General features: G+C 74.2%; 71 protein-coding genes, 3 tRNA genes and 2 riboswitches. Of the genes, 23 read left to right on the top strand and 51 right to left on the bottom strand.

The window, feature by feature from the left end; translation table 11 throughout:
* Nucleotides 1-133: 133 nt before the first annotated feature.
* The 7 genes from serA to ilvD all read right to left on the bottom strand — a co-directional run bounded on the left by serA (nucleotide 134) and on the right by ilvD (nucleotide 9,541).
* Nucleotides 134-1,729, bottom strand: coding sequence for a phosphoglycerate dehydrogenase (gene serA / locus CITRIK5_RS02950; RefSeq protein ID WP_100058409.1), 1,596 nt, complete (start codon nucleotides 1,727-1,729; stop codon nucleotides 134-136).
* Between the two features lie 149 nt (nucleotides 1,730-1,878).
* Entirely contained in the window at nucleotides 1,879-2,910 is a 1,032-nt protein-coding gene (ilvC, locus tag CITRIK5_RS02945) for a ketol-acid reductoisomerase (protein ID WP_100058408.1), read from the bottom strand.
* Between the two features lie 36 nt (nucleotides 2,911-2,946).
* Nucleotides 2,947-3,456, bottom strand: coding sequence for an acetolactate synthase small subunit (gene ilvN, locus CITRIK5_RS02940; protein ID WP_002854209.1), 510 nt, complete (start codon nucleotides 3,454-3,456; stop codon nucleotides 2,947-2,949).
* A 12-nt stretch (nucleotides 3,457-3,468) separates the two neighbouring features.
* Nucleotides 3,469-5,370 carry an acetolactate synthase large subunit gene (locus CITRIK5_RS02935; RefSeq protein ID WP_101967178.1) on the bottom strand — a complete coding sequence of 634 codons (1,902 nt, stop codon included), beginning with the start codon at nucleotides 5,368-5,370 and terminating at the stop codon, nucleotides 3,469-3,471.
* A gap of 290 nt (nucleotides 5,371-5,660) precedes the next feature.
* A complete protein-coding gene (locus tag CITRIK5_RS02930) occupies nucleotides 5,661-6,881 on the bottom strand; it encodes an N-acetylglucosamine-6-phosphate deacetylase (RefSeq protein WP_123244091.1) in 1,221 nt (406 codons plus the stop codon).
* 43 nt (nucleotides 6,882-6,924) lie between these two features.
* Nucleotides 6,925-7,710: a glucosamine-6-phosphate deaminase gene (gene nagB / locus CITRIK5_RS02925; protein WP_123244092.1), complete on the bottom strand. Its 786-nt coding sequence runs from the start codon at nucleotides 7,708-7,710 to the stop codon at nucleotides 6,925-6,927.
* A gap of 103 nt (nucleotides 7,711-7,813) precedes the next feature.
* Nucleotides 7,814-9,541, bottom strand: coding sequence for a dihydroxy-acid dehydratase (gene ilvD, locus CITRIK5_RS02920; protein ID WP_069941567.1), 1,728 nt, complete (start codon nucleotides 9,539-9,541; stop codon nucleotides 7,814-7,816).
* A gap of 104 nt (nucleotides 9,542-9,645) precedes the next feature.
* Between ilvD and CITRIK5_RS02915 the strand changes: the two genes are divergently transcribed.
* From CITRIK5_RS02915 to CITRIK5_RS02885, 7 genes are all read left to right on the top strand, one after another.
* On the top strand, nucleotides 9,646-10,194 hold the full coding sequence (locus CITRIK5_RS02915) for a hypothetical protein (RefSeq protein WP_065573672.1): 549 nt from the start codon (nucleotides 9,646-9,648) through the stop codon (nucleotides 10,192-10,194).
* A gap of 67 nt (nucleotides 10,195-10,261) precedes the next feature.
* Nucleotides 10,262-10,334: transfer RNA gene (locus tag CITRIK5_RS02910), tRNA-Lys, on the top strand.
* 86 nt (nucleotides 10,335-10,420) lie between these two features.
* Nucleotides 10,421-10,909 carry a thioredoxin-dependent thiol peroxidase gene (bcp, locus tag CITRIK5_RS02905; RefSeq protein ID WP_036382122.1) on the top strand — a complete coding sequence of 163 codons (489 nt, stop codon included), beginning with the start codon at nucleotides 10,421-10,423 and terminating at the stop codon, nucleotides 10,907-10,909.
* A 67-nt stretch (nucleotides 10,910-10,976) separates the two neighbouring features.
* Nucleotides 10,977-11,057, top strand: a tRNA-Leu gene (locus tag CITRIK5_RS02900).
* A 48-nt stretch (nucleotides 11,058-11,105) separates the two neighbouring features.
* Complete coding sequence (locus tag CITRIK5_RS02895) at nucleotides 11,106-12,770, top strand: ABC transporter substrate-binding protein (RefSeq protein WP_159833063.1); 1,665 nt, start codon at nucleotides 11,106-11,108, stop codon at nucleotides 12,768-12,770.
* Between the two features lie 99 nt (nucleotides 12,771-12,869).
* Nucleotides 12,870-14,360: a malate:quinone oxidoreductase gene (locus CITRIK5_RS02890; RefSeq protein WP_208011144.1), complete on the top strand. Its 1,491-nt coding sequence runs from the start codon at nucleotides 12,870-12,872 to the stop codon at nucleotides 14,358-14,360.
* A 7-nt stretch (nucleotides 14,361-14,367) separates the two neighbouring features.
* On the top strand, nucleotides 14,368-17,601 hold the full coding sequence (locus CITRIK5_RS02885) for an efflux RND transporter permease subunit (protein ID WP_159833059.1): 3,234 nt from the start codon (nucleotides 14,368-14,370) through the stop codon (nucleotides 17,599-17,601).
* Between the two features lie 46 nt (nucleotides 17,602-17,647).
* On the opposite strand, the gene CITRIK5_RS02880 is transcribed toward CITRIK5_RS02885, so the two are convergent.
* Nucleotides 17,648-20,692, bottom strand: a complete 3,045-nt coding sequence (locus tag CITRIK5_RS02880) for an AAA family ATPase (RefSeq protein WP_159833057.1) — start codon at nucleotides 20,690-20,692, stop codon at nucleotides 17,648-17,650.
* Nucleotides 20,689-21,912 carry an exonuclease SbcCD subunit D gene (locus tag CITRIK5_RS02875; RefSeq protein ID WP_069941941.1) on the bottom strand — a complete coding sequence of 408 codons (1,224 nt, stop codon included), beginning with the start codon at nucleotides 21,910-21,912 and terminating at the stop codon, nucleotides 20,689-20,691. The genes CITRIK5_RS02880 and CITRIK5_RS02875 overlap by 4 nt, the downstream gene beginning before the upstream one ends.
* 66 nt (nucleotides 21,913-21,978) lie before the next feature.
* Between CITRIK5_RS02875 and CITRIK5_RS02870 the strand changes: the two genes are divergently transcribed.
* Nucleotides 21,979-23,133: an ADP-ribosylglycohydrolase family protein gene (locus tag CITRIK5_RS02870; RefSeq protein WP_049145222.1), complete on the top strand. Its 1,155-nt coding sequence runs from the start codon at nucleotides 21,979-21,981 to the stop codon at nucleotides 23,131-23,133.
* A gap of 5 nt (nucleotides 23,134-23,138) precedes the next feature.
* Here CITRIK5_RS02870 and CITRIK5_RS02865 read toward each other — a convergent pair whose 3' ends face one another.
* Genes CITRIK5_RS02865 through clpS form a run of 7 tightly spaced genes read right to left on the bottom strand, consistent with a single transcriptional unit; the run spans nucleotide 23,139 to nucleotide 28,633 of the window.
* A complete protein-coding gene (locus tag CITRIK5_RS02865) occupies nucleotides 23,139-24,284 on the bottom strand; it encodes an exonuclease domain-containing protein (protein WP_049145224.1) in 1,146 nt (381 codons plus the stop codon).
* The gene (locus CITRIK5_RS02860) at nucleotides 24,281-24,970 is read right to left on the bottom strand and encodes a non-canonical purine NTP pyrophosphatase (protein ID WP_044659188.1); all 690 of its coding nucleotides are present in this window, start codon (nucleotides 24,968-24,970) and stop codon (nucleotides 24,281-24,283) included. The genes CITRIK5_RS02865 and CITRIK5_RS02860 overlap by 4 nt, the downstream gene beginning before the upstream one ends.
* Entirely contained in the window at nucleotides 24,967-25,731 is a 765-nt protein-coding gene (gene rph / locus CITRIK5_RS02855; protein WP_036382145.1) for a ribonuclease PH, read from the bottom strand. The genes CITRIK5_RS02860 and rph overlap by 4 nt, the downstream gene beginning before the upstream one ends.
* Nucleotides 25,732-25,753: 22 nt before the next feature.
* Complete coding sequence (locus tag CITRIK5_RS02850) at nucleotides 25,754-26,569, bottom strand: MBL fold metallo-hydrolase (RefSeq protein WP_069941944.1); 816 nt, start codon at nucleotides 26,567-26,569, stop codon at nucleotides 25,754-25,756.
* Nucleotides 26,566-27,498 carry a glutamate racemase gene (gene murI / locus CITRIK5_RS02845; protein WP_049145229.1) on the bottom strand — a complete coding sequence of 311 codons (933 nt, stop codon included), beginning with the start codon at nucleotides 27,496-27,498 and terminating at the stop codon, nucleotides 26,566-26,568. Before murI ends, CITRIK5_RS02850 begins: the two co-directional genes overlap by 4 nt.
* Entirely contained in the window at nucleotides 27,495-28,262 is a 768-nt protein-coding gene (locus CITRIK5_RS02840) for a DUF2017 family protein (protein ID WP_069941945.1), read from the bottom strand. The genes murI and CITRIK5_RS02840 overlap by 4 nt, the downstream gene beginning before the upstream one ends.
* A gap of 8 nt (nucleotides 28,263-28,270) precedes the next feature.
* A complete protein-coding gene (gene clpS / locus CITRIK5_RS02835; protein ID WP_002857236.1) occupies nucleotides 28,271-28,633 on the bottom strand; it encodes an ATP-dependent Clp protease adapter ClpS in 363 nt (120 codons plus the stop codon).
* A 64-nt stretch (nucleotides 28,634-28,697) separates the two neighbouring features.
* On the opposite strand from clpS, the gene CITRIK5_RS02830 reads away from it, so the two are divergent.
* From CITRIK5_RS02830 to CITRIK5_RS02820, 3 genes are all read left to right on the top strand, one after another.
* Entirely contained in the window at nucleotides 28,698-30,050 is a 1,353-nt protein-coding gene (locus CITRIK5_RS02830; protein ID WP_010079001.1) for a nicotinate phosphoribosyltransferase, read from the top strand.
* A gap of 3 nt (nucleotides 30,051-30,053) precedes the next feature.
* A complete protein-coding gene (locus tag CITRIK5_RS02825; RefSeq protein ID WP_049145233.1) occupies nucleotides 30,054-30,737 on the top strand; it encodes an isochorismatase family protein in 684 nt (227 codons plus the stop codon).
* 61 nt (nucleotides 30,738-30,798) lie between these two features.
* A complete protein-coding gene (locus CITRIK5_RS02820; RefSeq protein WP_159833055.1) occupies nucleotides 30,799-31,260 on the top strand; it encodes a GNAT family N-acetyltransferase in 462 nt (153 codons plus the stop codon).
* A 9-nt stretch (nucleotides 31,261-31,269) separates the two neighbouring features.
* Here CITRIK5_RS02820 and CITRIK5_RS02815 read toward each other — a convergent pair whose 3' ends face one another.
* From CITRIK5_RS02815 to CITRIK5_RS02790, 6 genes are all read right to left on the bottom strand, one after another.
* Nucleotides 31,270-33,219: a heavy metal translocating P-type ATPase gene (locus tag CITRIK5_RS02815; RefSeq protein WP_159833053.1), complete on the bottom strand. Its 1,950-nt coding sequence runs from the start codon at nucleotides 33,217-33,219 to the stop codon at nucleotides 31,270-31,272.
* Between the two features lie 106 nt (nucleotides 33,220-33,325).
* Nucleotides 33,326-35,146 (bottom strand): DEAD/DEAH box helicase, encoded by a 1,821-nt coding sequence (locus tag CITRIK5_RS02810; protein ID WP_159833051.1) that lies wholly within the window; start codon nucleotides 35,144-35,146, stop codon nucleotides 33,326-33,328.
* Complete coding sequence (locus CITRIK5_RS02805) at nucleotides 35,139-35,483, bottom strand: DUF3039 domain-containing protein (RefSeq protein WP_010079007.1); 345 nt, start codon at nucleotides 35,481-35,483, stop codon at nucleotides 35,139-35,141. The genes CITRIK5_RS02810 and CITRIK5_RS02805 overlap by 8 nt, the downstream gene beginning before the upstream one ends.
* Nucleotides 35,484-35,506: 23 nt before the next feature.
* Nucleotides 35,507-37,111: a Tat (twin-arginine translocation) pathway signal sequence gene (locus CITRIK5_RS02800; RefSeq protein WP_159833049.1), complete on the bottom strand. Its 1,605-nt coding sequence runs from the start codon at nucleotides 37,109-37,111 to the stop codon at nucleotides 35,507-35,509.
* On the bottom strand, nucleotides 37,102-37,926 hold the full coding sequence (locus tag CITRIK5_RS02795; protein WP_159833047.1) for an ABC transporter ATP-binding protein: 825 nt from the start codon (nucleotides 37,924-37,926) through the stop codon (nucleotides 37,102-37,104). Before CITRIK5_RS02795 ends, CITRIK5_RS02800 begins: the two co-directional genes overlap by 10 nt.
* A gap of 64 nt (nucleotides 37,927-37,990) precedes the next feature.
* Complete coding sequence (locus CITRIK5_RS02790; protein ID WP_236557131.1) at nucleotides 37,991-38,947, bottom strand: co-chaperone YbbN; 957 nt, start codon at nucleotides 38,945-38,947, stop codon at nucleotides 37,991-37,993.
* A 125-nt stretch (nucleotides 38,948-39,072) separates the two neighbouring features.
* Here CITRIK5_RS02790 and CITRIK5_RS02785 point away from each other — a divergent pair, with 125 nt between their 5' ends.
* Nucleotides 39,073-40,395 carry an AI-2E family transporter gene (locus CITRIK5_RS02785; RefSeq protein ID WP_159833043.1) on the top strand — a complete coding sequence of 441 codons (1,323 nt, stop codon included), beginning with the start codon at nucleotides 39,073-39,075 and terminating at the stop codon, nucleotides 40,393-40,395.
* A 34-nt stretch (nucleotides 40,396-40,429) separates the two neighbouring features.
* Here the strand turns inward: CITRIK5_RS02785 and CITRIK5_RS02780 are convergent, their stop codons facing one another.
* Entirely contained in the window at nucleotides 40,430-40,789 is a 360-nt protein-coding gene (locus CITRIK5_RS02780; RefSeq protein WP_036382177.1) for a hypothetical protein, read from the bottom strand.
* A gap of 52 nt (nucleotides 40,790-40,841) precedes the next feature.
* On the opposite strand from CITRIK5_RS02780, the gene nucS reads away from it, so the two are divergent.
* On the top strand, nucleotides 40,842-41,537 hold the full coding sequence (nucS, locus tag CITRIK5_RS02775) for an endonuclease NucS (RefSeq protein WP_002857250.1): 696 nt from the start codon (nucleotides 40,842-40,844) through the stop codon (nucleotides 41,535-41,537).
* A 14-nt stretch (nucleotides 41,538-41,551) separates the two neighbouring features.
* On the opposite strand, the gene CITRIK5_RS02770 is transcribed toward nucS, so the two are convergent.
* The 24 genes from CITRIK5_RS02770 to CITRIK5_RS02655 form a co-directional block, all read right to left on the bottom strand.
* Nucleotides 41,552-41,941, bottom strand: coding sequence for a DUF2550 family protein (locus CITRIK5_RS02770; RefSeq protein ID WP_230259842.1), 390 nt, complete (start codon nucleotides 41,939-41,941; stop codon nucleotides 41,552-41,554).
* A 34-nt stretch (nucleotides 41,942-41,975) separates the two neighbouring features.
* On the bottom strand, nucleotides 41,976-42,251 hold the full coding sequence (locus tag CITRIK5_RS02765; protein WP_036313044.1) for a F0F1 ATP synthase subunit epsilon: 276 nt from the start codon (nucleotides 42,249-42,251) through the stop codon (nucleotides 41,976-41,978).
* A 6-nt stretch (nucleotides 42,252-42,257) separates the two neighbouring features.
* Nucleotides 42,258-43,715, bottom strand: a complete 1,458-nt coding sequence (gene atpD / locus CITRIK5_RS02760; RefSeq protein WP_070708778.1) for a F0F1 ATP synthase subunit beta — start codon at nucleotides 43,713-43,715, stop codon at nucleotides 42,258-42,260.
* A 53-nt stretch (nucleotides 43,716-43,768) separates the two neighbouring features.
* Nucleotides 43,769-44,662, bottom strand: a complete 894-nt coding sequence (locus tag CITRIK5_RS02755) for a F0F1 ATP synthase subunit gamma (protein WP_049161482.1) — start codon at nucleotides 44,660-44,662, stop codon at nucleotides 43,769-43,771.
* Nucleotides 44,663-44,745: 83 nt separating this feature from the next.
* Nucleotides 44,746-46,380: a F0F1 ATP synthase subunit alpha gene (atpA, locus tag CITRIK5_RS02750; RefSeq protein WP_036334989.1), complete on the bottom strand. Its 1,635-nt coding sequence runs from the start codon at nucleotides 46,378-46,380 to the stop codon at nucleotides 44,746-44,748.
* Between the two features lie 90 nt (nucleotides 46,381-46,470).
* A complete protein-coding gene (locus tag CITRIK5_RS02745) occupies nucleotides 46,471-47,286 on the bottom strand; it encodes a F0F1 ATP synthase subunit delta (protein WP_159833041.1) in 816 nt (271 codons plus the stop codon).
* Nucleotides 47,283-47,837, bottom strand: a complete 555-nt coding sequence (locus tag CITRIK5_RS02740) for a F0F1 ATP synthase subunit B (protein ID WP_159833039.1) — start codon at nucleotides 47,835-47,837, stop codon at nucleotides 47,283-47,285. Before CITRIK5_RS02740 ends, CITRIK5_RS02745 begins: the two co-directional genes overlap by 4 nt.
* 84 nt (nucleotides 47,838-47,921) lie before the next feature.
* Entirely contained in the window at nucleotides 47,922-48,137 is a 216-nt protein-coding gene (locus CITRIK5_RS02735; RefSeq protein WP_002857264.1) for an ATP synthase subunit C, read from the bottom strand.
* 150 nt (nucleotides 48,138-48,287) lie between these two features.
* Nucleotides 48,288-49,088, bottom strand: coding sequence for a F0F1 ATP synthase subunit A (atpB, locus tag CITRIK5_RS02730; protein ID WP_002857266.1), 801 nt, complete (start codon nucleotides 49,086-49,088; stop codon nucleotides 48,288-48,290).
* A 231-nt stretch (nucleotides 49,089-49,319) separates the two neighbouring features.
* Complete coding sequence (locus CITRIK5_RS02725; protein WP_101967161.1) at nucleotides 49,320-49,754, bottom strand: hypothetical protein; 435 nt, start codon at nucleotides 49,752-49,754, stop codon at nucleotides 49,320-49,322.
* Complete coding sequence (locus CITRIK5_RS02720) at nucleotides 49,751-50,890, bottom strand: MraY family glycosyltransferase (protein ID WP_159833037.1); 1,140 nt, start codon at nucleotides 50,888-50,890, stop codon at nucleotides 49,751-49,753. Before CITRIK5_RS02720 ends, CITRIK5_RS02725 begins: the two co-directional genes overlap by 4 nt.
* A 9-nt stretch (nucleotides 50,891-50,899) precedes the next feature.
* A complete protein-coding gene (locus tag CITRIK5_RS02715; RefSeq protein WP_049161492.1) occupies nucleotides 50,900-51,631 on the bottom strand; it encodes an L-threonylcarbamoyladenylate synthase in 732 nt (243 codons plus the stop codon).
* Nucleotides 51,628-52,530, bottom strand: a complete 903-nt coding sequence (gene prmC, locus CITRIK5_RS02710; RefSeq protein ID WP_159833035.1) for a peptide chain release factor N(5)-glutamine methyltransferase — start codon at nucleotides 52,528-52,530, stop codon at nucleotides 51,628-51,630. The genes CITRIK5_RS02715 and prmC overlap by 4 nt, the downstream gene beginning before the upstream one ends.
* Nucleotides 52,527-53,636: a peptide chain release factor 1 gene (gene prfA, locus CITRIK5_RS02705; RefSeq protein WP_044659208.1), complete on the bottom strand. Its 1,110-nt coding sequence runs from the start codon at nucleotides 53,634-53,636 to the stop codon at nucleotides 52,527-52,529. The genes prmC and prfA overlap by 4 nt, the downstream gene beginning before the upstream one ends.
* A 115-nt stretch (nucleotides 53,637-53,751) precedes the next feature.
* On the bottom strand, nucleotides 53,752-55,851 hold the full coding sequence (gene rho / locus CITRIK5_RS02700) for a transcription termination factor Rho (RefSeq protein WP_159833033.1): 2,100 nt from the start codon (nucleotides 55,849-55,851) through the stop codon (nucleotides 53,752-53,754).
* A gap of 320 nt (nucleotides 55,852-56,171) precedes the next feature.
* Entirely contained in the window at nucleotides 56,172-57,125 is a 954-nt protein-coding gene (thrB, locus tag CITRIK5_RS02695) for a homoserine kinase (protein WP_101967155.1), read from the bottom strand.
* A 3-nt stretch (nucleotides 57,126-57,128) separates the two neighbouring features.
* A complete protein-coding gene (thrC, locus tag CITRIK5_RS02690) occupies nucleotides 57,129-58,241 on the bottom strand; it encodes a threonine synthase (protein ID WP_036313078.1) in 1,113 nt (370 codons plus the stop codon).
* Nucleotides 58,242-58,244: 3 nt separating this feature from the next.
* Nucleotides 58,245-59,567, bottom strand: coding sequence for a homoserine dehydrogenase (locus CITRIK5_RS02685; protein ID WP_101967154.1), 1,323 nt, complete (start codon nucleotides 59,565-59,567; stop codon nucleotides 58,245-58,247).
* A 171-nt stretch (nucleotides 59,568-59,738) separates the two neighbouring features.
* Nucleotides 59,739-61,214 (bottom strand): diaminopimelate decarboxylase, encoded by a 1,476-nt coding sequence (lysA, locus tag CITRIK5_RS02680; protein ID WP_159833031.1) that lies wholly within the window; start codon nucleotides 61,212-61,214, stop codon nucleotides 59,739-59,741.
* An 8-nt stretch (nucleotides 61,215-61,222) separates the two neighbouring features.
* The gene (gene argS / locus CITRIK5_RS02675; RefSeq protein WP_159833029.1) at nucleotides 61,223-62,893 is read right to left on the bottom strand and encodes an arginine--tRNA ligase; all 1,671 of its coding nucleotides are present in this window, start codon (nucleotides 62,891-62,893) and stop codon (nucleotides 61,223-61,225) included.
* A gap of 114 nt (nucleotides 62,894-63,007) precedes the next feature.
* Nucleotides 63,008-64,204: a molybdopterin-synthase adenylyltransferase MoeB gene (moeB, locus tag CITRIK5_RS02670; protein ID WP_159833027.1), complete on the bottom strand. Its 1,197-nt coding sequence runs from the start codon at nucleotides 64,202-64,204 to the stop codon at nucleotides 63,008-63,010.
* Nucleotides 64,201-65,019, bottom strand: coding sequence for a thiazole synthase (locus CITRIK5_RS02665; RefSeq protein ID WP_159833025.1), 819 nt, complete (start codon nucleotides 65,017-65,019; stop codon nucleotides 64,201-64,203). Before CITRIK5_RS02665 ends, moeB begins: the two co-directional genes overlap by 4 nt.
* A gap of 3 nt (nucleotides 65,020-65,022) precedes the next feature.
* The gene (thiS, locus tag CITRIK5_RS02660) at nucleotides 65,023-65,265 is read right to left on the bottom strand and encodes a sulfur carrier protein ThiS (RefSeq protein ID WP_041105270.1); all 243 of its coding nucleotides are present in this window, start codon (nucleotides 65,263-65,265) and stop codon (nucleotides 65,023-65,025) included.
* A complete protein-coding gene (locus CITRIK5_RS02655) occupies nucleotides 65,262-66,431 on the bottom strand; it encodes an FAD-dependent oxidoreductase (RefSeq protein WP_036316589.1) in 1,170 nt (389 codons plus the stop codon). Before CITRIK5_RS02655 ends, thiS begins: the two co-directional genes overlap by 4 nt.
* A riboswitch (TPP riboswitch) is annotated at nucleotides 66,425-66,555 on the bottom strand. Its footprint overlaps the gene before it by 7 nt.
* 21 nt (nucleotides 66,556-66,576) lie before the next feature.
* Here CITRIK5_RS02655 and thiE point away from each other — a divergent pair.
* Nucleotides 66,577-67,320: a thiamine phosphate synthase gene (gene thiE, locus CITRIK5_RS02650; protein ID WP_159833023.1), complete on the top strand. Its 744-nt coding sequence runs from the start codon at nucleotides 66,577-66,579 to the stop codon at nucleotides 67,318-67,320.
* An 86-nt stretch (nucleotides 67,321-67,406) separates the two neighbouring features.
* Nucleotides 67,407-67,479, top strand: a tRNA-Arg gene (locus CITRIK5_RS02645).
* Between the two features lie 196 nt (nucleotides 67,480-67,675).
* Here CITRIK5_RS02645 and thiD read toward each other — a convergent pair.
* On the bottom strand, nucleotides 67,676-68,515 hold the full coding sequence (gene thiD, locus CITRIK5_RS02640; protein ID WP_159833021.1) for a bifunctional hydroxymethylpyrimidine kinase/phosphomethylpyrimidine kinase: 840 nt from the start codon (nucleotides 68,513-68,515) through the stop codon (nucleotides 67,676-67,678).
* Nucleotides 68,516-68,588: 73 nt separating this feature from the next.
* On the opposite strand from thiD, the gene CITRIK5_RS02635 reads away from it, so the two are divergent.
* The 7 genes from CITRIK5_RS02635 (at nucleotide 68,589) to CITRIK5_RS02605 (ending at nucleotide 77,152) form a co-directional block, all read left to right on the top strand.
* Nucleotides 68,589-69,746, top strand: a complete 1,158-nt coding sequence (locus CITRIK5_RS02635) for a hypothetical protein (protein WP_098093179.1) — start codon at nucleotides 68,589-68,591, stop codon at nucleotides 69,744-69,746.
* Nucleotides 69,747-69,806: 60 nt separating this feature from the next.
* Nucleotides 69,807-69,921: riboswitch (TPP riboswitch) on the top strand.
* Nucleotides 69,918-71,723 (top strand): phosphomethylpyrimidine synthase ThiC, encoded by a 1,806-nt coding sequence (gene thiC, locus CITRIK5_RS02630; RefSeq protein WP_036341386.1) that lies wholly within the window; start codon nucleotides 69,918-69,920, stop codon nucleotides 71,721-71,723. Its footprint overlaps the riboswitch before it by 4 nt.
* 370 nt (nucleotides 71,724-72,093) lie before the next feature.
* The gene (locus CITRIK5_RS02625; protein ID WP_159833019.1) at nucleotides 72,094-73,014 is read left to right on the top strand and encodes a hypothetical protein; all 921 of its coding nucleotides are present in this window, start codon (nucleotides 72,094-72,096) and stop codon (nucleotides 73,012-73,014) included.
* The gene (locus tag CITRIK5_RS02620) at nucleotides 73,011-74,147 is read left to right on the top strand and encodes a hypothetical protein (RefSeq protein ID WP_236557130.1); all 1,137 of its coding nucleotides are present in this window, start codon (nucleotides 73,011-73,013) and stop codon (nucleotides 74,145-74,147) included. Before CITRIK5_RS02625 ends, CITRIK5_RS02620 begins: the two co-directional genes overlap by 4 nt.
* Nucleotides 74,147-74,818, top strand: a complete 672-nt coding sequence (locus tag CITRIK5_RS02615) for an ABC transporter ATP-binding protein (protein WP_101965573.1) — start codon at nucleotides 74,147-74,149, stop codon at nucleotides 74,816-74,818. Before CITRIK5_RS02620 ends, CITRIK5_RS02615 begins: the two co-directional genes overlap by 1 nt.
* Nucleotides 74,819-74,923: 105 nt before the next feature.
* Nucleotides 74,924-75,673 (top strand): DNA-3-methyladenine glycosylase I, encoded by a 750-nt coding sequence (locus CITRIK5_RS02610; RefSeq protein WP_020624982.1) that lies wholly within the window; start codon nucleotides 74,924-74,926, stop codon nucleotides 75,671-75,673.
* Between the two features lie 63 nt (nucleotides 75,674-75,736).
* Entirely contained in the window at nucleotides 75,737-77,152 is a 1,416-nt protein-coding gene (locus tag CITRIK5_RS02605) for an NAD-dependent succinate-semialdehyde dehydrogenase (protein ID WP_144826045.1), read from the top strand.
* 149 nt (nucleotides 77,153-77,301) lie between these two features.
* On the opposite strand, the gene CITRIK5_RS02600 is transcribed toward CITRIK5_RS02605, so the two are convergent.
* Both CITRIK5_RS02600 and putP read right to left on the bottom strand, forming a co-directional pair.
* Nucleotides 77,302-77,895 (bottom strand): 2'-5' RNA ligase family protein, encoded by a 594-nt coding sequence (locus CITRIK5_RS02600; protein ID WP_127445977.1) that lies wholly within the window; start codon nucleotides 77,893-77,895, stop codon nucleotides 77,302-77,304.
* Complete coding sequence (gene putP, locus CITRIK5_RS02595) at nucleotides 77,892-79,526, bottom strand: sodium/proline symporter PutP (protein WP_060974186.1); 1,635 nt, start codon at nucleotides 79,524-79,526, stop codon at nucleotides 77,892-77,894. Before putP ends, CITRIK5_RS02600 begins: the two co-directional genes overlap by 4 nt.
* Nucleotides 79,527-79,623: 97 nt before the next feature.
* Between putP and hrpA the strand changes: the two genes are divergently transcribed.
* Complete coding sequence (gene hrpA, locus CITRIK5_RS02590; protein WP_060974187.1) at nucleotides 79,624-83,727, top strand: ATP-dependent RNA helicase HrpA; 4,104 nt, start codon at nucleotides 79,624-79,626, stop codon at nucleotides 83,725-83,727.
* A gap of 24 nt (nucleotides 83,728-83,751) precedes the next feature.
* Here hrpA and CITRIK5_RS02585 read toward each other — a convergent pair whose 3' ends face one another.
* On the bottom strand, nucleotides 83,752-84,180 hold the full coding sequence (locus CITRIK5_RS02585) for an HIT family protein (RefSeq protein ID WP_060974188.1): 429 nt from the start codon (nucleotides 84,178-84,180) through the stop codon (nucleotides 83,752-83,754).
* Nucleotides 84,181-84,199 lie beyond the last annotated feature (19 nt).

Raw genomic sequence — 84,199 nt, 5'->3', positions numbered from 1 at the left:
GGTGCGGGGCGGGGCGGGGCTCGGCTGGACGCGACATGGACACCATCTCAACACAGGGCGACGCGCGCCGGCCCGGCGCGACACGGGGCGGTGGGCCCGGCCGGGTGGGATGCCACCCGCCGGCGTCGACGGGTCAGGCGGACAGGTCCACCTCGGCCGCCCGTGCGGCGCCGATCGCGGCGGCCAGCGTGGCCGCGGTGTCTCCGGACAGCGCCCCGTCCAGGGTCAGCACGGCCAGGGCGGCGCCCTCGTCGTCGCGCGAGACGTCCATGCCGGCGATGTTCACGCCCTGCACCCCGAGGGCCTGGCCCAGGACGCCGATGACGCCCGGGCGGTCCTGATAGGCGAACACGAGCAGGTGGTCGGCCAGCGGCACCTCGAGCTCGTGCCGGTCCACGCCCACGAGCTTCTGCACCTGGCGCGGGCCGGTGAGTGTGCCGGTGACGGCGGTCTGGGCGCCCTGCGCGGTCGCGGCGCGCACCGTGACGGTGTTGCGGTAGGACTCGGACACCGCGGTGGTGGTGAGGCGGCACTCGACGCCGCGCTGCTCGGCCAGCACGGGGGCGTTCACGTAGGAGACCTGGTCCGAGACGATGTCCGTGAACACGCCCTTCAGGGCGGCCAGGCGCATCGCGGAGACGTCGTGCTCGGCGATCTCACCGGCGATCTCCACCTCGACGGCCGTGATGGACTGCTCGCCCACCAGCGCGGTGAGCACGCGGCCCAGCTTCTCGGCCAGCGGCAGGCCGGGGCGCACGTCCTCGTGGATCGCGCCGCCGGTCACGTTCACGGCGTCCGGCACGAGCTCGCCGGAGAGGGCCAGGCGCACGGAGCCGGCGACGGCGACGCCCGCCTTCTCCTGGGCCTCGGCGGTCGAGGCGCCCAGGTGGGGGGTGACGACGGCGGAGTCGTGGGCGAAGAACGCCAGGTCCGTGGCCGGCTCGGAGCTGAAGACGTCGATGCCGGCACCCCCGATGGTCCCGGCCTCGAGCGCGCGGGCGAGGGCGTCCTCGTCCACGAGGCCGCCGCGGGCCACGTTCACGATGATCGCGGTGTCCTTCATGCGGGCGAACTGCTCATCGCCGATCATGCCGACCGTCTCGGGGGTCTTGGGCATGTGGATCGTGACCACGTCGGCGCGCTCGAGCAGCTCGTCCAGCTCGACGAGGCTCGCGCCGAGCTGCTGCGCGCGGGCGGTGGTCACGTAGGGGTCGTAGGCGAGGATCTCCATGCCGAACGCCTTCATGCGCTCGGCCACGAGCGCGCCGATGCGGCCCAGGCCGATCACGCCCAGCCGCTTGCCGTACAGCTCGACGCCCGTGTACTTCGAACGCTTCCACTCCCCCGCCTTCAGCGAGCCGTGGGCGGCCGCGATGTTGCGGGCGGCGGCCAGGATGTGGCCGCAGGTGAGCTCGGCGGCGGAGATGATGTTCGACGTCGGCGCGTTGACGACCATGACGCCGGCCTCGGTGGCGGCGGGCACGTCCACGTTGTCCAGTCCGACGCCGGCGCGCGCGATGACCTTCAGCTGCGGCGCGGCGGCGATCGCCTCGGCGTCCATCTGGGTGGCCGAGCGGATCAGCACCGCGTCGACGTCGCGCAGGTCCTCGAGGAGGCGGGCGCGGTCGGCGCCGTCCGTGCGGCGGATCTCGAAGTCGGGGCCGAGGGCCTCGACGGTGGCGGGCGAGAGTTCCTCGGCGATCAGGACGACGGGCTGGGCTGCGCTCACGGGTGCTCCTGGAGGTGTGGTGCGGTGGGATGGAAGGCGGGCCGGCCCGCGCTCCGGTCCGAGCCTAGACGCGTGACCGGACCGTGGCCGGAATGCGACGCCGGCCCCGAAGCGCGATGCCCGGGGCCGGCGTCGGGGGCTCAGGCGGCTCAGCGGGCCGCAGTGCCCTCGGTGTAGTCGTCGTCCGCGTCCTTGAGCCAGGAGAACATCTGGCGCAGCTCGCGGCCGGTCTTCTCGATCGGGTGGGCCTCGCCCCGGGCGCGCAGCTCCTTGAACTCGGGCGCACCGGCCTTCTGGTCGTCCATGAAGCGCTGCGCGAAGGCGCCGGACTGGATGTCGGCGAGGACCGCCTTCATGTTCTCCTTCACGTCGGGGGTGATGACGCGGGGGCCGGAGACGTAGTCGCCGTACTCCGCGGTGTCGGAGATGGACCAGCGCTGCTTGGCGATGCCGCCCTCGACCATGAGGTCGACGATGAGCTTCAGCTCGTGCAGCACCTCGAAGTAGGCGATCTCGGGCTGGTAGCCGGCCTCGGTGAGGGTCTCGAAGCCGTACTGCACGAGCTGGGAGGCGCCGCCGCAGAGCACGGCCTGCTCGCCGAACAGGTCGGTCTCGGTCTCCTCGGTGAAGGTCGTCTCGATGACACCGGCGCGGGTGCCGCCCACGGCCTTGGCGTAGGACAGGGCGAGGGCGTGGGCCTGGCCGGAGGCGTCCTTCTCGACGGCGATCAGCGCGGGCACGCCGCGGCCGGCCTCGAACTCGCGGCGCACCACGTGGCCCGGGCCCTTGGGGGCGACCAGGGCGACGTCGACGCCCTCGGGGGCCTGGATGTAGCCGAAGCGCACGTTGAAGCCGTGCGCGAAGAACAGGGCGTCGCCCTCCTGCAGGTTGCCGGCGATGTGCTGCTCGTACACGTCGGCCTGGACCTGGTCCGGGGTGAGGATCATGATCAGGTCGGCCTCGGCGGCGGCGGTGGCGACGTCGACGACGCGCAGGCCCTCGGCCTCGGCCTTGGCGCGGGACCTGGAGCCCTCGGCGAGGCCGATGCGCACGTCCACGCCGGAGTCGCGCAGCGACAGGGCGTGGGCGTGGCCCTGGGAGCCGTAGCCGATGACGGCCACGGTGCGGCCCTGGATGATCGACAGGTCGGCGTCGTCGTCGTAGAACTTCTTCACGGTCATGCTGTTCTCCTCACGGGATGGGTGGATCGGGACGGGTCAGCGGGCCAGGGCGCGGTCGGTCATGGACCGCGGCCCCCGGGCGAGGGCGAGGGTGCCCGAGCGGACGAGCTCACGCACGCCGTAGGGCTCCATCATCTCGAGGAAGGCCTCGAGCTTGTCACGGGTGCCGGTGGCCTCGAGGGTCAGGGACTCCGGGGCCACGTCGACGACGTGGGCGCGGAACAGGTCGGCCGCCTGGACGACCTGACCGCGGGTGGCGGCATCGGCGCGCACCTTGACGAGCAGGTGGTCGCGCTGAACGGAGGAGTCGGGCGTGAGCTCGACGACCTTGATCACGTTGATCAGCTTGTTCAGCTGCTTGGTGACCTGCTCGAGCAGGTCCGTGTCGGCGTCGACGACCACGGTGATCCGGGACAGGCCCTCGACCTCCGTGACGCCCACGGCCAGCGAGTGGATGTTGAACGCGCGCCGGGCGAAGAGGCCGGCCACGCGGGTCAGGGTGCCGGGCACGTCCTCGACGAGCACGGACAGGGTGTGGCGTTCCATCGGTTGCCCTCCTCAGTCTTCCTGGTCCCAGTCGGGCGTCATGCCCCGGGCCACCTGGATCGCGTCGTTGCTGACCCCCGCGGGGACCATCGGCCAGACCATGGCGTCACGGGAGACCACGAAGTCCACGATCACGGGGCGGTCGTCGATGGCGAGGGCCTGGCGGATGGTGTCGTCCAGGTCCTCCCGGCGGTCGCAGCGCAGGCCCGCGGCGCCGTAGGCGTCGGCGAGCTTGACGAAGTCCGGCACCCGGGCGGTGTCATGGCCCGTGTTGAGGTCCGTGTTCGAGTAGCGCCCGTCGTAGAAGAGGGTCTGCCACTGGCGCACCATGCCCAGCGAGGAGTTGTTGATCACCGCGATCTTGATGGGGATGCGGTTGATCACGCACGTGGCGAGCTCCTGGTTGGTCATCTGGAAGCAGCCGTCGCCGTCGATGGCCCAGACCACGCGGTCGGGTTCGCCCACCTGCGCCCCCATCGCGGCGGGGACGGCGAAGCCCATCGTTCCGAGGCCGGCCGAGTTGAGCCACTGGCGCGGACGCTCGTAGGCGACGAACTGGCTGGCCCACATCTGGTGCTGGCCGACGCCGGCCACGTAGGTGGCCTCGGGACCGGACAGGGCCGACAGACGCGAGATCACCTCCTGGGGCGCGAGGAGGCCGTCCTCGGTCTCGGTCCAGCCCATCGGGTAGGTGTCCTGCAGGCGCCGCAGCACCGCCCACCAGTCGGCGAGGTCGGGCAGCGCCTCGGGGTCCGTCGCGAGCTCGGCCACCAGGTCCGGGATGATCTCCTTGACGTGGCCGACGATCGGCACGTCCGCGGTGCGGTTCTTGGAGATCTCGGCCGGGTCGATGTCCGCGTGGATCACGCGGGCGCCGGGGGCGAACGAGGGCAGGTGACCGGTCACGCGGTCGTCGAAGCGGGCGCCGAGCGTGATCAGCAGGTCGGCCTGCTGGAGCGCGGCCACGGCGGGGACGCCGCCGTGCATGCCCGGCATGCCCAGGTGCTGGGGGTGCGAGTCGGGGAAGACGCCGCGGGCGGTGAGGGTGGTGACCACCGGGGCGCCCGTGAGCTCGGCGAGGGCGCGCAGCTCCTCGTGGGCCTCGCCGCGGGCCACGCCGCCGCCCGCATACAGCACGGGGCGCCGGGCCTCGCGGATCAGCCGAGCGGCCTCGCGGATCTGCCGGGGGTGGCCGCGCAGGACGGGGCGGTAGCCGGGCAGGTCGATCCGGGGCGGCCACGCGAACTCGAACTCGCCCTGCTGGGCGTCCTTGGTGACGTCCACGAGCACGGGCCCGGGCCGGCCCGTGGCGGCGATGTGGAACGCCTCGGCGAGGGCCTGGGGGACGTCCTCGGGCCGGGTCACGAGCCGGGAGTGCTTGGTGATGGGCATCGTGATGCCCACGATGTCCGCCTCCTGGAAGGCATCCGTGCCGATCGCGGCGGAGGAGACCTGGCCGGTGATGAACACGACCGCCTGGGAGTCCATGTGGGCGTCCGCGATGGCGGTCACCAGGTTGGTGGCGCCGGGACCGGAGGTGGCGATGGCCACGCCGACCTTGCCGGTGGCCAGGTGGTAGCCCTGCGCCGCGTGACCGGCACCCTGCTCGTGGCGCACCAGGATGTGGCGGATCCGATCGGAGTCCATGAGCGGGTCGTAGGTCGGCAGGATGGCGCCGCCGGGCAGCCCGAACACGTCCGTGACCCCCAGCTCCTCCAGGGAGCGGATGATGCCCTCGGAGCCGGTCATCCGGGTCGGCTCGACGCGGGAGCCCTCGCCGGGCACCCGCGGCTCGACGATCTCGGGCCGGGGGGCCGGACGGCGCTCCTGGACCCGGGCGGTCTCCGTCGGGCGGGAGGCCGGCGTCGGGACCTGCGGGACCGCCGCGCGGGCGTCGCGGGGGGTCGTGCTCATGGGGTCACCTCACTGCGTTCGTCGCTGCGTGTCCGTCGCGGGGGCGTCGGACGGTCGTCGTTCGGATCCGTCGGGCGTCGGGGACCGTGGCCGCGTCGATGACGGATCGGGCCGGCGTGGCGGAGTCTGAGGTGGGGACACGGGCCGCCGGGTCCTTCGGGGTGGTCTCAGTATCGACAGCCGTGCGCCCCGTCCGCCATCGACCACCCGCCTGTCTCGCAATGTGAGATAAAGCGTCACATCGTGAGACGACCGGGCGGTCGGGGTCGGATCCCGGGCCTGCGCCCACCCTAGTCAGCCGCCGCGGGGGCGGCCGCCTTCACCCACGTTCCGTGATGGAGCACCCCGCGCACCTCGAGCTCGGGGCCGAAGACGACGGCGTCCGCTCGGCTCCCGGCTCGGAGCCGGCCGACGTCGGGAAGCCCCAGGGCGTCCGCGGGCGCGGCCGTCGCCGCCCGCAGCGCGGCGTCGAGGTCGACCCCGGCGACGACGGCGGAGCGCACCGAGCCGGTGACCGTGGCCGTGGACCCGGCGATGGCCCCGGCTGCGCCGTCCGCGCCGACCACCCGCGCGACGCCGTCGTGGACCCGGACCCGCAGCGGCCCGAGGGGGAACTCGCCGTCGCCGCAGCCGGCGGCGGCCATGGAGTCCGAGACGAGGATCCACCGCTCCCCGGCCTCCCGGGCGACCCGCCGCACCGTGGCCGCATGCAGGTGGACGCCGTCCACGATGGTCTCGATCCCCACGCGCGGGTCCTCCAGCAGGGCGACGGCCGGCCCGGGCTCGCGATGGTGGGTGGGCCGGCACGCGTTGTGCAGGTGCGTGGCCATCCGCGCCCCCGCGTCGATCGCCGCGCGCGTGGTCTCGTAGGAGGCGTCCGTGTGGCCGATCGCGACGACGACGCCCGCCTCCGCCAGCCGGCCCACCGCGTCGAGGGCCCCGGGCAGCTCGGGGGCCAGCGTGACCATCGCCAGGTGGCCCGCGCCGACCTCGACGAGGCGAGCGACGTCCTCGGGCTCCGGCGCCCGCAGCGACGCGGCCCGGTGCGCGCCGCGGTGCAGGGGCGAGAGCCAGGGACCCTCGAGGTGCACGCCGGCCAGCACCCCCTCTGCGCACAGGGGCGTCAGGGCCGTCAGCTGCGCCGCGAGCGCGTCGACCTCGTCCGTGACGAGGGAGGCCACCACCGTGGTCGTGCCCGCGCGAACGTGGGCCGCGGCCGCCGCGCGTGCCGCGGCCGCGCCGGACTCGAAGGCGTGTCCGCCGCCGCCGTGGCAGTGCACGTCCACGCAGCCGGGAGCGAGGAGGGCGTCGCCGAGGTCGTGGACGGGGCCGTGGGTGCGCGGCGGGTCCCCGCCCCCGACGGCCACCACCCGGCCCTCGGCCAGGGCGATCCAGCCGGGGCCGCCGAGGCGCTCACCGTCATGGACGCGGTCCGCGCACAGCACCGACGGGGACGCGGCGGCCGGCGACGCCTGCTCGGCGCGCGGCCGGTGAGGGACCGAGGCGGGCACGGATGCACCTTCCGGGGTGGGCGGGTCGATGGACGAGGGGCGCTCAGAGGCCCTGCCAGGACGGCTTGGCCTCCCACATGTGGCGGTACTCCCCCGCGAGCTCGAGTCGCCCGGCGGCGGCCTCGTCCACGAGGACGGTCACATGCGGGTGCAGCTGCAGGGCCGTGACCGGCCAGCGCGCGCTCACGGGGCCCTCCACGAGCTGCCGCACCGCCTCGGCCTTTCCCTCGCCCCGGGCCAGCAGGACCAGGTGCCGGGCGTCGAGGATCGTGCCGACGCCCTGGGTGAGGCAGTGGGTCGGCACCTGGTCGAGGTCGCCGTCGAAGAAGCGGGCGTTGTCCCGCCGGGTCTGCTCGGCGAGCACCTTGATGCGCGTGCGGGAGGCGAGGGAGGAGCCGGGCTCGTTGAACGCGATGTGCCCGTCCGTGCCCACGCCGAGCAGCTGCACGTCCACGCCGCCGGCCTCACGCAGCGCCTCCTCGTAGGCGGCGCAGGCGCCCGGGACGTCCGCCGCCCCGCCGTCCGGACCGTGCACGGCCTCCGGGGCGATGTCCGTGCGCGCGACGAACTCCCGCTCGATCACGGTGCGGTAGGACTCGGGGTGTCCCGCGGGCAGGCCGACGTACTCGTCCAGCAGGAACGCGCGGCAGGAGCGCAGGGACAGCTCCCCGTCCCGGACCCGGCGGGCGAGCTCGGCGTAGACGGGCAGCGGCGAGGAGCCGGTGGCCAGCCCCAGGACGGCCTCGGGACGGGCCGCCACGTGGGCGGCCACCGCGTCCGCGCCGTGCCGGCCCAGGGCGGCGGCGTCGGGCAGGATGACGACCTCCATCAGCGCGCCTCCCGCCCGGGACGCGGCGGGGTTCCCCCGGCCCGGGCGTCGGTCTCGTGCATGCTCATCCTCTGCTCGTCTCGGCGTGCGGGCCGACCGGCCCTCAGCCCAGGTAGGCGCCCTCGGCGGCCGAGTGCACCAGCTTGGCGTACTTGCCCAGCACGCCCGTGGTGAACTTCGGCTCCACCGGCTTCCAGGACTCGCGGCGGGCGGCGAGCTCGGCCTCGTCCACGAGCAGGTCCATGGTGCGTCCGGCGATGTCCACGCGGATGCGGTCGCCGTCCTGCACCAGGCCGATCGGCCCTCCCTCGGCGGCCTCGGGAGCGATGTGGCCGATGCACAGGCCGGTGGTGCCGCCGGAGAAGCGCCCGTCGGTGATCAACAGGACGTCCTTGCCCAGGCCCGCACCCTTGATGGCGCCGGTGATCGCGAGCATCTCGCGCATGCCCGGGCCGCCCTTCGGGCCCTCATAGCGGATGACCACGACGTCGCCGGCGGCGATGGTCCCGTCCTCGAGGGCGTCCATGGCGGCGCGCTCCCGGTCGAAGACGCGCGCGGTGCCCTCGAAGACGTCCGCATCGAAGCCGGCGGACTTCACGACGGCGCCCTCCGGGGCCAGCGAGCCGTGGAGGATCGCGATGCCGCCGTTGGGGTGCATCGCGTCGTCCATGGTGCGGATGACCTTGCCGTCCACCGGGTCCGGATCGAGCGCGGCCAGGTTCTCGGCGAGCGTCTTGCCGGTGACGGTGAGGGTGTCCCCGTGCAGCAGGCCCTCGTCCAGCAGGGCCTTCATGACCACCGGGACGCCGCCGATGCGGTCCACGTCCGTCATGACGTACTGGCCGAACGGCTTGAGGTCGGCGATGTGCGGAGTGCGGTCGGCGATGCGGTTGAAGTCGGACAGCTGCAGGTCCACGCCCGCCTCCCGGGCGATGGCGAGCAGGTGCAGCACGGCGTTGGTGGAGCCGCCGAACGCCATGGTCACGGCGATCGCGTTCTCGAACGCGGGCTTGGTCATGATGTCCCGGGCCGTGATGCCCTGGCGGAGCATGTTCACCACGGCCTCGCCGGAGCGGCGCGCGAAGGCGTCGCGGCGGCGGTCCGCGGAGGGGGCGGCGGCGGAACCGGGCAGGGACATGCCGAGGGCCTCACCGATGGAGGCCATGGTGTTGGCGGTGTACATGCCGCCGCAGGCGCCCTCGCCCGGGGCGATGGACTTCTCGATGCGGAGCAGGTCCTCCTCGGACATGAGACCGCGGGCGCAGGCGCCGACCGCCTCGAAGGCGTCGATGATGGTCACCTGCCTCTCGGTGCCGTCGGTCAGGCGGGCCACGCCCGGCATGATCGAGCCGGCGTAGACGAACACGGAGGCCAGGTCCAGGCGGGCGGCGGCCATGAGCATGCCCGGGAGCGACTTGTCGCAGCCGGCGAGCAGGACGGAGCCGTCCAGGCGCTCGGCCATCATCACGGTCTCCACCGAGTCGGCGATCACCTCGCGGGAGACGAGGGAGAAGTGCATGCCCTCGTGGCCCATGGAGATGCCGTCCGAGACGGAGACCGTGCCGAACTCCAGCGGATATCCGCCGGCGGCGTGGACGCCGTCCTTCGAGGCCTGGGCGAGGCGGTCCAGGGAGAGGTTGCAGGGGGTGATCTCGTTCCAGGACGAGGCGATGCCGATCTGCGGCTTGCCGAAGTCCTCGTCCCCCATGCCGACCGCGCGGAGCATGCCGCGGGCGGCGGTGCGCTCCATCCCGTCGGTGACGTCGCGCGAGCGCGGCTTGATGTCGGGAGCGGCGGACGGGGTGCTGGGAGTCGACGCGGCGGAGTCCATGCCGCGGAGTCTAGTGAGCACGGCGCCACCGGGCCGACGCGACGTCCCCGTGTGACGGGTGCCGCGGCATGACACGTGCGGACGGGTCCGCGTACGTTGGGGCCATGGACACGCCCACCCTGCACAGACGGCTGCGCCGCGTCTTCGATGCGCGCGTGTTCAACCACGGCGACTACAACGTCGTCTACGGCCAGCCCTCGGGCTCTTCCTCCCCCCTCGTGATCGGCTACCGCCACCAGCCGCTCGAGATGCTGCTGTGCCCGTTCGACCCCACCTCCACCCCGGACGACCACGACCGCCGCGCGCCGGGCGTGGCCGAGGACGATCCGCACGGCCCGGTGACCGAGGCCTCCGCGGACCGCGCCGACGTCGTCGAGGTGGGGCTGGCCAACGTGGCCACCGTGGCGGACACGGGCAGCGGCTATCAGGTGGAGACCGTCACGGGCTTCCGGACGTGGTTCGACGTCCCGGAGCACACGCGGGTGCCGGTGGGCGACCTCACGGAGGACGGCACCGCGGAGCTCGACCAGGCCGAGGACGCCACCGACTTCCACGCCTTCATGACCGCCTTCATGGACGAGCTGGACCGCCTCTACGCGGCCCCGGAGCCGGACACGACGGACGTCACGCCCCCCGATTTGCACGGCGTCTGAAACCCCTGGTAGGGTTTCACCTCGTTGCACGGCGCACCGGAGAGATCCGAGAGGCGGTGCGGCATCTGCACCTCTAGCTCAACCGGTAGAGCATCTGACTCTTAATCAGCAGGTTCCGGGTTCGAGTCCCGGGGGGTGCACCCACCGGAGCGAAGGCCCCGTCTCCACGGAGACGGGGCCTTCGTCGTCCCCGCTCCCCGTCCGGGCCCACCGTAGGCTGGGGCCCATGACCGACACGACCCAGCACCGCCTCCAGCCCGGCGACACGGCGCCCGCGTTCACCCTCCAGGACCAGGAGGGCCGGCCCGTCTCGCTGCGCGACAGCGCGGGCAAGCACACGATCGTCTACTTCTACCCGGCCGCGTCCACGCCCGGCTGCACCACGCAGGCCTGCGACTTCCGGGACAGCCTCGCCTCCCTGACCGCGGCCGGCTACGTCGTCCTGGGGATCTCCCCCGACCCGATCGGCAGGATCATCCGGTTCGCCGAGCAGGAGGGCCTGACGTTCCCCCTGCTCTCGGACGAGGACCACGCGGTGGCCGAGGCCTACGGCGCCTGGGGTGAGAAGAAGAACTACGGGCGGACCTTCGAGGGTCTGATCCGCTCCACGATCGTCGTCGGCCCGGACGGGAAGGTCACCCACGCGCAGTACAACGTGAAGGCGACCGGCCACGTGGCCCGACTGCGCCGCACCCTCGGCCTCGACGAGGCCTGATCCGCGCCCGCCGCGCCCGGGCGCCGCACGGTAGGATCGGGGCTCGCCCCGCCCGCGCGGGGTGTGCGCGGGCGTGGCGGAACTGGTAGACGCGCTGGATTTAGGTTCCAGTGTCCTGGACGTGGGGGTTCGAGTCCCCCCGCCCGCACTCCCCGGACCCGCCCGACCCCGACGTCACCCGCCAGAGGAGGCCGCCATGCAGCCCACTCGCCGCGCCTTCCTCGGCGGGGGCCTGGGCCTGCTCGGCCTGGGCGTGGCCGGCTGCGCGACGTCGCCCGCGGCGCCGTCCTCCGCCGCCCCGAGCTCCTCGGGCCCGGGCCGGCTGCTCGTGGTCGGCGCCCCGGCGCGGGCGCTGACGCGGGACCCGGCCCGCGCGCTGGACGTCGAGTCCTTCCGTCTGATCCGCCAGGTCTTCGAGACGCTGCTCGGCGTGGACGCGGACACCGGCGCCCCCACGCCCCGCCTCGCCGAGCGGCACGAGGAGTCCGACGGCGGCCGCCTCCACATGTTCCACCTGGTCTCCGGGGTGGTGTTCGACGACGGCGAGCCGTGCGACGCCGCCGCCGTGGTCGCGAACATCGAGCGGTGGGCCGCCGCCCCTGCGCCCGTGGACGGGACCGTGGCCCCGCCCTCCTCGTTCGTCTCGGCCTTCGGCGGATACGCCGGGGACGCGGACTCCGCCTTCGCCGGCGTCGAGGCCCACGGAGAGCTCGAGGTGCGGCTGCGCCTGCACTCCCCCCGCCGTCACCTCGCGGCCGCGCTGGCCTCGCCGGCCTTCGCGATCTCCTCGCCGGCCTCGTGGGACCGCACGGTCGACGTGGACGGCTCCGAGGTCACCACCCCAGCCGGCACCGGCCCCTACCGCTGGGCCGACGCCGCGGAGACCGCCGAGCTCACGCGCGCCCACCCGGGCGCCTCGGGCGCGACGATCCTGGTCCCCAGCGCCCGCCACCGCGGCTCCGATCCGGCGGCGTACCCGGTGGCCGTGCAGGCGTGGGGTCGGGCCTCCGTGCGCCTGCGGGAGCTGCGGCGCGGCACGGCGGACGTGATCGACGTCGTCGCCCCCGGCCAGCTGCGCCCCCTCGTCGAGGCCGGCACCCAGGTGCTGCCCCGGGACCCCCTGGGCGTGCTCTACGTGGGCATGAACCTGGACCACCCGCGCGTGCGCTCGCAGTACCTGCGCCAGGCGATCGCGTACGCGGTGGACCGCCCGCGCATCGCCGGCAGCGACGTCTTCCTCGAGGGCACCCGCCTGGCCCACGACCTCGTCCCCCCCTCCCTCGGCGTCGGCGACGAGGAGGCGCGGCGCTACGACGTCAACCCGGGCCGGGCCCGCGAGTTCCTCGGCCTGGCGGGATACGACGGGGAGCCGTTGGAGTTCCTCTACCCGGCCGGCACGGCCCGCCCCTCCCTGCCCGAGCCGGAGCGGGTCTACGCGATGGTCGCCCGCGACCTCGGCGCGGTGGGGATGCACATCGTGCCCGTGCCCGTGCCGGAGGACCAGGACTACCTGCACGCCGTCGTCTCCCGACCCACCCGAGCCCTGCACCTGATGGGCCGCACCGGCGACTACCGCGACCCGCACGCGTTCCTCGAGCCCTTCGCGCGCTCGGGCCGCGCCGAGACCGGCTACCGCAACCCGCGCGTCGTCGAGGACGTGGACGCGGCCGCGGCCGAGACCGACGACGACGCGCGCCGCGCCCTGTTCCGCCGCGTCGTCCGGGCCATGGCCCTCGACCTGCCGGCGCTGCCGCTGGTCTATCCGATCTCGGCCCTGGCCACCGGCCCGCGCGTGGCCTCCTACCCGACGTCGCCGCAGCTGGACGAGCCCTTCTCGCGCGTCAGGCTGACCGAAGGCTGAACGCACCGGTAGTACAGTGGGAGATCACGGCGCCCGGCCCGACCGCCACTGCTCGGCCTGGTCGCACTGCGCCCACCCGCCGTCGTTCTGCTTCAGGAGTTGACCGTGCCCACCACCTCGTCCACCGCCACCCACGACGTCGTCCTGATCGGCGGCGGCATCATGAGCGCCACCCTGGGCGTGCTGCTGCAGAAGCTCGAGCCCACCTGGTCCATCGCCCTGTACGAGAGCCTCGATCAGGCCGGCCTGGAGTCCTCCGACCCGTGGAACAACGCGGGCACCGGCCACGCCGCCCTGTGCGAGCTGAACTACTCGCCCATGGACAAGAACGGACGGGTGGACGTCACCAAGGCGCTGGGCATCAACGAGCAGTTCTGGACCACCCGCCAGTTCTGGTCCTCCCTGGTGGCGGACGGCACGCTCAAGGACCCCAAGTCCTTCATCAACCCGCTGCCGCACATGTCCTTCGTGTGGGGTGACGACCACGCGGACTACCTCCGCACCCGCTATGAGGCCATGTCCGCCCAGCCGCTGTTCGCCGGCATGGAGCACAGCGAGGACCCGGAGCAGATCCGTGCCTGGGCCCCGCTGCTGATCGAGGGCCGTGAGCCGGGCCAGCGCCTGGCGGCGTCCCGCAACACCGGCGGCACCGACGTCGACTTCGGCTCCCTCACCCGCCAGCTCATCACGGCCATGGCCGGCGCCGGCGCCGAGGTGCGCTTCGGTCACAAGGTCACCGGCCTCACCCGCGGCACGGACGGCCGCTGGGAGGTCAAGGTCAAGAACAAGGCCGCCGGCTCCGAGGTCGTGGACCGCGCCCGCTTCGTCTTCGTCGGTGCCGGCGGCGGCGCCCTGCCCCTGCTGCAGAAGTCCGGCATCCCCGAGGCCAAGGGCTTCGGCGGCTTCCCGGTCTCCGGCCAGTTCCTGCGCTGCACGGACGAGTCCGTGGTCAACCAGCACATGGCCAAGGTGTACGGCCAGGCCGCCGTCGGCGCCCCGCCGATGTCCGTGCCCCACCTGGACACCCGCTTCGTCAACGGCAAGCGGTCCCTGCTGTTCGGCCCCTACGCCGGGTTCTCCACGAACTTCCTCAAGACCGGCTCCTACCTGGACCTGCCGCTGTCCGTGCGCCCGCACAACCTCAGCACGATGCTGGACGTGGCCAAGGACAACATGGACCTGACCAAGTACCTCGTGACCGAGGTGCTGAAGTCCCGGGACAAGAAGATCGACGCGCTGCACGAGTTCTACCCGGAGGCCGACGGCGCCGAGTGGGAGCTGATCACCGCGGGCCAGCGCGTGCAGGTGATGAAGCGCAAGGGCCGCTTCGGCGGCGTCCTGCAGTTCGGCACCGAGGTCGTCACCCACGCGGACGGCTCGCTCGGCGGCCTGCTCGGCGCCTCGCCGGGCGCCTCCACCGCGGCCCCCATCATGGTGAAGCTGCTCGAGCGCTGCTTCCCCGCGAAGATGGCCGGCTGGGACGGCACGCTCAAGGAGCTCATCCCGTCCCTGGGCCACACGCTCAACGACGACCCGGCGCTGCTGGACGAGGTCCGCACCGCCACGGACGCCGCACTGAAGCTGGCCTGACGCCCCGATGGGAGCGCTCGCACGGTTCTCACTCGGTCGGCGGGCGCTCGTGGCGCTCGTCACCGTGTTCATCGCGGTGTTCGGTGTCCTCTCCGCCGGGCAGCTCAAGCGGGAGCTCATCCCCCCGCTCGAGCTGCCCGTCATCTCCGTCTCGACGCTCTACCCGGGGGCGTCCCCCGAGGTCGTGGACGCGCAGGTGGGCGAGCCCCTCGAGACGGCCCTGCAGGCCGTGGAGGGGCTCGAATCCTCGCGGTCCACGTCGCAGTCCGGCTTCAACGCGGTCCAGCTGGAGTTCGCCTACGGCACAGACCTGAACCGGGCCCGGTCCCAGGTGGACCGGGTGGTCGCCAACCTCGGGCCCCAGCTGCCGGAGGAGGCGGAGACCTCGTCCTTCGCAGGCTCCGTCTCCGACTTCCCGGTGGTCTTCCTCGCCCTGTCCGGGGACGAGGACCTCAACACCCTGCGCCGCCGCGCCGAGGACGTCCTGGCCCCGCGGCTGCAGAAGATCGACGGCGTCCGTGGCGCCGACGTCCTCGGCGGCACGGACGAGAACGTCTCCGTGGTCCCGGACCCGGCCGCGCTCGCCGCCGCCGGGCTGACCACCTCCGACATCACCGACGCGCTCGAGGAGAACGCCGGCCTCTTCCCCGTCGGCCAGGTCACCGAGGGCGCGACCACCTATCCCGTCCAGGCGGGCGCCGCCGTCGAGGACCTCGAGGGCCTGCGCGGGATCGTCGTCGCTCCCTCCGGCGACGGAGAACCGCGCACCCTGGACGAGGTCGCCGACGTCACCCTCGTGGCCGCGGCCCCCACCTCCCTGACCCGCACCGACGGGGTGCCGACGCTGTCCGTCTCCGTGACCGCGACCCCGGACGCCGACCTCGTGGCGGTCTCTCAGGCCGTGCGCGACGCCCTGCCGGAGCTGGCGTCCCTGGTCGGCGGCGGCGCGGACCTGACCGTGGTGTTCGACCAGGCCCCGTTCATCCAGCAGTCCATCGACACGCTGTTCCAGGAGGGCCTGCTGGGCCTGGCATTCGCCGTGCTGGTGATCGCCGTGTTCCTGCTCTCGGTGCGCTCCACCCTCGTCACCGCCGTGTCCATTCCGCTGTCCCTGCTGGCCGCCCTCATCGGGGTGGCGGCCTTCGGCTACTCCCTCAACACGCTGACGCTCGGGGCGCTGACGATCTCGATCGGCCGGGTCGTGGACGACGCGATCGTGGTGGTGGAGAACATCCGCCGGCACCTCGGCCTGGGCGCCGACCGGCGCACCGCGATCCTCGACGGCACGCGCGAGGTCGCCACCGCGATCACCGCCTCCACCCTCGTCTCCGTGGCCGTGTTCCTGCCCATCGCCTTCGTGGGCGGCCTGGCCGGCGAGCTGTTCCGGCCCTTCGCCGTGACCGCCACGGTCGCCCTGCTGGCCTCCCTCGTCGTCGCCCTGACGATCGTGCCGGTGCTGTGCTGGTGGTTCCTGCGCTCCCCGCGGCGCGGGGCCGAGACCACGGCCGCGCCCGCCGTCCCCGGCGACCGGCCCGTGGCGGCCGGCGGATGGCTCACCCGGGCCTACCGCCCGGTGCTGCGCTGGACACAGCGGCACACCGTGGTCACCCTCGCCGCCGCCCTGGCGCTGCTGGCCGGCACGGCCGCGCTGGTCCCGCTGATCCCCACGAACCTCCTGGGCGACTCGGGACAGAACTCGTTCGTCGTCACGGCGGAGCAGGAGCCGGGGACGTCGCTGGAGACCACGGCCGCCGCCGCCGAGCGCATCGAGCGGGTGCTGCTGGACACCGACGGCGTCGAGACGGTCCAGTGGACGGCCGGCACCGCCGCCGGTCCGATGGGGGCCTTCGGCGGCTCCTCGGCGGACCGGGCGCGGTTCACGGTGGTGACCGACCCGGATGCGGACCAGGTGGCCCTCCAGGACGGGGTGCGCGCCGAGCTCACGGGTCTCGACGGCGTGGGCGACGTGTCCGTCTCCACACAGCAGGGGCCGAGCGGCGGCCAGGACATCGAGGTGGCCGTCTCCGCCCCCGACCCGCAGGCCCTCACCGCGGCCGCCGATCAGGTCGCCGAGGCGCTGCGGCCCGTCGAGGGTGCCCGCGAGGTGACGACGCCGGCTTCGGACCTGCGCCCGACGTTCCAGGTGGACGTGGACACCGTCGCCGCCGCCCGGCTCGGCCTGACCGAGGAGGCGGTGGCCGGCCAGGCCGCCGCCGCCCTGCAGGCCGTGCCCGTGGGCGACGTCCGCTTCGGGTTCGAGAGCTTCGCGGTGCAGCTGGGTGACCCGGAGCCGGTCGAGTCCCTCGACGCCCTGCGCCAGGTGCCCGTGGAGACGGCCGAGGGGCCCGTGCCGCTGGGGGACCTCGCCGAGGTCTCGCGAGTGCCGGTGCCCGCCCGGGTGACGTCCTCGAACGGCGAGCGGACCGCCGTCGTCACGGTGACCCCGGACGACGAGGACCTCGGGGCCGTCTCGCGCCGGGTCACGCAGGCCGTGGCGGAGCTGGACCTGCCCGAGGGCGTCACCGCGGCCGTGGGCGGCGCGGCGGAGCAGCAGGCGCAGACGTTCCGGGACCTCGGACTGGCGCTGCTGGCCGCCGTGGCGACCGTGTACGTCGTGATGGTGGCGACGTTCAACTCGCTGCGCCAGCCGCTCGTGCTGCTCGTGTCGATCCCCTTCGCCGCCACGGGCGTGTTCCTGGCGCTGCTGGCCACCGGCACGCCGCTGGGACTGTCCACGATGATCGGGCTGCTCATGCTGGTGGGCATCGTGGTGACGAACGCGATCGTGCTGATCGACCTGATCAACCAGTACCGCCGCGACCGCGGCATGACCCTGGACGAGGCGATCGAGGTGGGCGCGCTCAACCGCGTGCGCCCGGTGGTGATGACGGCCCTGGCCACCGTCCTGGCCATGACCCCGATGGCCCTGGGCATCACGGGGCACGCGGGGTTCATCTCCCAGCCCCTCGCGGTGGCCGTGGTGGGCGGCCTGGTGTCCTCCACCCTGCTCACGCTCGTGCTCGTGCCCGTGCTGTACCGGCTCACCGAGGTCCGCGGGGAGCGCCGCCTGCAGGAGGAGCGCCGTGTCGCGGCCGAGCGGGAGGCGCAGCGCGTCGCGGCCGAGCGCGCAGCCGAGCAGGCGCGCCGGGCTGAGGAGCGTTGGGCGGCCCCGTCCGAGCTCGACGCCGGACGCCTCGGCCGACTCCGGCAGCGCCTCCGCCGGCGGTGGCGCCGGGCCTGACCGCTCGCGTGGCGCGAGCCGGAGCGGCGGGGCGCACCCCCGCCGCTCAGGCGCCGTCGTGCACCGCGAGGCTCGAGCCGCGCCGGTCCTTGCGCACCTCGAGGCGCACGCCGATCTCCTGCCTCATCCGTTCGACGTGGGAGACGAGGCCCACGGTCCGGCCACCGGTTCGCAGGGTGTCCACGACGTCCAGGACGTCGTCGAGGGTGTCCGCGTCGAGCGAGCCGAAGCCCTCGTCCACGAAGAGCGTGTCCAGTTCGATGCCGCCGGCTTCGGCCTGCACGGTGTCCGCGAGCCCCAGGGCGAGGGCGAGGGAGGCCATGAAGGTCTCGCCGCCCGAGAGCGTGGCCGGGTGGCGCGTCTCGTCCACGTAGTGGTCCCGGATGACGAGTTCGAGGCCCTTGTTCCCGCGCCCGCCCACGGCGTCGGAGTACTCGATCGAATACCGCTGGTCCGTCATGGCGAGCAGACGCTCGGTGGCCGCGGCGGCGACCTCCTCGAGCCGCCCGGCGAGGACGTAGCTCGTCAGGGGCATCTTGAGCAGGTTCTCCCCGCCGCCGCGGACGAGGTCGAGCAGCCCCCGCACCCGCGTGTGCTCGGCGATGAGCCCGGCGGACCGCTCCAGGACCTCGGTCAGGGCGGCTGACTGGCGGCGCACCGTGGCGACGAGTGAATCGAGTCGCCCGACCACCGTCGCCCGGGACGAGCTCGCGGCCTCGGCCGCGGCGAGCGCCTCGGCGGCGGCGCGGGTCTGCTCCTCGGTCGGCGGCTCGACGCCCGCCTCGGCGAGGGCGCGGCCCCGGCGGACGGGCTCGCTCGCCTCGAGCTCGGCGAGGCGGGCCCGTTCGGCGTGCCACTCCTGCACGGCGGCCGTGCGCGCGGCGGCCTCCGTCTCCTCGAGGCGGGCCGCGCGCGCCGCGTCGACGTCGTCGAAGTGCTGTTCGGCCAGCGCGGCGGTGAGCGCCTGGTCGGTCTCGTCGGCGACCGCCCGGGCGCGCGCGTCCTCGTCCTGCGCCGCAGCGAGGGCGGCCAGGACCCGGCGTGCGGCGGTGACCTGGTCGCGGCGGGCGTCGAGGGTCTCGGCGTCACCGCGGGCGGCCTCGACGGCGTCCCGCAGCTCGGTCAGCCGGGCGGCACGGTGGGCGGCGGCCTCGGCGAGCCGACCGTCCTCGGCCGCGAGCGCGGCGGCGGTCTCGTCGGCCCCGGCGAGCGTCTTCTCGGCGGCGGTCAGCCGCCGGCGGTCCGCGGCGAGGTCCTTCGCCGCCTGGTCCAGCGCGGCCCGTTCGGCCTCGGCGCGCTCGAGCGCCTCTCGCGCGGCCTCGGGTGCGAGCCCGGCGGCGGCCTCGCGCGCCGTGCGGAGGGTCTGCTCGGCGGCGCGCAGGGCGGTCTCGGCGTCGGTCGCGGCCCGGTCGGCCGCGGTCCGGGCCTGCTCGGCGTCCCGCACGTCCGCCTCGGTCACCGTGGTGTCCGCGGTGGCGGCCGGGGCCGGGTGCTCGGGCGAGCCGCACACGGCGCACGGCTCGCCGGGCACGAGCCGCTCCGCCAGTTCGGAGGCGGCCTGCTCGTACCGGGCACGCAGCAGACCGACGTGCCGTTCGGCGGCCTCGCGTCGCCGCTCCTGTGCCTCCCGGTGGGCCCGGGCCGCGGTCTCTGCCTCGACGGCGCGGGCGGCCGCGGCCTCGGCGGCCGTGCGGCGAGCGGCGGCCTCGGACACGGCGCGGTCCACGGCCTCCCGGGCGCCGAGACGCTCGGTGCCGCGTTCGACGGCCGCGCGGTGTGCCGCGACGGCCGCCTCACGCTCGGGGCGGGACTCGACCAGGGCGGCGCGGTCGCGGCCGATCTCGGCCCGACGCTCCGCCGCGGCGGCCGCCTCCTGCTCCAGCTCGCCCATCCGGGCACGGTCCTGGACGGCGCGTGCCACCGCCTCCGCGGCGCGCTCGGCCTCCCCCAGCGCCTGGCGGGAGGCGGGCGCGTCGGCGGCCCCGTCCGCCCGGGCGGCGGCGAGCCACGCCGCCGCGGTCGGCTCGTCCTCGACGTGCGCCAGGGCCTCCGTCACCGTCTCCGACGCGGTGCCGGCGGCGTCCGCCGCCGCGGTGGCCCGCTGGGCGGCCGCGAGCACCCGCCCGGCGCGCTCATGGGCGTCGACGGCGCGGCGCCGCGCCGCGGCGGTCTCGGCCTCGGCGTCGTGGTCGCGTCGACGGCTCGCCCACGCCTCGGCCGCGGCCAGGTCCCGCCCGCGGGTCTCCAGCTCACGCGCCGTCACCCGGGCCCGCTGCTCCGCGGCGCGGGCCGTGGCGAGGTCGGCCCGCGCGTCCTCGTGGGCGCGACCTGCGCGCTCGGCGGCGAGGGCGAGCAGCCGGTCGTCCGTGTCCGGTGACGGCTCCGGCGCATGCCAGTCCGGGCCGAGCGCCTCGTGGAGCGCCTCGGCCAGCTGTGCCCGCGCGGTCCGGGCCACGTCCGCGTCCACGGCCACCGCGGTGTCCAGCCGGGCCGTCTCGACGCGCAGGTGCTCCTCGACGCCGTCGAAGCGCTGCGTGCCGAAGAGCCGCCGCAGCAGGACGCGGCGCTCATCCGACTTCGCGGTGAGGAACTGGGCGAACTGTCCCTGAGGCAGCAGGACCACCTGCATGAACTGCTCGGCGTCCAGGTGCAGGACGGCCGCGATCTGCTGGCCGACCTCGTCCGCCCGGGTGAGCGGCGCCGTCCATTCCCCGTCCACGCGTTCCCGCAGGGAGACCGTGGCCTGCGTGGTGACGGTGGCGCCGCCCGCCGCGCTGCGTCTCCGGCGGGGCCGCTCGTGCTTGGGCGAGCGGACCACCTCGAAGCGCCGGCCCTGCACGGTGAACTCGACCTGCACCTCGGGGATCACCGCGCCGGGCTCGCGCAGCGTGGTCACGAGCGACTCGGCCGACCGTCCGCCCGGCACGGTCCCGTAGAGGGCGAAGCACAGCGCGGCCAGCACCGTGGACTTGCCCGCGCCGGTGGGCCCGTCCAGCAGGAACAGGCCGCCCGCGTTGAGCCGGTCGAAGTCGACGTCCTGCGCCTGGGCGTAGGGCCCGAGCCCCTCCAGGCGCATCCGATGGATCCTCATGCGCGCACCTCCCCCGCGCGAGCGGCCTCGAGGGCGTCCCGCAGCAGGTCCTGCTCGGCCCCGCTGGCCGGCCGCTGCCGGACGTGGTCCACGAAACCGACCGCGAGCGCGTGGTCCGAGGGTGCCTGCCGCAGGACCTGGGCGTAGGTCCGCTCCCGGGCCCGCCTCCCGCCGGCCGGTTCGTGGCGGAAGACGAGCACGGAGGGGAACCGGGTCTTCAGGCGCTCCAGGGCCCGCTCGGGGCGTTCGTCGTCGGTGACGGTGACCTGCACCCAGCACTGCTCCGCCCACGCGAACTCCGGGGACTCCAGCAGGTCCTCGATCGGCCCGGACAGCACCGCCAGGCGCCGTCCGGCGTCCCAGTCCACGGCCTCGACGTCGGTGACGGCCCCGCCCGTGACGTGGACGAGCCAGCCGCCCTTGCGGTGGCCCGCCTCGGAGAAGGAGTACGGCAGCGGTGAGCCGGAGTACCGCACGTGCTCTGCCAGCCGCTGGCGGCCGTGCAGGTGGCCCAGGGCCGCGTAGTCGAGCCCGTCGAACACGGAGACCGGCACCTGCCCCAGCGTGCCCACCAGCATCTCGGGCGGGGCGTCCGGCTCGACGTGCTCGCCCTCGCCGATGTCCCGTTCGGACTCGGAGCCGTGGCCCCCGGCCGCGAACAGGTGGGCCAGCACGACGGCGGCCACCGGCTCCGGCGTCTCGGCGCGGCGGGCGGCCAGATCGGCGTGGACGCGGCGGACCGCCTCCGTCAGCACGGCCGTGTGGTGGGGCTCCACGCCCCAGGCCGGTCCCTGGTGGCGCGGTTCGAGGTAGGGGATGCCGTAGACGGCCACGGTCTGGCCCGCGCCGCCGTCGACCCCGGGCTCGGTGAGCAGCACGGGGCGGTCCAGCTCCGCCGCGTCCGCGCGCACGTGCACGCCCGCGGCCGCCAGGAGTCCGCCGCCGAAGCCGAGGCGCACCGCCGAGTCGTGGTTGCCGCTCGTGAGCACCACCTGGGCGCCGGCCGCGTGCAGCCGGGTGAGCGTCCGGTCCAGCAGCCGGACGGCGTCCGCCGGCGGCAGCGCGCGGTCGTACACGTCCCCGGCCAGCAGGACGGCGTCCACGCCGCGCTCCGTCACGGTCGCGACGAGGGCGTCCAGGACCTCCTCCTGGGCCTCGAGCAGCCCGGTGCCGTGGAACGACCGGCCCAGATGCCAGTCCGAGGTGTGCAGCAGGATCATGCGGCCCACTCTAGGGAGGGTGTGGACGGGATAAGCACGACGCGGTGCAGCTCGTACGATGGCGGCATGTCCGCCACCGCGCCCGAGCCCACCGCCTCCTCGTCCACGCCCCTGCCCGGCCCCGAGCACGCCGACCGGGTCCTGGCCCTCCTCGCGGCCGGTGCCGCCGGGGACGCGCTGGGCGGCGTCGTCGAGTTCACCCCCGCGTCGGGGATCGCGGCGGTGCACGGCCCCGCCGGCGTCACCGACGCCGCGGACCTGCTCGCCCAGGAGGGCGCCCACGCCCTGCCGATCACCGACGACACGCAGCTGACGCTGTACGTGCTCGACGGCCTGCTCGAGTGGATCGAGTGGCAGAACGACGGCGTCCCGGCCGATCCTGCGGCGTGCGTGTGGCTCGCGTGCCTGCGCTGGTTCGCCACGCAGGACGGCGCGCTGCCCGAGGGCGCTCCCCCGGCCCCGCCCCGCTGGATCGACGCGCACGCGGAGCTGAAGGTGCGCCGCGCGCCGGGCACCGCGTGCCTGACCGGGCTCGCCGAACCGGGGATGGGCCTGCCGGGCGACCCGCACAACCCGGGTTCGAAGGGCTGCGGGACGGTCATGCGCTCGGCCCCGTACGGGATGGTGCCGGGGCTCGAGGACCCGCACGTCGTGTCCCTCGCCCGCCAGGGGGCCGTCCTCACGCACGGCCACCCCACCGCGTGGGTCGCGGCGGGCGCGTACGCCCTCGTCATCGCGGCCCTGCTGCGCGGCCTGGACCTGGCCGCCGCGGTCGCGCACGCCCGCGCGTGGCTCGACGGCCTGGGCGAGGAGGCCGCGGAGACCCGCGCCGCCGTGACCGCGGCGGTCGACCTGGCCGGCACCGTCGACGCCGACCCCGGCGCCCCCGGCGCCCTCCCCACCGCGCTCGGCGAGGGCTGGGTCGCGGAGGAGGCCCTGGCGATCGCGCTGTATGCCGCGCTCACCGCGCAGGCGGTGCACCCGGCCGATCCGGCGGCGGCGCTCGCCCTGGCGCTGCGGATCGGCGTGAACCACGACGGCGACTCCGACTCCACGGCCTCGCTGGCCGGGCAGGTGCTCGGCGTGGCGCACGGCACCGCCGTGTTCGGTGCGCACGACCCCGCGGACCGCGCCGCGGCCGAGGCCTCCGTCCCGGGGTGGATCGCCGAGCGCGAGGTCGTCCTGGAGGCCGCCCGGCGCTGGAGCGCCGCGACCACCTGAGTGGTTCAGCGCGCGGCGTCCGGCCAGTTCCCGTCGAGCATCTGCAGGAACTCCCCCTCGGAGACCAGGGCGATGGCCTGCCCACGGTCCCGCCGGCGCAGGGCGTCCCGCGTCTTGCGGTGCGCCAGCGCCGTGGTCACGGCCTGCGGTGCCCCGTCCTCGGCGCGCGGGCGGTGCAGGTCCGCGGCCTCGAAGCCGTCCCCCACGACGAGCATCGTGGTGGCCGCGCCCACCCGGTTCGCGGTCTGCGCGCCGTGCGCGGCCGCGCGCGTCTTGGCACTCTGACGCGACATGCCGATGCCGCCCGTGAACACCACGGTCTGGCCGAACAGGGGGTGGCCCGGGTCGGCGGCCGGGTTCGGGAGCGGATTGACGCCCTCGTCCGGCCAGCGCATGAAGTCGGGCATGGCGCGTTCGTCCCGCAGCGGGACCCGCGCGTCGAAGACGCCCTCGGTACGCCGGGCCTGGCGGGTGGCCTTCGACTCGGCGCCCGATCCCGCCGCCCGGGGGGCGAGGACGCTGACGCTCAGCCCCTGGGCCCGCATCAGGCGGTCGACGCCGCGGCCGGCCGGCGCGTCGGTCAGCCCGGGCAGAATCTCCGCGTCGGCCGGCGGCACCCCCAGCACGCGCCGGCCGATGTCCACGAGGATGGCCGCGCAGGCCTCGGCGTCGGCCAGTGCGTCGTGGTGGCGCCCCGGGGTGAACCCGGCCTCGCGCGCCGCGGAGGGCAGGGCGTACGAGGGCAGGTCGTAGACGCGGCGCGCCAGCACCAGGGTGCACACGAACTCCAGGCCCGGCACGTCCCGGCCGGAGACCTCGAGGCCGGACTCGATGACGCCGACGTCGAAGCCCGCGTTGTGCGCCGCGAGCACGTCCGTCCCCACGAAGTCCGCGAGCTCGTCGTACACCTGCGCGAACCGGGGGGCGTCCAGGACGCGGTCCTCGGTGATGCCGTGGATGCGCACGTTGCGGGGATCGAACCGGTCGAAGCCGACGGGCGGACGGATCAGCCACTCGGCACGGTCCACCATGACCCCGTCCCGCACCCGGACGGCGCCCACGGCGCACGGGGAGCCGCGGAAGCCGTTGGCGGTCTCGAAGTCGATCGCGGTGAAGTCCAGCCCCGGCACGGGGACGCGCCCGCCGCTCACGGGCGCGCGTCGAGCGCGTCCACCAGGTAGGGCAGCAGGGCGCGGAAGGCGTGCCCCCGGTGGCTGATCGCGTTCTTGTCCTCGGGGCTCAGCTGCGCGGTGGACACGTCCCGGCCCTCGGGCCGCAGGATCGGGTCGTAGCCGAAGCCGCCGTCCCCCACGGGCTCGCGCAGCAGCGTGCCGGGCAGGCGGCCGTGCTCGACGTGCTCGACGTGGATGGCCCGGGCGCCCGCGGCGTCCGGGCCGCTGGGGACCGCGAGCGCGGCGGCGCACACGAACTGGGCACCCCGATGCTCGTCCGGCACGTCGGCCAGCTGGGCCAGCAGCAGCTCGAGGTTGGCACGGTCGTCCCCGTGGCGCCCGGCCCAGCGGGCCGAGAAGATCCCGGGGGCGCCGTGCAGCACGTCCACGGCCAGACCGGAGTCGTCCGCGACGGCGATCAGCCCGGTGTGCGCGGCCACGGCGCGGGCCTTCTTCAGCGCGTTCTGGGCGAACGTGACGCCGTCCTCGACGACGTCCGGGGCGCCCACGGCGCCCGCGTCCACCACCGCGGCCTCCACGTCGAGGCCGGGCACGGCGCCGGCGAGCAGCTGCCGCAGCTCGCGCACCTTGCCCGCGTTGTGCGTGGCGAGCACGATGCGGGCGCCCTCCGGCAGGCCCGCCGACGAGGAGGCGGGCGCGCTCACGCCCGGTCCTCCGTGGCGGCGGCCAGGGTCTCGGCCTGGATGCGGGCCAGCTCACCCGTGCCGATCAGGGCCAGGTCCAGCAGGGTGTCCAGCTCGGCGCGGGTGAACGGCGCGCCCTCGGCGGTGCCCTGCACCTCCACGAACTCCCCGGCCCCGGTGACGACCACGTTCATGTCCGTCTCCGCCTTCACGTCCTCCACGTACGGCAGGTCGAGGACGGGCACCCCGTCCACGATGCCCACGGACACCGCGGCGACGGAGTCCTTGAGGACGGCGGCGCCCTTGGCGAGGATCCCCTCGCGCCGCGCCCAGGCCACCGCCTCGGCGAGGGCGACGTAGGCGCCCGTGATGGCGGCGGTGCGGGTGCCGCCGTCGGCGTCGAGGACGTCGCAGTCCAGGACGATGGTGTTCTCCCCCAGGGCGGACAGGTCGATGACGGCGCGCAGGGACCGGCCGATCAGGCGGGAGATCTCGTGGGTGCGCCCGCCGATCCGGCCCTTGACGGACTCGCGCTGGCTGCGCTCGTTGGTGGCCCGCGGGAGCATCGCGTACTCGGCGGTGACCCAGCCGGTCCCCTCGCCCTTGAGCCAGCGCGGCACGCCCTCGGTGAAGGAGGCGGTGCACAGCACGCGGGTGTTCCCGAACTCGATCAGGGCCGAGCCCTCCGCCTGCCGGGACCAGCCCCGGGTGATGGTGATGGGGCGCAGCTCGTCGACGGCGCGGCCGTCCGGGCGGGGGGCGGTGGGGGCGGGAGAGCTCATGGCCTCCAGTCTAGGCGCGCCCTCAGACGCCGTAGCTCAGCCCCGAGACGGCGACGGCCAGCGGGCCGTCGTACACCGCGCGGGCCTCCTGGACGGCGCGCTGCGGATCGTTCCACACCGGCAGGTGTGTGAGCAGCAGCTTCCGGGCCCCGGCCTGCGCCGCCGTCTCGCCGGCCCGTCGGCCGGTCAGGTGGACGCCGTCGATGCCGTCGTCCCGGCCCTCGTGGAAGGCGGCCTCGCACAGGAACACGTCCGCGTCCCGCGCGGCCTCGACGAGCCCCTCACACGCGTCGGTGTCCCCGGAGTAGGTGAGCACGCGGGTGGTGACGTCGCCGTCGTCGTCGACGCGGTCCACCTCGACCCGGATCGCGTAGGCCTCGTCGATGGGATGGCGCACGGGGACCGGGGTGAACCGGAACGGACCGAGCCGCTCGGTGCGGCCGGCGGCCCAGCACCGGAACTCGAAGTCCTGGTGCATCCCCGGCTCGGGGTCCATCCCGTACGCCTCGGCGATGCGGTCGGCGGTGCCGGCGGGTCCGTAGACGGGCAGCCGGCCGCGGTCCCAGCCGGCCGGGTTCCAGCGGATGGCCACGTGCATCCCGCACAGGTCCATGAAGTGGTCCGGGTGCAGGTGGGAGAGCAGGATGCCGTCCAGGTCCTCGAGCTCGACGTAGCGCTGCAGCACGCCGAGGGCGCCGTTGCCGAGGTCCAGCAGGATCCGCCATGTGCGCGGGGTGACGCCGTCCTCGGCCACGCCCTCGGCGGTGAGGAGGTAGCACGAGGCGGGTGAGCCCGGGCCGGGGAAGGACCCGGAGGCCCCGATGATGGTCAGCTTCACGTCACACCCTCCTGCTCGGCGCCCAGCCGCACGAAGGCCGTCGAGCGCGTCGGGACCGGCGCGGCCGCGGGGCGGGGCGCGCCGATCGTCTCCAGGCGGCGCACGGACTCGACCTCGGGTCCGAGGAAGCGGCGCGCGAGGGCCTGGAAGTGGTCGGGGTCGCCGGTGGCGGCGAAGCGGTGGCGGGTGGCCTGGCCGGAGCCCGCGGCCGAGTGGGGGTGCTCGAGGCCGAGGCGGACCAGTTCCCGGTAGAGGTCCTTGGCGGTCTCCTCCGCGGAGGAGACGAGCGTGACGTCCTCCCCCATCACGAGCGAGAGGGCGCCGGTCAGCAGCGGGTAGTGGGTGCATCCCAGCACGAGGGTGTCCACGCCCGCCGCGCGCAGCGGGGCCGTGTACTCCCGGGCGGTCTCCAGCAGTTCGGGGCCGGTGGTGATGCCGGCCTCCACGAACTCCACGAACCGCGGGCACGCGACCGAGGTGATCTCGAGGTGCGGGGCGGCCGAGAACGAGTCCTCGTAGGCGCGGGACCCGACGGTCGCCTCGGTGCCGATCACGCCGATTCGGCCCGTGCGGGTGGCGGCCACGGCGCGGCGCACGGCGGGCTGGATCACCTCGATCACGGGGATGCCGTGGCCTCCCGTGTAGCGCTCGCGGGCGTCGCGCAGCACGGCGGCCGACGCGGAGTTGCACGCGATCACGAGCGCCTTGACGCCGCGCGCGACGAGCTCGTCCATGATCGCCAGGGCGAGGGCCCGTACCTCGGCGATGGGCCGCGGGCCGTACGGCGAGTGCTCCGTGTCGCCCACGTAGAGGATGGACTCGTGGGGCAGCTGGTCCATGATCGCCCGGGCCACGGTCAGCCCGCCCACGCCCGAGTCGAACACGCCGATCGGCGCGGCGGCGTCCACGGCGGCGCGCTGGCCGCTCACTGCTCGTCCTCCGCGTCCCCGGCGCCCGGCGCGGACTCGTCCGCGCCCTCGGGCAGCTCGCTGAGCATCTCCGTCATGAGCGTCTCCAGCAGCCACGAGGTGAAGTTGTAGAGCAGGGCCATGGTGGACTCGACGTCCTCCGCGCTGCGCCAGTCGTCCACGGCGTGCACGCGGGCGGCGTCCTCCTCGGTCTCGACGCCCAGGCGGGCGGCCAGGACGAGGCGCACGTCGTTGAGCGCGCGGCCGAAGGCCGGCGCCTGGTCGTGCGGCACCTCCACGCGCGTCGAGCGCAGCAGCTCGAGGGCCAGGCGCGCGTCCGCGAGCTTCCCCTCCGACAGGGCGTCCTCGGTCAGGGCCCGGTGGGCGCCCTGTTCGGCGGCGCCGGCCTGGGGCATCGCATCCGGCAGGAGGCGTGCGACGGCCGGGTCGGTGGGGGCCGAGCGCTGCGGCTCCGGGTCCTGGCTCAGGTGCAGGCCGGAGACCAGCCCCCAGAACGCGGCGTCGGACGCGTCCAGCCCGGCCACGGGGCCCGCGTCCTGCGCGGCGGACACGGACGGCGGCGCCGCCGGGGGATCTTCGGGCGTGTCGACGCCGTCCTCGGCGGCCGGGGCCTCGGCGGGGTCCGCCTCGGCGGGGCGCACGTCCGCGCGTCGGCCCTCGAGCAGGGCGACGACGTCCCTGACCAGCCCGCGCAGCAGGCGCACCTCCGGCAGCTCCAGCTGCGCCGTGTACCCCCGCCGCGTCCAGCGGAACCGTTCTGCCATGCCCCTCCTCAGTCCTCCGCCTGCTCCAGCGTGGCCCACAGACCGTAGCCGTGCATCGCGCCCACGTGCAGCTCGGCCTTCTCCTTGGTGCCCGTCGCCACCACGGACCGGCCCCGCTCGTGGACCTCGAGCATGAGCCGCTGCGCCTTGGCGGCGGAGTAGCCGAAGTGGGTGCGGAACACGTAGGCGACGTAGCTCATCAGGTTCACCGGGTCGTTCCACACCACGACGTTCCACGGCCGGTCCCGGGCTGTGTCCTCGTGAGGCCGCTCCAGCAGGGCGGTGTCGGTGGCGCCGGCGGGGACGGACTCACCCGGCGCCGGACGCACGGCGCGCGGCGCGGACGGATCGTGGCGGGTCAGCACGGACATGCGCCCCAGTGTACGAGGCGGGCGGGCCAGGACCGGCCCCGCCACGGTCCACTAGGGTGGGCGCGTGAGCCAGAACCCCGTGCCCAGCGCCCCGCGGACCGCCGACGACTGGCAGATCCCCACGGCGCTGATGACCGACCACTACGAGCTGACCATGCTCCAGGCCGCGCTGAAGGCCGGCACCGCGCACCGCCGCTCCCGCTTCGAGCTGTTCACCCGACGCCTGCCCAGCGGCCGCCGCTACGGCGTGGTGGCCGGCGTGGGCCGCGCGCTGGAGGGCCTGTCCCGCTTCCGGTTCGACACGCCCGAGCTCGACTTCCTCGCGGACACCACCGCCCTCGACGACGCCACGCTGGCCTGGCTCGCCGACTACGAGTTCACGGGCGACATCGTGGGCTACGCCGAGGGCGAGGCCTACTTCCCGCATTCCCCCCTCCTGCAGGTGGAGTCGACGTTCGCCGAGGCGTGCATCCTGGAGACCTACCTGCTCTCCATCTACAACTACGACTCCGCCGTGGCCTCCGCCGCCTCCCGCATGACGGCCGTCGCGGACGGCCGCCCGTGCGCCGAGATGGGCTCGCGCCGCACGCACGAGGAGTCCGCCGTGGCCGCCGCCCGCGCCGCGGCCATCGCGGGCTTCACCGCGACCTCGAACCTCGAGGCGGGCCGCCGGTACGGCATCCCGACCGTCGGCACCGCCGCCCACTCCTTCACCCTGCTGCACGACTCGGAGCGCGCCGCCTTCGAGGCCCAGGTCGCCGCGCTCGGAGCGGACACCACCCTCCTCGTGGACACGTATGACGTGGAGCAGGGCGTGCGCACCGCGGTCGAGGTGGCCGGCCCGGCCCTGCGGAACGTCCGGGTCGACTCCGGCGACCTCGTGATCCAGGCCCACCGCGTGCGCGAGCTGCTCGACGAGCTGGGCAACACCGAGACCGGGATCATGGTCACCTCGGACCTGGACGAGTACGCGATCGCCGCCCTGCGCTCCGCCCCCGTCAGCTCGTACGGCGTGGGCACGCGCCTGGTCACCGGGTCCGGCGCGCCCACCGCCTCCATGGTCTACAAGCTCGTGGCCCGCCAGGACGACGACGGCACGTGGGTGGACGTGGCCAAGGCCAGTTCCGGCAAGGCCAGCCGGGGCGGCCGCAAGGAGGCCGCGCGCCGCCGCGACCCGCGGGGCCGGGCCACCGCCGAGGTGATCGGCGTCAACCGCAGCGCCGCGCCCGACGCCGACGACCGTCCCCTGCTGCACCGTTTCGTGCACGCCGGCGAGCTGGCCGAGGGCTGGACCGGCCCCGAGGCCGTCACCCGCGCCGCCGAGCGGCACGCCGCCTCCCTGCGCGAGCTGCCCGCCTCGGTGGGCCGCCTGCAGCCGGGCGACCCCGCCATCCCGACCATCTTCCTGGAGGACTGACCCATGGAGAACCTGAACCGCGCCCTGGTGATCGTGGACGTGCAGAACGACTTCTGCGAGGGCGGCGCCCTCGGCGTGGCCGGCGGCGCCGCCGTCGCGGCCGGGGTCAGCGAGCACCTGGCCGAGCACGCGGACGCCTACGCGGCCGTGGCCGCCACGCGCGACTGGCACGTCGACCCGGGCACGCACTTCGCCGCGGCCACCGGCGCCGAGCCGGATTTCCGCACCACCTGGCCGGTGCACTGTGTGGCCGGCACCGCCGGCGCCGAGCTGCATCCCGACCTGGACGCCGAGCACCTCGACGCCGAGTTCCTCAAGGGCCTGCACACGGACGCCTACTCCGGCTTCGACGGCGCCCTCGGCGAGCCCGACGCCGTCCCGACCGGGGCCGCGGGCGAGCGCCCCTCCGGGACCGTCGGCCCGTACGGGGCCACCGCCGTGGCCGCGGCCGCCGTCGAGTCCGGCGCCCCCGGCCTCGACGAGTGGCTCCGTGAGCAGGGCGTGGACGCGATCACCGTGGTGGGCATCGCCACGGACCACTGCGTGCGCGCCACCGTGCTCGACGCCCTCGACGCCGGCTACGAGGTCACCGTGCTGACCGACCTGGTGGCCGGCGTCGACGAGGCGGCCGCCCAGGCCGCGCTCCACGAGATGGAGGCCGCCGGGGCCATCCTGGCGACCTCGTGAGCGGGTGCGGCCCCGGCGGGCGTGCCGGAGCCGGTCCCCGACGTCGACGAGGAGAGCAGCCATGACCGACTCCCCCATCGCCGCAGACCGGGACGGCATCCGCTACCTCTCCGGGGCGATCCCGGCCGCCGACGATGTCCGCGCCCTCTACGACGCCGTGGGCTGGTCCGCCTCCACGGGGGACATGGACACGCTCATGGGCGGGCTGCAGGGCTCGGCCACCGTGGTGACCGCCTTCGACGGCGGCCGACTGGTCGGTCTGGCCCGCGTGGTCTCCGACGGACACACCATCGCCTACCTGCAGGACATCCTCGTGGATCCGGGGCACCAGCGCCGCGGCATCGCCTCCGAGCTGCTGCGCCGCGTCTTCGCGCGGTTCGGCCAGGTGCGTCAGCACGTGCTGCTCACGGACACCGAGGAGCGTCAGCGCGCCTTCTACGAGGCCCATGGATTCCGCGAGTCCCATGACGTGGAGGGCGACGAGCTGCGCGCCTTCGTGCGCTTCCAGTCCCGGGACGGCTGAGCCCGGCGCTCAGGCCGACACGGCCTGCCGCTCCCCCCGGGCGGGGGCGGCGGTGAGATCGCCGAGCCGCTCGGCCTCGTGCGGGCCGGGCTTCATGGCGCGCAGCGCGTTGACGATGGCCACGACGTCCACGAGCTCCTGGAACAGCGCGCCGACCAGAGCCGGGATGGCGCCCGTGGCGGCGATGACCATTAGGACCAGGGAGAGCGCGATGCCGACCCAGATCGACTGCGTGGCCACCTGCAGGGTGCGCTGGCCGGCGGCCACGGCGACGGCGACCTTGGAGACGTCGTCGGCGAGCACCACCACGTCGGCGGACTCGGAGGCGGCGGTCGAGCCGCGGGCGCCCATGGCCACGCCCACGTCCGCGGCGGCGAGCACGGGGACGTCGTTGACGCCGTCGCCGACCATCATCACCGGGCGCTCAGGGCGCTCGGAGAGCAGGCGGACCTTGTCCGCGGGCAGCAGGTCCGCGTGGACCTCGTCGATGCCCGCCTCACCGGCGATGTGCCGTCCGGTGGCCTCGGCGTCGCCGGTGAGCATGAGGACCCGGCGTGCGCCGAGGCGGTGGAGCGCCTGCACGGTGGCGGCGGACTCGGGGCGGATGCGGTCGGCCAGCAGCAGGACGCCGGCGAAGGCGCCGTCCACGGCCACGTAGACGGCCGACTGACCGGGGGCGAGGTCGGCGGTGACGGTGTCCGGGGCGGCCTGCGTGACGTAGGCGCGCTTGCCGACGACGACGCGGCGCCCCTCCAGCACCGCGACGACGCCGTGGGTGGCCTCCTCCGTGGCATCCTGCGCGGTCGCCAGGGACAGCCCGCGCTCCTCGGCCGCCGCGCGGATGGCGTCGGCGAGCACGTGCACGGAGTACTGCTCGGCGGAGGCGGCCAGGCGCAGCAGCTCGTCCTGGGCGAAGCCGGCGGCCGGGCGCACGCCGACCAGCTCGGGGCGGCCGGCGGTGAGGGTGCCGGTCTTGTCGAAGCCCACGGTCTGCACGGAGCCGAGGGCCTCGATGGTCCCGCCGGACTTCACGATCACCCCGGACGTGGCGGCGCGGGACATGCCGCCGAGGAAGGCCACCGGAGCGGCGATGAGCAGCGGGCATGGCGTGGCCACCACGAGCACCTCGGCGAAGCGGACCGGGTCCTGGGACAGCCACCAGGCCAGGCCGGCGATCAGGTAGGCGACGGCGGTGAACGGCACGGCGTAGCGGTCGGCCAGGCGCACCATGGGGGCGCGGGACTCGGCCGCCTGCTGCACGAGGGAGACGATGGCCGCGTACTGCGAGTCGGCCGCGGAGGCGGTCGCCTCGAGCACGAAGGCGCGGGTGCCGTTGAGCGCGCCGGACATCACGGCCGAGCCGGTGCGGTGCGTGACGGGCAGGGACTCGCCGGTCAGGGAGGACTCGTCCAGGTCCACGGCGACCTCCCCGCCGTCCTCGGCGGAGGCCACGGTGCCGTCCACGGGAAGCACCTCGGCGGGACGCACCAGGAGCCGGTCACCGGGACGCACCTCCTCCACCGGCACGTCCTCCACGGAGCCGTCCGGGCGCAGTCGGTGCGCGCGCTGCGGGGCGCGGTCCAGCAGGGCGGACAGATCCCGCCGGGCGCGGCCGGCCGCGTAGTCCTCGAGGGCCTCCCCGCCGGTGAGCATCAGGCAGACGAGCACGGCGGCGAGGTGCTCCCCCACGAGCACGGTGGCGACGATCGCGGTGACGGCGAGGACGTCCACACCCCAGTGCCCGCGCATGAGGTCCCTGACCATGCCGACCGAGGTCCACGCGGCCACCACCAGGGCGTACGCCGAGGCGATCCAGCGCGCGGGATCCTCCGCCCCCGCCAGGTGCAGGCCGAGGGTGAGGGCGACGACGACCAGTGTCGCGAGCACCCACGGGTACCGCGCGGCGAACCCGAGGACGGCGGGGCGCGACGACGACGGGGACGGGGCGGACACGGGCATGGCGACTCCTGACATCGTGCCCCCATTCCAGCCCGTCCCCGTGCCGGGTGCCAGCCAGGGGAGGCGAACCTCAGCCCGCGAGCGCCCGCCGCGCTCCCGACGGACCTCAGGTCCGGCCGACGAACCACCCGCGCAGGGTGCTCAGCCGCTTCTCCAGCTGCTCGCGGGAGGCCTGGGCCACGGCGGGGCCGCCGGAGATCTCCCGCAGGCGGTTGTGGATCACCCCGTGCGGCTGGCCGGAACGGGCCGCCCAGGCGGACACCGTCTTGGACAGCTCGGAGCGCAGCTCCTTCATCCGCCGGTGGTCCACGACGTCGGCGGGCTCGGCCGCCTGCGCACGCGGCCGGCGCTGGATCTGCTCGGCCTGCCGCTGCCGCAGCAGGGCGGAGACCTGCTCGGCGTCCAGCAGGCCCGGGATGCCGAGGAAGTCCTGCTCCTCCTCCGAGCCGACGGCGCCGCCGAGGCCGAACTCGCCGCCGTCGAAGAGCACCTTGTCGAAGCTCGCCCGGGACTCGAGGGCCTCGAACTTCTCCCGCGTCAGCGCGTCCGAGCCGCTCTCGGCCCGGTTGGCCTCCGCGATGAGGTCCTCCTCGGGGGCGTCCTCGAGGTCCTCGACCTCGACGGCGCCCTCCTTGCGGTCCAGCGCGTGGTCCCGCTCGAGCTCCATCTCGTTGGCCAGCAGCATGAGCGCGGGCACGGACGGCAGGAACACCGAGGCGGTCTCCCCACGCCGGCGGGAGCGCACGAAGCGGCCCACGGCCTGGGCGAAGAACAGGGGCGTGGATGTGGACGTGGCGTACACGCCCACGCACAGGCGGGGCACGTCCACGCCCTCGGACACCATGCGCACCGCCACCATCCACCGCTCGTCCGACGCGGCGAACTCCTCGATGCGATCCGAGGCGCCCTTGTCGTCCGAGAGGATCACGGCCGGCCGCTGGCCGGTCAGCGCCTCGAGCTGCGCGGCGTACGCGCGCGCGTCCTGGTGGTCCGTCGCGATCACGAGGCCGCCGGCGTCGGGCACGTTGCGGCGCACCTCGCTGAGCCGCCGGTCGGCCGCGCGCAGCACGGACGGGATCCACTCGCCCGCCGGGTCCAGCGCGGTGCGCCAGGCGGAGGCGGTGATGTCCTTCGTGGCGGCCTCGCCGAGCTGAGCCTCCATGACCTCGCCGGTGGAGGTCTTCCAGCGCATCTGCCCGGAGTAGGCCATGAAGATCACCGGGCGCACCACGTGGTCCCGCAGCGCCGGGCCGTAGCCGTACGTGTAGTCCGCCTTCGACCGCTCGATGCCGTCCGCACCGAGTTCGTAGCGGACGAAGGGGATGGAGGCGGTGTCCGAGCGGAACGGGGTGCCGGTCAGGGACAGACGCCGCGTGGCCGGCTCGAACGCCTCACGGATGCCCTCGCCCCAGCTCAGGGCGTCGCCTCCGTGGTGGATCTCGTCCAGGATCACCAGCGTCTTGGCGGCCTCGGTGCGGTTGCGGTGCAGGACGGGCTTGTTCGCCACCTGGGCGTACGTCAGCGCCACCCCGCGGTACTCGGCGCCGTGCCGCCCGTCGGCGTTCTTGAAGTTCGGGTCGATGGCGATGCCCACGCGCGCGGCGTTGTCCGCCCACTGGCGCTTGAGGTGGTCCGTGGGCGCGACGACGGTCAGCCGCTGCACGACGCCGGAGTCCAGGAGGATCTTGGCCACGCGCAACGCGAACGTGGTCTTGCCCGCGCCGGGGGTCGCGACCGTCAGGAAGTCCTGCGGCGCGCTCTCGAGATAGCGCTCCAGCGCCTCCTGCTGCCACTGGCGCAGCTTGGGGGCCGTCCCCCACGCCGCGCGCTCGGGCATGGCGGGGGGAAGGTCCTCGCCGATGTGGAACAGGTCGTGCTGGACGCTGCCGTCCGGGGTGCCGCTCGTCAGGGAGCGGCCGTCAGCCACGGCCGCGGCCTCCGAACCAGCCACCGCGCTTGCCGCCGCCGTCGCCGTCGCCGCCGTCCTGCGGCTCGCGCAGGCCCTCGTAGATCTCCTTGCACGTGGGGCACACGGGGAACTTGTTCGGGTCCCGGCCCGGCACCCACACCTTGCCGCACAGGGCGATCACGGGGGCACCGGTGACGGCGGACTCCGTGATCTTCTCCTTGCGGACGTAGTGGGCGAAGCGCTCGTGGTCGCCCGGCTCGATCTCCTGGCGCAGCTCCTCACGCTCGAGGACGGACGTGCCGCCGCCGGCGGGCGCGAAGGGGTCGTTCAGGTCGGGTTCGCCGGTCACACTCATGCGGGCCAGTCTAGCCGCGCCCCTCAGAAGGCGGCCACGGCCTGGTAGGTCTCGGCCTGCGCGCGGTCGTACCAGCGCGCCCCCAGGCGCACGCCCAGCCACAGCGCGACAGCGCCCCACGCGAGCCCGAGCGCCACCGTCACCCACCCCCACACGGCGGCCCCGGTGATGAGCCGGACCACGAAGGGCACCAGGAACGGCACCGCGAGCGCCAGGCTGACCAGCATCGCGGCGCCCTGGACGAGCATCGTGCGCATGGCCGCGCCCTGCGGCGTCGCGAACGGGCTGTCCCCCGGCTTCGGGACCGGGTAGACGAAGCGGGCGGAGACGAACGCGGACAGCCCGGCGGTCGTCCCGAACAGGCCGAGGGCCAGGCCCAGCATCGGCGCCAGCAGGGACCAGTCACCCGCCGCCGCCGCCACCGTCGCCGTCGTCACGAGCAGGATCATCGGCACGCCCCAGCCCGCCAGGCCCAGGACCCGGCCCCAGCGGTCGTCCACGCCCCGCACGCCCGAGACGACGTGCAGGTGGAACGCCGTGTGGTCGTAGGCGATGTCCGCGGAGATCGAGTAGGCCAGGGACCAGGCGGTGATCGGCCCGAGGACCAGCAGCAGGCCCAGTCCGGGACCCCCCTCCCCGGCCATGCCCCCGGTGAACCACAGCAGGACGGCCATGAGCGGGATGATGATGAGCCCGGCCGCGTACCGCGGGTCGGCCAGCCAGTAGCGCTGGGCGCGGGCCGCGATCGCGGTGCGCGGGCCCGTGGCCGGTCGGCCCAGCCAGCGCAGCGGCGTCGGGTCCGCTCCCGCGGCGACGCGGCGGGACCGACCGCCGCCCACGGCCACCGGCTCCACGGTGCGGCGCACGGCCAGGTGCCACAGGGCCAGGGCGGCCAGGCACCAGGCGGCCGCCACCGCGAGGTGGAGCGCGACGGCGGCGCCGCGGCCCTCGGCGGCCGCCCACGCCGCGGCGGGGCCCGCCCCGAACGGGGTCCACGCCGCGCCGCGGGCGATCTGGGGCGCGATCGCCAGGAAGTCCTCGAACGACGCGACGGCCCGCGAGAGGGCGAGGCCGCCGAGCATGAGCGGGATGAACAGCAGGACGGAGACGACGTCCCGCACCCGACGCCGGCTCGCGTAGGCGGCCAAGAGGCCGGCGAGGCCGGAGCCGATCGCCACGGCGGTCACCGCGGTGATCGCGCCCCCGGCCAGGCCCGCCGCCAGCGCGGCCGGCCGGTCCCACCAGCTGGCCCCCAGGCCCACCAGCACGGCCAGCGTGGCGAGCCCGACCGGCGTCGTGAAGGCGCTCAGGACCAGACCGGCGATGAGGGTGCGGGCCGGGACGGGGAAGAGCACGAAGCTGTGCGGGTCGAGGGTGGCGTCCACGCCCGTGACGAACGGCGGGATGACGAGCCAGGCGAGCACCACGACGGCGGCGGCCAGCACGGTCGTGGCGCCGCGGGCCTCGTCCGGCAGGGCGGGCAGGCCCGTGACGAGCAGCGTCACCGCCACGGCGGCCATGCCGAGCACGTACAGCGCGCCGAGCACGCTCATCACCAGGGTGAACGGGGACCGCCGCCACTGGTTCAGGGTCAGCGTCCAGCGCAGTCGGACGAGCGTCAGAGCCATGTCAGCCCCGCCGAGCCGTGGCGGCCGCCGACGAGGTCCACGAAGCGGTCCTCGAGGTCGCGCCCGTCCCGGACCTCCTCGAGCGTGCCGGCGGCCCGCAGCGTCCCGGCCGCGATCACGGCGACGTGGGTGCACATGCGCTGGACGAGGTCCATCACGTGGCTCGAGACGATCACGGTGCCGCCCCGCTCCACGTACGAGTGCAGGATGTCCCGGATGTTCGCGGCGGAGACCGGGTCCACGGCCTCGAACGGCTCGTCCAGGACGAGCAGGTCCGGGGCGTGGACCATGGCGGCCGCCAGGGACACCTTCTTGGTCATGCCGGCGGAGTAGTCGGCGACGAGCTTGTGGCCGGCGTCCTCCAGGTCCATCACCCGCAGCAGGTCCGTGGTCCGCTCGGCCACGGTGTCCGCGTCGAGCCCGTGCAGCAGCCCGGCGTAGGTCACGAGCTGCGCGCCCGTGAGGCGGTCGAAGGTGCGCACGCCGTCGGCGAGCACGCCGACCCGTCGCTTGGCCTCGAGGGGCTGCTCCCACACGTCGACGCCGTGGATCCAGGCGCGGCCGTGGTCCGGGCGCAGCAGCCCGGTGGCCATGGACAGGGCGGTGGTCTTGCCCGCCCCGTTGGGCCCGACCACCCCGAAGAACGATCCGGCCGGGACGTCCAGGTCCAGCGCGTCGAGCGCCAGCTTGTCCCCGAACCGCTGGGTCAGCCCGCGCGTGACGAGGGCGAGGTCCGGATCGGGGGCGTCCACCGCGCGACGACGGGCGGCGGCCGCCAGGTGGGCGGGGGCAGGCTCGGGCGCATGCGGAGTCATGCCTGGGACGTTACCCACCGTCAGGCGGACACGGCGTCCTCCTCAGGGATGAACTGTGGGTCCCTCAGAACAGCGCTGCGGCCAGCCGACGCCGCGAGGCCTGCACACGGGGATCGTCCGTGCCCACCACGGTGTAGAGGTCCACGAGGTGGGCGCGCGCCGTCTCCCGGTCGTCGCCGGGGTGGAGGGCGATGAACCGCACGAGCCGGGCGAAGGCGTCCTCCACGTGGCCACCGAGCACGTCCAGGTCGGCGACGGCGAGCTGGGCGGCGACGTCGTCCGGGCCGTCCGCGGCGGCCGCGCGCACCGCCGCAGCGTCGGCGTCACGGGCGCGCAGCATGAGGCGGGCCGCGGACAGGCCCTGCTGGGCCACGGCGTCCGCGGGGCTGTCGGCCAGCGCCGCCTCCCACGCCGAGACGGCCCCGGGCAGGTCGTCGGCGGCGAGGGCCTCGTGGGCGGCCCGGTGCAGCGGCGGCACGGGCGGGGCCTCCGCGGCCGCGGCGCCGGCGTCCTGGCGCGCCGGGGCGACCGCGGGCACGGTGCCGGCGACGCCGTTCTGACGGGCCACCTCGAGGATCTCCCCCATGAGCTGGCGCAGCGTCTCCTCCGGCACCTCCTGATTGACCAGCGGCACCGGCTGCCCCGCCACCACGGCCATGACCGCGGGGCCGGCCCCCAGGCCGAGCGCCTGCAGCACGGCGGGCTCCTTCGCCACGTCCAGACGCGCGAGCACGAGCCGTCCCGCCTGGGCGTCGACCGCGTCCGCGAACTGCCGGTAGAGCGCCTCGCTCGCCGCGTCCCCGGGCACGTGCAGGTGCAGCAGCACCGGCACCTGGGCGGAGAGCTGGACCAGCTGCTGCAGCAGACCCTGGTCGGCGTCCGCGATCACCCACGAGCCGCCGCCGGCGCCGGCGTCGGCCCCCGGCGCGGTCCGCCCGGCCGGGGCCGGGGTGCCGAGCGAGGACAGGTCGACGGCGCCGCGCAGGTGGGACGGGGCGTCGGAGGGGGGCTGGGCGGTCACGTCGGTCACGATCCTTCCGGTCCGGGTCCGCCCCGTCGCCGGCGCGAGGGGCGTTGTCACTGCGCCCCACGGTAGCCTCCCCGGCGCGGCGCGGTCAGGCCGGGGCCCTGACGTACGCTGAGCGCGTGGAGGAGAAGGAGACCGCATCCGGCCCGGACGCCGCCGGCGTCGCCGACGTCCGCGCCCCGGCCGAGCCCGAGGGCACCGAGCAGCCGCCCGTGGCCGGCATCCCCGTGGAGCCGGTCGGGGTGGCCGCCGCGCCGCCGTCGCACGGGCCGACGCCCGCCGGGCGTCGTCGACTGCCCCGCCTGGGCTCCGTCCTGCGGCGGCGCCGACCCTTCCTCGAGGAGGACCGGGTGGACCCCGAGTCGGTCCCCGTCGACGGCGCCGAGGATCCGGCGGTCGCGGCCGTGGCTGTCGAGTCCCCCGTGCTGACCGGCTTCCTGCTCGCAGTCGGCGTGGCCCTGGCCATCGGCGTCGTCTCGGTGCTGCGCACGAACGGACAGCTCATCGTGTGGATCGCCGCGGCCCTGTTCATCGCCCTGGGCCTGGATCCGCTGGTGCGCCGGGTCGAGTCCTGGGGCGCGCCCCGCTGGGTCGGCGTGCTCACGGCCGCGCTCGGCCTGGCCGCCGTGGCCGGGGCGTTCGTCGCCCTCCTGGTCCCCACGGTGATCGAGCAGTCCACGCAGCTGGTCCAGGACCTGCCGGCCATCATCGACGGGGTGATGACCGCCGAGTGGTTCGTGCAGCTCGACGAGGAGTTCCACCTCCAGGAGGCCGTTCGCGCCCAGACCGAGCGCCTCGCCGCCGACGGCGTCGCCGTCACCGACCTGTTCGGCGGGCTCCTCGGCTTCGGCCAGACCGTGCTGAACGCCGTCTTCTCGGTGCTCGTGGTGGTCGTGCTGACGCTGTACTTCCTCTCCTCCCTGCCGCACATGAAGTACTGGGCCTACCGGCTCGCACCGCGCTCGCGCCGGCCCCGGATCGAGGCGCTGTCCGAGCAGATCACCTCCTCGGTCGGCCACTACGTGATGGGCCAGTCCTTCGTGGCCGCCCTCAACGGCGCGGTGGCGTTCACGGCGCTGGCCATCGCCGGCGCCCCCTTCGCCGTCCTGCTCGCCGCGATCGCCGCCTTCATGGCGTTCATCCCGCTGGTGGGCGCCGCGATCGGCGGCACGCTGCTGACCCTCGTGAGCCTGCTGACGTCGTGGCAGACCGCCGCCGTGTTCGCGGCCATCTACTTCGTCTATCTGCAGATCGAGGCCTACGTCATCTCGCCGCGCGTCATGGCGCGCGCGGTGTCCGTGCCGGCGGCCGTGGCCGTGATCGCGGTGACCGCCGGAGGCGCGCTGCTGGGCGTCCTCGGCGCCCTCATGGCGATCCCGCTCGCCGCCGCGCTGCTGCTGCTGGTCCGCGAGGTCTTCATCCCCCGTCAGGACGCCCGGTAGGCCCACGACGGCGGCGCGGCCCGGACCGTCGCGGTCAGCGGCTCGGGCGGGTGCGCCAGCACACCGGGTGCCAGTGCCGCCGGTCCGCTCCCGCGTCCTCGTCCCCCATGATCCAGTCGGCGCGCCAGGCCACGAGGTGCGCCTGGCCCTGCCGGATCACCCGGCCGCAGCCGGGGCACGTGTAGTCCTTCACCGCGCGCCACGCGGGGATCTGCCGGACGTGCCAGCCGCCGTCGGACCCGGACTGGCGCGAGTAGCCCGCGTCCAGGCCGAGGAGCTCCTCGAGCGGGTCGGACCGCCCCGGCGACGGCCGGGACCGCCGGGAGACGCCGGAGGCCCCGCGCTCGCTCCGCCGAGGCGCGGACGAGCGGCGGGGACGGTTCGAACGGGGCATGTCCCCATGCTGACACACGAGCGGGTGGGCACGGTCCGCCTAGGATGGACCGGTGCGACTCGTCATTGCCCGCTGCTCCGTGACCTATGAGGGCCGCCTGAACGCCCACCTGCCCACCGCCACCCGCCTGCTCATGGTGAAGGCGGACGGCTCGGTGCTGGTGCACTCCGACGGCGGTTCCTACAAGCCCCTCAACTGGATGTCGCCGCCCGCGACCCTGCACGTGGAGGAGCCCTCCCCCGATCAGGCCGACCAGGGGGTGACGCAGGTCTGGCGCGTGCAGGCCAAGAAGTCCGACGACCGACTCATCGTGCTCATCGAGGAGGTCCTGGCGGACGACTCCCACGAGCTCGGCGTGGACCCCGGCCTCGTCAAGGACGGCGTGGAGGCGGATCTGCAGCGTCTGCTGGCCGAGCAGATCAGCCTGCTCGGCGACGGCCACACCCTCGTGCGCCGCGAGTACATGACGGCGATCGGCCCCGTGGACATCCTGGCCCGCGACGCCGACGGCGGCACCGTGGCGGTCGAGCTCAAGCGCCGTGGGGACATCGACGGGGTCGAGCAGCTCACCCGCTACCTCGAGCTGATGAACCGGGACCCGCTCCTGGCGCCCGTGCGCGGCGTGTTCGCGGCCCAGCAGATCAAGCCCCAGGCCCGCACCCTCGCCGAGGACCGCGGCATCCGCTGCGTCACCCTCGACTACGACGCGATGCGCGGCGTGGACGACGCCGAGTCCCGCCTGTTCTGAGGCGCCGGGCGGGCTCAGCGGCGCCAGAAGGACGACGCCGCGGACGGCCCCGCCTCGCTCCAGGCGCGCAGGGCGCCGGCGTCGTCGGGGTCGACGACGACGCGCACCGGACGTGTGCCGGCGCTCAGCTCCAGGACGGCCCGGCCGGCCTCGTCCGCCGGGAGGCGGTCGATCTGCAGGCGGCTCCGGTCCGCGCTCCAGCGCTCTCGCGAGAGGCGCCAGCCCCCGGTGAGGCGCAGGCGGGACTCGTCGTACACGCCGATCACACGCTCACGCCCCGGGCCCTCCCGCTCCAGGACCGCAGGGAAGGCGGCCGTGACACGGGCGAGGGCCCGGCGCCGCATCACCAGGGCGAGTGCCGACAGCACGATGACTGCCACCACGGTCGCCGAGGCGATGAGCACCGGGCCCTCCACCGTCAGGTCCTGCCGCGCCGCGTCAGGCCGCCGCGGCGTCGCCCAGCCGGGCGGACGTCGCGGCGATCACGACACGGTCGTGGTCCACGGAGAAGAAGCCGCCGCGGGCCTGCGCGGTGACGGTGCCGCCGTCCGTGGTCCGCACCACGACCTCGCCGTCGCCGAGGACGGCGAGCATCGGGGTGTGGCCCGGGAGGATGCCGATCTCACCGTTGACGGTGCGCGCCGACACGGCCGACGCGGCGCCCGACCAGATGGACCGCTCCTCGGAGACGATCTCGACGTTGAGCTCAGCCATGATCGATCAGCCCTCGGCCTGGATCTTGGCCCACTCGCGCTCGACGTCGTCCAGGCCGCCCACGTTGTAGAAGGCCTGCTCCGCGACGTGGTCCAGGTCGCCGTCGGCGATGGCCTTGAAGCCCTCGACGGTGTCCTTGACCGGCACGGTGGAGCCCTCGACGCCGGTGAACTGCTTGGCGGTGTAGGTGTTCTGCGAGAGGAACTGCTCGATCTTGCGGGCGCGGCCCACGGTGATCTTGTCCTCCTCGGAGAGCTCGTCCACGCCGAGGATCGCGATGATGTCCTGCAGCTCCTTGTTCTTCTGCAGGATCTGCTTCACGCGGATGGCCACGTCGTAGTGGTCCTGGCCCACGTACTGCGGGTCGAGGATGCGCGAGGTCGAGGCCAGCGGGTCCACGGCCGGGTACAGGCCACGGGACGCGAGGTCACGGGTCAGGTTGGTGGTCGCGTCCAGGTGCGCGAACACGTTGGCCGGGGCCGGGTCGGTGTAGTCGTCCGCGGGGACGTACACGGCCTGCATCGAGGTGATGGAGTGGCCGCGGGTCGAGGTGATGCGCTCCTGGAGCACGCCCATCTCGTCCGCCAGGTTCGGCTGGTAGCCCACGGCGGAGGGCATGCGGCCCAGCAGCGTGGAGACCTCGGAACCGGCCTGCGAGAAGCGGAAGATGTTGTCGATGAACAGCAGCACGTCCTGGTTCTGCACATCGCGGAAGTACTCCGCCATGGTCAGCGCGGACAGGGCCACGCGCAGACGCGTGCCCGGCGGCTCGTCCATCTGGCCGAACACGAGGGCGGTGTCCTTGAGGACGTCCGCCTCCTCCATCTCGACCCAGAGGTCGTTGCCCTCACGGGTGCGCTCGCCGACGCCGGCGAACACGGAGGTGCCGCCGAAGTTGCGGGCCACACGGGTGATCATCTCCTGGATGAGCACGGTCTTGCCCACGCCGGCGCCGCCGAACAGGCCGATCTTGCCGCCCTTGATGTAGGGGGTCAGCAGGTCGATGACCTTGATGCCGGTCTCCAGCATCTCGGTGGAGCCCTCGAGGGAGGCGAAGTTCGGGGCCGGGCGGTGGATCGGCCAGCGGTCCTCGGCCTGCAGCTGCGAGGTCGGCATGTCCAGGGTCTCGCCGAGCACGTTGAAGATGTGGCCCTTCACGGCGTCACCGACCGGCACCGAGATGGGGGCGCCGGTGTCCACGACGTCGGTGCCGCGCACCAGGCCGTCGGTGGACTGCAGGGAGATGGCGCGGACCATGTTGTCGCCGAGGTGCTGGGCGACCTCGAAGGTGACCGTGCGGCGCTGGCCGTTGAGGTCGATCTCAGTGGTCAGCGCGTTGTAGATCTCCGGCATCGCGTTGGCCGGGAACTCGGCGTCGATCACGGGGCCGATGACGCGGGACACGCGTCCGGTGGCACCGCCGGTGGGGGTCCCGGTGCCCTGGTCAGTGATGGTGGCAGTCATCTCTCTCACTTCTATCGTGTGTGGATGGCGAGTCTGGTGAGTCCCGAACGGGCTCAGGAGTTGTTGAGCGCGTCCGCGCCCGCGATGAGCTCGGTGAGCTCCTGGGTGATCTCGGCCTGACGGGCGTTGTTCATCAGGAGCGTGTAGTCCTTGATGAGGCTCGTGGCGTTGTCGCCCGCCGACTTCATGGCGCGCTGACGGTTGGCGAGCTCCGAGGCCGCCGACTGCAGCATCGCGTTGAAGATGCGCGACTCGATGTACTTGGGCAGCAGCGCGTCGAGGACCTCCTCCGCGTCCGGCTCGTACTCGTAGAGCGGCAGCACCTCCTCGGCGGTGGCGGCCTCCTCCTCGACGACCTCGAGGGGCAGCAGGCGCACCACGTGGGGGTTCTGCTTCACGAGCGAGACGAACTCGGTGAACACGACGTGGATCTCGTCCACGCCGCCGTCTGCCGTGTCCGTGAGGAACGCGTCCACGAGCACCTCGCCGATCTCGGAGGCGCGCTCGGCGACGGGGGCGTCCGTCTGGCCGGTCCACAGCTGCTTGTAGTCGCGGCCGCGGAAGTCGAAGTACGTCTGCGCCTTGCGGCCGACGACGTACACGTCCACGTCCTTGCCCTCCTCGCCGAGGCGGGTGAGGAGCTGCTCGGCCTTGCGCAGCACGTTCGCGGAGTACGCGCCGGCGAGGCCGCGATCCGAGGACATGATGAGCACGGCCGCCCGGGTCGGGTTCTCGGGCTCCGTGGTGAGGACATGATCGATGTCGTGCTGGCTCGACACGGCCGAGACGGCGCGGGTGATCGCGTTCGCGTAGGGCAGCGACGCGCTGACGCGCTCACGTGCCTTGGTGATGCGGGACGTGGCGATCAGCTCCATCGCCTTGAAGATCTTCTTCATCGACGACGTCGACGCGATCTTCTGACGGTAGACCCGGATCTGGGCTCCCATGGTGGTCCTTTCCCTGGCGGGAGGGCGGCCCGGCGTCGTCCCCGTGGGGTCCGACGCCGGACCGCTCCCTCACCGACCGGCGGTCAGCGCTTCTGCTTGGTGATCTGCTCCTGCGCGACCTGGTCCTGCTCGATCGCGCGGTGCTCCTCGTGGCCGGCCTGCACGCCGCCGTCCTCGGAGGACTGGAAGCCCTTGGAGAACTCGGCGACGGCCGACTCGAGCGCGGACACGGTGCCGTCCTCGAGCTTGCCGGTGGAGGCGATGTCGGTCAGGACGGAGGTGTGGCGACGCAGGTGGTCGATGAACTCGCGCTCGAAGCGCAGCACGTCCTGCACCGGCACCTCGTCGAGGTGGCCCTTGGAGCCGGCCCAGATGGACACGACCTGCTCCTCGACCGGGTAGGGCGAGTACTGCGGCTGCTTGAGCAGCTCCATGAGGCGCTCACCGCGGGCGAGCTGGCGGCGGGTGGCCGGGTCCAGGTCCGAGGCGAACATGGAGAACGCCTGCTGGTCGCGGTACTGCGCCAGGTCCAGCTTCAGCGTGCCGGAGACCTTCTTCATGGCCTTGACCTGGGCGGCGCCGCCCACGCGGGACACCGAGATGCCCACGTCCACGGCGGGACGCTGGTTGGCGTTGAACAGGTCCGACTGCAGGAAGATCTGGCCGTCGGTGATGGAGATGACGTTGGTCGGGATGTAGGCCGACACGTCGTTCGCCTTGGTCTCGATGATCGGCAGGCCGGTCATGGAGCCCGCGCCCATCTCGTCCGAGAGCTTGGCGCAGCGCTCGAGGAGCCGGGAGTGCAGGTAGAAGACGTCGCCCGGGTAGGCCTCGCGGCCCGGCGGGCGGCGCAGCAGCAGGGAGACGGCACGGTAGGCCTCGGCCTGCTTCGACAGGTCGTCGAAGATGATCAGCACGTGCTTGCCGCCGTACATCCAGTGCTGGCCGATGGCCGAGCCGGCGTAGGGGGCGAGGTACTTGAAGCCGGCCGGGTCGGACGCCGGGGAGGCCACGATGGTGGTGTACTCCAGGGCGCCGTGCTCCTCCAGCGTGGCGCGGACGCCGGCGATGGTGGAGGCCTTCTGGCCCACGGCCACGTAGACGCAGCGGACCTGCTTCTCGACGTCGCCCGACTCCCAGTTGGCCTTCTGGTTGAGGATCGTGTCGACGGCGATCGCGGTCTTGCCGGTCTGGCGGTCACCGATGATCAGCTGACGCTGGCCACGGCCGATCGGGATCATGGCGTCGATGGCCTTCATGCCGGTCTGCAGCGGCTCGTGGACCGACTTGCGCTCGGTCACGGTCGGCGCCTGCAGCTCGAGGGCACGGCGGCCCTCGGCCTCGATCGGGCCCAGGTCGTCGATGGGCTGGCCCAGCGGGTCCACCACGCGGCCCAGGAAGGCGTCGCCCACCGGGACGGAGAGGATCTCGCCGGTGCGCTGCACCTCCATGCCCTCGCGGATCTCCTGGAACTCGCCGAGGACGACGACACCGATCTCGCGGGTGTCGAGGTTCTGGGCCAGGCCCTGGATGCCGTTCTCGAAGCGCAGCAGCTCGTTCGCCATGACGGAGGGCAGACCCTCCACACGAGCGATGCCGTCCGCCGCGGAGATGACACGGCCGACCTCGGTGCGATCGGTGCCCGACGGTTCGTACGATGCCGCGAAATCGTTCAAGGCATTGCGGACATCGTCAGCGTTGATGGTCAATTCGGCCATCTGCAGTCCCTGCTCTCTGTGCTTGGTGATCATCGACGTGACGATGATGCTTACGTTCGTGGGTGTTCCGGATGCGGGCGGGAGCCGGCCTCAGCCGGCCATCCGCCGCTGGAGGTCGTGGAGGCGCGAGGCCATGGACCCGTCGACGACGTCGTCGCCGACCTGGACGCGGATGCCACCCACCACGTGGGGGTCCACCGTCACGTCCATGACGAGATCGCGACCGAAGGCGCGGCGCAGGCCCAAGGCCAGCCGCTCCTGCTGCTCGGCCTCGAGCGGCCGGGCCACGGTCACCTCGGCGATCCACTGGCGCTGCCGCTCGGCGACGACGTCCGCGGCCTTGCGGACGGCGGCGGACGGCTTCAGGCCGCGCGGGGCCGCGACGGCGCGCTCGACCAGCAGTCGGCCGGCCGGGCTGGCCGACTCGCCCAGGAGACGACCGGCCAGAGCGGCCCGCGCCTCGAGGGGTGCGTGCTGATCGGTGAGCGCCCGCTGCACCTCGTGCGAGTCCTCCACCGTGCGGTTGAAGGCCAGCAGCTCGCCCGAGAGGGCGGCCAGGCCCGCGTGTCCGCCGCGTGCGGCCTCCGCGGCGGCCGCGTGCGCGGCCACCGTCTCGAGGGCGTCCCCGAGATCGCGCTCCGCCGACCAGCGGCGGCCGGCCAGGTCCTTGAGGACCTGCAGTGCACCGGGGGTCACCCGGGCGCCGAACAGCGAGTCGACGAGGCCGTGACGGCGCTCGGTGGTCCAGGCGGGGTCGGTCAGGGCGCGGCGCAGGGCGCCGTGCTCGTCCACCACGTCCAGCGCGCCGAACAGCTCGCGTGCCAGGGCCACGCCGCCCTCGTCCAGCACCGGACCGACGGCCTCCAGGGAGGCGGCCAGGGAGTCCCTCGATGCGCCCGTCATCATTCGGCGACACCTGCGCTCTGGTGACGGTCCAGGTCAGCCAGGAAGCGGTCGACCACGCGCTGCGAGCGGGCGTCGTCCTCGAGGGACTCGCCCACGATCTTGCCGGCCAGGGTCGTGGCCAGCGAGCCGACCTCGCCCTTGAGCTGCGCGGCGGCCTGCTGACGATCGGCGGCGATCTGCGCCTGCGCCTGCTCGGAGATGCGCGTCGCCTCGGCGGTCGCGCGCTCGCGCGCCTCGGCCACGATCTCGGCGGCCTCGGTGCGGGCATCCTCGCGGATGCGGTTCGCCTCGGTGCGGGCGTCCGCCAGCTGCGACTCGTAGTCCGCCATCATCGCGTTCGCCTCGGCCTGGGCCTTCTCAGCCTTGGCCAGACCGCCCTCGATCGCCTCGACACGGTCCTGGTAGGACTTCTCGAGGGTCGGGACGATGAACTTGATGACGATGAACATGAGCAGGGCGAAGCCCACCACGACGACGAGGATCTCCCACGGGTTGGGGATCAGGGGGTTGGCCCCCTCAGCCGCCGCGAGGATCAGTCCGTTGCTGATCATGTTTCAACCATCCTTCGGTCAAGAGTCCTGTGGAGAGGGAGCACCGACGGTCTCACCGTGCGGGCGCTCCGTGGACGCGGCGCGTCAGGCGCCGATGACGAAGGCGAAGACGAGGCCCAGGATGGCGAGGGCCTCGGCGAGCGCGAAGCCCAGGAGGGCGATCGGCTGCAGGATGCGCTGGGCCTCCGGCTGACGGGCGACGCCGTTGATGTAGGCGGCGAAGATCAGGCCCACGCCGATGGCGGAGCCGATGGCGGCGAGGCCGTAGCCGATCATGTTGAGCGAACCGTGCAGTTCCATGGTGTTCCTTTCACGAGGCCGAGGTGTCCGGCCGGGTTGTGGAGGGTCGGCCTCCCGGGTGGTCCTCCTGCGGAGGGCCGGGAAGACTGGTGGCGGGCTCTCCCGCCGTACCGCGGCCGCCTGGGTCGTGCCCGAGGCGGCCCCGGAAGATCAGTGGTCGTTCGCGTCGATCGCGCCCTGGATGTAGATCGCGGTCAGCAGCGTGAAGACGAAGGCCTGCAGGTACATGATCAGCAGCTCGAGGAAGTACAGGGCCACCGAGCCGAGGATGACCAGGATGCCGGTGCCCTGCAGGGCCAGGCTGCCGGTCTGCGTGATCAGGTAGGCGGCGCCGGCGCCGGCGAGCATCACGATCATGTGGCCGGAGAGCATGGTGGCCATCAGACGCAGGGAGTGGGTCAGGGGGCGCACGATGAAGTTGGAGATGATCTCCAGCGGCACGAGCAGCGGCAGGATCCAGCCGGGCACACCGGAGGGCACGACGGCCAGCTTCAGGTAGCGCACGCCGTGGCGCTTGATGCCGACGCCGATCCAGATCGCGTAGACGATGAGGGCCAGGCCGTAGGCGGCGCCCGCGTGGGAGAAGGTCGGCAGCTGCAGCACCGGGATGGCGCCGAACAGGTTGTTCAGCAGCACGAAGAAGAAGATGGCGAAGAGCAGCGGGACCCACTGCTTGAAGTTCTTCTCGCCCAGGATGTCCTTCGCGATGTCGTTCCGGACGAAGGAGTAGCCGGACTCGGCGAGCCACTGGGCCTTGCCGGGCACGAGCCGGGGACGGCGCATGGCCCACGCGAAGAAGGCGGTGATGAGCACCACGGAGAGCAGGACGAGCAGCATCTGCTTGCCGAAGCCAGTGCCGTACTCCGCACCCCAGGGGAAGATCTCCGGGAGGTGACCATCAGAGATGGTGGGGGGCACGAATGATGCGTTGGCCAGCACGAGGGTCAGCACGCGGTTCCTCTCCGAAGTGATGCAGTCGACGGGACCGCAGCCTCGTCCCCGGACCACAGGCGGGCGCCGCGACATTGCGGGGGTACCGGTGCGATGCGAGACACGGATGGCGGCAGATGGGCGCCGTCGAAGTGTTCGCCGCCAACGATACCAAACGGTGACCCGTGCTCCGTACCGCAGACGGGGCCCACGACATGGCCCGCGGCTCCGTGTCTTCGCCCCTCGGGCGGGTCAATCGGCGTAGATCCCGCGGCGGGTCCGGGCGAAGACGAGGACCTCCGCGGTCTGCCAGACGAGGATCGTCACGAGGGCGGAGATCGCCGCCGCGTCCGGCCGGACCCAGTCGGGGCGGGGCAGGGCCCCCAGCAGCACCGCGAACACCGCGATCTTGAGCACGAACAGCCCCACGCTGACCGGCAGCGCCGCCTCGCGCGCCCGGTCCCAGACGAGTGCCGTCGTCACCCCGGTGAGCGCCGAGAGCGCGAGCACCGCGCCGCCGCCCAACAGGGCGCTCCCGGCTGCCTCACCGCCGGCGGAGAGCAGCCACGCGGCGCACGTGATCGCCAGGGCAGCCCCCGCCGCGGCCAGGGACCACCCGAGGATCCCCCACCAGCCACGGCGGTTCTCCCAGCGGCGCCGGCGTCGGCGACCTCCCGCCCCGGTCACGCGTCCCCCCGCTCGTCCGGGTGGGCCGCGGCGTCGTTCCGGACCGCGCGACGGCGCTCCACGAGCGGATGCAGGGTGAGGTAGCCGGCTCCGGCCAGGGCCACGGCGAGCACGGGCAGGACGATCCTGTGGTCCACGAAGTTCAGGGACACCGCGCCCCAGGCCACGAGGAACGCCCAGAGCCAGAGCAGCGCGACGGCCTGCGCCTGGGTGTAGCCGCCGTCCACGAGCTTGTGGTGCAGGTGCCCGCGGTCCGCCGAGAAGGGGCTGGTGCCCTTGGCCGTCCGCCGCAGCACGGCCAGGGCGAGGTCCGCGAGCGGCAGTGCGAGGACGGCGACGGGCAGCAGGATCGGCATGTAGGCGGGGACGTTGCGGAAGCGCATCCCGTCCAGGGCGTTCACGTCCGCGGTCACGGCGACCGCGGCCGCGGCCATCAGCAGGCCGATGAGCATGGCCCCCACCTCGCCCATGAAGATGCGGGCCGGGGCCAGGTTCCACGGCAGGAAGCCCACGCACGCGCCGACGAGCAGGGCCATGAGCAGGGTGGCGAGGTTGGCGTAGTCGAACTGGTTGATGGTCCGCGTCAGCAGATACGAGTAGACGAAGAAGGCCGAGCCGCCGATCAGCGCGACGCCCGCCGCCAGGCCGTCCAGACCGTCCACGAAGTTGATCGCGTTCATCGTCAGCACCACGGCGAACACCGTGAGGATGACCTGCGTGGTCTCGTTCCCCACCGGGATCCAGCCCACCGGCATCGCCTCGATGCGGATCCCGCCCAGGGCCACCGCGAGCCCGGCCAGCACCTGGCCGGCCATCTTCACCCACCAGCGCAGGTCCCACATGTCGTCGGCGATGCCCACGATGAGCACGACGGCGACGGCGACCAGGAGCCCGCGCATCGCGGCGTCGTCCGCGTAGATCCCCTGGAGGAACGGCACGACTCCCCCGACGGCGAATCCCACCAGCACGGCCGCGGCCATGGCCACGCCGCCCAGCTTCGGCACGGGGTGCCGGTGCACGTCTCGCTGGCGCAGCGGGGTGAACACGCGCGCGCGCAGCCCCAGCCGGCGCATGAGGGGCGTCAGGGCCCCGCAGGCGACGGCCGTGACCACGACCAGGACGAGATACGCGCGCATGGGGGCCGGTCAGGCCTCCCGGTCGGCGGGGCGCGCCGCGGCGGCGTCGTCGGCCGCGATCCGCTCGGCGGCGACCGGCGGCTCCTCGCCCTCGGCGAGCAGGTCCGGCACCACCGCGCGCAGCTCTTCCAGGGGCACGGAGCCCTGCCGGGCCACCCGGAACGGGGTGACGGTGCAGTCCACGATCGTCGAGGGATCCCGGCTCTCGCGGGGGCCGGCGTCGAGGTAGAGGGCCACGGACTCCCCCAGCATCGAGCGGGCGGCGTCGGCGGTGGTGGCGGCGTCCATGCCGGTGCGGTTCGCACTGGAGACGGCCATGGGGCCGACGGCGTAGAGCAGCTCGCGGGCCACCGCGTCGTCCGGCACGCGCAGGGCGACGGTGCCGCGGGTCTCGCCGAGGTCCCAGGTCAGCGTGGGCTGGGACTTGAGGATGAGCGTGAGGGCGCCGGGCCAGAAGCGCTCGGCGAGGGCCTCGGCCTCCTCCGGCACGTCGTACGCGAGGCCCGCCATGACGCGGCGGTCCGCGATGAGCACGGGCGGCGGCATGGTGCGGCTGCGGCCCTTGGCGGCCAGCAGCACGGCCACGGCCAGCGGGGAGAACGCGTCCGCTCCGATGCCGTAGACGGTGTCCGTGGGCAGGACCACGCAGCCGCGGTCCGCGAGGACCTCGCGGGCGCGGGCCACGGCATTCTCGAGGGCGGCCGGATCCGAGACGTCGATGAAGTCACTCACGTCGGTCATTCTTCCACCTCCGCGCCCGCCGCGGCGTCGCAGGACCGGCGCGCCGTCAGGAACCGGTCTCGTCCGGTGAGGTCCGGGTGCACGCGGACGCCCGTGAACCGGGGGTCCGCGCCGAGGGTGGCCAGGAGCGCCGGGCCCTGCGTCTCGTGGTGCTCCATGGCGAAGAGGCCGCCCGGGGCGAGCAGGTCCGCCGCCCGGTGCGCGATGGCCCGCGGGACCCGCAGCCCGGGCGCGTCCCCGCCGTAGAGCGCCCGCGCCGGGTCCAGTCGGGCCTCGGGCTGGGCGGGCACCTCGGCCTCGGGCACATAGGGCGGGTTGCTCACGACGACGTCCACGCGGCCCTCGAGGTCGGGGCATGCGACAAGGGCATCGCCTTGTCGCAGGTCGATCCCGCGCGGGGCGAGGTTCCGCCGGGCCCAGTCGGCCGCCGTCGGGTCGAGCTCGACGGCGGTGACGGCGAGCGCGCGTCCCCGCGCCTCGCCCCACGCCGCGACGGCCGCGGCGATCGCGCCGGAGCCGGTGCACAGGTCCACCACGACGCCCGCCGCCGGCCGCGCGGCCAGGTCGGCCACGACGGTCTCCACGAGCAGCTCGGTCTCCGGCCGCGGGATGAAGACGCCCGGGCCGACCGCCAGGTCGAGCCCGTGGAAGTGCGCGACGCCGGTCAGGTGCTGGACGGGCTCGCGGGCGGCGCGGCGTCCGACGAGCGCCTCGAACGCCGCCGCCTGCGCGGGCTCGGCCACGGCCCCGGCGAACACCCGGGCCAGCAGCGCGCCGCGGTCGAGGCCGAGCACGTGGGCCAGCAGCAGCTCGGCGTCCACGCGCGGCGAGTCGATGCCCACCGCGGCCAGGCGGGCGGCGGCGTCGCGCAGCAGCGCGGACCAGGCCGGTGCGCTCACGCGTCCCCGCCCAGCGCGGCGAGCCGCCGCTCCTCGTCGAGGGCGAGGCAGGAGGCGATCACGGCCTCGAGGTCGCCGTCGAGGACCGCGTCGAGGTTGTGCGCCTTGTAGCCGGTGCGGTGGTCCGCGATCCGGTTCTCCGGGAAGTTGTAGGTGCGGATGCGTTCCGAGCGGTCCATGGTGCGCACCTGCGCGGCGCGCGCCGCGGAGTCCTCGGCGTCCTGCTCCGCCCGCTGCCGCTCGAGCAGCCGCGACCGCAGCACGCGCAGCGCGGCCTCGCGGTTCTGGATCTGGGACTTCTCGTTCTGCATGGAGACGACGATCCCCGTGGGCAGGTGCGTCAGGCGCACCGCGGAGTCGGTCGTGTTGACGGACTGGCCGCCCGGCCCGGAGGAGCGGAACACGTCCACCTTGAGGTCGTTCGGATCGAGGTGGACCTCGTCCGGGGCGTCCACCTCGGGCAGCACGAGCACGCCGGCGGCGGAGGTGTGGATGCGGCCCTGGGACTCGGTGACGGGCACGCGCTGCACGCGGTGCACGCCGCCCTCGAACTTGAGCCGGGCGTAGACGCCGTCGGCCGGGTCGGCCGCGCTCCCCCGCACCGCCACATGGACGTCCTTGTAGCCGCCCAGGTCGGAGTGCGTGGCGGAGAGGACCTCCGTCTTCCAGCCCCGGGACTCGGCGTAGCGCAGGTACATGCGCAACAGGTCGCCGGCGAACAGGGCCGCCTCCTCGCCGCCCTCGCCGCCCTTGATCTCGAGGATCACGTCGCGGGCGTCGTCGGGGTCGCGCGGGATCAGCAGCCGGCGCAGCCGTTCGGCGGCCTCCGCCTCGGCCGCCTCCAGACCGGGCACCTCGGCCGCGAAGGCCGCCGCGTCGTCGTCGCCGGCCGCGGCCAGCTCCCGCGCGTCGGCCAGCTCCTCCGCGGCCGCCGACCAGGCGCGGTGGGCCGTCACCACGGCGCCGAGCTCGGCGAACCGCCGGTTCAGCCGCCGGGCGAGCGCCGGGTCCTGGTGCACCGCCGGGTCGGACAGGCGCGCCGTCAGCTCGCGATGCTCCGCCAGGAGCCGATCCACGGCCTCGCGCCGCTGGTCCGAATCGAACACGTGCGTGCCTCTCCTCCTCCGGCCTCAGCGGGCCGGGCTGTCCGACGTGGACGGCCCCGCCCCGTCCGGCGGAGACGAGCTCCCCCGGGCGGGACGGGGCCGTGCGACGGGACGGTCAGTCGTCGCCCTTGGACCCCAGCGTGGTCTTGGAGACCAGCATGAGGAACTCGGCGTTGGACGCGGTGTCCTTGATCTTGTTGGTGAGCAGGTCGAGGGCCTGCTGCTGCTCGAGGCCGGAGAGCACCCGGCGCAGCTTCCACATGATCTTGACCTCCTCCTGCGAGAGCAGGGCCTCCTCGCGGCGGGTGCCGGACGCGTTGACGTCCACCGCCGGGAAGATGCGGCGCTCCGCGAGGTGACGGGACAGGCGCAGCTCCATGTTGCCGGTGCCCTTGAACTCCTCGAAGATCACCTCGTCCATGCGCGAGCCGGTCTCGACCAGCGCGGTGGCCAGGATGGTCAGCGAGCCGCCGTTCTCGATGTTGCGGGCGGCGCCGAAGAACTTCTTCGGCGGGTACAGCGCCGAGGAGTCCACACCGCCGGAGAGGATGCGGCCCGAGGCCGGGGCGGCCAGGTTGTAGGCGCGGCCCAGGCGAGTCATGGAGTCGAGCAGCACGACGACGTCGCGGCCCATCTCCACGAGGCGCTTGGCACGCTCGATGGCCAGCTCGGCGAGGGTGGTGTGGTCGTCCGCCGGGCGGTCGAACGTGGAGGCGATGACCTCGCCGTCCACCGACCGCTGCATGTCGGTGACCTCCTCGGGGCGCTCGTCCACGAGCACCATCATGAGGTGGACCTCGGGGTTGTTCGTCTTGATCGCGTTGGCGATCGACTGCAGGATCATCGTCTTGCCGGCCTTGGGCGGGGAGACGATGAGGCCGCGCTGGCCCTTGCCGATGGGGCTGACCAGATCGATCACGCGGGGGCCGATCAGCTTGGGATCGGTCTCCAGGCGCAGGCGCTCCTGCGGGTACAGCGGCACGAGCTTGCCGAACTCCACGCGCTGCGGGTGCTCGACGGCGGGCTGACCGTTGACCGAGGAGATCTTCACCAGGGCGTTGAACTTCTGACGGTTGGAGCCGCCGCCGTGGTGCTGCTGCTTCTCACCGTCGCGCGGGGCGCGGATCGCGCCGACGACGGCGTCGCCCTTGCGCAGACCGTACTTCTTCACCATGGCCAGGGAGACGTAGACGTCGTTCGGGCCCGGCAGGTAGCCGGAGGTGCGGACGAACGCGTAGTTGTCCAGCACGTCGAGGATGCCGGCCACGGGCTGCAGGACGTCGTCCTCGGTCAGCTCGGTCTCGTCGACCTCGGGGCCGCCGCGGCCACGACGGTTGCGGCCGCGCTCGTTGCGGTTGCGACGGTTGCGGCGGTTGCGGCCGCCCTCGTCGTCGCGGTCGTCGCGGCGGCTGCGGTCCCCGCGTCCGCCGTCGCCCCGGCCGCCGTCCTCGGACTTGTCGCCGCGCTGCTCGCGCGAGCCGTCGCGGCCGTTCTCACGGTCCCGGTTGTTCTCGCGGCCGTTCTCACGGTCCCGGTTGTTCTCGCGGCCGTTCTCGCGGTCGCGGCCGTTCTCGCGGTCCCGCCCGTTGCGGCCGCGGCCGTTCTCGCGCCCGTTGTCGTCACGGTCCTCCCGGTCGCCGCGGCGGTCCGCGTCGGCGCCGTCCTCGCCCTTGGCGCCGTCGGAGCGACGGTCCTGACCCTGCTGGGCGTCGTCGTCGCCGGCGCGGCGGCGGCCGCGGGAGCGGCGCTCGGACTGCGGGCGGTCCTCGCCCTCGTCGCGGGTCTCGGACCCCCCGGACCGATCCTGGTCCGAGGCGGTCTCCCGGGGGGCCTGCTCGGTCTGGGCCTCGCGGGCCTCGGCCTGGGGCTGCCCGTCCTGGGCGGCGGCCGGAGCGGAGGTGTCGGCGTCGGCGCGGCGCGAGCGGCGGCGGGCCGGGCGCTCGGCGGCCGGGGCGGCGTCCTCGGAGGACGCGGCCGCCGGGACGGCCTCGGCGGCGGGGGCCGCGGGGGCCTGGGCCGCGCGCTCGGCGGCGTCGCGGTCCGCCACGGAGCCGCCGCGCTGGTGGTCGGAGATCGCGGTCACCAGGTCGGCCTTGCGCATGCGTGAGCCGCCGGCGATGCCGAGCTGGGAGGCCAGGGCCTGGAGCTGGGCGAGCTTGAGCGAGGCCAGGCCACCGCCGTTCGTCGGCGTGGTCTGTTCCGTGGATTCGGTCACGAAGGTTCCTTCTCCCTCGAATGCGGCCCGGCGGCGCGTGGCGCGTCGGGCTGCGGTGTGCATCCGGTCGGGCCGCGCAGCGGCGCCCCAGAAAACCGGGTTTCATGGTGTGAACTCATCAGTGGCGCCTCCCCTGATCGTGCGCAGTCGCTGCGTGACGGGGCGGAGGCGTCCGGACTCGACCGAGCCGGAGGGGGTCCCGCTCACCGGCCGTGCGCAGCACGGGATGGATCGCGGCGGGGTTCCGGCCGACGGCGCACGGTGCGTCCGGCCGTCACAGGCCCGGGCACCAGAGACCCGGGCCGCGCGAGGCGGTGGGGTCAGCCGTGGTGGAGTGATTCCACCCTAACACCGTCCACGGCCACGGACGGCACCAGCACGCGCCAGGCGGCCGCCCCGTCCGCCGTCAGAGCACGCGCCGCCTCCGCGGCGTGTTCAGCCGCCTGGACGCCGTCGCACAGCGCGAGCACCGTGGGGCCCGCGCCGGAGACGACGGCGGCATGGCCGCGCTCACGCAGCCCCGCGACGAGCGCGGCGCTGTCCGGCATGGCCACGGCGCGCGGCTCCTGGTGCAGCCAGTCGCGCGTGGCGGCCGGCAGCAGCGTGGGGTCCTCCGCCAGGGCGTGGACGAGCAGCGCGGCACGGCCGGCCTGGGCAGCCGCCACGGCGTGGGGCACCTCGGCGGGCAGCACGCCCCGGGCGACGTGGGTGGACAGCTCGGTGTCCGGGATCGCGACCACCGGCACCACGCGCTCGTGCAGCCGCAGCCGCGCCGTGGCCGGGCCGGGGACGTCGTCACGGATCCAGGAGACGGTGGCCCCACCCACGAGTGCGGGGGCGACGTTGTCCGGGTGCCCCTCGAAGCGGGTGGCCGCCTCGAGCAGGTCCGCGGGCGCCCGGCGCAGGGCGGCCGGCAGCAGGGCCTCGGCCGCGGCGTAGGCCGCGACGACGGCGGCCGCGGACGAGCCGAGCCCGCGGGCGTGCGGGATCCGGTTCACGGCGCGCAGGTGCAGCCCCGGCGCGGTGAACCCGCGGTCCCGCAGGTGCTCGTGCGCCAGGCGCAGGATCAGGTGCGCGCCGTCCCGCGGCAGGGTGGCCTCCCCCTCCCCCTCGACCTCCGCGACGTCAGGGCCCGCCACGACCGTGAGCGTCACCTCGTCGCGCAGCTCCAGGGCCAGGCCCATCGAGTCGAAGCCGGGGCCGAGGTTGGCGGAGGTGGCGGGGACGGAGACGGACGCGGCGGTCCCGGGCGCCAGCGGCTGCGGTGCGGCCATGGCTCAGCTCAGGCCGAGGGCCTGGGCGACGGTGACCACGTCGAACGGCACCGAGCGCGGGGTCACGTCGGCGCCGTCGGCGCCGCGCAGGGCCCACTGCGGGTCCTTGAGGCCGTGGCCGGTGACGGTGATGACCCAGCTCTTGCCGGCCGGCACGTTCCCGGCGGCGTGGTGCTTGAGCAGCCCGGCGACGCCGGCGGCGGAGGCGGGCTCGACGAACACGCCCTCCTTCGCGGAGAGCCAGCGATGGGCCTCGAGGATCTCCTCGTCCGTGACGGAGTCGATCATCCCGCCGGACTCGTCGCGGGCGGCCTCGGCCTGCTCCCACGAGGCCGGGTTGCCGATCCGGATGGCGGTGGCGATCGTGTCCGGGTCGGTCACGGGGTGGCCCTGGACGATCGGGGCGGCGCCCGCGGCCTGGAAGCCCCACATCACGGGGGTCTTCGTGGCCACCGCGGGCAGCTCGGCGTCCGAGGCGCCCTCGTGCGGGTTCACGTAGGGGGCGGCGTACTCGCGGTAGCCCTTCCAGTACGCGGTGATGTTGCCCGCGTTGCCCACGGGCAGCAGGTGGTAGTCCGGGGCGTCGCCGAGGGTGTCCACGACCTCGAACGCGCCGGTCTTCTGCCCCTCGATGCGGGCCGGGTTGACGGAGTTCACGAGGAACACGGGGTAGTTCTCGGCCAGCTTGCGGGCCACCTCGAGGCAGTCGTCGAAGTTGCCCTGCACCTGGAGGATCTCCGCGCCGTGGGCCACGGCCTGGGACATCTTGCCCATCGAGATCTTCCCCTCGGGCACGAGCACGGCGCACGTGATCCCGGCCTGCGCGGCGTAGGCCGCCGCCGAGGCGGACGTGTTGCCGGTGGACGCGCAGACGACGGCCTTCGCGCCGTCAGCGACGGCGGCGGTGATCGCCATGGTCATGCCGCGGTCCTTGAAGGAGCCGGTCGGGTTCATGCCCTCGAACTTCACGTGCACGGTGCCCTGCACCAGCTCGGAGAGGTGGGGGGCGTGGATGAGCGGGGTGCCGCCCTCGCCGAGGGTGATCACGCGCGTGTCCTCGGTGACGGGCAGGCGGTCGGCGTACTCGCGGACGACGCCGCGCCACTGGTGGGCCATGGGTCAGTTCCCTTCGACTCGGAGGACGGACGCGACCTCGTGGACGACGTCCAGGGCGGCGAGCGCCCCGACGGTGGCGTCGAGGTCGCGCTGCCGCGCACGGTGGGTGATCAGCCGCAGGGACGCGCCGGGGGCGTCCTCGCGCTCAGATGGGACCTGACGCAGCGTCTCGATGGAGACGCCGTGCTCCTCGAACACCCCGGCGACGCGGCGCAGCACACCGGGCTGGTCCGCCGCGCGCAGCACGACCATGAAGGAGGTGTGGGCCTCGGCCGGGTCCAGGGCGGGCAGGGCGGTGACGGGGGTGCGCAGGCGCGCCGGGCCGCCGCGCACGATGCGCTGGGCGATCGAGACGACGTCGCCCATCACCGCGGAGGCGGTGGGGGCGCCGCCGGCGCCGGGACCGTAGAACATGAGCTCGCCGGCGTTGTCGGCCTCCACGAAGACGGCGTTGAACGCCCCGCGCACGGAGGCCAGCGGGTGCTCCCGCGGCAGCAGGGTGGGGTGCACGCGCAGGACCGCGCCCTCGGCGCCGTCGGCGGCGCGGCCGCGCTCGGCGATCGCCAGCAGCTTGATGACGTAGCCCGCCTCCGCGGCGGCGGCGTTGTCCTCGGCCGTGATCGCGGTGATGCCCGCGACGGCCACCTGGTCCAGGGTGTACGGCGCCCCGAACGCGATGGTCGCCAGGATCGCGGCCTTCGCGGCGGCGTCGTGGCCCTCGACGTCGGCGGTCGGGTCGGCCTCGGCGTAGCCGAGCCGCTGGGCCTCGGCGAGGGCGTCGTCGAAGTCCGCCCCCTCGGAGTCCATCCGGTCGAGGATGAAGTTGGTGGTGCCGTTGGCGATGCCCATCACGCGGGTGACGCGGTCGCCGCCCAGGGAGTCGCGCAGCGGGCGCAGGATCGGGATGGCGCCGGCGACGGCGGCCTCGAAGCTGAGCTGCGCGCCGGTGGCGGCGGCCGCGGCGTACAGCTCCTCGCCGTGCTGGGCCAGCAGCGCCTTGTTGCCCGTCACCACGGACGTGCCGGCGGCCAGGGCGCGCAGGATCAGGGTGCGGGCCGGCTCGATGCCGCCCATCAGCTCGATGACGACGTCCGCGCCGTCCACGAGCGCCTCGGCGTCGGTCGTGTAGAGCGCCGGGCCCGCCTGCCAGTCGCGCGTCGCGCCCGTGTCCCGCACCGCGATGCCCGTGAGCTCGAGGTCGGCGCCCACGCGGTCCCGCAGGATGTCGGCGTCCTCGGTGAGGATCCGGGCGGTCTGGGACCCCACGGTCCCGCCGCCCAGTAGGGCGACCTTGAGTGCGGTGGGGGCGTCGGTGTGCTGGGGCATGGTCCTCCGTGATCCAGGGTGGGGTCGGGCCCGCGCGACCGCGCGGCCCGGCTGGCCTCGAATCTAGCGCGGCGCCCCGGCCCGTCCCACCGCGCGACACTCGGTGTCCGCAGAGCGGGACGGACCCACCCGGGCTCGAGGCCGGCGGCCGGGTGCGCCGCGCCCGCGTCCTCAGCGGGCGAGGCGCGGATCGGCCTCGCGGGCGAACAGGTCCTCCTGCGTCTCGCGACGGATGATCACCCGCGCCTGCCCGCCGGAGACCGCGACGACGGCCGGGCGGGCCAGCGCGTTGTAGTTCGAGGACATCACGTGCGTGTACGCGCCCGTGGCCGGCACGGCCAGCAGGTCGCCGCGGCCCAGGTCGGCCGGCAGGTACACGTCGCGGACCAGGATGTCGCCGGACTCGCAGTGCTTGCCCACCACGCGGGAGAGCACCGGCTCGGCCTCCGAGGTGCGGCGCGCGGAGACGGCGGTGTAGTCGGCGTCGTAGAGCACGGGACGCGGGTTGTCGGACATGCCGCCGTCCACGGCGACGTAGCGGCGGGCCGCGGTGCCGCCGTCGGGGGTGTCCGCGTCCACGGTCTTGGTCACCCCGACCGTGTAGAGGGTCAGCCCCGCGGGGCCCGAGATGGCCCGCCCCGGCTCGAGCGAGACCCGCGGGCACCTCAGGCCGAGGCGCTCGACGGTCTTCTGGACGTCGTCGGCGAGGGCGTCGGCGATCTCCGCGGCCGGGCGCGGCTCGTCCACGGCCGTGTAGGCGATGCCGTGGCCGCCGCCGAGGTCGAGCTCGGCCAGCTCCACCCCATGCTCAGCCTTGACCTCGGCGAGGAACTCGAGCACGCGTCCGGCCGCCAGCCCGAAGCCCTCGGCCTCGAAGATCTGGGACCCGATGTGGCAGTGCACGCCCAGCAGGTCGATCGACTCGGCCGCCAGGGCCGCGGCCACGGCGACGGCGGCCGGCGAGCGGCCGGCCACGTTGCCGTCCCGGTCGGTGGAGGCCGGGGCCAGGGAGAGGCCGAACTTCTGGTCCTCGTGCGCGGTGGCGATGAAGTCGTGGGTGTGCGCGTGCACGCCCGGGGTCAGCCGGAGCATCACGGGGGCGCGGCGGCCGGCCTCGGCCGCGAGCGCGGCCAGGTGGGTGAGCTCGTCGAGCGAGTCCACGATGATCCGGCCCACGCCCGCCTCGAGGGCGGTGCGCAGCTCGGCGTCCGACTTGTTGTTGCCGTGCAGGCCGATGTGGGCCGGGTCGACGCCGGCGGCCAGCGCGATCGCCAGCTCGCCGCCGGAGGCGGTGTCCACGCGCAGGCCCTCCTCGGCCGCCCAGCGGGCGGTGGAGAGGGTGAGCATGGACTTGCCGGCGTAGTAGACGTCCGCTCCCCCGCACAGGTCGGCGAACGCGGCGTCGAAGCCCTCGCGGAACGCGCGGGCGCGGGCGCGGAAGTCGTCCTCGTCCACCACGAGCAGCGGCGTGCCGAACTCCGCGGCGAGCGCGCTCGCGCGCAGGCCCTGGACGGTGAGCTCGCCGTCGGCGGCGCGGTCCACGCCGGCGGCCCACAGGCCGGGCACGAGCGCGTCCGGGTCCCCCGGCGCGGGGAGCCAGGCGGGGGCGAGAAGGGACGGGGCGGGGGCGGGCTGCGGCGTCGTCATCCGGGCGCTCACATCTTCTCCGGGGCGGTCACGCCGAGCAGGCCGAGGCCGTTGGCCAGCACCTGGGCGGTGGCGTCGTTGAGCCACAGGCGGGTGCGGTTGAGGGTCTCGACGGGACGCGGCGTCCCGTCGTCGGTGGGCATGGGCACGATGCGGCAGGCGGCGTACCACGAGTGGTAGGCCCCGGCGATCACCTCGAGGTGGCGGGCCACGCGGTGCGGCTCGCGCAGGCGCGCCGCCGCGCCGACGACGGCCGGGAACTCCGCCAGCTGGGCCAGCAGCTCCGACTCGGTGGCGTGGGTGAGCAGGGCGGCGTCGAACTCGGAGCGGTCCACGCCGTGGGCCTGCGCGGTGCGCGCCGCGCCCGAGGCGCGGGCGTGGGCGTACTGCACGTAGTAGACGGGGTTGTCGTTCGTGGCGGAGCGCAGCAGCTCGGGGTCGATCGTCAGGGGCGAGTCCGCGGGGTAGCGGGCCAGGTCGTAGCGCAGGGCGTCGCGGCCGAGCCACTCCACGAGGTCCTTGAGCTCGATGATGTTGCCGGCGCGCTTGGAGAGCTTCGCGCCGTTGACCGAGATGAGCTGGCCGATGAGGATCTCGATGTTCGTCGCCGGGTCGTCGCCGGCGGCGGCGGCGATCGCCTTGAGGCGGTTCACGTAGCCGTGGTGGTCGGCGCCGAGCAGGTACACCTTCTCCTCGAAGCCGCGGTCGCGCTTGTGGAGGTAGTAGGCGGCGTCGGCGGCGAAGTAGGTGGGCTCGCCGTTGGCGCGGATGAGCACGCGGTCCTTGTCGTCGCCGAAGTCGGTGGTCTTGAGCCACACGGCGCCCTCGCGGTCCTCGATGTGGCCCTGTTCGCGCAGCCGCTGCACGGCCTGTTCGATCGCGCCGGAGTCGTGGAGCGTCTGCTCCGAGGTGAACACGTCGAAGTGCACGTCGAAGGCGGCGAGCGTGTCCTTGATGTCCTGCATCTGGAGCCGGTACGCGGCCTCGCGGACCACCGGGCGGGCGGCCTCGTCCGTCAGCTCGCGCACGTCCGGGTGCTCGAGGGCGACGGCGTCGGCCAGCTCCTGCACGTACGCGCCCGGGTAGCCGCCCGCGGGGACGTCACGGCCGTGCAGGCGGGCGAGGACCGAGTCGGCGAACACGTTCATCTGGTTGCCGGCGTCGTTGACGTAGTACTCGGCGGTGACGTCCGCGCCCGAGGCGCGCAGCAGGCGGGCGATCGCGTCGCCCAGCGCGGCCCAGCGGGTGTGGCCGATGTGCAGCGGGCCGGTGGGGTTGGCGGAGACGAACTCCATGTTCACGGTGTGCCCGGCCAGGGCGTCGTTGCGGCCGTACTCCGGGCCGGCCTCGACGATCTCGCGGGCCAGGGCGCCGGCCGCGGCCGCGTCCAGGGTGACGTTGAGGAAGCCGGGGCCGGCGACGTCGACGGCGGCGATGCCCGGCTTCCCGGTCAGGCGCTCGGCCACGAGCCCGGCGAGGTCGCGCGGGGTCATCCCGGCCTTCTTGCCCAGCTGGAGGGCGACGTTGGTGGCCCAGTCGCCGTGCTCGCGGCTGCGGGGTCGCTCCACCTTCACGCGCGCGGGGGTGATCTCCTCCCGCAGCGCGGCGGGGAGGTCACCGGCATCGACGGCGTCGGTGAGGACAGCGGACAGCAGGGCGGAGAGGTCTTCGGGCTTCACCCGCGCAAGTCTACGGAAGGGCCGCCGCGCCCGTGCGCGTGCGAACGAACCCTGCGAGATGGCCCCCTCCGGCCCGCGGTGGGGGCCATCTCGCAGGGTTCGTCGGGGTGGGGGTCAGGCGGGCCAGGCGGCGAGGCCGCCGGCGAGGGACAGGACGCGCCCGCCGGCGCCCGGGTCGGCCCCGACGACGGCGTCCCGCGCCCGGGCCGAGCGGGCTCCGGCGGCGCAGTAGACCACCAGGACGCGGTCCTGCCCGGGCGCGTGGGCCGCCGGCTCCGCGAGGACGGCCTCGAGCGGGACGTGTCGATCGGCCACCGCCGCGGGGGCCTCGACGCGGCGCAGGCGCCGCTCCCAGTCCTCGCGGACGTCGAGCAGGGTGAGGGACGCGGCCCGGGCGGGGTCGGCGAGCAGGGCGGCCAGCGCGGCGGGGGCGATCTCCCCGCCCGCGGCGCCGCACGCCTCCGCCGAGCCGGGGGCGCCGGCGTCGTCCGGGCGGGGGGCCTGGTCCGCGTGGGCGGACAGGTCCGTCACGGGGGTCCGCTCGGGGTCGGGCACGAGCCGCAGCTCACGGAAGCGCATCGTCAGGGCGTCCACGGAGAGCAGCCGCCCGACCAGGGGCTCACCCACCCCGGAGAGCAGCTTGATCGCCTCGGCCGCCATGAGGGAGCCGATGATCCCGGGCAGCACCCCGAGCACTCCGGCCTGCGCGCACGAGGGCACCTCGCCGGGTTCGGGCCGCTCCGGGAACACGTCCCGGTACAGCGGCCCGCCCGGGGCGAACACGCTCACCTGCCCCGCGAACCGCAGGATCGCGCCCCACACCACGGGCACGCCGGCGATCTCGCACGCGTCGGCCACGAGGTAGCGGGTCGCGTAGTTGTCCGTGCCGTCGAGCACGAGGTCCACGCCGCCGACCCGTTCGAGCGCGTTGGCCGCGGTCAGGCGTTCGCGGTGCTCGACCACGCGCACCTCGGGGTGCAGGCCGCGCATCGTCGCGGCGGCGGAGGCGGTCTTGGGACGGCCGAGGTCCGCCTCGGCGTGGATCACCTGGCGGTGCAGGTTGGAGCGGTCCACCATGTCGTCGTCGATCACGTGGACCTCCCCCACGCCCGCGGCGGCGAGGTAGGTCAGCACGGGCGCCCCGAGGCCGCCGGCGCCGACCACGAGGACGCGGGAGCGCAGCAGCGCCAGCTGGGCCTCGGGGCCGAAGCCGTCCAGGCTCAGGTGGCGGGCGAAGCGCTCGAGCTGGGTGTCGGACAGTGCGGTGAGGTCGCGGGGCTCGCGGGCGGCGGGGTCCAGGGCGGCGGTCACCGCTCGTCCTCCTCGGCCGTGACCCGCCCGGCCATCGGCGAGGAGGCCAGGGCGTGCTCGCGGCGCGGGATGCGCCCGGCACGGCGGGCGCGGAAGCCCGCCTCGAGCGCGAGCCGGCACGCGTGGGCCATGCGGGCGGGCTCGGCGGCGCGGGTGATGGCGGAGGCGGCGAGCACGGCGTCGCAGCCGGCCTCCATCGCCAGGGCGACGTCCGAGGCGGTGCCCACGCCGGCGTCGAGCACGATCGGCACGGAGGCGCGGGAGACGATCAGCTCCAGGTGTGCGCGGTTGAGGATGCCCAGCCCCGAGCCGATCGGCGAGCCCAGCGGCATGACGGCGGCGGCGCCGGCCTGCTCGAGGCGCAGCGCCATGGCGGGGTCGTCCGAGGTGTAGGCCAGGACGGTGAAGCCGTCGGCGGCGAGCCGCTCGGTGGCCTCGAGGGTCTCGACGACGTCGGGCAGCAGGGTGCGCTCATCGGCGATGACCTCGACCTTCACGAGGTCGGTCTCGAGCGCCTCCCGGCCGAGCCGGGCGGTGAGCACGGCGTCCCGGGCGGTGTAGCAGCCGGCGGTGTTGGGCAGCACGTCGATGCCGAGGCGGTCCAGCAGCGCGACCAGGCCGTCACGGGTGTCCGCGGACCAGCGGCGCAGCGCCACGGTGGTGAGCGTGGTGCCGGAGGCGACGAGGGCGCCCTCGAGGGCGGTCAGGTCGGTGATGCCGCCCGTGCCCATGATGAGCCGGGAGGCCAGGTCGTAGCCGCCGATCCGCAGCGGCGGGATCGCGGGGGCGGCGGGCGGGGTGCGGTGCTCGGCCATCGCTCAGCCCCCCTGCACCGCGGTGACGACGTCGACCTCGTCCCCGGCGGCCAGCTCCCGGGTGGCCCAGGCCGACCGGGGCACGACCTCGCCGCCGACCGCCACGGCCACGCCGAGCCGCCGCCCATCCGCGGCGGCGCCGTCCTCGCCGATCGCGCGCCCGGTGACGTGCGCGACGACGTCGCGGACGGTGGCCACGGCCAGCTCGGCGGGCTCTCCGTTGAGGGTCAGGGGGAGGGTGCTCATGCGATCTCCTTCAGGCGGGCGTGCAGCAGCTCGAGGATCCGCCCGGCCGCCCAGGGGGCGAGCAGGATCCCGTGACGGTGGAAGCCGGTGGCGACGACGGCGCCCGGAGCCTCGGGCACGGCGAGCACGCGCGGGGCGTCGTCGGGGGTGCCGGGGCGGGCGGCGGTGGTGATCTCGACCAGCTCGCACTCGCGGACGGCGGGCAGGATCGCGGCGGCGTCGGCGAGCAGGTCCAGCACGGCCCCGGCGGAGGTGCCGGCCAGGCCGTCCTCGCGGGCCGAGGCGCCGACCACGAGGGTGCCGTCCGCGCGGGGCACGAGGTAGACCTGGCGCCCGTGGACGAGGCCGCGGACGGTGCGGGTGATCAGGTGCGACTCCCCCGGCAGCAGCTGCTCGGGGCGCACCCGCAGACGCAGCACGTCGCCGTGGACGGGGCGCAGCGGGACCTCGACGGCGGTGGCCGCGCCGCCGATCCCGCGGTGGCCCAGGCCCGCGGCGAGGACCGCGCCGTCGGCGGTGAGGACGCCCCCGTCGGCCAGCGTGAGGCGCACCCCCTCGCCCTCCGGGCCGGCGGCGGTGACGCGTCCGGCCACGAACCGGGCGGCGGGTCCGGCGCCGACCGGGAGCGGGCCGCCGTCGGGTCCGGTCTCGGCGCGCAGGGCGGCGACGCAGGCGGCGGCGAGCCGTCGCGGGTCCACCTGATGGTCGTCCGGGGCGTCGAAGCCGGCGGCCAGGCCCGGGGCCAGGGCGGGCTCGGCGCGGCGCAGCGCGCGGACGGAGACGGGCTCGACCCGGCGACCGAGGATCGAGGCGTGCTCGAGCACGTGGTCCCAGGCGCGGGCGTCCGAGGGGTCCGCGGCCACGATCCAGGCGCCCTGTGCGAGGAAGCCCGTCTCCACATCGGTGAAGGCGGCGAGCAGGTCCACGAGGGCCGGGTAGGCCTCCCAGCCGGCCTGCAGCAGCGGGGCGAGGTCGTCCTGGCTGAACTGGGTCTCGGCGAGCGGCGCGAGCATCCCCGCCGCGGCGTGGGTGGCCCCGGCCACGGCGTGCGGGCGCCCGGCGGCGTCCAGCTCGGGGGCGATCAGGGTGACGGCGTGGCCTGCGGCACGCAGACGCACGGCGGCGGTGAGGCCGATGATCCCGGCCCCGACGACGGCCACGTGCACGGACCGGTCCTCCTCACGGCGGCATGACCCGCATCGAGTGGTGATGGTCGGCCGCGCCGGCGCGGTGCGCCCCTGCGGCCCTCTCAGCCCGGCGTGTGCGGCCCGGGCTCCCATGGAACAGCGGCCAGTCTGCCACAGTGGGCGCATGCACTCCCCCGATCCGCTCCTGATGACCGCGGCCGGCCGCGACGACGGCGGCACCGGCCCCGGCGCGCGCCGCCGCGCCCGCCTCGCCGCCTCCCGGCTGTACGTCTGCACCGACCTGCAGCGGTTCCTGCGCCCGGACGGCACGCTCGACACGGCCGCGTTCGCCGACTTCTGCGCGGCGGCGTTCCGCGGCGGAGTAGACGTGATCCAGGTGCGGGACAAGGCCGTGGACGTGGCGGTCGAGCTGGCCGCGTTCGCCACGCTCGTCCCGCTGGCCCGGGAGCACGGGGCGCTCTCGGCCGCCAACGACCGCGCCGACGTCGCCGCCCTGGCCGGGGTGGACGTGTTCCACACGGGCCAGACCGACCTGACCACCGCGCAGTGCCGCGCCCTGCTGGGCCCGGACGTGGTGCTCGGCCGCTCGTGCCACACCGAGGCGCAGGTGCGCGGCGCCCGCGCGGAGGACGGCCTGGACTACTTCTGCACGGGGCCGGTGTGGGTGACGCCCACGAAGCCGGGCCGGGCCGCCGTCGGACTGGAACTGCCGACCCTCGCCGCACGCCTGGACGCGGAGGACCCGGCGGGGGCGCGGCCGTGGTTCGCCATCGGCGGCGTCGACGCGGACCGGCTGCCCGAGGTCCGCGCGGCCGGGGCGGAACGGATCGTGGTGGTCCGCGCCGTGACGCAGGCCGAGGACCCCGAGGCCGCGGCCCGGACCCTGCGCGCGGGCCTGCCCGGCTGACGCGCCCCGCGGGGAGGTCACGGACGGGCCGTCCTGATGGTGTAGAGTCGACGAGTCCGCAACGCGCTCGACGCGTCGCGACCCCCGCCTCCGTAGCTCAGGGGATAGAGCGTCTGCCTCCGGAGCAGAAGGCCGCAGGTTCGAATCCTGCCGGGGGCACGAGCGAACAGAGCCGGACCCCCGTGGCGACACGGTGGTCCGGCTCTTCTGCGTTCTGCGGACCCGGACGCTCGAGCGGAGCGGGAGGTCCGGGTCACCGGCATTCGAGGCGGGAAATCGACCTCATGGGACGTCCCGAGGTGCGTATTCGCCGGATTTCCCGCCTCGAACGTGTCGAAGCCCGGAGGTCCCGCCCTCAGCCCCGCTGCGCATGACCATGGTCGACGGGCCCGTGCCACGTCGGCCGCGAGGCGTCCCCGACCGCGAGCGCCTCCCCCGCCCGCATCGCGTCGGCCAGCCACGGCTTGGCCCGCTCGAGTGCGTCCTCCCAGCTCAGGCCCGCCCCGGCCAGCGTGGCCAGGGCCGAGGAGAGGGTGCAGCCGGTGCCGTGCGAGGCGCGGGTCGTCACGCGCGGGCCGCGCACCTCGTGCACAGCCCCGTCCACGCGCACGACGGCGTCCGGCACCTCCGCCGCTGCGGCCTCGTCCAGGTGCCCGCCCTTGAGCAGGACCGTCACGTCGTGCTCGGCGGCCAGGCCCCGCGCGGCGTCGAGGGCGGCGTCCCAGTCCGTCGCGTCCCGCCCGGTCAGCCGGGCCAGCTCGGGCAGGTTGGGTGTCACCAGGTGCGCCACCCGCAGCAGCCGGGCCCACGCGGCGCGCCCGTCGTCGTCGCCCACCGCGGTGAGGGCGTCCCCGCTCGAGGCCACCATGACCGGATCCAGCACGACGACGGCGGGCCGGGTCTCCTCGAGCCAGCCGGCGACGGCCCGCATGAGCTCCACCGTGCCGAGCATGCCGATCTTCACGGCGTCCACGGCGATGTCGGCGGCGACCGAGTCGAGCTGGGCGCGCACCACGTCCACCGGCAGCGGGTGGACGGCCTGCACGCCCTGCGTGTTCTGGGCGGTGATCGCGGTGATCGCGGTCATCCCGTAGCCGCCCCACGCGGCGATGGTCTTCAGGTCGGCCTGGACACCGGCGCCGCCGCCGGAGTCGGAGCCGGCGATGCTGAGCACACGGGGGACGGCGGAGGTCATGCGGGGGCTCCTTCGGGTCGGGGCGGATCGGCCGCCCGGGCCGGGCCGATCCCGCCCATGAGAATGTAGTCGCATGTCCCACGTCACAGAGAGCTCTCCCGCGCACCCCGGCCGAGCCGAGGAGTCGGCGCCGCTGCGGCCGACCTCCCCGCTCGGGATCGCCGCCACGTTCATCGGCACCACCATCGGCGCCGGGTACGCCTCGGGCAACGAGATCCTGCAGTACTTCGTGAGCTTCGGCCTCTGGGGCGGCACGGGGGCGCTCGTGATCGCCGGCGCGCTGTTCTTCCTGCTCGCGGTGATCGTGCTGCGGCTGGCGCAGAAGCTGCGGACCACGGACATCCACCGGATCGTGAACCCCACGACGTCGCGCGTGCCCACCTGGTTCGCGGACCTGTGCATCACCACGTCCCTGCTGGGGACGCTGGTGATCATGCTGGCCGGGGCCGGGGCGGCGGTGCACACCGCGTTCGGGCTGCCCTCGCTCGTGGGCTCGCTGGTGATGGCCGCCGTCTGCGTGGTCTCGGTGCTGGCCGGCATCACGGGCCTCGTGCGCGTCCAGGCCGTGGTGGTCCCCCTGATCATCGTGGTCGCCGTCGGCGTCGCGGTGTGGGGGTTGGCGAACCCGGGGGCCGCGGTGGACGACGTCGCCGCGCTCGTGACCTCGTCCCCGCTGATCAACCAGTGGTGGCTCTCGGGCGTGCTGTACGTGGCCTTCAACATCCAGCTGGCCTACGCGGTGCTCGCCCCGATCGGCGAGGAGAGCTCCTCGTCGGGCCGCTCCCTCGTCGCCGGGGCCGGGCTCGGGGCCCTGGGCCTCGTGGTGATGGCCGGCGCGGTGATGGCCGCGATGACCGCCCACGCCCAGCTCATCGGCCGCGCCGAGCTGCCCATGGTCGAGCTGGCCGCGATGATCGGCGGCTGGGCCGCCCTGCTGTACACGGTCGTCCTGCTGCTGGCGCAGTTCACGACGGCGGTCTCGTGCCTGTACGGCGGGGTGGAGCGCATCGCCCTGCTGTCCTCGATGCGCCGCGTGCCGGGCTGGGTCATCGCCGTCGTCACGGCCCTGGCCGCCACCCTGCTCTCGAGCGTCGGCTTCTCCGACCTCGTGGGCACCGTCTACCCCGTCCTCGGCTACGCCGGCATCGTCATCATCGTGATGCTGGTCGTGACGTGGATCGTCGAGCGCACCACGGTGCGCCGCCGGGCGGCCCGCGCGGCGCGCGCCTGAGCGCCCGGCCGCATGGCCGGACGGCGGCGGTGAGGCCTCGCGGGGGACGTGCTAGGGTCGCTCGCATCCCACGGGAGCCCCACGGCACGGGGCTGAGACCGGGCTGACGCCGCCCGGAGACCGTCTGAACCTGTCCGGGTCATTCCGGCGAAGGAAGAAGGAGCCGCGGCCATGTCCGTTTCCGAGCGCACCCCCCTGCCCGCAGCCGAGTCGACGGCCGAGGTCGTCGCCGAGGAGAACTACCCCACGCACCGTCTGGGATGGCTCGAGGACGCCGAGCACGGCATCCGCGTGCCCGTCACCGAGGTCCACCAGGACGACTCCCCCGACGGCACGCCCAACGCGCCCCTGACCGTCTACCGCACCATGGGCCCGGGCTCCGTGCCCGAGCGCGGCCTGCCGGCCCAGCGCGCCGAGTGGATCCGCGCCCGCGGCGACGTCGAGGAGTACGAGGGCCGCGAGCGCGACCTGCTCGACGACGGCCGCTCGGCCGTGCGCCGCGGCGCCGCCTCACAGGAGTGGGCCGGCGAGCGCCGCCCCCCGCTGCGCGCCAAGGAGGGCGCGCGCGTCACCCAGATGCACTACGCCCGGCGCGGCGAGATCACCCCGGAGATGCGCTACGTCGCCCTGCGCGAGGGCGTGGACGTGGAGCTGGTGCGCTCCGAGGTCGCGGCCGGCCGCGCCATCATCCCGGCGAACGTGAACCACCCCGAGTCGGAGCCGATGATCATCGGCAAGGCGTTCGCCGTGAAGGTCAACGCGAACATCGGCAACTCGGCGGTGACGTCGTCGATCGCCGAGGAGGTCTCGAAGCTGCAGTGGGCCACCCGCTGGGGCGCGGACACCGTGATGGACCTGTCCACGGGCGACGACATCCACACCACCCGCGAGTGGATCCTGCGCAACTCCCCCGTGCCGATCGGCACCGTGCCGATCTACCAGGCCCTCGAGAAGGTCGGCGGCGACCACCAGGCCCTGACCTGGGAGATCTTCCGCGACACCGTGATCGAGCAGTGCGAGCAGGGCGTGGACTACATGACCGTGCACGCCGGCGTGCTGCTGCGCCACGTGCCGCTGTCCGCGGACCGCGTGACCGGCATCGTCTCCCGCGGCGGCTCGATCATGGCCGGCTGGTGCCTGGGCCACCACAAGGAGAACTTCCTCTACGAGAACTACGACGAGCTCTGCGAGATCTTCGCGCGCTACGACGTCGCGTTCTCCCTGGGCGACGGCCTGCGGCCGGGCTCCGTGGCGGACGCCAACGACGCCGCCCAGTTCGCCGAGCTCGACACGCTCGCCGAGCTGACGGAGCGGGCGTGGGCGTACGACGTCCAGGTCATGGTGGAGGGCCCCGGCCACATCCCGCTGCACCTGGTGCGGGAGAACGTGGAGCGCCAGCAGGAGCTGTGCAAGGGCGCCCCGTTCTACACGCTCGGCCCCCTCGTCACGGACATCGCCCCGGCGTACGACCACATCACCTCGGCCATCGGCGCCACCGAGATCGCCCGCTACGGCACCGCGATGCTCTGCTATGTCACGCCCAAGGAGCACCTGGGCCTGCCGGACCGGGACGACGTGAAGACGGGCGTGATCACCTACAAGATCGCCGCGCACGCCGCCGACGTCGCCAAGGGCCACCCCGGCGCCCGCGACCGCGATGACGCGCTGTCCAAGGCGCGCTTCGAGTTCCGCTGGCGCGACCAGTTCGGCCTCGGCCTGGATCCGCAGCTCGCCGAGGAGTACCACGACGAGACGCTGCCGGCCGAGCCCGCCAAGACCGCCCACTTCTGCTCGATGTGCGGGCCGAAGTTCTGCTCCATGCGCATCAGCCAGGACATCCGCAGCGAGTTCGGCGGCGCGTCCGAGCAGGCGCGGATCGCCGAGGCCGGCATGGCCGCGAAGTCCGCGGAGTTCCGGGCCGCCGGCGGGTCCGTGTACCTGCCCGAGCCGACGATCCGCACCGCCTCGGACGCCTGAGGCCGGACGCGGGGTGAGGTGGGGCGGGATGGCCCGCCCCTGCGCCACCTGACGATCGCGTCATGACCTGAGGGCCGCCACCAGGTCATGACGCGATCGCCAGGACAAGGCCCTCCGGGACGGCGAAGGCGCGGCCCCACGGACGGGGCAGTGCGCTCGGTGGTCGATCGAGTGGTGATGCCTCTTGACTCACACACACACTGGGCTCACTATTCCGTCAGGCCCCTGTGATGCGTGTCCCATTCGCCCACAGGAATTGAGTGGATGGAATATGACGTGAAAGTCGACATGACCCCGCCGGTCCGCACCCCAGGGGCGCTTCCCAGGTGAGGCATCATCCAGCCGCTCAGCTCTCCTCGGGCCAGCCGTGATGACCCGGATGCTCGTCTCGAGATTCCTCCTTCTCCTGATCACGCTCGGAACAGCAGCGCTCCTCGCGTCCTACGTCGGGGTGGAGAAGGAGGAACGCTGGCGCATGGACGGCACGGTGTACGAGATCTCGGCATTCCCCGCTGGCGAGGCCTGGCCCATGATCCGGACGTCGCTGACGGGACCGGACTCCGGCTCTGCGGCCACGTCCACGAGCCCCCACGTGACTGCCCTCGCCGGCCGACCTGCTCTGGACGTGCTCCCGGATGGCGTCGCCCCGACCGCGGTCGTCCCCAGCACCTCCCCCTTTGCCGCACGTGCCGCTGCGGGCGAACTGAGCTGGCCGGACGTCGATCGGGTCGTCGTCCGAGACCTCTCCTCCGCGCCGGATCGCGCCACCGAAGCAGACCTCCTGGTCCCGTTCCTCTCCACCGACAGTTCGTCCCTTGCCGGCGTGATCGGCGGCTCACCGGCCCAGGTCGACGAGCTCGTCCAATCGCTGCGGCGGGCCGGTGTCGTCGTCGACGTCGTCCCGCTCCCGCCGCCGTGGGAGGCAGCGATGCGACGCAGTGTCCATGTGCCCCTGCTCGCCGTGACCGTCGGCTTCGCCCTGCTGGGCGCACAGGTCGTCTGGCGCACGACCCTGCGCAGTCGACTGCTCCCTGCCGTCACCTCGCACCGCCTCGTCGGTGCCTCCCCACTGCGAGCGGCCCGGCTCGGTGTCCGGCCCGCCATGGTCGCCTGGACGACCGCCGCCGCGAGTGCCGGCGGAGTCTGGCTCGTGGCATGGCCCCGGTGGGACGCGGAGATCGGTCTCACCGGCGACACCGCTCTCCTCTGGTCCGCCGTGCTCGTCGTGGACGCCATCCTCATCCTCGGCACGACCCTGTCCACCCTCTGGGTCCGAAGGGCACACGCATGACGGCAGCCATGCGGGCCGTTGCGGACGGCCTCCGCGACCTGTTCGACACGCCCGGACTGCTGTTCCTGTCCCTGCTGCACACGACCGTGGCGTCGGTCGTGTTCGGACTGGCCCTGGGCGTCGCCGGCGGAGTGACCACGGCGCTCGAGGTGCTCGAGGACGCCGAGTCGTCGGGCCTGGTGGCAACCAGGATCCTGGACCCCGCCGTCACGACCGACCTCCACCCCCGCGCCGTCGACACCGTCTCCCGGGCGTTCGCCGCCCATGTCGACGGAGTCGACCCCCGTGCCTTCCTCGTGACGGACGCCATCGGAATCGAGGACCCCCGGCTGCAGGGGGCGGTCATCGCCACGCCTGGTCTGGCCCGGGAGTTCGGCGCCGCTGCTGCCGTCAGTCCCGCCGAGGGTGTGTACTTCGCTCCCGCCGCGATCACCTCCGGGGCACCGGGCGGCACCGTGTACGTGGGGTCCACACCCCACAGCTATGCCGGCCCACTCCCCGGGGACGCGGCCGCGCCGCGGGCCGACGGATCCCTCTGGCCCCTGGGTGAGTCGCCCGTCATCGTCACCAGCACGACGACCATGGCCGGCCTGATCGAACCGGCCCAGCTCGCGGCGGTCTACGGTTCCGTCGTGGCATGCCAGGACGCGGCCTCCGAGGTGAGAGCGGCACTCGACGTCCTCGAGGACGAGACGGGCGTGGTCGCCGAGTTGGCCCCGATCGCCTCGGCCAGGTCTCCGATCGCCCGAGAAGCCCGCGGTGCCGCGCTCATGGTCACCGCCTACACCGCCGGGCTTGCCAGCGCCGTCGTGACGGTGGTGAGCCTCCTGACGACCATGACCCGTCGACTCACGCCCACGTGGCTGGCGCACCTGACGGTCGGGGCGCCCAGACGACTGATCCGGCTCCGGATCGCCACATCCGTGGCCGCGGTATGGGGCATTCCGGCCGTGCTCGGATCGTTGCTCGGCCTCGGCATCGCCTCGGAAGCGGGCGGACTGCGTCCGGCGCCTGCCGTCGTCGTGGTCGGGCTGGCGGTCGTCTTGGCGATCGCCGCTGCGTGCACCCGTCATCCCCTCCGCCAGCTGCACCGGGCCGTCCGCACGGCGGCACTCGTCGAAAGGACCGTGTGATGTCCCTGCTCACCGTGCACGACGTACACCGCTCCTACCGCGGCCCCGCCGGGGATGTCCCCGTGCTCCGCGGCGTCTCGCTCCAGGTCCCCGGGGGCGGCGTCCACGCGATCATGGGACCCTCCGGGTCCGGCAAGTCGACCCTGCTGCGGCTCCTCGCCTGCCTTGACACACCGGACGCCGGGAGCATCCGTGTGGCCGGGCGGAGCCTGCCGGCACCGTGGTCGTCCGACGGCGACGCCTACCGGAACCGGACGTGCGGCATCGTGCTCCAGGACCATCTGCTCATCGATCGGGCGACCGCCGTGGACAACGCGGCCCTGCCGCTGCTCTACGCGCGGCCGCGCACCTCGAAGCGGGAGCGCCGCACCATGGCCGCCGAGCTTCTGACGCGCCTCGGGCTCGGAGACCGTCTCCACCACCCCGTCGGCCGGCTCTCCGGCGGCGAGCGCCAGCGCGTGGCCATCGCCCGGGCCGTGATCATGGGGCCCTCCCTGCTGCTCGCCGACGAGCCGACGGGCGCCCTGGACGAGGAGCGCACCGACGAGGTGATGGGGCTCTTCCGCTCCATGTCCCAGCCGGAGCGGGCGATCGTGGTCGTCACGCACGACCCCGCCGTGGCGGCCCGGTGCGACCACACGTGGCGGCTGCGGGCCGGGCGGCTCGAGTGACGAGGTCCGGCCGTGCCTCCTGCACAGGTGTCCGCAGACGGCGTGGCGTCCCCGGGCGTCGCGTTCCGGTTCCGGATGTCCGGGGCCGCTCCTAGGCTCGGATGCATGAGCGCGCACCACGCCGACGACGGCCTCCCCGCCCCCGTCTCCACCCTCGCCGAGGATCCACCGGCCGACGGGCGACAGGCGCCGCCGAGTGGCGTCGTCGTGGGTGAGGACGGGCGGGCCCGCCCGCCGTGGGCGGCACGGGATCCGCTGCTGCGGGAGTACTACGACACGGAGTGGGGCCTGCCCGTCACGGACGAGCGGGGCCTGTTCGAGCGCCTCGTCCTCGAGGCGTTCCAGTCGGGCCTGAGCTGGCGGACCGTCCTGGCCAAGCGGCCCCGGTTCCGGGAGGTGTTCGCGGGCTTCGACGCGGACGCCGTCGCGGCGTTCGGGGACGCGGAGGTCGAGGCGCTGCTGGCGGACCCCGGCATCATCCGGAACCGGCGCAAGATCGAGGCGGCGATCGCGAACGCGCAGGCCGTCGTCGGGATGCGCGGCGAGCGGTTCACCCCGCTGCACCCGGGCTCCCCCGGCGCGGGCCCCGCCTGGCACGGCGACGGCGACCGGCCGGCCCGCGGTCTGGCGGGGCTGGTCTGGGCGCACCAGCCTGCCGCGACCCCACGGCCGGAGACGGTGGCGCAGGTCCCCTCGGCCTCGGAGGAGTCGCGCGCGCTCGCGAGGGCGCTGAAGGCGCACGGCTGCCGATTCGTGGGGCCGACCACGTGCTTCGCCCTGATGGAGGCCGCCGGGGTCGTGGACACCCACCTTCTCGGCTCGTGGCGAAGAGGGGCGTCCGGGATCTGGGAGTGAGCGGGGGCCTCCGGCAGGATGGGGAGCTCAACGCAGGACGTCCACACGAAAGGGTGACGACTGATGACCACCACCTCCGCCTCTCAGGGCTACCGCACGATCAACCCGGCCACCGGGGAGCTGCTGAAGTCCTTCGACAACGCCACGGATCAGCAGATCGCCGACGCCCTCGACGCCTCGCAGGCCGCCTACGAGCAGTGGTCCCGGAAGTCGGTGGCCGAGCGCGCCGCCGTCGTGAAGCGGATCTCCGAGCTGCTGGCCGAGCGCTCCAAGGACATCGCCGCGCTGATCACCACGGAGATGGGCAAGTCCCTCGGCGCGGCAGTCGGCGAGGTGCGCTACGGCGCCCAGATCTTCGGGTACTACGCGGACGAGGCCGAGGAGCTGCTCGCGGACCAGCCGATCAAGCAGTTCTCCGGGCAGGAGGCGTTCATCCAGCGGCTGCCGCTCGGCCCGCTGCTGGGGATCATGCCGTGGAACTTCCCGGTGTACCAGGTGGCCCGTTTCGTGGCGCCGAACCTCGTGCTGGGCAACACCATCCTGCTCAAGCACGCCGAGATCAACCCGCAGGTGGCGCAGCTGCTGGAAGAGCTCTTCACCGAAGCCGGGCTCCCGGAGGGCGTGTACCAGAACGTGTTCGCCACCCACGACCAGATCTCCACGATCATCGCCGATCCGCGCGTGCAGGGCGTGTCCCTCACCGGTTCGGAGCGGGCCGGCGCCACCGTCGCCGAGCAGGCCGGCCGGCACCTCAAGAAGGTCGTGCTCGAGCTCGGCGGCTCCGATCCGTACATCGTGCTCTCCGCGCCGGACGCCCGCGCCGCCGCCCGCGACGCACTGGCCACCCGGATGGGCAACTGGGGCCAGGCCTGCAACTCGAACAAGCGCATGATCGTCATGGAGGACCTCTACGACGACTTCGTGGACGAGCTGGTCCAGCGCTCCTCGGAGATGAAGCCCGGCGACCCGACCTCGCGCGACGCCGACGTCTACGGCCCGCTGTCCTCCGAGTCTGCGGCCGACGGGCTCGCCGAGCAGATCGCCGCGGCCAAGGAGGCCGGCGCCACCGTCCACGTGGGCGGCGAGCGCGTCTCCGGCCCCGAGGGCGAGGGCTTCTACGTCTCCCCGGCCGTGATCACGGACGTGGACCAGGAGAACCCCGCCTACACGCAGGAGCTGTTCGGCATGGCCTCCGTGGTCTACAAGGTGTCCTCGGCCGAGGAGGCCGTGGCCCTGGCCAACGACTCCCAGTACGGTCTCGGCGGCGCCGTGTTCTCCACGGACCTGGACGAGGCCAAGCGCGTGGCCGACCAGCTCGAGGTGGGCATGGCGAACGTGAACCTCGCCTCCGCCGCCGGCGCGAACCTGCCCTTCGGCGGCGTGAAGCGCTCGGGCTTCGGCCGCGAGCTCGGCCCCATGGCCGTGGACGAGTTCGCCAACAAGCGCCTCTACGCGGTGCAGGGCCCGCTGGAGGGCTGACCCCGGGCCGGGTCGGCCGGACGGGTCTCCCGCTCCGGCCGCCCCGTCGGCCGCCTGAGGCACGCAGAGTGGTCACGACATGCCGTCACCGGAGTCCGGTGGCGGCATGTCGTGACCACTCTGTTCGTTCGGGCCTGCTCGTCGGCCCCTCAGCCGCGCAGCGGGACGGTCGCCAGCACCTCGTGCAGCGGCCCGCCGGAGCGGCCCTCGCCGAGCCGGGACGCCACGACCTCGACCTCGTCGGCGGTCCACTGCGGCCCGCGGTACACCGTGAGCGCGTGCACGGCCTCGGCCAGCAGGACGGTGGCCGGTGCCGGCGGACGGGGCTCGCCCCGCCTCCGACCCCGAGGTCGGGGCGCGGCCCCCGAGACCCGCGCCACGGTGAGATGGGCACGCCGGCGGTCCTGGCCGTCGTCGTCGGCTAGCCAGGGCTCCGCCAGAAGCGCGCCGAGTTCCCGGACCTGCCCGCCCACCCCCACCCAGAGCGTGCGGTGGGAGAACTCCCCCGCTCCGGCCAGGTGCAGGTCCAGCGGGGCATGTCCCACCGCGATACGGCCGGCTTCGGTGACGACGTCGTCCACGGCGCCGGCGGGCACCTCCGGGTGGAACGCCAGCGTCAGGTGCCGCTGCTCCGGCTCGGTCCAGCGCAGCACGCGCCCGGCCCGGTCCCGGACGCCGTCGAGGGCCGGCTCGAGGTGGTCGAGCGCGGCCCTCGGCGGACGGATCGCGAGGAAGAGCCTCACGCCTGCGCGCGCGGATCCGCGGCGGCTGCGGTCGAGCCCCCGGCGGCGTCCCGCGTCATGGCGGCCGGGGCCACGTCCGGGTGCGGCTCGCGGCCGGCCACGATGTCGATCGCGCCGGTGAACTCGGCGTCGATCCGCCGCTGCACACGGCGCGAGCGCTGGGTCACGAGGGACACCACCACACCCACCAGGAGGGCGGCGACGAAGCCCGGCAGCAGCTCGTACAGGCCGAACCACTCCCACGTCTCGGCACTGGCCTCGGACCAGAACCAGGCGACGGCGGCGCCGGTGACCATGGCGGCCATCGCCCCCCACGAGGTGAACCGCGGCCAGTACAGGGCGAGCAGGATCACGGGGCCGAAGGCGGCGCCGAAGCCGGCCCACGCGAAGGAGACGAGCTCGAGCACGGAGGAGTCCGGGTTGAGGGCGAGCAGACCCGCCACGAGCGCCACCACCAGCACGCCGATGCGGCCGAGCCACAGGGTGAACGTCGGGGACCCGGTGCGCCCGCGCAGCATGTAGAGGTCCTCCACCAGGGCGGAGGAGCACACGATCAGCTGCGAGGAGAGCGTGGACATGATCGCGGCGAGGACGGCGGCCAGCACCAGGCCGGCCACGAACGGGTGGAACATGATCGAGGCCAGCACGAGGAACACGGTCTCCGGGTCCTCGAGCGTGGTGCCGGGGTTGGCCTGGAAGTAGGCGATGCCGACGAGGGCGACCATCACGGCGCCGAACACGGACAGCGCCATCCAGCCGATGCCGACGCGCCGGGCGACGGCCGCGTCGTGCGGGGTGCGCAGGGCCATGAAGCGGACGATGATGTGCGGCTGGCCGAAGTAGCCCAGGCCCCAGGCGAGGGAGGACAGGACGCCGATCAGCGTCGCGTTCTCGAACATCGAGAAGTGGTTCACTCCGCCGCCGGCGGCGTCGGCGGCGCGGATGCCCTCGACGACGGCGTCCCAGCCGCCCATGGTCAGGATCACGACGATGGGCACGGCCAGCAGGGAGAGGAACATGAGGATGCCCTGGGCCACATCTGTCAGCGAGGCGCCGAGGAAGCCGCCGAACAGGGTGTAGAGCACCGTGATGCCCGCCACCACGAGCATGCCGGTGAGGTAGTTGATGCTGATGCCCTGGGCGTAGAAGGAGTCGGGGCCGAAGGTCGACTCGACGAACTTGCCGCCGGCCACCATGCCCGAGGAGACGTAGAAGGTGAAGAACACGAGGATGATCAGGCCGGCCACGATCCGCAGGATGTGCGTGCGGTCCTTGAACCGGTTCTCGAGGAAGGACGGGATCGTGATCGAGTTCCCGGCCACCTCGGTGTAGGAGCGCAGGCGGGGGGCGACCACGCGCCAGTTCACCCACGCGCCCACGGTCAGGCCGACCGCCATCCAGCCCTCGACCAGGCCCGCGGCGTAGATCGCGCCGGGCAGGCCCATCAGGAGCCACCCGGACATGTCGGACGCACCCGCGGAGAGCGCCGCGACGGACGGCTTCATGTCGCGTCCGGCGAGCATGTAGTCGTCGAGGTCGGTGTTCTTGCGGGAGGCGTACAGGCCGATCGCGATCATCGCGAGGAAATAGAGGCCGATCGCCGCTAGCAGGGAGACGGTGTTCGTGTCCATGGGCTCCAGAGAATCACATCCGGACTCTCAGCCCCAGTCCCGGATTCGCCCCGTCCGGGTCGGCCCGGGCCCCCGCGCGCCTAGGATGGAGGCCGTCATGACGCAGACTCCCCCGCCCTCCACGCCCGCCGCGCAGCCGTCGGCGACGCCCCACGACGCCGCCGCGATCACGTTCCCCGAACACCTGCCGGTGGCGGAGCGCCGTGAGGAGATCATGGCCGCGATCCGCGACCACCAGGTGGTGATCGTCGCGGGTGAGACCGGTTCGGGCAAGACGACGCAGCTGCCGAAGATGTGCCTGGCCCTCGGGCTCGGGGAGGCCGGCTCGATCGGCCACACCCAGCCCCGGCGCATCGCCGCCCGCTCCGTGGCCGAGCGCATCGCACACGAGCTGGGCGAGGAGATCGGGCAGACGGTCGGCTACCAGGTCCGCTTCACGGCGCAGACCTCGAAGGCCACCCGGGTCAAGGTCATGACGGACGGCATCCTGCTGGCCGAGATCCCCCACGATCCGCAGCTGCGCCGCTACTCCGTGATCATCGTGGACGAGGCCCACGAGCGCAGCCTCAACATCGACTTCCTCCTGGGCTACCTGCGCAACCTGCTGCCCCAGCGCCCGGACCTGAAGGTGATCATCACCTCGGCCACCATCGACCCGGAGCGCTTCGCCCGGCACTTCGGTCGGCCGCTGGCCGAGGGCGAGGACCATGCGGACGCGGTGGAGGCCGACGACGGCGGCCGCGTGGTCCCGGCGCCGATCATCGAGGTCTCGGGGCGGACCTACCCCGTCGAGATCCGGTACCGGCCGCTGACCGACGAGCCCTCCCCGGACGACCCCGAGGACGACGCGGACGATGCCGCCGAGACCCGCGACCCCCTCGACGCGATCGGCGACGCCGTCCTCGAGCTGGCCGCCGAGCCGCCGGGTGACATCCTCGTGTTCCTGCCGGGCGAGCGGGAGATCCGCGAGGCCGCGGACCACCTGACCGGCGTCGTCGCCGGCACCACGCGCCTGGCCGGCACGGAGATCCTGCCGCTGTTCGGCCGCCTGTCCATGGCGGAGCAGCACCGCGTGTTCGGCCGCGCCGGGGCCGGGGTGCGCCGGCGGATCGTGCTGGCCACGAACGTCGCCGAGACCTCCCTGACCGTGCCGGGCATCAAGTACGTGATCGACACGGGCACCGCGCGCATCTCGCGGTACTCGCACCGCACCAAGGTGCAGCGCCTGCCGATCGAGCGCGTCTCCCAGGCCAGCGCGAACCAGCGCGCGGGCCGGTCCGGCCGCACCTCGGACGGCATCGCGATCCGCCTGTACTCGGAGGAGGACTACCTCTCCCGCCCCGAGTTCACGGACCCGGAGATCCTGCGCACCTCCCTGGCCTCGGTGATCCTGCAGATGCTGTCCCTCGGTGTGGCCCGCACCCCGGGCGACGTCAAGGAGTTCCCCTTCGTCCAGCCCCCGGACGGCCGACAGGTCACCGACGGCGCCACCACGCTCACCGAGCTCGGCGCGCTCGAGGCCGGCGGCGCCCGCGCGGGCACCATCACCCGGGTCGGACGCCGCCTGGCCCGACTGCCGGTGGACCCGCGGCTGGGCCGCATGATCCTGGAGGCCGGTGAGCGCGGCTGCGTCCGGGAGGTCATGGTGATCGCCGCGGCCCTGACCATCCAGGACCCCCGCGAGCGCCCCACGGAGCAGCGTGAGGCCGCGGACGAGCTGCACCGCCGGTTCGCGGACGAGAACTCGGACTTCTCCGCGATCCTGAACCTGTGGGCGTACCTGCGCGAACGGCAGCAGGAGCTCTCCGGCTCCCAGTTCCGGAAGCTGTGCCGCCGTGAGCACATCAACTGGCTGCGCGTGCAGGAGTGGCAGGACCTGGTGCGCCAGCTGCGCCAGCTCGCCAAGGACGTGGGCCTCACCGTCGAGGCCGGACCCGTGGACCCGGTGGGCCGGCACGAGGCGGTGCACAAGTCCCTGCTCACGGGCCTGCTCTCGCAGATCGGCGCCTACGACGAGCGCCGTCGCGAGTACGCGGGCGCCCGCGGCACCCGTTTCGCCGTGTTCCCCGGCTCCGCCCTGTTCAAGAAGCGCCACCCGTTCGTCATGGCAGCCGAGCTCGTGGAGACCTCGCGGCTGTGGGCGCGCACGGTGGCCCGGATCGAGCCGGAGTGGGCCGAGGAGGTCGCCGGCCACCTCGTCAAGCGGGCCTACAACGAGCCGCACTGGTCGCGGCGGGCGGGCTCCGTCGTCGCCCGCGAGAAGGTGACGCTGTTCGGTGTCACCCTGATCCCGGACCGCTCGGTCCGGTACGGCCGCATCGACCCGGTGCTCTCCCGCGAGCTGTTCATCCGGCACGCCCTCGTGGAGGGCGACTGGCGCACGCGCCACCGGTTCTTCGCCCGCAACCGGGCCGCGCTCGAGGAGGTCGACGCCCTCGAGACGCGCCTGCGCCGCCGCGACCTGCGGATCGGGGACGAGGACCTGTTCGCCTTCTACGACGCGCGGATCCCGGCGAACGTCGTCTCCGAGCGGCACTTCGACGCGTGGTGGAAGAAGGCACGCCAGGAGCAGCCGGACCTGCTGGACCTCGACGTCGCCGCCCTGCTCACCGCCGACGCCGAGGACCTGGACACCGACGCGTTCCCCACCACGTTCGCGTATCCGATGCCCGGCGGCGACGTGGAGCTCGACCTCGAGTACACGTTCGACCCGACCGGCGCGGCCGGCACCGACGGCGTGACCGTGGCCGTGCCGATCCTGCTGCTCAACCAGGTCTCCCCCGGCCCCTTCGCATGGCTGGTCCCCGGCCTGCGGGTCGAGCTCGTCACCGCCCTCATCAAGGCGTTGCCCAAGGCGGTGCGCAAGAACCTCGTGCCCGCCCCGGACGTGGCCCAGCAGCTCGTGGCGGACCTCGAGGCCCACGCCGACCCGCTGCGGGACGAGCTGCCGGAGGCGCTGTCCGCGGCCGTGCGTCGGGTGCGCGGCGTGGTGGTGGAGCCCGGACTGTGGGCCCCGGACGCGGTGCCCCTGCACCTGCGGATGGACTACCGCGTCGTGGACGCCCGCGGCGCCGTGATGGGCGCCGGCCAGGACCTGCCCGCGCTGCAGGCCCGGCTCGCGCAGGCCAACCGCTCCGCGATCGCCGCCCGGCTCGCCGGCACCGACGACCCCGTCTCGGCCCGGCCGGGGCCGCGCGGCAAGGGCCGCGGCGGCCGTGCCCAGGCCGACGCGCGGGCTGGGGCCGAGGGACGCCGTCGCCCGGAGGGCCCCGGGCGGTCCGGCGCGACGCCGGCCTTCGAGGAGCGGCACGGGCTGACCTCGTGGAGCATCGGCACGGTGCCGAAGGCCGTCTCCACCGCGGCCGGGGCGCGCGGCCCCGCCATCACGGGCTACCCGAGCCTGGTGCCCGAGACCACGCCCGACGGCGGCCCCGCGGCCGGCCTGACCGTGGCCCGGTCCGCGGAGGACCAGGCGGCCTGGCACCGGGCCGGGGTGATCCGGCTGCTGCTGGCCACCCTGCCCAGCCCCCAGCGCTACGTGCTGGACCACCTGGACAACAGGGAGAAGCTCACCTTCACCCAGAACCCGCACGGCTCGGTGGACTCCCTCGTCGCGGACTGCACCCAGGCCGCCGTGGACCGTCTCGTCGGGGACGAGCTGCCGTTCGACGAGGCCGCGTTCCGCGCCCTGTTCGACCGGGTGCGGGCCGACCTGATCGACACGGTCTTCGCCGTCACGTCCCTGGTGGAGCAGGTGCTCTCCCGGGCCGCGCAGGTGCGACGCCGGCTCAAGGGCTCGGTCTCGCTCGCCCTCGCACCGGCGCTGTCGGACGTGAAGGCACACCTCGAGCAGCTCGTGTTCCCCGGCTTCGTGGCCGCCACGGGCTGGGAGCGGCTGCAGCACCTGCCGCGCTACCTGCAGGGCATGCTGACGCGCATGGACCGGCTGGACGCCGGCGGCCACCTGCAGCGCGACGGGCAGCACATGGCGGTCGTGCAGGGGCTCGAGGACGAGTTCGACGCCGCCGTCGCGGCCCACCGCGCCCGGTTCGCGGGCACGCCCGTGCCCGCGGAGCTGGAGCGGGTGCGCTGGCTCATCGAGGAGCTGCGCGTCTCGTTCTTCGCCCAGGAGCTGGGCACGGCGGTCTCGGTCTCCGAGAAGCGGGTGCGTCAGGCGCTCGCCCGTGCCACGCGCGCCTGAGCCGGGTCCGGGCGGCGCGGGCCGTCAGTCCTGCGGGACGACCTCGCCGTGGCCCAGGTCCCGCAGGGCCGCGCGGAGGCGGGCGGCGGCGTCGTCCAGGTCTGCCGGATCGGGGGCGTTGTCCACGCGGGCCAGGTCGAAGTCGGCGAGCGAGGTGGAGGGCCACACGTGCACGTGCAGGTGCGGGATCTCGTAGCCGGCGATCATGAGCCCGGCCCGGCGCGCGGAGAACGCCGCCACCTGCGCCTTGCCGATCTGCTGGGCGACCGTCGTCAGGTGCGTGACCAGCGCCGGGTCGACCTCCACCCATTCGTCCACCTCCTCACGGGGCACCACGAGCGTGTGCCCCGGCTGGAGCGGTGCGGCGGACAGGAACGCGACGCACGTCTGGTCCTGCCACACGAAGCGGGCGGGCAGCTCGCCGGCGACGATCCTGCTGAAGACGGTGGCCATGGGGGGTCCTCCTGGGGGT

The sequence above is a fragment of the Micrococcus sp. 116 genome, assembly GCF_902506395.1.
Taxonomy (GTDB): domain Bacteria; phylum Actinomycetota; class Actinomycetes; order Actinomycetales; family Micrococcaceae; genus Micrococcus; species Micrococcus luteus.
Note: the sequence above shows the minus strand (reverse complement) of the source record. Positions and strands in the feature narration are given on the sequence as shown.

What these genes read in the sequence shown, in the direction of transcription:
- ilvC (WP_100058408.1), bottom strand. Translation starts at nt 2,910, where the DNA reads ATGACCGTGAAGAAGTTCTACGACGACGACGCCGACCTGTCGATCATC.
- ilvN (WP_002854209.1), bottom strand. Translation starts at nt 3,456, where the DNA reads ATGGAACGCCACACCCTGTCCGTGCTCGTCGAGGACGTGCCCGGCACC.
- CITRIK5_RS02935 (WP_101967178.1), bottom strand. Translation starts at nt 5,370, where the DNA reads ATGAGCACGACCCCCCGCGACGCCCGCGCGGCGGTCCCGCAGGTCCCG.
- nagB (WP_123244092.1), bottom strand. Translation starts at nt 7,710, where the DNA reads ATGGAGGTCGTCATCCTGCCCGACGCCGCCGCCCTGGGCCGGCACGGC.
- ilvD (WP_069941567.1), bottom strand. Translation starts at nt 9,541, where the DNA reads ATGGACTCCGCCGCGTCGACTCCCAGCACCCCGTCCGCCGCTCCCGAC.
- CITRIK5_RS02915 (WP_065573672.1), top strand. Translation starts at nt 9,646, where the DNA reads ATGGACACGCCCACCCTGCACAGACGGCTGCGCCGCGTCTTCGATGCG.
- bcp (WP_036382122.1), top strand. Translation starts at nt 10,421, where the DNA reads ATGACCGACACGACCCAGCACCGCCTCCAGCCCGGCGACACGGCGCCC.
- CITRIK5_RS02895 (WP_159833063.1), top strand. Translation starts at nt 11,106, where the DNA reads ATGCAGCCCACTCGCCGCGCCTTCCTCGGCGGGGGCCTGGGCCTGCTC.
- CITRIK5_RS02885 (WP_159833059.1), top strand. Translation starts at nt 14,368, where the DNA reads ATGGGAGCGCTCGCACGGTTCTCACTCGGTCGGCGGGCGCTCGTGGCG.
- CITRIK5_RS02880 (WP_159833057.1), bottom strand. Translation starts at nt 20,692, where the DNA reads ATGAGGATCCATCGGATGCGCCTGGAGGGGCTCGGGCCCTACGCCCAG.
- CITRIK5_RS02875 (WP_069941941.1), bottom strand. Translation starts at nt 21,912, where the DNA reads ATGATCCTGCTGCACACCTCGGACTGGCATCTGGGCCGGTCGTTCCAC.
- CITRIK5_RS02870 (WP_049145222.1), top strand. Translation starts at nt 21,979, where the DNA reads ATGTCCGCCACCGCGCCCGAGCCCACCGCCTCCTCGTCCACGCCCCTG.
- rph (WP_036382145.1), bottom strand. Translation starts at nt 25,731, where the DNA reads ATGAGCTCTCCCGCCCCCACCGCCCCCCGCCCGGACGGCCGCGCCGTC.
- CITRIK5_RS02840 (WP_069941945.1), bottom strand. Translation starts at nt 28,262, where the DNA reads ATGGCAGAACGGTTCCGCTGGACGCGGCGGGGGTACACGGCGCAGCTG.
- clpS (WP_002857236.1), bottom strand. Translation starts at nt 28,633, where the DNA reads ATGTCCGTGCTGACCCGCCACGATCCGTCCGCGCCGCGCGCCGTGCGT.
- CITRIK5_RS02825 (WP_049145233.1), top strand. Translation starts at nt 30,054, where the DNA reads ATGGAGAACCTGAACCGCGCCCTGGTGATCGTGGACGTGCAGAACGAC.
- CITRIK5_RS02820 (WP_159833055.1), top strand. Translation starts at nt 30,799, where the DNA reads ATGACCGACTCCCCCATCGCCGCAGACCGGGACGGCATCCGCTACCTC.
- CITRIK5_RS02815 (WP_159833053.1), bottom strand. Translation starts at nt 33,219, where the DNA reads ATGCCCGTGTCCGCCCCGTCCCCGTCGTCGTCGCGCCCCGCCGTCCTC.
- CITRIK5_RS02805 (WP_010079007.1), bottom strand. Translation starts at nt 35,483, where the DNA reads ATGAGTGTGACCGGCGAACCCGACCTGAACGACCCCTTCGCGCCCGCC.
- CITRIK5_RS02800 (WP_159833049.1), bottom strand. Translation starts at nt 37,111, where the DNA reads ATGGCTCTGACGCTCGTCCGACTGCGCTGGACGCTGACCCTGAACCAG.
- CITRIK5_RS02795 (WP_159833047.1), bottom strand. Translation starts at nt 37,926, where the DNA reads ATGACTCCGCATGCGCCCGAGCCTGCCCCCGCCCACCTGGCGGCCGCC.
- CITRIK5_RS02780 (WP_036382177.1), bottom strand. Translation starts at nt 40,789, where the DNA reads ATGCCCCGTTCGAACCGTCCCCGCCGCTCGTCCGCGCCTCGGCGGAGC.
- CITRIK5_RS02765 (WP_036313044.1), bottom strand. Translation starts at nt 42,251, where the DNA reads ATGGCTGAGCTCAACGTCGAGATCGTCTCCGAGGAGCGGTCCATCTGG.
- atpD (WP_070708778.1), bottom strand. Translation starts at nt 43,715, where the DNA reads ATGACTGCCACCATCACTGACCAGGGCACCGGGACCCCCACCGGCGGT.
- CITRIK5_RS02755 (WP_049161482.1), bottom strand. Translation starts at nt 44,662, where the DNA reads ATGGGAGCCCAGATCCGGGTCTACCGTCAGAAGATCGCGTCGACGTCG.
- atpA (WP_036334989.1), bottom strand. Translation starts at nt 46,380, where the DNA reads ATGGCCGAATTGACCATCAACGCTGACGATGTCCGCAATGCCTTGAAC.
- CITRIK5_RS02745 (WP_159833041.1), bottom strand. Translation starts at nt 47,286, where the DNA reads ATGATGACGGGCGCATCGAGGGACTCCCTGGCCGCCTCCCTGGAGGCC.
- CITRIK5_RS02740 (WP_159833039.1), bottom strand. Translation starts at nt 47,837, where the DNA reads ATGATCAGCAACGGACTGATCCTCGCGGCGGCTGAGGGGGCCAACCCC.
- CITRIK5_RS02735 (WP_002857264.1), bottom strand. Translation starts at nt 48,137, where the DNA reads ATGGAACTGCACGGTTCGCTCAACATGATCGGCTACGGCCTCGCCGCC.
- CITRIK5_RS02720 (WP_159833037.1), bottom strand. Translation starts at nt 50,890, where the DNA reads ATGCGCGCGTATCTCGTCCTGGTCGTGGTCACGGCCGTCGCCTGCGGG.
- CITRIK5_RS02715 (WP_049161492.1), bottom strand. Translation starts at nt 51,631, where the DNA reads ATGACCGACGTGAGTGACTTCATCGACGTCTCGGATCCGGCCGCCCTC.
- thrB (WP_101967155.1), bottom strand. Translation starts at nt 57,125, where the DNA reads ATGGCCGCACCGCAGCCGCTGGCGCCCGGGACCGCCGCGTCCGTCTCC.
- thrC (WP_036313078.1), bottom strand. Translation starts at nt 58,241, where the DNA reads ATGGCCCACCAGTGGCGCGGCGTCGTCCGCGAGTACGCCGACCGCCTG.
- CITRIK5_RS02685 (WP_101967154.1), bottom strand. Translation starts at nt 59,567, where the DNA reads ATGCCCCAGCACACCGACGCCCCCACCGCACTCAAGGTCGCCCTACTG.
- lysA (WP_159833031.1), bottom strand. Translation starts at nt 61,214, where the DNA reads ATGACGACGCCGCAGCCCGCCCCCGCCCCGTCCCTTCTCGCCCCCGCC.
- CITRIK5_RS02665 (WP_159833025.1), bottom strand. Translation starts at nt 65,019, where the DNA reads ATGGCCGAGCACCGCACCCCGCCCGCCGCCCCCGCGATCCCGCCGCTG.
- thiS (WP_041105270.1), bottom strand. Translation starts at nt 65,265, where the DNA reads ATGAGCACCCTCCCCCTGACCCTCAACGGAGAGCCCGCCGAGCTGGCC.
- thiE (WP_159833023.1), top strand. Translation starts at nt 66,577, where the DNA reads ATGCACTCCCCCGATCCGCTCCTGATGACCGCGGCCGGCCGCGACGAC.
- thiD (WP_159833021.1), bottom strand. Translation starts at nt 68,515, where the DNA reads ATGACCTCCGCCGTCCCCCGTGTGCTCAGCATCGCCGGCTCCGACTCC.
- CITRIK5_RS02635 (WP_098093179.1), top strand. Translation starts at nt 68,589, where the DNA reads ATGTCCCACGTCACAGAGAGCTCTCCCGCGCACCCCGGCCGAGCCGAG.
- thiC (WP_036341386.1), top strand. Translation starts at nt 69,918, where the DNA reads ATGTCCGTTTCCGAGCGCACCCCCCTGCCCGCAGCCGAGTCGACGGCC.
- CITRIK5_RS02625 (WP_159833019.1), top strand. Translation starts at nt 72,094, where the DNA reads ATGACCCGGATGCTCGTCTCGAGATTCCTCCTTCTCCTGATCACGCTC.
- CITRIK5_RS02620 (WP_236557130.1), top strand. Translation starts at nt 73,011, where the DNA reads ATGACGGCAGCCATGCGGGCCGTTGCGGACGGCCTCCGCGACCTGTTC.
- CITRIK5_RS02615 (WP_101965573.1), top strand. Translation starts at nt 74,147, where the DNA reads ATGTCCCTGCTCACCGTGCACGACGTACACCGCTCCTACCGCGGCCCC.
- CITRIK5_RS02610 (WP_020624982.1), top strand. Translation starts at nt 74,924, where the DNA reads ATGAGCGCGCACCACGCCGACGACGGCCTCCCCGCCCCCGTCTCCACC.
- CITRIK5_RS02605 (WP_144826045.1), top strand. Translation starts at nt 75,737, where the DNA reads ATGACCACCACCTCCGCCTCTCAGGGCTACCGCACGATCAACCCGGCC.
- putP (WP_060974186.1), bottom strand. Translation starts at nt 79,526, where the DNA reads ATGGACACGAACACCGTCTCCCTGCTAGCGGCGATCGGCCTCTATTTC.
- hrpA (WP_060974187.1), top strand. Translation starts at nt 79,624, where the DNA reads ATGACGCAGACTCCCCCGCCCTCCACGCCCGCCGCGCAGCCGTCGGCG.
- CITRIK5_RS02585 (WP_060974188.1), bottom strand. Translation starts at nt 84,180, where the DNA reads ATGGCCACCGTCTTCAGCAGGATCGTCGCCGGCGAGCTGCCCGCCCGC.